Annotated in this window: 105 protein-coding genes (1 of these 105 running past the window's edge); 46 read left to right on the top strand and 59 right to left on the bottom strand. The window is 56.7% G+C overall.

The window, feature by feature from the left end:
• Both L881_RS0110445 and L881_RS0110440 read right to left on the bottom strand, forming a co-directional pair.
• A protein-coding gene (locus L881_RS0110445; RefSeq protein ID WP_025733642.1) for a D-mannose isomerase crosses the window boundary here: on the bottom strand, nucleotides 1-810 show its 5' portion. The gene continues 453 nt to the left of window position 1, outside the view; only the first 810 of its 1,263 coding nucleotides appear in the window; it begins with the start codon at nucleotides 808-810; its stop codon lies off the left edge, out of view.
• A 69-nt stretch (nucleotides 811-879) separates the two neighbouring features.
• Nucleotides 880-1,743 (bottom strand): SDR family oxidoreductase, encoded by an 864-nt coding sequence (locus L881_RS0110440; RefSeq protein WP_025733641.1) that lies wholly within the window; start codon nucleotides 1,741-1,743, stop codon nucleotides 880-882.
• Between the two features lie 601 nt (nucleotides 1,744-2,344).
• On the opposite strand from L881_RS0110440, the gene fucP reads away from it, so the two are divergent.
• Nucleotides 2,345-3,607: an L-fucose:H+ symporter permease gene (gene fucP, locus L881_RS0110435; protein ID WP_025733640.1), complete on the top strand. Its 1,263-nt coding sequence runs from the start codon at nucleotides 2,345-2,347 to the stop codon at nucleotides 3,605-3,607.
• A 44-nt stretch (nucleotides 3,608-3,651) separates the two neighbouring features.
• Here the strand turns inward: fucP and L881_RS0110430 are convergent, their stop codons facing one another.
• Entirely contained in the window at nucleotides 3,652-4,557 is a 906-nt protein-coding gene (locus tag L881_RS0110430) for a LysR family transcriptional regulator (protein WP_025733639.1), read from the bottom strand.
• 154 nt (nucleotides 4,558-4,711) lie between these two features.
• Between L881_RS0110430 and L881_RS0110425 the strand changes: the two genes are divergently transcribed.
• The 10 genes from L881_RS0110425 (at nucleotide 4,712) to L881_RS0110375 (ending at nucleotide 15,300) form a co-directional block, all read left to right on the top strand.
• A complete protein-coding gene (locus L881_RS0110425; protein WP_025733638.1) occupies nucleotides 4,712-5,671 on the top strand; it encodes a PDR/VanB family oxidoreductase in 960 nt (319 codons plus the stop codon).
• The gene (locus L881_RS0110420) at nucleotides 5,668-6,930 is read left to right on the top strand and encodes an amidohydrolase family protein (protein WP_025733637.1); all 1,263 of its coding nucleotides are present in this window, start codon (nucleotides 5,668-5,670) and stop codon (nucleotides 6,928-6,930) included. Before L881_RS0110425 ends, L881_RS0110420 begins: the two co-directional genes overlap by 4 nt.
• On the top strand, nucleotides 6,927-7,379 hold the full coding sequence (locus L881_RS0110415) for a RidA family protein (RefSeq protein WP_025733636.1): 453 nt from the start codon (nucleotides 6,927-6,929) through the stop codon (nucleotides 7,377-7,379). Before L881_RS0110420 ends, L881_RS0110415 begins: the two co-directional genes overlap by 4 nt.
• A 14-nt stretch (nucleotides 7,380-7,393) precedes the next feature.
• Nucleotides 7,394-8,236: a creatininase family protein gene (locus L881_RS0110410; protein ID WP_025733635.1), complete on the top strand. Its 843-nt coding sequence runs from the start codon at nucleotides 7,394-7,396 to the stop codon at nucleotides 8,234-8,236.
• Nucleotides 8,237-8,324: 88 nt separating this feature from the next.
• Nucleotides 8,325-9,311 (top strand): ABC transporter substrate-binding protein, encoded by a 987-nt coding sequence (locus L881_RS0110405; RefSeq protein WP_025733634.1) that lies wholly within the window; start codon nucleotides 8,325-8,327, stop codon nucleotides 9,309-9,311.
• A gap of 8 nt (nucleotides 9,312-9,319) precedes the next feature.
• Complete coding sequence (locus tag L881_RS0110400; protein ID WP_025733633.1) at nucleotides 9,320-10,126, top strand: ABC transporter ATP-binding protein; 807 nt, start codon at nucleotides 9,320-9,322, stop codon at nucleotides 10,124-10,126.
• Nucleotides 10,123-10,911 (top strand): ABC transporter permease, encoded by a 789-nt coding sequence (locus L881_RS0110395; protein ID WP_025733632.1) that lies wholly within the window; start codon nucleotides 10,123-10,125, stop codon nucleotides 10,909-10,911. The genes L881_RS0110400 and L881_RS0110395 overlap by 4 nt, the downstream gene beginning before the upstream one ends.
• A gap of 99 nt (nucleotides 10,912-11,010) precedes the next feature.
• Nucleotides 11,011-12,366 carry an FAD-binding oxidoreductase gene (locus L881_RS13225; protein WP_034579302.1) on the top strand — a complete coding sequence of 452 codons (1,356 nt, stop codon included), beginning with the start codon at nucleotides 11,011-11,013 and terminating at the stop codon, nucleotides 12,364-12,366.
• Between the two features lie 52 nt (nucleotides 12,367-12,418).
• Entirely contained in the window at nucleotides 12,419-13,489 is a 1,071-nt protein-coding gene (locus L881_RS0110385) for an aromatic ring-hydroxylating oxygenase subunit alpha (protein ID WP_025733631.1), read from the top strand.
• 488 nt (nucleotides 13,490-13,977) lie between these two features.
• Nucleotides 13,978-15,300 carry a TonB-dependent receptor gene (locus L881_RS0110375; protein WP_156926549.1) on the top strand — a complete coding sequence of 441 codons (1,323 nt, stop codon included), beginning with the start codon at nucleotides 13,978-13,980 and terminating at the stop codon, nucleotides 15,298-15,300.
• A gap of 166 nt (nucleotides 15,301-15,466) precedes the next feature.
• Here the strand turns inward: L881_RS0110375 and phnV are convergent, their stop codons facing one another.
• The 5 genes from phnV to phnR form a co-directional block, all read right to left on the bottom strand.
• The gene (phnV, locus tag L881_RS0110370; protein ID WP_025733629.1) at nucleotides 15,467-16,264 is read right to left on the bottom strand and encodes a 2-aminoethylphosphonate ABC transport system, membrane component PhnV; all 798 of its coding nucleotides are present in this window, start codon (nucleotides 16,262-16,264) and stop codon (nucleotides 15,467-15,469) included.
• Between the two features lie 2 nt (nucleotides 16,265-16,266).
• Nucleotides 16,267-17,127, bottom strand: coding sequence for a 2-aminoethylphosphonate ABC transporter permease subunit (gene phnU, locus L881_RS0110365; RefSeq protein WP_025733628.1), 861 nt, complete (start codon nucleotides 17,125-17,127; stop codon nucleotides 16,267-16,269).
• A gap of 2 nt (nucleotides 17,128-17,129) precedes the next feature.
• Complete coding sequence (gene phnT / locus L881_RS0110360; RefSeq protein ID WP_211238914.1) at nucleotides 17,130-18,242, bottom strand: 2-aminoethylphosphonate ABC transport system ATP-binding subunit PhnT; 1,113 nt, start codon at nucleotides 18,240-18,242, stop codon at nucleotides 17,130-17,132.
• Between the two features lie 2 nt (nucleotides 18,243-18,244).
• Entirely contained in the window at nucleotides 18,245-19,258 is a 1,014-nt protein-coding gene (phnS, locus tag L881_RS0110355) for a 2-aminoethylphosphonate ABC transporter substrate-binding protein (RefSeq protein WP_025733626.1), read from the bottom strand.
• A 95-nt stretch (nucleotides 19,259-19,353) separates the two neighbouring features.
• Entirely contained in the window at nucleotides 19,354-20,073 is a 720-nt protein-coding gene (phnR, locus tag L881_RS0110350) for a phosphonate utilization transcriptional regulator PhnR (RefSeq protein WP_025733625.1), read from the bottom strand.
• A 216-nt stretch (nucleotides 20,074-20,289) separates the two neighbouring features.
• Between phnR and phnW the strand changes: the two genes are divergently transcribed.
• The 4 genes from phnW to L881_RS0110330 all read left to right on the top strand — a co-directional run bounded on the left by phnW (nucleotide 20,290) and on the right by L881_RS0110330 (nucleotide 24,921).
• Complete coding sequence (phnW, locus tag L881_RS0110345) at nucleotides 20,290-21,393, top strand: 2-aminoethylphosphonate--pyruvate transaminase (protein ID WP_025733624.1); 1,104 nt, start codon at nucleotides 20,290-20,292, stop codon at nucleotides 21,391-21,393.
• 9 nt (nucleotides 21,394-21,402) lie between these two features.
• Complete coding sequence (gene phnX, locus L881_RS0110340; RefSeq protein WP_025733623.1) at nucleotides 21,403-22,212, top strand: phosphonoacetaldehyde hydrolase; 810 nt, start codon at nucleotides 21,403-21,405, stop codon at nucleotides 22,210-22,212.
• 327 nt (nucleotides 22,213-22,539) lie between these two features.
• Nucleotides 22,540-23,733 (top strand): porin, encoded by a 1,194-nt coding sequence (locus tag L881_RS0110335; protein WP_025733622.1) that lies wholly within the window; start codon nucleotides 22,540-22,542, stop codon nucleotides 23,731-23,733.
• Nucleotides 23,734-23,985: 252 nt separating this feature from the next.
• Nucleotides 23,986-24,921, top strand: a complete 936-nt coding sequence (locus L881_RS0110330; protein ID WP_025733621.1) for a LysR substrate-binding domain-containing protein — start codon at nucleotides 23,986-23,988, stop codon at nucleotides 24,919-24,921.
• A 9-nt stretch (nucleotides 24,922-24,930) separates the two neighbouring features.
• Here L881_RS0110330 and L881_RS0110325 read toward each other — a convergent pair whose 3' ends face one another.
• Nucleotides 24,931-25,155 (bottom strand): hypothetical protein, encoded by a 225-nt coding sequence (locus tag L881_RS0110325; RefSeq protein ID WP_025733620.1) that lies wholly within the window; start codon nucleotides 25,153-25,155, stop codon nucleotides 24,931-24,933.
• A gap of 318 nt (nucleotides 25,156-25,473) precedes the next feature.
• Between L881_RS0110325 and bglX the strand changes: the two genes are divergently transcribed.
• A complete protein-coding gene (gene bglX, locus L881_RS0110320) occupies nucleotides 25,474-27,696 on the top strand; it encodes a beta-glucosidase BglX (RefSeq protein ID WP_025733619.1) in 2,223 nt (740 codons plus the stop codon).
• Nucleotides 27,697-27,769: 73 nt separating this feature from the next.
• On the opposite strand, the gene L881_RS13220 is transcribed toward bglX, so the two are convergent.
• The 6 genes from L881_RS13220 to hemC form a co-directional block, all read right to left on the bottom strand.
• Nucleotides 27,770-29,215 carry an MFS transporter gene (locus L881_RS13220; RefSeq protein WP_025733618.1) on the bottom strand — a complete coding sequence of 482 codons (1,446 nt, stop codon included), beginning with the start codon at nucleotides 29,213-29,215 and terminating at the stop codon, nucleotides 27,770-27,772.
• Nucleotides 29,216-29,754: 539 nt separating this feature from the next.
• A complete protein-coding gene (locus tag L881_RS0110310; protein WP_025733617.1) occupies nucleotides 29,755-30,954 on the bottom strand; it encodes a pyridoxal phosphate-dependent aminotransferase in 1,200 nt (399 codons plus the stop codon).
• Between the two features lie 374 nt (nucleotides 30,955-31,328).
• Nucleotides 31,329-32,588, bottom strand: a complete 1,260-nt coding sequence (locus L881_RS0110305) for a heme biosynthesis HemY N-terminal domain-containing protein (protein ID WP_025733616.1) — start codon at nucleotides 32,586-32,588, stop codon at nucleotides 31,329-31,331.
• Nucleotides 32,589-32,591: 3 nt separating this feature from the next.
• Nucleotides 32,592-34,010 carry a uroporphyrinogen-III C-methyltransferase gene (locus L881_RS13465; RefSeq protein WP_025733615.1) on the bottom strand — a complete coding sequence of 473 codons (1,419 nt, stop codon included), beginning with the start codon at nucleotides 34,008-34,010 and terminating at the stop codon, nucleotides 32,592-32,594.
• A gap of 31 nt (nucleotides 34,011-34,041) precedes the next feature.
• The gene (locus L881_RS13460; RefSeq protein WP_025733614.1) at nucleotides 34,042-34,836 is read right to left on the bottom strand and encodes a uroporphyrinogen-III synthase; all 795 of its coding nucleotides are present in this window, start codon (nucleotides 34,834-34,836) and stop codon (nucleotides 34,042-34,044) included.
• Between the two features lie 12 nt (nucleotides 34,837-34,848).
• On the bottom strand, nucleotides 34,849-35,775 hold the full coding sequence (hemC, locus tag L881_RS0110290; RefSeq protein ID WP_034579296.1) for a hydroxymethylbilane synthase: 927 nt from the start codon (nucleotides 35,773-35,775) through the stop codon (nucleotides 34,849-34,851).
• 362 nt (nucleotides 35,776-36,137) lie between these two features.
• Between hemC and argH the strand changes: the two genes are divergently transcribed.
• The 8 genes from argH to L881_RS0110250 all read left to right on the top strand — a co-directional run bounded on the left by argH (nucleotide 36,138) and on the right by L881_RS0110250 (nucleotide 44,527).
• Nucleotides 36,138-37,589 carry an argininosuccinate lyase gene (argH, locus tag L881_RS0110285; RefSeq protein ID WP_025733612.1) on the top strand — a complete coding sequence of 484 codons (1,452 nt, stop codon included), beginning with the start codon at nucleotides 36,138-36,140 and terminating at the stop codon, nucleotides 37,587-37,589.
• A complete protein-coding gene (lptM, locus tag L881_RS0110280; RefSeq protein WP_025733611.1) occupies nucleotides 37,586-38,371 on the top strand; it encodes an LPS translocon maturation chaperone LptM in 786 nt (261 codons plus the stop codon). The genes argH and lptM overlap by 4 nt, the downstream gene beginning before the upstream one ends.
• A complete protein-coding gene (lysA, locus tag L881_RS0110275) occupies nucleotides 38,371-39,657 on the top strand; it encodes a diaminopimelate decarboxylase (protein WP_025733610.1) in 1,287 nt (428 codons plus the stop codon). The genes lptM and lysA overlap by 1 nt, the downstream gene beginning before the upstream one ends.
• Before the next feature lie 3 nt (nucleotides 39,658-39,660).
• A complete protein-coding gene (gene dapF / locus L881_RS0110270) occupies nucleotides 39,661-40,512 on the top strand; it encodes a diaminopimelate epimerase (RefSeq protein ID WP_025733609.1) in 852 nt (283 codons plus the stop codon).
• Entirely contained in the window at nucleotides 40,509-41,258 is a 750-nt protein-coding gene (locus L881_RS0110265; protein WP_025733608.1) for a DUF484 family protein, read from the top strand. The genes dapF and L881_RS0110265 overlap by 4 nt, the downstream gene beginning before the upstream one ends.
• Before the next feature lie 74 nt (nucleotides 41,259-41,332).
• Nucleotides 41,333-42,256, top strand: coding sequence for a tyrosine recombinase XerC (locus L881_RS0110260; RefSeq protein ID WP_025733607.1), 924 nt, complete (start codon nucleotides 41,333-41,335; stop codon nucleotides 42,254-42,256).
• Nucleotides 42,257-42,262: 6 nt separating this feature from the next.
• Entirely contained in the window at nucleotides 42,263-43,690 is a 1,428-nt protein-coding gene (gene mdtD, locus L881_RS0110255; RefSeq protein WP_025733606.1) for a multidrug transporter subunit MdtD, read from the top strand.
• Between the two features lie 129 nt (nucleotides 43,691-43,819).
• Nucleotides 43,820-44,527, top strand: a complete 708-nt coding sequence (locus L881_RS0110250; protein WP_025733605.1) for an HAD family hydrolase — start codon at nucleotides 43,820-43,822, stop codon at nucleotides 44,525-44,527.
• A 271-nt stretch (nucleotides 44,528-44,798) separates the two neighbouring features.
• Here the strand turns inward: L881_RS0110250 and L881_RS0110245 are convergent, their stop codons facing one another.
• From L881_RS0110245 to L881_RS0110235, 3 genes are read right to left on the bottom strand one after another with little or no spacing between them, the layout of a single operon-like run.
• Nucleotides 44,799-46,181 carry a sugar porter family MFS transporter gene (locus L881_RS0110245; protein WP_025733604.1) on the bottom strand — a complete coding sequence of 461 codons (1,383 nt, stop codon included), beginning with the start codon at nucleotides 46,179-46,181 and terminating at the stop codon, nucleotides 44,799-44,801.
• A gap of 60 nt (nucleotides 46,182-46,241) precedes the next feature.
• Nucleotides 46,242-47,030: an SDR family NAD(P)-dependent oxidoreductase gene (locus L881_RS0110240; RefSeq protein ID WP_211238913.1), complete on the bottom strand. Its 789-nt coding sequence runs from the start codon at nucleotides 47,028-47,030 to the stop codon at nucleotides 46,242-46,244.
• A gap of 43 nt (nucleotides 47,031-47,073) precedes the next feature.
• Complete coding sequence (locus L881_RS0110235) at nucleotides 47,074-47,841, bottom strand: SDR family oxidoreductase (RefSeq protein ID WP_034579293.1); 768 nt, start codon at nucleotides 47,839-47,841, stop codon at nucleotides 47,074-47,076.
• A gap of 118 nt (nucleotides 47,842-47,959) precedes the next feature.
• Here L881_RS0110235 and L881_RS0110230 point away from each other — a divergent pair, with 118 nt between their 5' ends.
• Complete coding sequence (locus L881_RS0110230; RefSeq protein WP_025733601.1) at nucleotides 47,960-48,958, top strand: LacI family DNA-binding transcriptional regulator; 999 nt, start codon at nucleotides 47,960-47,962, stop codon at nucleotides 48,956-48,958.
• A 110-nt stretch (nucleotides 48,959-49,068) separates the two neighbouring features.
• Here L881_RS0110230 and yihA read toward each other — a convergent pair whose 3' ends face one another.
• Nucleotides 49,069-49,680, bottom strand: a complete 612-nt coding sequence (gene yihA, locus L881_RS0110225) for a ribosome biogenesis GTP-binding protein YihA/YsxC (RefSeq protein ID WP_025733600.1) — start codon at nucleotides 49,678-49,680, stop codon at nucleotides 49,069-49,071.
• A 446-nt stretch (nucleotides 49,681-50,126) separates the two neighbouring features.
• Between yihA and L881_RS13205 the strand changes: the two genes are divergently transcribed.
• From L881_RS13205 to L881_RS0110200, 4 genes are all read left to right on the top strand, one after another.
• The gene (locus L881_RS13205; RefSeq protein WP_034579290.1) at nucleotides 50,127-50,756 is read left to right on the top strand and encodes a thiol:disulfide interchange protein DsbA/DsbL; all 630 of its coding nucleotides are present in this window, start codon (nucleotides 50,127-50,129) and stop codon (nucleotides 50,754-50,756) included.
• Nucleotides 50,757-50,801: 45 nt separating this feature from the next.
• The gene (locus L881_RS0110210; RefSeq protein WP_084055477.1) at nucleotides 50,802-51,680 is read left to right on the top strand and encodes an endonuclease/exonuclease/phosphatase family protein; all 879 of its coding nucleotides are present in this window, start codon (nucleotides 50,802-50,804) and stop codon (nucleotides 51,678-51,680) included.
• Between the two features lie 156 nt (nucleotides 51,681-51,836).
• Nucleotides 51,837-53,189 carry a gluconate:H+ symporter gene (locus L881_RS0110205; protein WP_025733597.1) on the top strand — a complete coding sequence of 451 codons (1,353 nt, stop codon included), beginning with the start codon at nucleotides 51,837-51,839 and terminating at the stop codon, nucleotides 53,187-53,189.
• A 39-nt stretch (nucleotides 53,190-53,228) separates the two neighbouring features.
• On the top strand, nucleotides 53,229-54,416 hold the full coding sequence (locus L881_RS0110200) for an alpha-hydroxy acid oxidase (RefSeq protein ID WP_025733596.1): 1,188 nt from the start codon (nucleotides 53,229-53,231) through the stop codon (nucleotides 54,414-54,416).
• Nucleotides 54,417-54,590: 174 nt separating this feature from the next.
• Here L881_RS0110200 and L881_RS0110195 read toward each other — a convergent pair whose 3' ends face one another.
• The 15 genes from L881_RS0110195 to L881_RS13795 form a co-directional block, all read right to left on the bottom strand.
• A complete protein-coding gene (locus tag L881_RS0110195; protein WP_025733595.1) occupies nucleotides 54,591-55,856 on the bottom strand; it encodes an SLC5/6 family protein in 1,266 nt (421 codons plus the stop codon).
• Between the two features lie 203 nt (nucleotides 55,857-56,059).
• Nucleotides 56,060-57,559, bottom strand: coding sequence for an NADH-quinone oxidoreductase subunit NuoN (gene nuoN / locus L881_RS0110190; protein ID WP_025733594.1), 1,500 nt, complete (start codon nucleotides 57,557-57,559; stop codon nucleotides 56,060-56,062).
• An 11-nt stretch (nucleotides 57,560-57,570) separates the two neighbouring features.
• Complete coding sequence (nuoM, locus tag L881_RS13200; protein ID WP_034579288.1) at nucleotides 57,571-59,085, bottom strand: NADH-quinone oxidoreductase subunit M; 1,515 nt, start codon at nucleotides 59,083-59,085, stop codon at nucleotides 57,571-57,573.
• Between the two features lie 79 nt (nucleotides 59,086-59,164).
• A complete protein-coding gene (gene nuoL, locus L881_RS0110180; RefSeq protein WP_025733593.1) occupies nucleotides 59,165-61,033 on the bottom strand; it encodes an NADH-quinone oxidoreductase subunit L in 1,869 nt (622 codons plus the stop codon).
• Nucleotides 61,030-61,350, bottom strand: coding sequence for an NADH-quinone oxidoreductase subunit NuoK (nuoK, locus tag L881_RS0110175; protein WP_211238912.1), 321 nt, complete (start codon nucleotides 61,348-61,350; stop codon nucleotides 61,030-61,032). The genes nuoL and nuoK overlap by 4 nt, the downstream gene beginning before the upstream one ends.
• A complete protein-coding gene (gene nuoJ / locus L881_RS0110170) occupies nucleotides 61,347-61,880 on the bottom strand; it encodes an NADH-quinone oxidoreductase subunit J (RefSeq protein ID WP_025733591.1) in 534 nt (177 codons plus the stop codon). Before nuoJ ends, nuoK begins: the two co-directional genes overlap by 4 nt.
• Before the next feature lie 19 nt (nucleotides 61,881-61,899).
• Nucleotides 61,900-62,439: an NADH-quinone oxidoreductase subunit NuoI gene (gene nuoI, locus L881_RS0110165; RefSeq protein ID WP_025733590.1), complete on the bottom strand. Its 540-nt coding sequence runs from the start codon at nucleotides 62,437-62,439 to the stop codon at nucleotides 61,900-61,902.
• Between the two features lie 11 nt (nucleotides 62,440-62,450).
• Nucleotides 62,451-63,437, bottom strand: coding sequence for an NADH-quinone oxidoreductase subunit NuoH (gene nuoH / locus L881_RS0110160; protein WP_025733589.1), 987 nt, complete (start codon nucleotides 63,435-63,437; stop codon nucleotides 62,451-62,453).
• The gene (nuoG, locus tag L881_RS0110155; RefSeq protein ID WP_025733588.1) at nucleotides 63,434-66,181 is read right to left on the bottom strand and encodes an NADH-quinone oxidoreductase subunit NuoG; all 2,748 of its coding nucleotides are present in this window, start codon (nucleotides 66,179-66,181) and stop codon (nucleotides 63,434-63,436) included. Before nuoG ends, nuoH begins: the two co-directional genes overlap by 4 nt.
• A 108-nt stretch (nucleotides 66,182-66,289) precedes the next feature.
• Nucleotides 66,290-67,672, bottom strand: coding sequence for an NADH-quinone oxidoreductase subunit NuoF (gene nuoF / locus L881_RS0110150; protein ID WP_034579284.1), 1,383 nt, complete (start codon nucleotides 67,670-67,672; stop codon nucleotides 66,290-66,292).
• A complete protein-coding gene (nuoE, locus tag L881_RS0110145) occupies nucleotides 67,669-68,190 on the bottom strand; it encodes an NADH-quinone oxidoreductase subunit NuoE (RefSeq protein ID WP_025733586.1) in 522 nt (173 codons plus the stop codon). The genes nuoF and nuoE overlap by 4 nt, the downstream gene beginning before the upstream one ends.
• 18 nt (nucleotides 68,191-68,208) lie before the next feature.
• Nucleotides 68,209-70,002, bottom strand: coding sequence for an NADH-quinone oxidoreductase subunit C/D (nuoC, locus tag L881_RS0110140; protein WP_425393546.1), 1,794 nt, complete (start codon nucleotides 70,000-70,002; stop codon nucleotides 68,209-68,211).
• A gap of 23 nt (nucleotides 70,003-70,025) precedes the next feature.
• Nucleotides 70,026-70,703, bottom strand: coding sequence for a NuoB/complex I 20 kDa subunit family protein (locus tag L881_RS0110135; protein ID WP_025733584.1), 678 nt, complete (start codon nucleotides 70,701-70,703; stop codon nucleotides 70,026-70,028).
• A gap of 102 nt (nucleotides 70,704-70,805) precedes the next feature.
• The gene (ndhC, locus tag L881_RS13195) at nucleotides 70,806-71,210 is read right to left on the bottom strand and encodes an NADH-quinone oxidoreductase subunit A (RefSeq protein WP_051464869.1); all 405 of its coding nucleotides are present in this window, start codon (nucleotides 71,208-71,210) and stop codon (nucleotides 70,806-70,808) included.
• 397 nt (nucleotides 71,211-71,607) lie between these two features.
• Nucleotides 71,608-71,769, bottom strand: coding sequence for a hypothetical protein (locus L881_RS13795; RefSeq protein WP_156926548.1), 162 nt, complete (start codon nucleotides 71,767-71,769; stop codon nucleotides 71,608-71,610).
• Between L881_RS13795 and thiD the strand changes: the two genes are divergently transcribed.
• The 5 genes from thiD (at nucleotide 71,768) to L881_RS0110100 (ending at nucleotide 74,388) form a co-directional block, all read left to right on the top strand.
• A complete protein-coding gene (gene thiD / locus L881_RS0110120; RefSeq protein ID WP_025733583.1) occupies nucleotides 71,768-72,568 on the top strand; it encodes a bifunctional hydroxymethylpyrimidine kinase/phosphomethylpyrimidine kinase in 801 nt (266 codons plus the stop codon). The genes L881_RS13795 and thiD overlap by 2 nt on opposite strands.
• A 249-nt stretch (nucleotides 72,569-72,817) precedes the next feature.
• On the top strand, nucleotides 72,818-73,153 hold the full coding sequence (locus L881_RS0110115) for a QacE family quaternary ammonium compound efflux SMR transporter (protein WP_034579280.1): 336 nt from the start codon (nucleotides 72,818-72,820) through the stop codon (nucleotides 73,151-73,153).
• 82 nt (nucleotides 73,154-73,235) lie between these two features.
• Nucleotides 73,236-73,673 (top strand): D-aminoacyl-tRNA deacylase, encoded by a 438-nt coding sequence (dtd, locus tag L881_RS0110110; protein ID WP_025733581.1) that lies wholly within the window; start codon nucleotides 73,236-73,238, stop codon nucleotides 73,671-73,673.
• Nucleotides 73,674-73,841: 168 nt separating this feature from the next.
• Nucleotides 73,842-74,111, top strand: a complete 270-nt coding sequence (locus tag L881_RS0110105) for a BrnT family toxin (RefSeq protein WP_025733580.1) — start codon at nucleotides 73,842-73,844, stop codon at nucleotides 74,109-74,111.
• A complete protein-coding gene (locus L881_RS0110100; RefSeq protein WP_025733579.1) occupies nucleotides 74,101-74,388 on the top strand; it encodes a helix-turn-helix domain-containing protein in 288 nt (95 codons plus the stop codon). Before L881_RS0110105 ends, L881_RS0110100 begins: the two co-directional genes overlap by 11 nt.
• A gap of 11 nt (nucleotides 74,389-74,399) precedes the next feature.
• Here the strand turns inward: L881_RS0110100 and L881_RS13455 are convergent, their stop codons facing one another.
• Together L881_RS13455 and L881_RS0110090 are read right to left on the bottom strand one after the other, a co-directional pair.
• Nucleotides 74,400-74,945, bottom strand: a complete 546-nt coding sequence (locus L881_RS13455) for a DUF4232 domain-containing protein (protein ID WP_025733578.1) — start codon at nucleotides 74,943-74,945, stop codon at nucleotides 74,400-74,402.
• 51 nt (nucleotides 74,946-74,996) lie between these two features.
• Nucleotides 74,997-76,928, bottom strand: coding sequence for an ABC-F family ATP-binding cassette domain-containing protein (locus L881_RS0110090; protein WP_025733577.1), 1,932 nt, complete (start codon nucleotides 76,926-76,928; stop codon nucleotides 74,997-74,999).
• Between L881_RS0110090 and L881_RS13630 the strand changes: the two genes are divergently transcribed.
• Both L881_RS13630 and bamJ read left to right on the top strand, forming a co-directional pair.
• Nucleotides 76,858-77,544: a TIGR02444 family protein gene (locus L881_RS13630; protein WP_084055483.1), complete on the top strand. Its 687-nt coding sequence runs from the start codon at nucleotides 76,858-76,860 to the stop codon at nucleotides 77,542-77,544. The genes L881_RS0110090 and L881_RS13630 overlap by 71 nt on opposite strands.
• Nucleotides 77,545-77,623: 79 nt before the next feature.
• Nucleotides 77,624-78,370 (top strand): BamJ family beta-barrel-assembly machinery protein, encoded by a 747-nt coding sequence (gene bamJ, locus L881_RS0110080; RefSeq protein ID WP_025733575.1) that lies wholly within the window; start codon nucleotides 77,624-77,626, stop codon nucleotides 78,368-78,370.
• A gap of 376 nt (nucleotides 78,371-78,746) precedes the next feature.
• Here the strand turns inward: bamJ and L881_RS0110075 are convergent, their stop codons facing one another.
• From L881_RS0110075 to thiS, 4 genes are all read right to left on the bottom strand, one after another.
• Nucleotides 78,747-79,271 carry a hypothetical protein gene (locus L881_RS0110075; protein ID WP_025733574.1) on the bottom strand — a complete coding sequence of 175 codons (525 nt, stop codon included), beginning with the start codon at nucleotides 79,269-79,271 and terminating at the stop codon, nucleotides 78,747-78,749.
• Between the two features lie 81 nt (nucleotides 79,272-79,352).
• Entirely contained in the window at nucleotides 79,353-80,093 is a 741-nt protein-coding gene (gene trmB, locus L881_RS0110070) for a tRNA (guanosine(46)-N7)-methyltransferase TrmB (protein ID WP_025733573.1), read from the bottom strand.
• A complete protein-coding gene (locus tag L881_RS0110065) occupies nucleotides 80,090-80,902 on the bottom strand; it encodes a thiazole synthase (protein WP_025733572.1) in 813 nt (270 codons plus the stop codon). Before L881_RS0110065 ends, trmB begins: the two co-directional genes overlap by 4 nt.
• A gap of 56 nt (nucleotides 80,903-80,958) precedes the next feature.
• Nucleotides 80,959-81,156, bottom strand: a complete 198-nt coding sequence (gene thiS, locus L881_RS0110060; protein WP_025733571.1) for a sulfur carrier protein ThiS — start codon at nucleotides 81,154-81,156, stop codon at nucleotides 80,959-80,961.
• A gap of 1 nt (nucleotide 81,157) precedes the next feature.
• Between thiS and L881_RS13180 the strand changes: the two genes are divergently transcribed.
• The 3 genes from L881_RS13180 to L881_RS0110045 all read left to right on the top strand — a co-directional run bounded on the left by L881_RS13180 (nucleotide 81,158) and on the right by L881_RS0110045 (nucleotide 83,335).
• On the top strand, nucleotides 81,158-81,658 hold the full coding sequence (locus L881_RS13180) for a DUF423 domain-containing protein (RefSeq protein ID WP_245587966.1): 501 nt from the start codon (nucleotides 81,158-81,160) through the stop codon (nucleotides 81,656-81,658).
• The gene (locus L881_RS0110050) at nucleotides 81,642-82,166 is read left to right on the top strand and encodes a hypothetical protein (protein WP_025733569.1); all 525 of its coding nucleotides are present in this window, start codon (nucleotides 81,642-81,644) and stop codon (nucleotides 82,164-82,166) included. The genes L881_RS13180 and L881_RS0110050 overlap by 17 nt, the downstream gene beginning before the upstream one ends.
• A gap of 71 nt (nucleotides 82,167-82,237) precedes the next feature.
• Nucleotides 82,238-83,335 carry a pyridoxal phosphate-dependent aminotransferase gene (locus tag L881_RS0110045; protein ID WP_025733568.1) on the top strand — a complete coding sequence of 366 codons (1,098 nt, stop codon included), beginning with the start codon at nucleotides 82,238-82,240 and terminating at the stop codon, nucleotides 83,333-83,335.
• A gap of 113 nt (nucleotides 83,336-83,448) precedes the next feature.
• On the opposite strand, the gene L881_RS0110040 is transcribed toward L881_RS0110045, so the two are convergent.
• The 4 genes from L881_RS0110040 to L881_RS0110025 all read right to left on the bottom strand — a co-directional run bounded on the left by L881_RS0110040 (nucleotide 83,449) and on the right by L881_RS0110025 (nucleotide 88,525).
• Nucleotides 83,449-84,216, bottom strand: a complete 768-nt coding sequence (locus tag L881_RS0110040) for a murein L,D-transpeptidase catalytic domain family protein (protein ID WP_051464866.1) — start codon at nucleotides 84,214-84,216, stop codon at nucleotides 83,449-83,451.
• A gap of 75 nt (nucleotides 84,217-84,291) precedes the next feature.
• Complete coding sequence (locus L881_RS0110035) at nucleotides 84,292-85,803, bottom strand: YifB family Mg chelatase-like AAA ATPase (protein WP_025733566.1); 1,512 nt, start codon at nucleotides 85,801-85,803, stop codon at nucleotides 84,292-84,294.
• Nucleotides 85,804-85,886: 83 nt separating this feature from the next.
• Complete coding sequence (locus L881_RS0110030; protein ID WP_025733565.1) at nucleotides 85,887-87,932, bottom strand: OPT family oligopeptide transporter; 2,046 nt, start codon at nucleotides 87,930-87,932, stop codon at nucleotides 85,887-85,889.
• A 296-nt stretch (nucleotides 87,933-88,228) separates the two neighbouring features.
• Entirely contained in the window at nucleotides 88,229-88,525 is a 297-nt protein-coding gene (locus L881_RS0110025) for an accessory factor UbiK family protein (protein ID WP_025733564.1), read from the bottom strand.
• A gap of 694 nt (nucleotides 88,526-89,219) precedes the next feature.
• Here L881_RS0110025 and glnK point away from each other — a divergent pair.
• Nucleotides 89,220-89,558 (top strand): P-II family nitrogen regulator, encoded by a 339-nt coding sequence (gene glnK / locus L881_RS0110020; RefSeq protein WP_025733563.1) that lies wholly within the window; start codon nucleotides 89,220-89,222, stop codon nucleotides 89,556-89,558.
• Nucleotides 89,559-89,642: 84 nt separating this feature from the next.
• Here the strand turns inward: glnK and L881_RS0110015 are convergent, their stop codons facing one another.
• From L881_RS0110015 to hemE, 6 genes are all read right to left on the bottom strand, one after another.
• Nucleotides 89,643-90,419, bottom strand: a complete 777-nt coding sequence (locus tag L881_RS0110015; RefSeq protein WP_025733562.1) for a ferredoxin--NADP reductase — start codon at nucleotides 90,417-90,419, stop codon at nucleotides 89,643-89,645.
• A gap of 65 nt (nucleotides 90,420-90,484) precedes the next feature.
• A complete protein-coding gene (locus tag L881_RS0110010) occupies nucleotides 90,485-91,297 on the bottom strand; it encodes an ABC transporter ATP-binding protein (protein WP_025733561.1) in 813 nt (270 codons plus the stop codon).
• A gap of 93 nt (nucleotides 91,298-91,390) precedes the next feature.
• The gene (locus L881_RS0110005; protein WP_025733560.1) at nucleotides 91,391-92,455 is read right to left on the bottom strand and encodes a FecCD family ABC transporter permease; all 1,065 of its coding nucleotides are present in this window, start codon (nucleotides 92,453-92,455) and stop codon (nucleotides 91,391-91,393) included.
• Between the two features lie 23 nt (nucleotides 92,456-92,478).
• Nucleotides 92,479-93,492: a FecCD family ABC transporter permease gene (locus L881_RS0110000; protein ID WP_051464865.1), complete on the bottom strand. Its 1,014-nt coding sequence runs from the start codon at nucleotides 93,490-93,492 to the stop codon at nucleotides 92,479-92,481.
• A 16-nt stretch (nucleotides 93,493-93,508) separates the two neighbouring features.
• Nucleotides 93,509-94,474, bottom strand: coding sequence for an ABC transporter substrate-binding protein (locus tag L881_RS0109995; protein WP_025733558.1), 966 nt, complete (start codon nucleotides 94,472-94,474; stop codon nucleotides 93,509-93,511).
• 534 nt (nucleotides 94,475-95,008) lie between these two features.
• Entirely contained in the window at nucleotides 95,009-96,073 is a 1,065-nt protein-coding gene (hemE, locus tag L881_RS0109990; RefSeq protein WP_025733557.1) for a uroporphyrinogen decarboxylase, read from the bottom strand.
• 272 nt (nucleotides 96,074-96,345) lie between these two features.
• On the opposite strand from hemE, the gene ribA reads away from it, so the two are divergent.
• Nucleotides 96,346-96,960, top strand: a complete 615-nt coding sequence (gene ribA, locus L881_RS0109985; protein ID WP_025733556.1) for a GTP cyclohydrolase II — start codon at nucleotides 96,346-96,348, stop codon at nucleotides 96,958-96,960.
• Between the two features lie 207 nt (nucleotides 96,961-97,167).
• Complete coding sequence (gene trhA / locus L881_RS0109980; protein ID WP_084055476.1) at nucleotides 97,168-97,869, top strand: PAQR family membrane homeostasis protein TrhA; 702 nt, start codon at nucleotides 97,168-97,170, stop codon at nucleotides 97,867-97,869.
• A 161-nt stretch (nucleotides 97,870-98,030) separates the two neighbouring features.
• Here trhA and L881_RS0109975 read toward each other — a convergent pair whose 3' ends face one another.
• Complete coding sequence (locus L881_RS0109975; RefSeq protein WP_025733554.1) at nucleotides 98,031-99,152, bottom strand: calcium:cation antiporter; 1,122 nt, start codon at nucleotides 99,150-99,152, stop codon at nucleotides 98,031-98,033.
• A 221-nt stretch (nucleotides 99,153-99,373) separates the two neighbouring features.
• On the opposite strand from L881_RS0109975, the gene puuR reads away from it, so the two are divergent.
• Nucleotides 99,374-99,937, top strand: coding sequence for an HTH-type transcriptional regulator PuuR (gene puuR, locus L881_RS0109970; protein ID WP_025733553.1), 564 nt, complete (start codon nucleotides 99,374-99,376; stop codon nucleotides 99,935-99,937).
• Nucleotides 99,938-100,084: 147 nt separating this feature from the next.
• On the opposite strand, the gene L881_RS0109965 is transcribed toward puuR, so the two are convergent.
• The 3 genes from L881_RS0109965 to puuD all read right to left on the bottom strand — a co-directional run bounded on the left by L881_RS0109965 (nucleotide 100,085) and on the right by puuD (nucleotide 103,491).
• Nucleotides 100,085-101,230, bottom strand: coding sequence for a PQQ-dependent sugar dehydrogenase (locus L881_RS0109965; protein ID WP_025733552.1), 1,146 nt, complete (start codon nucleotides 101,228-101,230; stop codon nucleotides 100,085-100,087).
• 171 nt (nucleotides 101,231-101,401) lie between these two features.
• Nucleotides 101,402-102,697 carry an NAD(P)/FAD-dependent oxidoreductase gene (locus L881_RS0109960; RefSeq protein WP_025733551.1) on the bottom strand — a complete coding sequence of 432 codons (1,296 nt, stop codon included), beginning with the start codon at nucleotides 102,695-102,697 and terminating at the stop codon, nucleotides 101,402-101,404.
• A complete protein-coding gene (gene puuD, locus L881_RS0109955) occupies nucleotides 102,694-103,491 on the bottom strand; it encodes a gamma-glutamyl-gamma-aminobutyrate hydrolase (protein WP_025733550.1) in 798 nt (265 codons plus the stop codon). Before puuD ends, L881_RS0109960 begins: the two co-directional genes overlap by 4 nt.
• 254 nt (nucleotides 103,492-103,745) lie before the next feature.
• Here puuD and L881_RS0109950 point away from each other — a divergent pair, with 254 nt between their 5' ends.
• Nucleotides 103,746-105,287, top strand: a complete 1,542-nt coding sequence (locus L881_RS0109950) for an APC family permease (RefSeq protein ID WP_025733549.1) — start codon at nucleotides 103,746-103,748, stop codon at nucleotides 105,285-105,287.
• Between the two features lie 73 nt (nucleotides 105,288-105,360).
• On the opposite strand, the gene L881_RS0109945 is transcribed toward L881_RS0109950, so the two are convergent.
• The 4 genes from L881_RS0109945 to L881_RS13175 form a co-directional block, all read right to left on the bottom strand.
• The gene (locus L881_RS0109945; RefSeq protein WP_025733548.1) at nucleotides 105,361-106,008 is read right to left on the bottom strand and encodes a DedA family protein; all 648 of its coding nucleotides are present in this window, start codon (nucleotides 106,006-106,008) and stop codon (nucleotides 105,361-105,363) included.
• Nucleotides 106,009-106,099: 91 nt separating this feature from the next.
• Nucleotides 106,100-107,866, bottom strand: coding sequence for a 1-deoxy-D-xylulose-5-phosphate synthase (locus tag L881_RS0109940; protein ID WP_025733547.1), 1,767 nt, complete (start codon nucleotides 107,864-107,866; stop codon nucleotides 106,100-106,102).
• A 313-nt stretch (nucleotides 107,867-108,179) separates the two neighbouring features.
• On the bottom strand, nucleotides 108,180-109,055 hold the full coding sequence (ispA, locus tag L881_RS0109935; protein WP_025733546.1) for a (2E,6E)-farnesyl diphosphate synthase: 876 nt from the start codon (nucleotides 109,053-109,055) through the stop codon (nucleotides 108,180-108,182).
• Nucleotides 109,048-109,326: an exodeoxyribonuclease VII small subunit gene (locus L881_RS13175; protein WP_051464864.1), complete on the bottom strand. Its 279-nt coding sequence runs from the start codon at nucleotides 109,324-109,326 to the stop codon at nucleotides 109,048-109,050. The genes ispA and L881_RS13175 overlap by 8 nt, the downstream gene beginning before the upstream one ends.
• A gap of 320 nt (nucleotides 109,327-109,646) precedes the next feature.
• Between L881_RS13175 and serA the strand changes: the two genes are divergently transcribed.
• On the top strand, nucleotides 109,647-110,894 hold the full coding sequence (gene serA / locus L881_RS0109925) for a phosphoglycerate dehydrogenase (protein WP_025733544.1): 1,248 nt from the start codon (nucleotides 109,647-109,649) through the stop codon (nucleotides 110,892-110,894).
• A 300-nt stretch (nucleotides 110,895-111,194) separates the two neighbouring features.
• Here the strand turns inward: serA and L881_RS0109920 are convergent, their stop codons facing one another.
• Nucleotides 111,195-112,655, bottom strand: coding sequence for a sugar porter family MFS transporter (locus L881_RS0109920; protein ID WP_025733543.1), 1,461 nt, complete (start codon nucleotides 112,653-112,655; stop codon nucleotides 111,195-111,197).
• A 416-nt stretch (nucleotides 112,656-113,071) separates the two neighbouring features.
• Here L881_RS0109920 and L881_RS0109910 point away from each other — a divergent pair, with 416 nt between their 5' ends.
• A complete protein-coding gene (locus tag L881_RS0109910; protein ID WP_025733542.1) occupies nucleotides 113,072-113,950 on the top strand; it encodes an NAD(P)-dependent oxidoreductase in 879 nt (292 codons plus the stop codon).
• Nucleotides 113,951-115,343: the final 1,393 nt, after the last annotated feature.

Raw genomic sequence — 115,343 nt, 5'->3', positions numbered from 1 at the left:
ATGCAATAAGAGCCGCGCCCACTCGAAGGCGTGGCCTGGCGTGGCACCGTAAGGACGGAATTGGTCCTTGGACGTCTCCTGGTTGTAGTCGCGCCACTCGTTCCATTCGCTGTCGAAGTGCTCGATGACACGATAGTCATTGGCTTTAGCGTGATCGTGGATGATCTTTTCAACAATGGAGAGCGCCCGCGCGCGCCACTTGGGCTCATCAAGCACGTCCGCCAGTTGCAGGAACGCCTCGGTGGAGTGCATGTTGCTGTTGGCACCCCGATAGGCTTCGTCTTCACTCCAATCACGGGAGAAGCCTTCGCGCATGCGCCCCTCTTCTTCCGACCAGAAGCGGGCCTCAATGACCTCAATCACGTCGTCGAGCAGCGGTTTGGCGGTTTCCTCACCGGACTGCCAGGCGCTGGACGCCGCCAGCGCAACGAAGGCATGAATATAAGCCTGCTTGGTCTGAGTCTCGCCATCCCTCGGCAGTGCGCCATACCAACCACCATACTCGGCGTCACGCAGCCCTCCTCGCAATGCAGCAACACCATGGGCGACCAGCGGCGCAGCTCCCGGCTCACCGCGCATGGCGGCAAGCGCAAAGCAGTGCGTCATGCGCGCAGTAATCATGGTATCGGGATTGGCATCGCTGGGCAGATGACCTTCATCATCCAGCGCACCAAAACCGCATTCGGGGTGGCGCGACGCCCGATAGAAGGCCAGCAAGCGAGCACCTTCGTTCTCGAGCCAGTGGTGGTGCGCAGGTCGATCAAGCCAGACGGACTGGCGCGGCGGCAGATTTTGGGTAGTTCCTGGCATGGGTTCACGGGCCTCCTCTGCCCGAAACGTTGAACTCTGGATAAATCCTCGACACCGCCTGATGCGGGCTTAGCCGTTGACGACCGTACCGCCGTTGGGGTGCAGCGTCTGACCGCTGAAGAAGGACGAATCCAGGGATGCCAGAAACACATAGCTGGGGCCTAGCTCAGAGGGCTGCGCAGCACGTCCCATCGGCGTATCGGAGCCGAAATCTTCAAGCATCTGCGGGTCATAGGCTCCCAGCGTCGCCGGCTGTAGCGGCGTCCAGACCGGCCCGGGGGCAACCGCATTGACGCGAATGCCACGTCCCACGACCTGATTGGAGAGCGCGCGAGTGAAGCTTACGATCGCGCCCTTGGTAGCCGTGTAATCGACCAGCGTCTCAGGCCCTACATAGGCGTTGATGGAGGTGGTGTTGATAATCGCATCATCTTCACCCAGATGCGGCAATGCCGCTTTGGTCAGATAGAACATGCCGTGCATGTTGGTGGCGAAGGTGTCTTCCCACTGGCTGTCTTCAAGCTGGGTGAGATCCTTGCAGACATGCTGAGTGCCCGCGTTGTTGACCAGAATGTTGAGGCCACCGAATGTCTCGATGACCTTCTCCAGCGAGGCGCGACAGAAGGCTGCGTCGCGAATGTCGCCAGCAATCAGCAGGCAGCGCTGACCTTCCGCTTCGACCAGCCGCTGCGTTTCGCGGGCGTCATCGTCTTCACTCAAATACATTACCGCCACGTCGGCGCCTTCACGGGCGAAGTGAATCGCCGCGGAACGTCCAATACCACTGTCGGCGCCGGTAATCAGCGCAATCTTGCCCTCGAGTTTGCCACTGCCACGATAATCCGGACGAATGAACTCCGCCGGTGGCTGCATCAGCCCTTCCTTGCCTGGAAGCGATTGGCTCTGCGCGTGAATCTCGGTCTTCCTAACCATGTCGACAACTCCTTGAGGGTGATTTGGCACAATGAATCACTGTCGTCCATCCAAGAGCGACATCTACCAAGGTAGTACAGGGGATTTTACCTGTCGAGGCGGCTTCGCTGGCGGGATGAGGATGCAGCGGTCGTCTCTTGACTTCGCATAGACGTGATGATGAAACGTAGATTAATATCGCGCGCAACAGCGAATAACGACGTAGACAAGGCCGCACCTCATTCACGAGCAACACTGCTGTTCAGCACGCCTTCCCCCCCGCACCGTTGCCGCACCTGTCTGCATATGAAAACGCTGAAGGAAGAGTGCTCACTAAACCGTCTTCCCGTCAATTGCACCAAGAGACAACCGCGCATTGGCGCCGATTCACTTATTGTTCCAACCATTAACGCATTCTTATAACCGTGCCCGCCGATGCACCATCAGCGCCGATGCGGTCAATGAGAAAAGACGCGCTTGATGCGCGCCCTGCATCGGTGATCGTTACCCACGATGCCGAGCACGTTTTTCCTACCAATGAATGACCCGAGCCTTCGATCGAAATGCTCTGGATCGGCATTGTGTACCGACAGGGCAATCAGAGAAAACACAGGAAACGATCATGTCCACAAGGCCACAGACACATTACCGCAGCGCGCTGATCGTCGTAACGACGATCTTTTTCATGTGGGGATTCATTACCTGCCTCAATGACATCCTGATCCCCCACCTCAAGGCGGTGTTCTCGCTGAACTACGCCCAGACGATGCTGATCCAGTTCACCTTCTTCGGTGCCTACTTCATCATGTCGCTGCCGATGGGCAAGCTGTTGGCGAAGGTGGGCTACAAGAACGCCATCAGCCTCGGCCTATTGATCGCCGCTATCGGTGCAGTGATGTTCTACCCCGCCGCCAAGGCACCTTCCTACCCCCTGTTTCTGACCGCACTGTTCGTACTCGCGAGCGGTGTCACCATGCTACAGGTCGCCGCCAACCCCTATGTCAGTATGCTTGGCCCGGAAGATTCCGCTTCCAGCCGTCTCAATCTGGCGCAGGCGTTCAACTCCCTTGGCACCACGATCGCTCCTTACTTCGGTGGCATGCTGATTCTTGGGGCCGCCGTACTCGGCGCCAGTGAACTGGCCGAGATGTCCCAGGCAGATCGCATGGCCTACCGCGTGCAGCAGGCGCATAGCGTACAGACGCCCTATCTGCTACTGGCGGTCGTACTCGCTGCGCTGGCCGTGGTGATCTATCTGTGGAAGCTGCCCAACTTCAAGGATCAGGTACGAGACGATAGCCCCCGCGATAACGTTACTGCCGCTGAAGCGCTGCGCCACCCGCATGTGCTGTTTGGCGTGATCGGCATCTTTTGCTATGTCGGCGCTGAGGTCTCGATCGGTAGCTTCATGATCAACTATCTGTCGCTGCCGGAGATCGGCAACATGAGCGAAAGCTCCGCGGCCAGCTATGTGGGCTACTACTGGGGCGGCGCGATGATTGGCCGCTTCATCGGCTCGGCGCTGATGCAGAAGATTCGCCCCAGTCTGCTGCTCGGGCTCTTCGCGATTGTTGCCGCGCTGCTGGTCATCACCACCATGCTGACCTCCGGTCATCTGGCGATGTGGAGCATCGTTGCCATCGGCCTGTTCAACTCGATCATGTTCCCCACCATCTTCACCCTGGGTATCGCCAAACTAGGCCCGTTAACCAGCAAGGCATCGAGTCTGCTGATCATGGCAATTGTGGGCGGCGCGATCCTACCAGTCGCACAGGGCGCACTTGCCGATACGGTCGGTATCCATCACGCCTTTATACTGCCGCTGATTTGCTATCTGTTCATCGCCTTCTACGGCTTCCGCGGCTCTCGCGTCGTGGCTTCGTAGGTTTTCTTTCCAAGGGTGCTCTGATGCCGAGGGTACCCTTCTCTTCACGACGCACTCCACGGCACCTGCTGCTGGAATATTTGCAGGAAGCGGGCGGCGGCATAGGAGAGCTGTGCCTGCTTTGAATGCCCGATAACCAGGGTTGCTGGCCCCAGCGCGGCGTCGTGCAGCGGTACAAAGGCCATGCGCCCTGCCTTGACGTATTCGCTGACTTCCAGCTCGCTCATGATGGCAACGCCGACGCCTTGCATCACCAGCTCCCGGATCATGTCCAAATCACTGGAGGACATCACGCCGTCAATTCGCGTGTCGTGTCGAGCTTCAAGAACTTCCAGTAATCCACCGATCTCAAGGCGTTCATCCGGCCGAATAAGCTCAAGCCCTACCAGATCGCTGAACCTTGCCTGCGATTTTTCCGCCAGAGGGTGCCGAGGTGGTAGGGCGAGGCCAAAACCGAGCTCATGAAAGGCCCGGATGGTCAGATCCTTGTGGGATTGAGGGTTAAGAAAGATGCCAAGGTCATATTCTCCACGGGTAATCGCTGCCCCTATGGCATGGTTGGGCAGAATGTCGATATCCAGAAAGATTCCCGGGTATTGCCGGCGCATCGCTACCACAACATCGGACAAGATATTCTGTGCCACGGACTCTATCGCGGCAATATGCACATAGCCACGCTGTAGCCCCACCAGATCATCCACATGCTGGCGCACCTTTTCGAATTCGCGCTGCCACCCTTTACCCGCCTTAACGAACGCCTCGCCTGCCGAGGTCAGCTTCATTCCTCTTGGTAGACGATCAAAAAGCGCCACGCCCAGCATCTCCTCGGCATTGAGAATCTGCCGATCAATGGAGGATGCCGAGACATTCAACTGCTCCGATGCCTTGCGCACCGAGCCTTGCCGCGCGACTTCCATAAAGTACAGAAACATGCGTGAAAACGGCTGCACTTCCTCTCTCCCTTAAAGAACCAATGACTTATTAACTGCGTTCTCTTTTTTGCAACGCATAGTGCTGAATATGATGTTTGATGTATACACAAAAGGTGCTCAGGATCAGTACAAAGAATAATTCAAGCTCCCTGACTGTTTGTGAGAGGCCCTTATGGAACTCATCGTTTCTGCGCTCGGCATCAATGGCGATGACAATATTGATATTGAGCTGACGTCCCCTAAAGGTGAGGAGTTACCCCCATTTACTCCCGGCGCGCACATTGATGTACGCGCCCCCAATGGCGCGCTGCGCCAATACTCACTGTGCGGTGCGCAGGAAGACAGACAGCACTATCGCATCTGTGTACGCGAAGATGCTCTCTCGCGGGGCGGCTCACGGGCGTTGCATGCGGATTTGCGGATTCGCAGCAGAGTTGAAGTGTCTGAGCCGCGCAACCTGTTTCCCCTGCCGGAAGCCAAGCGCGTGCTGCTGTTTTCAGCAGGCATCGGCATCACGCCAGTCATTACCATGGCGCGTGCTCTTCTTGCCAACGGCACCGAGTTCGAACTGCACCACTATGAACAGCAGCGTTCGCGCGTCGCCTTTCTCGATGAAATGACTTGCGGCTCGCTCAAGGAACACTGCTGCGTGCATATCAGCGCCGACGGTGAAAGCTTTCGCCAGCAAGCCCCCGAGTCAATTTTGACGCCAGATGCCGACACGATGGTGATGGCCTGCGGCCCGCGCGCTTTTCTGCAAACCCTTGAGCAGCGCCTGCTGAATGCAGGCTGGCTGATCCAGCAACTGCATAGTGAGCAGTTCAAGGCCGAGCCATTACCGACGATGGCGGCTGAGAGTGAAGAAGAGAGCTTTGAAATCGAAGTCGCCTCGTCCGGTGCGATCTATACCGTCAGTACCGATGAGACCATCGCCGAAGTACTGATGAAGCACCAGGTGCCGGTCTCGCTCTCCTGCGAGCAAGGCATGTGCGGCGCCTGCCTGACAGGGGTACTCAAAGGCACGCCGGACCATCGCGACATTATTCTTAGTCCGGATGAAAAGGCCGACGGCGACATCATGGCCGTCTGCTGTTCACGCGCCAAATCCTCCCGCCTGGTGCTGGATCTGTGAGTAGCATTAGCGGCGTCCGCCTACCGCGCTGGCTACTCCCGGCCGAGTGGCCTTCGTCCTCTCAGGGGCCTGCGCTGGCACGCCTTGATATCAGTGAAGGCAGAATTACCCAGGTGTCAGCGGACGATCACCAGCCGACTGATATGAATCTTGGTGGACGCCTAGCCCTGCCACCGCTCATGGATGCGCATTGCCATCTCGACAAGGTGTTTACCCGATCCCGGATAGGTGAACTTCAACCTGGCCTGCTGGCCGCCATCCAGGCCATTACCGAAGATCGTGATGCCCACTGGACCCGCAGTGACCTGTTGGCACGGGCGGAACGCGCCATGGAGCAAGCCTGGTCTGCGGGAGTGCGCCACCTGCGCACGCATGTTGACTGGTGGCAACCCTCTGCCCCCACTGCCTGGGAAACATTTGCTGAACTGAAAGAGCGCTGGCGCCATCGTATTCACCTTGAGCGCGTCGCGCTGGTACCGCTGCCGCTATTCAGCGACCCCAAGGATGCCCAGCGCATCGCCGCGCAGGTGGCCCAGAGTGAAGACGCGCTGCTGGGCGACTTCATTCACACCTCGAATTTCTCCCATCTGGCAGTCGCAGAGCTGCTTAGAGCCGCCAATGAACAGGGGCTCAACCTGGACCTGCATGTGGATGAAGAGCTGCATCCCAGCGCCTGTGGCATCGAGACAGTGGCAGATCTTGCGCGGCAGATGGACTTCGCAGGGCATATTAGCGCAGGCCATGTGTGTGCGCTCTCCGCCAAGCCGCGTGCGGAAGCATTGCCCCTTCTCGACAAGCTTGCCCGAGCCAAGATCACCCTGATAGCGCTGCCCACCTGCAATCTGCTGTTGCAGGATGCCGTACCGGAGCACACGCCCCTCGCACGCGGCATCACCCTGATCAAGGAAGCGCGCTCCCGAGATATCCCCCTGCTGATAGGCAGCGATAACGTCCAGGACCCATTCTTTCCCTATGGACGCCAGGATCCCATGAACGCCTTCCAGCTGGGAGTGGTCGCTGCCCAACTGGAACAGCCATTCGATAACGCCAGTCAATTCATCTGCCGCACGGATTGGCTCACCGACAGCCACAAAACCCGCGAGCCGACGCTAATCGGCGCACCAGCGGAACTGTTGGTCTTCGACACCACCGATGCCCTGAGCTGGCCGAGCGACCCCGGGCGTCACTGGCTATCCATTAACAATAACCAGCCTGTATTGACTCCCCTTTCTCCCTATACCACGAGGACAAATGCATGAGCGATGTCGCAGCGCCTCTTGCCCGCTATGCCGCCTACCGACGGGTAGGCGACTTTATCTTTTTATCCGGCGTTATTGCCGTCGATCCTGCTCAGAAAAAAATTGTGCGTGGTTTTGATGATATTCCCGATGAGATCGCCGATCAGATAGGCCGCACAGGCGAATTTTCCAGTGACATGAAACAGGGTCCTATTCTGGCGCAAAGCTGGTATGTGCTGAATGCCATCAAGCATACGGTGGAGTCTGCCGGGGGCCAGATGAGCGATGTATTCAAGCTTGTGCAGTATTTCAAAAACCTTGATCACTTCCCCTATTTCAGCCGCGTGCGCCACACCTTCTTTCCGGAACAGTCTCCGGCCTCAACGGTCGTGGAAGTCAGCGGCATGATGCCAAGCGACGACATACTGATCGAGGTAGAGGCAACCGCCTATCTACCCCAGCACTCTTGAGTGGAGTTTCAATCATGTTGAATGGCTATACGCCAGCAGAGCGCTTCTTGCCCTATCTAAGCTGGAAACAGGTGGCTGAACTTCCTGACAAGGAGAACACGGTTATTGTGCTGCCCGCCGGTGCCATTGAGCAGCATGGCCCCCACCTGCCCTGCGTGGTGGACAGCATGATTGCCGCTGCGGTAGTCGGTAAGGCCCTGGCACTTTTGCCATCAGAGGTGGCTGCCTACAGCATTCCCCCCCTGACCTATGGAAAATCCGATGAGCACCTGCACTTTCCCGGCACCCTAACCCTCAACGGCACGATTTTTCATGACACCGTTCTGGAAATCGGGGAATCCCTGTACCGCAGCGGATTTCGCAAGCTGCTGATCGTCAACGCTCATGGCGGGCAACCACAACCAATAGAAATGGCAGCCCGTGAGCTACGTCTGCGTCATGGCGATTATGTGATCATCTCCCGCCACGCCTGGAGCGTAGAGCACGATGATAGCTTCATGGACGAATGGGAACGGCGCACAGCCATGCACGCCTCCCATAATGAAACGGCAGTGATGCGTGCGCTTACACCTGAGCTGGTCAATATGGAGCTGGCCCCCAACAGCCCCGTCCCCAACATTGCTTGCCCCACTTTGGGGAATGGCAAGCCTCCCATGGCATGGTGCGCGCGCGATTTTGGCCCAACGGGGGTGATCGGTGATGCGCGTGGTGCAACGGAAGAGCAAGGCGAGGCACTACTGGGTGACCTTACCCGCAACTGGGCCAAGGCAATCGAAGAGTTTTATCGTCTTCAGTGGCCTGCTCGCAGCGATGCCACCTGGGCTCGCGGGCAATTCACCGGCGATGTACTGAACTAATAAAAATATCCTTTAAGAACAAATTATTGGCACAGTTTTGGCATTAACTACACGTGATGGATCAACAAGAATGAAAAGGAATCCCCTCATGACCTCCAGACTGATGAAACGCTGCCTCGCGCTGGCCCCTTTATTCGCGCTACCTGCCATGGCCCATGCAGATACGCAACCTTTTACCTTTTTGACCAACTGGTATGCACAGACTGAGCACGGCGGCTTCTACCAGGCCAAGGCCGAAGGTCTTTATGAAAAGTCCGGTCTCGATGTCAATCTCTCGATGGGGGGCCCTCAGGTCAATGTCGCCCAGCTGGTGGCCGCAGGGCGCGCCCAGTGTGGTATTACCGATGATGAACTGGGCACCATGACCGCCATCCAGGAAGGTTTACCCATTACTCTGGTAGCCACTACCTTCCAGAAATCATTGATGGTGCTGATTGCCCACAATGACGTAAAGGATTTCGCTCAGCTCAAGGATAAAACCATCCTGATCTCTTCCCAAACACGTCTTTCGGCATGGCCGTGGCTGAAGAGCACGCAAGGGTATACCGATGAGCAGACGCGCCCCTACACCTTTAACCTGCAGCCATTTATCAATGGCAAGAATATGGCACAACAGGGCTATCTGACCTCTGAGCCATATGCACTGAAGCAGCAGGGCATAGACGCCACCGTGCTACCTCTGAGTGATGCAGGATTCCCGCCCTACGGCAATGTTATTGCCTGCCAGAACAGCGTCATTGAACAGCATCCCGAGCAGGTGCAGGCCTTTATTCACGCCTCCATGCAAGGCTGGAAGGATTACCTTGCCAATCCCCAGCCTGGAAATGAGCTGATCAAAAAGGCCAACCCGAACATGAGTCAGGGGCTGCTGGATTATGCCGTAAACACGTTCAAGTCGAGCGGAATTCTTACCGGCGGCGATGCGGCCACACAGGGGATCGGTACGTTTACTCCCGAGCGGATTGAAGCCACCTGGCAGATGGCACACAAGCTGGGGCTGGTGAAGCTCAGTCATGACGCCATGAACAAGGCCTACACCACTCAATTCGTCAAGCAAAGCCCGGTAATGCCATGACTCAAACAATGACTCCCCCTCTTACCAGGGCAAATGTACCTGCTGTCGAGGTGCTGTCCGCCGAGAAGGTGTACCCCAACGGCACTCAAGCATTGAGGCCTGTGGACCTGACTATCCAGCAGGGCGACTTTGTCTCCCTGCTAGGGCCTTCGGGATGCGGTAAAAGTACCTTGTTAAAAATGATTGCCGGTCTGACCGCACCGTCGGATGGCAAGCTGCTGCGCTGGCGGCAACCCATCGCCCGGGCACACAAGAGCCTCCATAAACTGGCCTTCGTGTTTCAGGAGGCGACGCTGATGCCCTGGCATAGCGTCCGCCGCAATGTGCGTTTACCCCTTGAGCTTGAAGGCATCTCAACCACGGAAGCCAATAAGCGGGTCGATGAGGTGCTGGAGCTGGTGGGGCTGGAAGGCTTCGCCAATGCCTTACCGCGAGAGCTCTCTGGCGGTATGCAGATGCGCGTCTCGATCGCCCGTGGCCTGGTGGTACAACCGGACCTTCTGCTGATGGATGAACCTTTTGGCGCTCTGGATGAGATAACGCGCAACCGTCTTGATAGTGATCTGCTGCGCCTGTGGAAGGAGCGAGGCTTGAGCGTGGTATTCGTTACCCACTCGATCGCTGAATCCGTCTTTCTTTCCGAACGTGTGGTGGTCATGGCTGCCCGCCCGGGGCGGGTTGTTGAAGAGGTTTGCATAGAGGAGCCTTACCCACGCACCGATGAGTTCCGACTCTCTTCACGCTTTGCCGAATACTCAATGAAATTGCAGCAATCACTGCTGTCAGCAAGCCAGGATAGCGAGGTCCGCGCATGAATCGTCGAACGCTCGTTCACATGCTATTCCCGGTCACCATCGGTGTGGTACTGGTAGCGATCTGGCAATACCTGGTTGTGGCCTTCAAGGTACCGGCCTACATAGTACCCAGCCCCTGGGCAACTCTAAAAACCCTGGTGTCCAACTGGTCAGTGCTGGGCCACGCTACGCTATTCACGCTTGAAATAACGTTGCTTTCGCTATTGGTAGCGACCGTTCTGGGGGTCATCATCGCCTTCATCTTTGTCCAGAACAGAATGATCGAAACCGCCTTCTTTCCCTATGTCGTGCTGCTGCAGGTAACGCCTATTGTTGCCATCGCACCGCTGATTATCATCTGGATCAACAATACCGTAGTGGCCTTGACCATCTGCTCAACGCTAGTGGCCATCTTCCCGATCATCTCCAATATGACACTGGGCCTACGCAGCGTCAGCCCCGGGCTTTCGGCCTACTTCAAGCTACAGAATGCTTCACGCTTGCAGTTGCTGCTACGTCTGCGGGTACCTTCGGCACTCCCCAACTTTTTCGCTGCACTGCGCATCGCCTCAGGTCTTTCCCTGATTGGTGCCGTTGTCGCTGAGTTCGTGGCCGGCACAGGAGGCTCCAACACCGGCCTGGCCTATCAGATTCTACAGGCGGGCTATCAGCTCAATATTCCTCTGATGTTTGCTGCCCTGGTGCTGATTTCAGCCATCGGCATTGGCCTGTTCGCCCTCATGACGCTGTTATCCAAACTGGTGATTGGACGCTGGCATGAAACGGAACAAGAGCACAGGCAGTGAACCTGCTGCATCCTCGGCCCATGCTCAATGCAACATGCAATCCTTGTCGCACGATACATCACGCATCGTGAGTAACAATAATTCAAAGGAAGTCACGAAATGACGACTCAAGATGCCAACGCTACTGCTCTGGAGGCGCTACAGGCGGATTGTGCCAACCTCACCTGGATCACACGCCCCGCCTTGCTGAAGCGTCTATCAAAGGACTTTAGCTGGTTCAGCCCTGTGCTGAAGGAGCAGCTATCCGACTGCGTCGCCGAGATTGGCGCGCGCCCTGCAAGTGAAGGGGAGCTGGCCCAGCTCGTCAGCGCCTGCGTCAAACAGCAAATTCCCATGACGATCAGGGGCGGAGGCAGCGGCAACTATGGGCAAGCCGTACCGTTACAGGGCGGTGTTGTCATCGACATGACGTCACTCAACGCCATCAAGTCACACGGTAACGGTAGTGTCCGCGCCCAGGCGGGCATTCGTTTGATCGACCTGGAGAGTGCGGTGCGCCCTACCGGATGGGAGCTGCGCTGTATGCCGTCGACCTTCCGCATGGCAACGCTGGGCGGGTTTTACGGCGGCGGTTTCGGTGGCATTGGCTCCATCACCTATGGCCCCCTCGCAACTCCCGGAACCGTGATCGGCGCTTGCATCATGACGATTGAAGAGAAGCCGCGCATCATTGAGCTGGATGCAGAAGGCGCAAGCCACATTGCCCACGCCTACGGCACCAATGCCATCATTCTTGAGCTTACTCTGACCCTGGCCCCACGCGTGAACTGGTGCGAACAGCTGCTGGCCTTTCCGGATCAAGATGCCGCCATGCAGTTTGCTCTCAAAGTAGCCAAGCTGCCTGGCCTCATCAAACGGGAAATCGGCTATTTCGAACCCTCGGTGGTGTGCTTTTTCGATAGCTGGGCGGAACAGTTCACCGAGACGGAGCACGCGCTGATCCTTACCACGGCCGTTCAATCGGAGAGCACTATCAAGGGGCTGCTGAACGAATTTCAGGGCCGGGCAATCACCACACAAGCAGGTGTTGAGGAGAAGCAGTACGAGCACTCCCTGCACGAATACTGCTGGAATCACACCACATTACATGCACTCTCCCATGACAGCTCGCTGACCTACCTGCAAGCGATGTTTCCCATCGGTCACGAGCTGGAAGCGTTGAAGACCCTGCGCGAGCGGTTGGGTGACGAGCTTCTGCAACATATCGAACTTTTGCGCAATGACAAGGGTGAGGTCTTTTGTGCGGGGCTTACCTTGCTGCGCTATCGCGACCAGGCCCGTTTGAATGAAGTTATCGCGCTGCATCGTGAGCTGGGGATACAGATCAATGATCCACATACCTACATTCTGGAACTGGGTAAACATGCGGCGGGATTCGATCACGACATTCTGACAACCAAACGTAACTATGATCCTCAGGGGCTGCTTAACCCGGGGAAAATGAAAAGTTTTTGATCGCCAAACTCGTTATGACGTTCGAGCAAGAATAACTATCAGGAGTAACGCCATGGAAGCCATTGCTAAGTTTCCACACCGTGCACCAGAAAACTCTCTGCCCCGCGGCTGCACTTTTGAGGAGGAAGATTGGCACATCCTGGCCAAACACTGGTATCCGGTTGCCTTGATCCGGGATATAGAGTCCTCGGGGTTACTGTCTGCCACCCTGCTGGATGAGAAGCTGGTCATTTATAAGGCGGGAAGCGATATCGTCGTCGCCAACGATATCTGTACCCACCGCGGTGTGCCGCTCTCCATGGGCTCCAACCATGATTGCCTAGGGGTACGCTGCCCCTACCACGGCCTGCAATTTGGTCAGGACGGAAAATGTATCAAGGTGCCGGCCCACCCTGACAACGCCATTCCCGGCAAGCTGCATTTAACCGCCTACCCCGTCATTCTGCGCTATGGGCTGGTGTGGACGTGCCTGCGCCCCTCAGCGGATGGTCAGGATGAGAAGATGCCCTTTATGCCCCACTGGGATGAAGCAGGCTTCCAGCAGATCAACTGCCCTGCCTTTGATATTGCAGGCTTTGCCGGACGCCAGGTCGAAGGCTTCCTTGATGTCGCCCACTTTGCCTTTATTCATACCGATACCTTTGCCGATGCAGAGAATCCGCTGGTGCCCAATTATCGTCCTCAGCCCACCGAGTATGGATTTGAAGCGAAGTACTACAGCGATGTGCCCAACTATCCCAATGGGGTTGAAAACACGGCACCGGAAGGGTTCGTGTGGTTGCGCCATTTCCGTTGTTTTCCGCCCTTCACCGCGCAACTCACCGTGCATTTCCCCGATGAAGGGCGACTGTCCATTTTAAATGCCGCTTCACCTGTTTCGGCCCGCAAAACCCGTCTGTTCTGCCCTATTGCACGCAATTTTGATACCGATCTTCCCGTGCAGGATGTCTACGACTTCAATGCTCGCGTGTTTGCTGAAGATGCCGCCATGGTGGAGCAGCAGAGGCCAGAACAGCTGCCACTGGACCCAAAAATGGAGGCCCATATTCCTGCGGATGTCAGCTCCATCGCCTACCGCCGTGCGTTAAGCAAGCTGGGATTAAGCCGTTTCTTTATCGCGTGAATACATTTTGCATACAAGAACAACAGGCGGCTCATCGAGGCTATTGCTCAGGGAGATCATGGCAATGCAACTGGCCCCTACCCGCCGCCTCGAATAGTGGTCAGGTCGTGGTCGCGATATCATGCGCCGCAGCAGTATGCGCATCGTCAAACGGCAAGGTATCAGAACAAGATTTACCGAAGCTGTCATCTCCGGCGTCGATAGCACGGGAAGGCAGCGTCGGGGCCAGCCCTGCCCCGCCTTTTATCGCCAGGCAAAGCATATTCAGAACTGATTCAGAGGAGAAAACACAAACATCGAAGGGCCTGCAAAGATGCTGTTCAACTCACGCTTTGCGCCGTCTTCATTCGCTTTCTATCAATACACAACACCTTGATACGCACCACTAACGCAAGATTCATCAACACCTGTTTCGAGCACTCTACACAATAACAACCTGCCTCTATCCCTGTGGCAGGCAAGGAGAACTCCTTCCAATGAAGTCGCCCATGTCTCACTATCGCCCGCTGCTGCTTGGTGCGGTACTCGCCACTGTACCGGCATTTGCCGTGGCTCAGTCTGCGGATACTCCCGCCGATGACAGCGCCGACAGCCTGACCGAGATGTTCACCAAAGGGGCCACCCATGGCACCTTCGGGGTACTCAGTTATTCCACGCATAATGCCTACTTCGCCAAGGGCTATCATCAGGACACCACCAGCTACGGTGGCTACGCCAATTTCTACAGTGCGCCCTATTTAGGCTTTAGCTTTGGCGTTGGCGGCTACGTGCAGCGCGGTATCCATCGGGATCACGACCATCTGGTCGGTGAACTGGGCAATAACCAGACCAATATCGGTGAAGCCTGGCTGCGCTGGCAGGGAGCTGGTTTCGCGATTACCGCAGGTAATCAGCGCCTGAATCTGCCCTTTGCCAGCACGGAAGACTGGCGTATCACCCCCAACCTGTTCCAGGCCATTGATATCAAATATGGCGATGCGGATAACTATCTGGAAGCTACCAAGGTCTTCCGCTACAAGACGTGGGGCGCAGGAAGATTCAGCAAGACAACGATGTATAACGTCGATGGTACTGTCGATCCCGATGAAACCACCTCCGGCATGTGGAGCGTGAGCGGGCATGGTACCTACCACACCAAAGGGATGGTCTGGACGGGCGATATCTGGCATCAAGCCTACAAGGATTATGCCAACCTGGATTATATTCAGGGCAAGGGGCAACTTGATCGGGACGGCGTGCGCCCCTTCCTGGCGGTGCAAATGCTGCGCGGCCACAGCAATGGCAAAACGCTGACAGCACGGTATTCCAATGATCCTGAAGAGCGCGATGCCCAGAGCCATATTTATGGCCTACAAACCGGCTTCGATTATCACTCATTCAATCTGTCGCTCGGCTACGACCACATTACCTCCCATCGTCAGGGGCATATGAGAGGCGCGCTCGTGACGCCCTATGCTCACAACATGATGTCAGGACCACTGTTCGCCCAGCCGTACTTTACCAGCACTCAGGATCTGGGAGCAGGAAACGTCTATCAGATCAGCACCTCCAACGCCTTTGATGACGGCAAGCTGATTGTAGGTGCCCAGTACTCCTTTATGGATCTAGTCGGATACAACAGTGGCGACGCCCAGTACACCGGCAAAAGCCTGAATCAGTCTGAATACATGGGCTACTTCATCTACAACTTCAGCGGAGCCCTGACAGGATTCTCCATTGGCGACTGGTTTGGTCTTCAGGTGGCTCAACGGCCTGATGTTAATCACACCAACTTCTGGCAGAACCGTCTGGCGGTCCAATATTCGTTTTAACGGAGAGGATGAAAGGAATGGAGCAGCAGCAATGCTGCTCTGTTTGATTGGAGAGCGTTATATTTTAAATTCTAACATTTAAAATATATAACCAGCGGCAGCAGTAAGAGCGACGCCATGTAGGGGATATATAGGCAGCTAAAACGGCTTCCCCCTTCAGCGGTATCTATCTTTGCACCAAACGTTTAGCGACCCTTTCCAGACTTAGCATCAGGAATAGGGTAACCGCTACCTGAACGATGGCCAGTGCCGCACCATCGGCAATACTGCCGCGGTCAGTCAAGCTGAAAATAGCTACTGGCAGGGTAATCCAGCCCGGAGGATAGATAATCATGGTGGCCCCCAGCTCTCCCATTGAGAGCGACAGGCTCAGCGCCAGCGCCGATACCATCCAGGGGAGTAACAGCGGTAAGGTGATGTGATACAGACGATAGCGTGGGGATGCGCCAAGGCTTGAAGCTACATTCTCTATATCCCCACTGACTCGCATAAGTCCCGTCGAGATATTGCTGAAGGTAAATGCGGAGATAAGAACGAAATGGGTAATCATGACAATCCATAGCGTTCCGTTCATTTGCAGAGGCCCTTGGCTAAAGGCCACAAGTGCCCCCAGTCCTATGGATACAGAAGGAATAGCGCTGGGTAGATAAAACGCCATACTCAACCATTTCTGTATTCTGAAATGATACTGACGTAGCGCCAGCGCTGCCCAAACCCCATATAACAGCGCAAAAAGGCTGGAGCCAAAGGCAACGGTTAAACTGGCGATCAAGGAATCCTTCGAACCGCCGTGAAACGCATTGGTAAAGTGCGATAGCGTAAACCCGGTGGGTAAAACGTCATTCCACTGCCGGCTAAGGCTGGACATCAGAATTGCCACCAGCGGCAGAAGGAAAAACAGGGCAAATAGCAGAATGGCCACCAGCCCTAATGCAGCGCGCCCTTTGCGCGACCAAATCAACATGATTAATTCCTTGTACCGATACGTGATGTTGCCAGGCGATATAGGGTGAACAGTCCCAATGACAAGGCGATATTAATTAACGCAATCATGCAGGCCACGCTGTAGTCAGATTCGAGCAGCGCCTTGCTGTAAACCATCATGGGAAGCGTATTCACGCCCTTGGCACCGATGAAAAACACAATGCCGAATTCATTGGTGGTCAGCAGCAGGCAAAGGCTTCCTCCCGCCATCAGCGCCGGCAGTGCAGCCGGTAACAGCACCTGCAAAATCACCTTGAGGGGAGTGGCGCCAAGAATGCTGGCCGCTTCCAATTGGGATTTATCAATTTGTCTGAGCGCCGCCATCAATGGGCGCATGACCAGCGGAGTAAATACCGTGATTTCGGCCAGGATGACGCCCTTCATGGAATAAAGAAAATCCACTGGCGGAAGATCGAAGTCGAACAGGCTCATTAATGTCCCGTTCAATAACCCCGCAGAACCGTAGATAAACGTAAAGGCCAAAGTAATCAGAAACGTTGGCATTGCAATAAAGGTATCTATTACCCGCCCAATGATCCTGCTGCCCGGAAACGGGGTAAATTCCAGAATAAGCGAGAGCAGACTCCCCAGCAGCAGACAGCCGATGGTGGCAAAACAGGCTATTTGCAAGGTATTGATCAGCGCCCCAAGAAAACGCCTGGATTCTATTACCTGCCAGAATGTACCCAGTCCAATATGTCCACTGTCATCACTCAATGCATGCTGGACAATCAGCGACAGGGGCCAGAAAAACAGCACGGCCAGCACCAATAACGGCATCAATAACCACAGAAAGGGGCGCAGGTGGCGAGTGGATTGCTCCACCGGTAGAAAGAGAGGCATCGTTATACCTCAATCAGAACAGCATCATGGGGTTCAAACCACAGGGTCAGCTTATCCCCCGACTGCGGCAACGGATTGATATGTGTCATCACCATACGAACGGTTTCCCCTTCTACATCACACAGCAGATGGGTGAGATCACCCTGCCAGTGCACTGAACGCAACGTGGCGTTAAAACAGTTGCTATGCTCGGAGCGCGGCGTCAGGCTTAAGTGCTGAGGGCGTATGCACAGCAGTTTGTTACGGCTTTTATGGCCGCCCTGATTGAACGCGCGAACAATGGCGCTGCCGCAATAGACATCCATCAGCCCGGGCGCCTCCTCCAGTTTCAAAGCGGTAGCGGGAAGGATATTGGCGCGCCCCAAGAATTCTGCGGTAAAGCGGTTTTGCGGATATTGGTACAGCGCGTGGGTTTCACCATGGGCGATCATTGAACCGCCTTTCATGATGCCGATTTTATCTGCCAGGGTAAGCGCTTCCGTTTGATCGTGGGTGACATACAAAATGGTCAGTTCCGGCAGCTCCCGGTGCAGGCGATCTATCTCCTCCACCATGCTGTGGCGAATCTGGGCATCCAGGGCCGAAAGTGGCTCATCAAGCAGCAGCACTCGCGGACGCACTGCAATCGCACGGGCTATCGCCACGCGCTGCTGCTGCCCGCCCGAAAGCTGATGGGGATAACGGGTGGCATAATCGCTCATACCCACCGTTTTTAACGCATGAGTGACGCGCTCTTTAATCAGTGCCTTTGGCTGTTTCTGCGCTCTTAAGCCAAAGGCCACGTTATCTTCCACCTTCAAGTGAGGGAAAAGCGCATAGTTTTGAACAACCATCGCTAACCCCCGCTTGTAAGGCGGCAGTCTGGTGACATCCGTGTCACCAATTAAAATGCGCCCACCCACCGGCTGGACAAAGCCCGCAATCGTTCTCAATACGGTGGTTTTTCCCGATCCGGAAGGGCCAATCAGTGCCAGCACTTCACCCGGTTCAATCGTCAGCGAAAGTGGTTTAAGTACGACATGACCATGATAGGCGACGCATAACGAATCGAGGGTGATGCCGGAAGTTCCCTGCATCGTGGATGACTGCGGATCGACTGATTTCATTAACATCATGCTTACTCGCCATCAGCCATTTCATTCCAGCGGGAGATATCCTCTGATAGAGATGCCGCTACTTCATTCCAGTCCGGCTGCCAGCTCTCTACGCCTTCCATGGCGGAAACAGCGGCCTTGTAGTGGTCATCTGTAGGAGTAACATCGCTGCGCACGGGCATACCGAAAGAGAGCGCGCTCACGCTGGCCTGCGCTTCCTTGCTCTGCAGGAAGTTGATCAGCTTCTTGCCATTCTCACTATCCGGCGCGCCTTTGACCAAACCGATCGTGTACGGAATTTCAAGGGCACTGCGTTTGCCATCCTTGTCGGCGGGCCAGAAAATCTGCACATTCGGGTTGTCTTCCATCTGCGCAAGATTCATTTGCAAGTCGCCATTCGCGACATAAATCTCGCCTTTATTTACCAGCCCTGTCAGTTTTCCGGTAGAAGAAGATGGCCCCACGTTATTGGCCTGAAGTTTGCTCAGGTAATCAAGACCAGCCTCTTTGCTGCCGAAGCTGTGGAAAACCTGCAACATCACGCCCGTGCCGTCAGCGGCCTGCCCCGGCGTAGAATATTGGAGTTTGCTTTGAAACTTGCTGTCCAATAAATCCGTCCAGTTAACGGGGGGAGTTTTGAGCAGCTTGCTGTTATAGATAAAGCTCAGGTAATTCTTTACCAGCGGGGAATATAGATCGTTGGAGTCAGGGATTTCCGCTGCCGCGTCAGTTTTAAAACTTTCCAGCAGTTTTTCGGATGCCGCTCGTTGAATGAAGGGCGGAGCAGAAACCAGTACATCTGCCTGGGGGTTGGAGCGCTCTTTGGCGAGACGCTCGACAACCACACCACCACCGGCCTCCACATAGCGCACACTAATACCGGTAGCTTTGGTAAATTCCTCAAACTGAGTTTGGTACCAGCTGTTATTTCCGTTATGCAATCCATCAATGGAATAAACTGTCACCACCTGCTCTGCCCAGGAAGGGGCGCTGGTGAGAGTTAAAGCAGACCAAAGAGCAAGGTGGAAAAGTTTCATCGTGATAGCCTCATAGCGTACGTTTTGGTGATCTGGGCTAGACCAGATTCATTCCACGCTAACCGGCTTTCATTACATGAAGATGACGAAATGACTTAGTGGGTATCAACCTCTATGCGCAGACTGTCATGCCGCCAGTATTCGATATCCAGATCAAGCACGCGGCCATATTGGTCGTAGTTGAGCCGACGCAGCAGCAGCGCTGGGCGGCCTTCCATCACACCCAGTGGCTGGGCGGCCTGAGCCGGCATGGCCGTTGGATAGAACGACAGATGCATACTGGTATAGATCAGTTTGTAGTGAGTTTCATAGACCTCGGTGAGACTGCCGTTAAGATCGTGACTCAGCAGTTCCGGCACTCGGGCTGGAAGACAGTGGTTTTCACAGTAACAAACGGCACGACCATCCACGGAACGCAAGCGGGTCAACAGATAGATTTGGTCAAACGGATGCAGCTGTAGCGCCTCTACTGCCTCGACCGGCACGGTCGTCAGCGTGCCACTCAGCAAAGTGGTCTGAGGCTCCCGCCCCTGTTCACGGCTCAACTGATGGAAGTTGGTGTTTTGGGTCGGGTCCAGCCACAGCCGTTCAGGAGCAACAAACCAGCCCCGGCGATCAGACCGCCAGATAAGCCCATTGGCCTCCATCTGCGACAAACTCTCGCGAATGGTGGTGCGAGTAGTGTTGAAGATGGTGCATAGCTCCCGTTCAGACGGCAGTTTGTCGCCCTTTTTCAGCGCGCCACTCTGAATGCGTTGCAGCAGCTGTGCCTTGATCCACATATATTGCGGGGTATGGCTCGGAATAGATGTCATGCCTGCTCGTTCCCTCTGTGCGAGCCGCGATTATACTCGCCATGTTTCAAATTGTATGGGGGCAGCCCTTCCTTCCTCATCACCCGCCTGTCATTCACCGCATGTGAATGACATAGCCGTTGATGAATTTTTTGTTGCACCGCCACTTTCCCTTTGACTCATTGAGGAGCCTTTGGTCATGATAAATATAAATCTGGTATATACCAAAGGAAAACCATGACCTCACTCAACTACCTGTTGCTCACTCCAGGCCCCCTGACCACCTCACACAGCGTGAAAGAGGCGATGCTGTTCGATAGCTGCACCTGGGATGATGACTACAATCTCGGCGTCGTGGAAAAAATTCGCCAGCAGCTTACCCAACTGGCAACGGCATCCGAGGATTACACCTCCGTACTCTTGCAGGGAAGTGGCAGCTACGCTGTAGAAGCGGTGCTCGGCAGTGCGCTTGGCCCGCAGGACAAGGTGCTGATTGTCAGCAATGGTGCCTATGGCGCACGCATGGCCGAGATGGCCAACCTGATGGGCATTGCTCACCACGTTTATGATTGTGGTGAAACCGCCCTGCCAGACATTCATAAAATTGAATCACTGCTCGACACTGATGCCGCTATTACCCATATCGCCATGGTGCACAGTGAAACCACCACAGGCATCCTCAACCCTATTGAGGAAGTGGGCCAATTAGCAAAGCGTTACGGCAGAACCTATATCGTTGATGCCATGAGCAGTTTCGGCGGTATTCCCATGGATATTGCCGAGCTTAATATTGATTACCTTATTAGCTCTGCCAACAAGTGTATTCAAGGCGTCCCCGGGTTTGCCTTCGTTATTGCCCGTACAGTAAAGCTGGCTGAATGCGCAGGGCGTTCTCGCTCTCTGTCACTGGATCTCTATGCCCAGTGGAAGTGCATGGAGGAACATCACGGTAAATGGCGTTTCACCTCGCCCACTCACACCGTATTGGCGTTCGCTCAGGCACTGAAGGAGCTAGCAGAAGAAGGCGGTGTAGCGGCACGTCATCAACGCTACCAGAACAATCAGCGCAAACTGGTCGCTGGTATGCGGGAGCTAGGATTTAAAACCCTGCTCGATGATGAACTGCACTCCCCCATTATTACCGCCTTTTTAGCTCCAGAAGGCCCGCAGTATCGTTTTAAAGAATTTTATGAGCGCCTAAAACAGCAGGCGTTTGTTATCTATCCGGGCAAAGTATCGCAGAGCAACTGCTTCCGTATTGGCAATATTGGTGAAGTTTACGAGGCGGATATCACTGCACTGCTTGCTGCCGTTCAAAATGCCATGTACTGGAACAAATAAGGGGCCACCATGAGCCGTATTAACGCAGTTATTCTTGACTGGGCAGGTACTACCGTCGATTTTGGTTCTTTTGCACCTACGCAAATTTTCGTCGAAGCGTTCCAGCAGGCTGTTGATATCAAGATAAATCTTGAAGAAGCCCGCATCCCGATGGGATTGGGCAAATGGCAACACATAGAAGCACTCGGCAAAGTGCCCTCGGTAGATGCACGTTGGCAGGCGAAATTTGGCCGCCCCATGACCTCAGAAGATGTCGATGCTATATACGCCGCCTTTATGCCCTTGCAGATCGAAAAGGTGGTCGACTTTGCGGCCCCCATCGACGGAGTGGTCGATACGATTGCCCAGCTACGCGCCGAAGGCATCAATATTGGCTCCTGTTCCGGCTACCCTCGCGCGGTCATGGAGCGACTGGTACCGGCTGCTGCCGAGCACGGCTATGCCCCCGATCACTGGGTAGCTACCGATGATCTCGCAGCGGGAGGCCGCCCTGGCCCATGGATGGCGCTGCAAAACGTGATCGAGCTGGGCGTCGATTCCGTTGCTCATTGCGTAAAAGTGGATGACGCCGTACCCGGCATTGAAGAGGGAAGAAACGCCGGCATGTGGAGCGTCGGACTTGCCGTATCCGGCAATGAGTTTGGTGCGACGTGGGAAGAGTACCAAGCGATGTCAGCGGGCGAAATTACCGCTCGTAAAGAGCGCGCCACCCACAAATTGTACGCCGCCGGAGCGCATTATGTGGTGGGTTCATTAAAGGATCTTCCAGGCATTATCAAGGACATCAACGCCCGCCTCGCTAACGGTGAACGGCCTTGATAAAAAGAGGGAATGGATAGGCTATCGCCTATTTCAATCGAGATCAGGCGTATCCATGAGCAACGGGCGGGGTTACCTGCCTGGCGTCCCTCCAGCCTGAACCGCTTTCCTATCAATCCTTCTCCCTTCTTAAGAAGCTAGTTCAATACGACAAAAGTCTTATTGGATAAACCTTTTGCCTGCATCAATCATAGAGCCGCTTTGGGAGCTTAACGAAAGATGAGCCTCGTATCGCCTTGATACCTGCGTGTAAAGACGTGACCCCAAGAATAAATCTGGCTATTCAGATACGCATTTAACCACCCTGATAAACACCAAGGATGTATATTGAACTCCCCTCTTCAACAGCGCTTCAATCACAAGCGTTCCGGCAAAATAATACCGTGGTGTTTATTAACACTTGGTTTGACCTCCCTGGAAGCGCCTTCTGCCAACGCACATGTCTATCTGTTAGGCGATGAAGACGGCAATAGCGGCTCTCCCGTTGATCTGTACGTGGGCGGTACATTAAAGCTCGGGTATGAAGATGCCACCGGCCACGCCAGCGACGATAGCGTGGCACGACGTGGATATGCCGATGGCTCGGACTTTCATGCAGGTATCAATTATCACTTTGCCCCTGGCTGGCAGGCGATTGGCTATTACGAGATGGAAGGCAGCTATTTCCGGGCGTTAAGGGTCAAGGGCCACTACCACCACAACCGGGATGGCTACGACGATACCTTCACTCACCAGCTTTATGCGGGCATCGCCAGCGACCGGTACGGTATCCTCACCTTCGGGCAGCAGCTCAACCCCTTTTATACGGCAGTGGGGGCGAAGACAGATATCTGGATCATGGATATGACTGGACAGGGGCCGGGCCAGGGGATTGACCCACATGGCACCTATGACGCCTCCTATCGTGCCAACAGTCTGCTCAGCTACCAGAAGCAGTGGGGAGCAACCAATATCTATGTGAGCCTGTTGCTGCCCGGCGAGCATTTCGAAACGCCTGATTTCAATAGACTTCGCTATTCACGCAAGACAGGTATTGCCGCCGCCGTTGATACCCAGCTTACCCCCGACCTTTCATGGGCGACGGGGTTTAGTGTCAATCGCGCCGGTATTACCAATGCCGATGAAGAAGGCCAGAAAAAATTCACGCAGCACATGATCGGCAGCTCCTTCCTATGGACGCCCGAGCAGTGGACCATCGCCGGTATGCTCGGCCACTATCGCAACTTTATACCGCATGAAGAGGGAGATGCCTCGAAACCTGTCTTCCATAACTCCACGCTTGGCGCAGAAGCGTATGTTGGGCGTAACTTCCCTATCGAAGGGGCTATGGTCAAGAATGTTGAGCCCTATATCGCTGCCGCTTCCATGCGCAGCAGTTCCTATAAGCGCAACGATCAGTTTGTGGGGTTGAAGTTCGAGCTACCGCATAAAGTGCAGCTGAATGTCGAGCACCGGTTTGCTCACAACACAGGCACTAACGAATCTGATGTCACTCATGCGCAGCTGGTGTACGAGATTTAACGAGTCGGCGTAGGAAAGCGTTCGCGCTGCTTGCTTAAAGTCGCTATTCACCTTCACCGCGAAGCCTCAGTGCGCAGGCTTTGCGGCTGCCTGGAACACAAGCAATCAGGGGATACTACACGTTCTGCGGGAAGGCAGTGGCTCCCGACGATATTGTGACAGCTCCCTGACGCCCCAGCCGCTTTCTCCCTCCACTCTGCAAGCTGCTATGCTCCCCGCTAACCTCAAATCTCCTGAATAACGAGTCCGGACATGAAGATTGCGCCACGTCAGCTCAGCATTTTTGTCGCTATCGCCAGCGAAGGTGGCATCACTGCGGCGGCTGAACGGTTACACCTGACCACGCCCGCGGTCAGCATGGCGCTGTCGGAGCTTGAACGGCAGCTGGGTCATGCGCTGTTCGATCGCTACAAGAATCGCCTTTATATCAATGCCTTCGGCAGGCGCTTGCTGCCGATGGCGGATGAGCTGCTGGCGCGTCACGACGAGATTGAAGGGTTATTCACCAGCGAGGGCGATAGCCTGCGCGGGGAGCTAAAGATTGGCGCTAGCCACACGATCGGCAATCAATTGTTGCCGTGGATGCTGCGTGATTTTCGCAGGGCAACGGGCCATAGCGAGCAGAGCGTGCTGCTGGCAAACAGCCGAGATGTGTGCGAAGCGCTGAAACGCTTTGAGCTGGATATCGGGCTGATCGAAAGCGCAGCTGAGTCGGCGGAGCTGGAGAGTGTCGAGTGGTGCAGCGATCGCTTGATCGTGGTCGCCGGATGCGATCACCCGCTGGCGGCGCTACTGGCAGCCACGGAGCCGCAGCGCAGGTTGCCACTAGCCGCACTGGAAGAACAGCAGTGGGTATTACGCGAAGAAGGCTCAGGAACGCGAGAGCAGTTTATTCGCGCGCTTACCCCTCGATTGCGCCATTGGTCGGCGGCGCTGGAACTGAACTCGGCGGAAGCCATCATCAACGCGACCGCGGCAGGACTCGGGCTAACCTGCGTTTCCGAGCGTGAAGCGCGGCACGCATTGGCCGATGGTCGAGTGGTCGCGCTTCCCATCGTGCAGGAAGATGGAGAACCATTCGTTATTGAGCGGAATTTTCGTATTGTCGTTCACAAGGCCAAGTATCGAAGCACGCTTATCGAGCGCTTTATCGACTTCTGCCGTTCGCGCCAGGCAGAGCAGGGGTAACGGTACGCTTTAAGAGCCGCTGTCTGTCCACATCTCCACCATCGCGGAGATCAGGCCACCGCCGAGGGATGGCACCAGTACCAACAGTACGCAATGCAGCGGCCAGTGCAGCATATTGAGAGTGCCCACGCATAGCGAGACCAGGCTAAAAGAGGTCATCAATAGAACGATCAGGCTGGTGAGCGGCAAAAAGGCACGGCGCAGCCCTTGCGGCCAATGAATGAAGTGAAACATGGCGCGAACTACTCTGATAGAGAAAGTGTAAACAGAGTCCGACAAAACGCGGCTCGAAGAAATATCCATCCAATGGAAATAAGTGTCAACCATGCGACTCAGGCGGTTCCCTTGGATAGCAAACAATATAGCAAGCGCATTTGGCTCAGCCTCAAATGTTCACGCCTTGTTAACAGGGCCGTTATTACTTTACGCCCTTGTATTAAGCGACGAACACTATAATTTTCAAAGGCTTACATAAGATCGCTTCTGCGCTCTGTCTGGCCGACTCAGCTATCGCCCACTGCGGGCATCATTCTTACTGCATAGGCGCTACTCATGGTTTCACCTTCTGCAACTTCCCCGCGTTTTTTCAATCTCGATGAACACGCTTACGCTGCCGCCGAAACGCGCTGCCGTACCCTGCTAGCGCGCATGACGCTGGCGGAAAAGATCGGGCAAATGTCGCAATTTACCAGCGACCGCGATACAACCGGTCCCTCCATTCGCGAAGGATATCAGGAAGATATTCGCGCGGGGCGCGTCGGCTCGATCTTCAACGCCTTCGATGCCGGTTTTACGCGCGAGCTTCAAACGCTGGCGGTCAACGAAAGCCGGCTCGGTATCCCGCTGCTGTTTGGCTACGACGTGGTGCACGGTTTTCGCACCATCTTCCCGATCCCGTTGGCGATGGCGTCAAGCTGGCATCTGGACAACGTGGAAGCCGCTGCGCATATCGCGGCCCGTGAAGCGGCGGCCGCCGGCATTCATTGGGCCTTTGCCCCGATGGTCGATGTCTCCCGCGATGCGCGCTGGGGACGTGTCATGGAGGGGGCTGGTGAAGATCCGCTGCTAAGCAGCCGTATGGCAAGCGCGCAGGTGCGAGGCTATCAGGGAAGTGACCCCAGGGCGCTGGACAGCGTGGCCGCCTGCGTCAAGCACTACGTCGGCTACGGCGCGGTAGAAGCCGGGCGCGACTACAACAGCGTCGATCTCTCCGAACGTGTTATGCGCAGCGTTCACCTTCCTTCTCATCAGGCGGCCATCAATGCCGGGGTAGCCTCGGTAATGACGTCGTTCAATACCGTCGATGGCGTGCCGGCCAGTTGTAATCCGCTGCTGCTGCGCCAGATCCTGCGCGATGAATGGCATTTTCAGGGGCCGGTGGTCACCGATTACACCGCCATCATGGAGCTGATCGAGCATGGCGTTGCCGCCGACCCGCGCGATGCCGCTCGTCAAGCCGTTAATGCGGGTGTCGATATGGACATGCAGGATGGCTACTTCCTCGATCATCTTGCCGAGTTGGTAGAAGCGGATGAAGTGAGCGCGGCGCGGATCGACGAGGCCACTCTGCGTATTCTGATACTGAAGGATGTGCTGGGGCTCTTCGAAGCCCCTTACCGCTATTGCGACGAAGCGCGTGAAGCCGCTACGTTGCTGGCTCCTGAGCATCGCCGCAAGGCGCGCGAGATCGCGCAGCAGTCAATGGTACTGCTGGAGAATAACGGTCTGCTGCCGCTGTCGCCGGCGCCGAAACGCCTTGCCGTGATTGGTGAGCTGGCCGACAGTCAGGCCGATCTGCTCGGCCCCTGGCATGGTAATGGTCAGGTGCAGGATGCCTGTACCATTCTTCAGGCGTTACAGAATCGTCTGAGCGATGCCGAAGTGAGCTATCACGCGGGGGTGCCGATACATATTCACGACACCGAGCCACACACCAATGAGATAGCAGAAGCCGCCACACTGGCGCAACAAGCTGACGTGGCGGTGGTGGTGGTCGGCGAGAAGGAACCCATGAGTGGTGAAGCCGGTAGCCGCACCGATCTCGGCCTGCCAGGGCAGCAGCTCGCGCTGGCATTGGCCGTGATCGCCAGTGGTACGCCCACGGTGGTAGTCACTCTGAGCGGTCGCCCGCTGGTACTCACTGAACTGGCGCAACAGCCAGCGGCACTTCTGCATGGTTGGTGGCCAGGCAGTGAGGGGGCCGAAGCACTGGTTGATCTGCTGCTCGGCGAAGCGTCCCCCTGTGCACGACTGCCCATGAGCTTCCCGCGCAACGTAGGCCAACTGCCGCTTTATTACGGCCAGCTCCCCACAGGTCGCCCGGTATTCCGGGAGAATCCCGACCCGCGCTACTCTTCAAAATACATTGATAGCCCCAACACGCCGCTCTACCCCTTCGGTTATGGGTTGAGCTATACCCACATTGATTACGCTCAGCCACAGCTTGATAAAACCACGCTCGCGGGCGCCGATGATCAGATTACCCTTGCCATTGAGCTGACCAATACCGGCGAGCGCGACGGTGTGGAAGTCGTTCAGCTCTATCTGCGCGATCCCGTTGCCAGCATCAGCCGCCCCGTGCGCGAATTGATTGATTTTCAGCGCGTCGAAATCGCCGCCGGCGCGTGTCAGCGGATCACCTTTGTCATCACGGCGGAGCAGCTTGGCTTTATCGGTAGTGATCTTTGCTGGCGCTGTGAACCGGGCCAGTTTGAACTGCACATTGGCGCCCATGTAGAAGATACCCAGGCACTCACGTTCCATTACGAGCCTTAAGCTCCACAACGCAAAAACGGGAAGCCGCTATGGCTTCCCGTCTTCATTGATAACGGCGCGGAGGGTAAGTCAGCTAGCGCTCGTCGTCGTTCTTGCCATCCTGCTCTTCTTCACGCTTTCCGATATCAGTGCTGTTATCGTCAGGCGATGCAGAAGGGGCGTCATCGTCAATGCTGTCGGCATTGGCGGCCATTTGCGGGCCGCGCAGCATTGCGATCAACGCTTTCGGATCGAAGGTCATGTCAGCAGGCGCTGATTGTGGCGCGTCACTCTCTGGCTCTTCCTTGTGCGCATGACGAACCACGCCGTTATCGACGGCAATCGGTATATCAGCCGGCGGCGGAGCAGGCACTTCTTCCGCCGGTGCAATATCGGTCACATTGGCGAACAGGCGACGCGACGCCAGCGCTACAACAAACAGAATCGCCATGATCGCAAGGCTCACCAGCGGCAGGAAATCTTCCCGCACACCAATGCTAATCACCATGCCTCCCAGCCAGGCACCCACCGCATTCCCCAGGTTGAACGCGCTCTGATTGAGGGTAGAGGCCAGGTTGGGCGCCTCTGCTGCACGATCCACGACCAGTAGCTGGAACAGCGGATTGGGTGAGAAGGTAATCGCTCCCCACAGCACCACCGCAGGCACCATGGTCCATATCGAGTGCAGGCAGAACGTCAGGACCAGCAGCACAATGAAGTTGGCGATCATCAGCTTGATCAGCGTGGGTACCAGCGGGTGCGACCCCAGCCTGCCGCCCAGCCAGCTACCGATGGTCATCCCCACGCCATACAGCAGGAACATCAGCGTGATACCCACCCCATGCACGCCGGTAAACTTCTCAAGAATAGGCGCGAAGTAGGCCAGGGTAGTGAACATCGCCGTGGAAGCCAGCACGCTCATGCCCAGCCCGATACTCACCTGCGGCTGCTTGAGCACCACGAATTCCGCCAGCATCGAGCCTTTCGAGAGCGGCAGCCGCGATGGCATCCAGCGCCATAGCCCCACCAGCGCGACAACGCCCAGCAGTGCCACGCCCCAGAACGCCATACGCCAGCCCAGCGCTTGACCAATGGCCGTGCCCATTGGCACACCCAGCACATTGGCAATGGTCAATCCGGCAAACACCATCGCAATGGCCTGCCCGCGTTTTTCGGGCGGCACCATACCCGCGGCAGTCACCGAGGCAATACCGAAGAAGGCACCGTGGGAGAGCGCGGTAATTACGCGCGCAATCATTAGCTGGGCGTAGGTTTCCGAGATTGCACAGGCGATGTTACCGATCAGGAAAATCGACATCAGCAGAATCAGCGTGCGTTTGCGCTGCCAGCGGGAGGTAATCAGCGCCAGAATCGGGCCACCCACCACCACGCCCATGGCATAGCCTGAAATCAGCATGCCTGCTGCGGGAACAGTGACCGACAGGTTATCCGCCACGTCGGTCAAAAGCCCCATGATGACCAGTTCGGTCGTGCCAATCCCAAAGGCGGCCATTGCCAGTGCCAAAAGCGGCAAGGACATCGCAAGCTCCTCAAAATTATTATGCGCGGACTGTCTTGAGTGCGCGCACCGACAAAACAGCAGCGTTGGTTGTGACCTGCTGAAACCTGCCAATCGCAGCTTCCAGCAATAAAACAGCGTTCACGGGATGCACTGCACACGCAGACAATCGCCGGTTGGGTGCCCGCCCGGCCTGTTCGTCACCCTGTGAACCTTGGCGCCATAACGCTTCTTGCCAACGCTACAGCGCTCAATACTGCCTGACGATTAGCGCGAGTATAATCGCCGCGCCACGCACGCTAAAACATGTGCGCTCTATTTTCCATGTTCTATGTGACCGAAACATGCCACTGCCTGCCCTTCTGTCTTCCTGTGAAGTGGCCATCACAGCCGCTGTTTGCACCAGGCTGGGCACCGCCGCTTCACAAGAACAGACCGCTCATTTCATAGGGTGCAAGAAACAGTTAAGGGCAGGCCACAACGCCGGTGTAACCGACACTGTGACCTTGGCTTTATATCAACGCGTGTGGCAATTCACAGGCAGCCACACGCCGGAGCGATTACGACAGCGATGCGCAAAAACGTTGAATACGCTCGCAGGCGTTGCGCAGATCCTCTTCAGCCGCCGCATAGGAGACGCGGAAATTGGGCGACAGGCCAAAGGCACCGCCATGCACCAGCGCCACGCCTTCCGACTCCAGCAACGCTTTAGTGAAGTCTTCATCCGATTCGATGCGCTGGCCCTCTGGCGTTGTACGTCCGATCAAGGCCGCACAGCAGGGGTAGGCATAGAAGGCCCCCTCCGGCACCTGGCACTCGATCCCCTCAGCGTCATTCAGCATGCTGACGACCAGCTCGCGGCGCTGCTGGAACACCTGCTGCCACTCCGCGATAAATTGCTGCGGGCCATTCAGCGCCTCTACTGCCGCCCACTGCGCAATGCTATTCACGCCTGACGTGACTTGCCCCTGAATCTTGTCCATCGCCTTGATCAGCGCTTCAGGCCCAGCGGCAAACCCTACGCGCCAGCCGGTCATGGCGTAGGCTTTCGATAGCCCGTTGACCACCAGTACGCGATCTCGCAAGCGCGGCTCCACTTCGACAGGAGTGGCAAATCGGGTATCGCCATACACCAGATGCTCATAGATATCATCACTGATAATGCCTACCTGCGGGTGCTCCAGCAGCACATCGGTCAACGCCTTGATTTCAGCAGGCGAATAAACGGCACCGGAAGGGTTACACGGCGAATTGAACATCAGCCATTTGGTGCGTGGCGTAATCGCCGCCTCAAGCTGCTCACCGGTCAGCTTGAAGCCATTTTCAGCGCTGCTTTTGACGATTACCGGCGTACCGCCGCACAGGTTGACCATCTCGGGGTACGACACCCAGTAAGGGGCCGGAATGATGACTTCATCGCCTTCATCAACCGTGGCAAGCAGCGCATTCACAATCACCTGCTTGCCGCCGTTCGACACCATCACTTCTCGAGTGCTGTACTCAAGATGATTGTCGCGCTTGAACTTCGCGACGATGGCTTCACGCAATTCGGCAATGCCCGATACCGGCGGGTACTTTGTCTTGCCTGCCGCCATGGCACGTTCGGCGGCCTGCTTAATGTGCTCAGGGGTATCGAAATCAGGCTCTCCCGCCGACAGCGCAATAATATCGCGCCCTTCCGCTCGAAGCTCACGGGCGCGCTGGCTAGCGGCAATACTGGCAGACGGTTTGATGCGCGATAACGCTTTGGAGAAACGCATGAGAAGAGCCTCTTGCTGGCGAGAATAAAAAAGATGCGGCCACTGATACCGCAGCCTCTATCTGAAAAATGAACGATCCGAACAGCACTTGCGCCGTGCAGCGCCTCGGTTAGCCATGAATATCAAGCATGCTGTGCAGCAGAGCGCGGCGATACCTGTCGGAAGAATTCCTGCCATTATCCAGAGAACGGCACAGACACGCGAGCCAAATGGTGATGCTGAAATAGAGTGAATGGCCTTCTGAGAAGCTATTCTGGCCCTTTCGCATGAATCTTCGCGAATGATTCACTCTATATGCCTGCTCACAAGAAAGCCGCTTCCGGTGAAGCGGCTTGTCCAGTCATGCGCCCTGTTCTGCAAGAGCAATACGCCTGTTAACGCACCCGGGAAGGCTGCGGCAGTTCAGGCAGCGCACGATCAAGCAGCTCAGCACTGCGTTTATAGAACAGCTGGCTTTTGTTGGTTTCGCCCATACTGGCGTACAACCGCGCCAGCTCGGCACTGGCCGTACCGCTGGGCCGCTGGGTATTGCTGTTCTCGAAATATTGCTGCGCCTTGCCCCAGTAGTTGTTGCGCAGCGACAGACGTCCAAGCGTCAGCTGCAAGTCGGCATCGTTCGGGTGCTGGGCAAGCCACTGCTCAGCGTATTTCAACTGCTTCTGCGGAGCGACATTCAGCAACCCGTAGCGCAGCACCAGGCCAGCATGCCAGTGACGATCAAGGGTTTTACGCAGCATCTGTTCAGCCTGCTCAGCGCGGCCATTATGCTGTAGCGCCGATGTGTAGAGCAGCAGCATGTCAGGATCGTTGCGCAGGTAATCAGGCATGTCACGCCATAGCTCCTCGACACGCTCCAGCTCCGACACGGTGCGATTACTGATGCTACTGATCTCGGTGCTGGCACCAAAGGCAGGCGCTTGCCTGAACAGCTCGCGGTAGGTGGTTTTCTCCAGCTCCAGCGTTTCCTGCTCGTCAATCAGCGCAAACCGCTTGAGACGCGGCAGAATGGTACGCACACCTTCCCAGTCGCGCACATCCACATAACCGCGCTTGAGCAGTCTCAGCACCTGCGGATGATCCGGCGTATCTTTCTCAAGACGCTTCAGCACAACCAGCGCCTGCTCGCGCTTGCCCCGATCCAGCAATAGCTGCGCTTCAATCAGACCAATGGCGTTATCGGCACCTTCTGTGCTGATACGCGCATCACGCAACAGCTCGTCAGCCTGCTCAAAACGCCCCTGATAGTGAGCTGCAATGGCGGCAGAAAGGTAGTTCACCAACGGCACCGAAGAGTCATCGGCAGCGCGTGTGAGTACCTTTTCAGCGTGACGCCAGCGGCCTTTTGCCAGTTCAAGCAATCCGGTCACGGTTCTTTTCAGCGCCTGACGATGACGAGTGCGGCGATTCCACGACTTGATGCGTTTGAACGGCCGACGCATGCCCCACAGCAGGCGCAGTACGAAATAGAACACTAGCGTGGCGACAATAATGATGACCAGACCAAACCAGAATGAGGTCTGAATCGACGTATCGCCGACGCGCACCAGCCAGTAGCCGGGCACCGAGATCATCAGCTGCCCGAACAGCGCACCGATAGCCAGTGCGATGACAACAAAGAGGATCAGTTTGCGCATGGATCACTCCCCCTGTTCAGCGTCGGCCGCAGAGCTTCGACGAGAGAGGATGTCCCGCAGTCGCTCAAGCGAACCACTGATATCAGGAATGTCAGGACGCACCTGTAGCTCAGACAGCTCTTGCAGATGTTGCAGCGCGTTCTGCACGCCGCTGTCATCGCTGCGGTAATACTTGTCTACCAGCGTGGCCGCCTGATCGAGCGCGCTCTTGAAGATTTGCGGGTCCTGACGCAGCAGGGCAAGCTGTGCCTGCTCAAGCTGGAGGCGTACATTCTCGCGCAGATAGCCTTCCTGCTGCGGTGTAATCAGCGCTTCAAGGGGCTGGTCGTGGTGACGTACCGTCACCAGATCCTTCAACTGATCGCCAAGACGACCAAGCTGTTGACGCCAGCCACCGGAGAATTCATCACTGCTTTCGGCCTCGGCCTTGAGCGCTTCGGTATCCTGGGCCAGCGGCAGCTTGTCGAACTGCTGCTGCGCAGAAGCCAGCTGCAAATAGATGCCTTCACGATCGACATTGGGCACGCTTTCCAGCTCGCCCAGTTCATTGCTGATGGCGCGGCGCACGGGAATGAACGCAGGATTGCCGGTTTCAACAAGACGTTCATCAGCGGTATGCAACAGCTGCTGGGCACCGTTGATGTCGCGCTCAAGCGCCAGCCGCTGGTTGGCAATACGCAGCAGGTACTCGACCTCGGCGTAGCTCCATTCGCGCGCGTCGGTCTGCTGATGACGATTCATCTCATCCAGTACGTGCTGAACAGCCTCTTCGTTTTCATCCAAACGCTGGCCCAGTGACTCATTGGCCCGTCGGCTGTCGCTCAATGCCTGCTGAAAGCGCTGCAGGCCTTCGCCATGCAGTGAGTTCACCTGCTGGGTAAGCTCGTCGATGCGATCATGCTGAGTATTGATACGCTGCAAGTCCCAGCCCAGCGCCACCAATATCAACAGCAGCAGCACGGTCAGCAGTACCAGCAACCATTGGGGGGTGCCTCTCTTTTTTAGCGGCTTTTGCGGGCCGCCGCCATGCTTGTCAGCGCCGCCACTCGACGTCTTGGCGGCACTGCTGCCAGCAGACGCAGAAAATGCTGTTCCCTTGAAGGAAGCAGCACTGTTCGTATTCGATGACGATGCCGGTTTATCCGCTGAGCTGTTCTCTTTAATTGAATCAGCGTCTTTCTTAAGTGAATCAGCATCTTTCGATGCCGCTGCTTCCGATGCAGCTACCGATGACGCGGACGAGATGGCAGGCTCGCTCTTCTCACCAGCAGTAGCATCACTGGCGGAAGATGGCTCCACATGATGGTGCTGATGTGCGTCCTGTGCATCAGGGGAGCTGTTATCCGCCTTCACCGATGTATCGTTTGGTGAAGAGGGAAGCTCAACCCCGGTACCCTTGTTATGCTCTTCTTTTTTACTCATAAGTCGCTTGCCTTCTCCCGAAACCAAGGTATCAGGGCGTCCAGTGCCCGCCGTGCCTATTACTGTTATTCATTACGCTGGCGCAGCACTGCGCCAGGGATATCGGGGTGGCGTCCTGAGCACGCAAAACCCGCTGAAATCCTGCTGCAATGGCCTTCCTGACCAATCTGTCGCTGGAGACCACCACAGCTTGCCCGAACGACTCGGTACTGCACCATTGCACTATATGATCAAGTTGCTCGTTGCTGGTAATCACCAGCGCCAGATAATCGCCACTGCCCAGTACCTGCTGTAGCGCTGGGGAAGGGGCATCCAGCAGCCGTCGGTAGAGCGGCAGCTCTACCAAATGCGCGCCACGCTCACGCAGCGTTGTGCTAATCAAGCGCCGCCCCCCTTCGCCCCGTGCCAGCACGATATTCCTGCCGCGCACGTCGCGGAGCGCCTCCAGCGACAGAACCCCTTCACTGGCCGCCCTTGCGGCTGGCTCAGGTGCCAGTACGCGCTCCTTAGGCTGTGTGAATGCCTGCGCCAGCGTTTCCTGGGTGCTAGCCCCGGTAGCAATCAAGGTGGCCGTTGTTCCCCACGCGGGCAGCGGCGTTAGCCAGCGACGCAAGCACTCAACGGTAAACGGACTCACGCAGAGTAACGCATCTACCGGCATCGTATATAGTGCCTGGCGCTGCGGGCGATCCATCGGCAATGGCTCCAGCCGCATGATATTCAGATCGCAGGGCAGCAGCCCATGGTGCTCCAGCGCCTGTTTCAGGAGTTGCTGGCGAGCGCCGGGGCGCGCAATCAGCACACGATGCTGCACACCAGTGAGCATTACCGCGCTCCTTTACTGACCTTCACTATAGACGCTGGCGAGAATTTCGCCCGCTCCTTGAGCCAATAATCCTTCCGCTACCTGAATACCCAGTGCCTGCGGGTTATCCGCCGGGCCTCGCGCTTCCTGACGCAGTACCTTAGAACCATCGGGGGAACCCACCAGCGCGCGCAGCCATAGCGTACGGTCGTTATCTTCCAGTACGGCATAGCCGCCAATCGGCACCTGACAACCACCTTCCAGCCGCGTATTCATGGCACGTTCCGCGCGTACACAGGCATCCGTGCGCGCATCAATCAGCGGCTTGAGCAGTGCCAGCACATGCTCATCATCCTGACGGCACTCGATACCCAGTGCCCCCTGGCCGCAGGCGGGCAGCATCAGCTCAGGCGCCACCCGCTCGGTAATGCGGTTTTCCATTTCCAAACGGGCAAGCCCGGAGGTAGCCAGTACGATGGCATCGAAGTCGCCGCTATCCAGCTTGCCGAGGCGGGTCTGAACGCTGCCACGCAGGCTGCTGATAATCAGGTCGGGGCGAAGCTCAAGCAGCTGCAATTGGCGACGCAGGCTCGATGTTCCTACATACGCGCCGTGGGGCAGCTCGGCCAGGGAGTTGAAGTGATTGGAGACAAAGGCATCGGTGGGTGAAGCTCGATCAAGAATGGCCTCAAGCCCCAGACCTTCGGGGAAGTGCATGGGCACGTCTTTCATCGAGTGCACGGCCAGATCGGCACGCCCGTCCAGCAGCGCCTCTTCCAGCTCCTTGACGAATAGCCCTTTACCGCCCACTTTTGCCAGCGGCGCATCGAGAATGCGATCGCCTCGCGTGGTCATCGACACGAGTTCTACATTGACCCCGTGCAACGCTTCCAAACGCGCCTTGACATGTTCAGCCTGCCACATCGCCAATGGGCTGCGCCGCGTTGCAATACGTAACACGTCTCGGTTTCCAGACACGGTATCTCCACCCTTGTTGGCACTCGGCCTAGCCGTGCCGAGTCCTTGTATTGAGCATAATGGCCGAGATTATAGCATTGTTGACAGCAGCTTCCGACGCATAGACTCATTGCGAAGGGTTATCGCACCAATCGGCGCAGTAACCCGACATGAATACAGCCCGACATGGCAGGGATTCACACATGGATTCACGCCCGCTTCGCGCATCCCGCCAGCGACGCGGCAATGGCACTGCGAGTCTGGTACACTCGCGACAAACCGGTGTTGCAACATATGCGTTAACACCGATCACCCGCCATCATGCCGGCACTTTCGACGCGTTTATTCAGGGGCCCAATTAACAGATGTCATCACCCGATACCTCTAATAACAGCTCTGCTACTACCACCAACCAGTCGTGGGGTGGACGCTTTAGTGAGCCTACCGATGCTTTTGTGGCGGCCTTCACCGCTTCGATTGATTTTGACAAGCGTCTCTATCAACAGGACATTCGCGGTTCTATTGCACACGCCACCATGCTCAACCGGGTAGGCGTGCTCACCGACGAAGAGAAAAGCGCCATCATCGAAGGTCTTGAGGCCATTCGTGACGATATCGGGCGCGGCAACATCGAATGGTCGGTCGCCCTTGAAGATATCCACATGAATGTTGAAGCGCGTCTGATCGAGCGCATCGGTAATGTGGGCAAGAAGCTGCATACCGGACGCTCGCGCAACGATCAGATTGCCACCGATATTCGCCTTTACGTGCGCGACGAAATCGACGTGATCAACGCTGAACTCTCGCGGCTGCGCCAGGGATTGATTGACCTCGCCTACCAGGAAGCCGACACCATCATGCCCGGCTTCACCCACCTTCAGGCGGCACAGCCGGTCACCTTCGGCCATCACCTGCTGGCGTGGCAGGAGATGGTCGCGCGCGATCAGGAGCGTCTGGCCGACTGCCGCAAGCGTGTCAATGTGCTTCCTCTTGGCGCAGCAGCACTGGCGGGCACCACTTACCCGATTGACCGCCATCTGGTGGCTGAATTGCTGGAGTTTGAGCGCCCCACGGAGAACTCGCTGGATTCGGTCAGCGATCGCGATTTCGCGATTGAATTTACCGCCTTTGCCAGCCTGCTGGGCATGCACCTTTCGCGCATGAGCGAGGAGCTGGTGCTGTGGGCAAGCTCACAGTTCAATTTTGTCGAGCTGCCCGATCGTTTCTGTACCGGCTCGTCAATTATGCCGCAGAAGAAAAACCCCGATGTCCCCGAGCTGGTGCGTGGTAAAACCGGCCGCGTCTATGGTCATCTGATGAGCCTGCTGACGCTGATGAAGTCGCAGCCGCTGGCCTATAACAAGGATAATCAGGAAGACAAGGAGCCGCTGTTCGACACCATTGATACCGTCAAGGGCTGCCTGCGTGCCTTTGCGGACATGGTGCCGGCCATTGAAGCCAAGCGCGACAACATGTACGACGCCGCGCGTCGTGGCTACTCCACCGCAACCGATCTGGCCGATTATCTGGTGTGCAAGGGCGTGGCCTTCCGCGATGCGCATGAAATCGTCGGCAAATCGGTCGCCTATGGCATCGAACAGCACCGTGATCTGTCAGAACTGCGCCTGGATGAACTTCAGCAGTTCTCCGATGTAATCGGCCAGGATGTCTTTGAGGTGTTAAGCCTTGAGGGATCAGTCGCGGCACGTAACCATATTGGCGGCACCGCACCCGATCAGGTGCGTGCAGCGGTCCAGCGCGCCCGCGACGCCTTGAAAACCATTCAGTCTGCCAATCGTCCGGAGACTTCTGCATGAGCGCCCGCAATACTCGACTCGCCGCCGCCGCATTACTCACCCTGCTGGCAGGCTGTGGCCAAACCGGCCCGCTGTATATGCCTAACGATCAAGCCGCACGCGAGCGCTACGATCCGGGTAACGCCTATGGTCTGGACGACCAGGAGACGCAGCAGGCAGCCGATGAGTCCCAGGCCCAGCAGCCTGATGAAGACGCCCCGCGCTCCGATAGCGACACGGCACCGGTGGCCTCACCTGCTAACGACAATAGCGGCACTTCAACCACTGCCCTGCCTGACGATGAGGCGCCCTCTGCCGCTGCACCGCCCATGCCGACAGAGCCTGAAGACGAACGCTCAAGCGAGGAAGATCAAGCCCCGCCGCGCTCGCTTGGTGAAGATAAGTCGCTGAGAAATCTGCCGCCAGAGCAGCGTCAGGCCCTTGACCAGTCTGCCAATGAGCAGCAGCGTGCCGCTGATGCCGAAGCCGCTGCCAATTCAAGTGCTGACACTTCCGCGACACCTGAGGCCGCTAGCGGCGCAGCAGCGGGTGGTGCGGCAGCGGGAGCCTCAAGCGCCGCAGAACCGCAGGCGCTCCCCTCGCAACCGGCTGAGGCACCTTCCACGGCACAGCCGCAGCCCGCCGATGACACTACGGCAGCACCGGAAGCGCAGCCGGCACCTGCCCAGCCAGCCGCCAACCGCGGTGCAGCACGCTGGAATAACGTGCAGTTCACGCCGTATCGTGCCAGCACCAGCGGCACTGCACCGGTGTCCTCCAGCAACGCAGCAGGAAGCAACTGATGCAGCCGTTCTTTACTCGCCGCGACGGTGTTCTACATGCCGAAGATGTGCCGCTGAATGAAGCAGCGGCGCGCTTCGGCACGCCCTGCTACGTCTATTCCAAAGCGGCCTTCAGCAACCACTTTCTGGCCTACCACGATGCGCTGGCCGACCATCCGCATCTGGTGTGCTTCGCGCTGAAAAGCAACTCCAATCTCGCGGTAATCAATCTACTGGCCCAGCTGGGCGCAGGATTCGATATCGTCTCGGGGGGAGAGCTTGAACGTGTCCTGGCAGCGGGCGGCGACCCCGCTAAAGTGGTGTTTTCTGGCGTAGCCAAAAGCGAAGCCGAGCTGATTCGTGCGTTACAGGTGGGCATCAAGTGCTTCAACGTCGAATCGCTGGCCGAACTGGCAGCGCTTGACCGCATTGCCGGCTCTCTGGGCGTGCAGGCACCGATTTCGATTCGCGTTAATCCTGATGTGGATGCAGGCACCCACCCTTATATCTCTACCGGACTGAAGGAGAACAAGTTCGGTATCGCGATTGATGAAGCGCTGGAAGCCTATTTGTGGGCCAATAACGCCGAACACCTGAACATCGTGGGCGTTGATTGTCATATCGGCTCTCAGTTGACCGATATCGCCCCCTTCCTCGATGCTCTGGATCGCGTCGTGGCCTTGATCGAGAGCCTTGATGAACATGGCATCGCCCTGCACCACCTCGATCTGGGCGGAGGCTTGGGCGTCGATTATCAGGGTGAAACACCGCCCTCGCCGCAGCACTATATTGCCGCGATTCGTCAGCATTTAGCGCAATATCCCAAAGTGGCTGCGCTCGAACTGATTCTCGAACCGGGCCGTTCGATTGCGGCGAATGCAGGGGTGCTGCTGACGCGCGTCGAATTTCTCAAGCCGACCGAAGAACGGCACTTCGCGCTGGTCGATGCCGCCATGAATGACCTGATTCGCCCCTCGCTCTACGGTGCCTGGATGCGGATCGAACGAGTCGATGAGCGCGACGATGGCGAGCCTCGTCAGCACGCTCGCTACGATATTGTCGGCCCGGTGTGTGAATCCGGCGATTTTCTCGGCAAGGATCGCGAGCTTGCGCTGGCGGCGCACGATTTGCTGGCGGTGGGTTCAGCGGGAGCCTACTCCTTCACCATGGCCTCCAACTACAACACCCGTCCGCGCCCGCCGGAAGTCATGGCCGATGGCGCTACCCTGCATCTGATTCGCGAGCGCGAACCGCTGGCTCAACTGTGGGCCGGTGAGCACGTACTCCCTTCCAGCGAGGGTTCATAATTCATGCAGCTTCGCTTCAGCAAAATGCACGGCCTCGGTAACGACTTCATGGTGATCGACCTGGTGACTCAGCGCGCGCGCCTGAGCAATGACCAGATTCGTCGGCTCGCGGATCGGCACCTGGGCGTTGGCTTCGATCAGCTGTTGCTGGTCGAGCCACCTACCCGGCCCGATATGGATTTTCGTTACCGCATTTTTAACGCTGACGGCGGCGAAGTGGAAAACTGCGGTAATGGCGCACGCTGTTTTGCGCGATTTGTGTACGACCAGCAGCTAACCCCCAAACAGGATATTCACGTCGAAACAGGTGCAGACCCCTTGACGCTGCATATTGCCAGTGATGGCAATATTACCGTCGATATGGGTGAGCCGATTCTCGACGCCTCGCGGGTGCCGTTCACCAGTACCAGCGGTGAGCGCCAGCCCGTGCACCGGCTTCATCTTGAATCGCTGCCCGAGGCGCTGGCCAACGTTGAGTTTGGCGTTGTCTCCATGGGCAACCCTCATGCCGTGCTACGGGTAGAGAACGTCGCTAGCGCACCGGTAGAGCAGTTGGGGCCTGTGCTGGAGCGGCATCCCAGCTTCCCTCAGCGGGTCAATGTCGGGTTCATGCAGATCAAAAACCGTACCCATATTTGTCTGCGCGTTTTTGAGCGCGGCGTCGGCGAAACCCAGGCGTGCGGCACCGGTGCCTGTGCTGCCGTGGTTTCAGGCATTCAGCGCGGGCTGCTGGAAGAGCGTGTTCACGTCGAGTTGCCCGGTGGCTCGCTGCGTATCGAATGGGCTGGCGAGGGGCATCATCTTTACATGACAGGCCCCGCTGTCACTGTCTTTGAGGGCAAGCTTGCACTATGAGCCGACCGGATTCCTCATCTGCACTGAACGAAGAAAATATCGCCGCATGGCTAGTGGCGAACCCCGAGTTTTTTGTCGGGCGCGATGATCTTCTGGAAAGGCTCAAGGTGCCACATCCTGACGCCAGTCGCGGAGCGGTATCGCTGTTGGAGCGGCAGCTCGCCGTGGCACGTCAGCGCTGCACCAGCGTTGAAGAGAGACTGCATGGGCTATTGGGCGCGGCGCGTGATACCGAAGCTCAATACCGCCAGCTTCGTCAGCTCATATTAGCGTTGCTGGAGGGCGAAAGCAGCGAGGATGCCTTGCTGCAAACGCTCGCGGACCAATTGGCAGAACGTTTTGATATCGCGGGCCTGGCGCTATGGCGCAGCTTCGATGCCGACGATCGGCCGCAGCCGCCGCAATACCGGCTTGATGAACCGCGCACTAATCTGCTATCACGCTTGCTGGAAGGGCGCCACTGCCGCTGCAAGCCGCTTGGTCAGGCGCACTGGGCCAGCCTCTTGCCGACGCTTGAAGCGCCGTCACAGCATCAAGGCTCTGCGGCCATCACGCGGCTTGCCATCGGCCAGCACAGCGGCTATCTGATCCTGGCCTCCGCGCAGCCCGAGCGTTTTAGCGCTACGCAAGATACGCTCTTTGTCGACTATCTGGGCGAAGTGGTGGGGCGTTTGCTCCATGCAATCAAGCGCACGAATGGCCGCACTTCCCCGCCGATAACAGCCTTCGACGCCACTTTTGAGTAATAGCCGTTTTGCACGCCAACCAGCACCATGTTGGTTAGCGCTGCCAGCAGCGCCAGTACCTTTTGGAGAATGAGATGCCCCAATCCTTAGCACTCCATCAACAACGTGCCGATATCGACCGCTTCATCACACGTCTGGCCCAGCGCCACAGTGCGGCGACAGTAGACGCTTATCGCCGTGATCTGGCGACCTTCATCGAGTTTATCGAACAGCAGAATCACCTCGATATGCACGGCTGGGAGTGGTTCTCCATTGCTATCGTGCGCCGCTATCTCGGCAGTGAACGCGCACGCGGCCTGGCCGACCGCACGATCGCTCGACGCCAGGCGGCGCTGCGACGCTTTGGCGACTGGCTGCTCGAACAGGGGCACATTCCTCGTAACCCCGCCAAGCTGCTCGACACTCCGACACCTAACCGCCATCTGCCACGCCCGATTGATGTCGATATGGTGGCGCGCTTTCTCGATCAGGGCCACGACGGCTCGCCTCTCGGCATTCGCGATCAAGCGATGCTCGAACTCCTGTATTCGTCGGGTCTGCGCTTGAGTGAGCTGACCGGCCTTGACCTGCGTGATTACGACGGACAGCGGGTGCGGGTGATCGGTAAAGGCAACAAGCCGCGCCAGCTTCCGGTCGGCAGACGTGCTCAGGCGGCACTCACCGAATGGCTCAAGACACGTCCTGAGCTGGCCGCCCCTACCGATAGCGCCATGTTTGTCGGTTTGCGCGGCGGCCGACTGGGGCCGCGGGCGGTCGAGCTGCGCCTTGCCAGGAGTGCCACCGAGCGCGGGCTTCCCGAGCATCTGCATCCCCACCGAATGCGCCACTCCTTCGCCAGTCATTTGCTTGAATCGAGCCATGATCTGCGCGCCGTGCAGGAGCTACTTGGCCATGCGCATCTGAGCACCACCCAAATCTATACGCGCCTCGACTGGCAGCATTTGGCTGAAACCTATGACAACGCCCACCCTCGCGCCCATCGGCGCAACCGCGAGTAGCCGCGCATGGCACCGGCCAACAGCTCCGCTCAGCCAATCACGCTAAGCCCTCGCCTGGCGAAGCTGCTGCCGTGGCTGATCGCTTCCGCCTTCTTTATGCAGGGGCTGGATGCGACCATTGTCAATGTGGCGCTGCCGCAAATGGCGCTTGATCTGAATCAGCATCCACTGCGCATGCAGGCTGTGGTGATTGCTTATCTGCTCACGGTGGCGGCGCTGATTCCTGTTTCCGGATGGCTATCGGACCGCTTTGGTGCACGGCGCATCTTCACGCTGGCAATTGGGCTGTTCACGCTGGGGTCGCTGCTCTGCGCGATGTCCCCCACCCTCACCCTGCTGGTTATCTCACGCATTATGCAAGGCGTAGGCGGGGCGTTGATGGTGCCGGTGGGCCGCTTGATCATACTGCGCGCCTATCCGCGCACTCAGTTGGTCAAAGTGATGAGCTTTGTCACCATGCCTGCTCTGGTGGGGCCGTTGATTGGCCCAACTGTGGGCGGGTGGCTGGTCGAGGTGCTCTCCTGGCACTGGATATTTTTGATCAACCTGCCGGTAGGTATCGTGGGGGCCATAGCCGCATGGCGCCTGGTGCCGAGCTTCCAGCGCGAACATCCAAAGCGTTTTGATACGCTCGGCTTTCTGCTGTTTTCGTTCTCCATGCTGGCTATTGCGCTCAGTCTGGAGGGGCTGTCCGATCTGCGTCTGGGCATCACCACGGTATTACTGATACTGGTAGTGGGCGTCGCCAGCCTGACCACCTACTGGGTTCGTGCGATGAAGGTGGATGCGCCGCTGTTTTCACCGTCACTCTTTGCCATCCGCACCTTCACCGTGGGGATTCTCGGCAATATTTTCGCCAGACTGGGCAATGGCGCGCTGCCTTTTCTGGTGCCGCTGGTGCTTCAGGTGGGGCTATCGCTCTCCCCTGCGACGGCGGGCATGCTGATGATCGGCATTACGCTGGGCGCCATTGCCGCCAAACCGCTGGCCCAGTCCATTCTGGTGCGACTGGGTTACAAGCGCACGCTGGTCATCAATACGCTTCTGCTGGGTCTACTGATTATGAGCCTGGCACTGCTCAGCACCACGACACCGCACTGGCTGATTATGGTGCACCTGTTTGTGCTCGGCGTGGTCAATTCGCTGCAATTTACCGCGATGAATACCTTGACCCTGATTGATCTGCAAGGCGATAACGCGGCCAGCGGCAATAGCCTACTGGCCGTAGTGATGCAGATGTCGATCGGTATGGGTGTAAGCAGCTCTGCCGCGCTGCTGAATGTGTTCACCCATCACGATGCGCAGCAAACATTGAGCGCCTTTGCCGCCACCTTTGTCTGTGTGGGCGGTATCGCCATGCTGGCAGCGCTGATTTTCCTGCAACTACGCCCCGGCGATGGACGCGTAAAAGAGCGCAAAAAGCGCCACGCCTAATCGCATGCCCTGGCGCCTGCCTTGAATAGCCGTGAAGCAGCCTGTGCTGAACGCCCGCTGCTTCACTAGCGACTTAATACCGCCACCTTCGTCACGGCGAAGCCTTTACCTTCCCTCTATGGAGCGCTCATGCGACTCGACGCCATTACCTTCGATATCGACGACACCCTGTGGGATAACGTACCGGTTATGCAGCATCTTGAGAGCGAGATGGTGCGATGGCTGGAACGTGAAATCGGTCAGCCACTCCAGATAGAGAAAGCGGAAATGCAACAGCGGCGGATGCAGCTAGGAGCAGAGCTGATGAGCACCCCGCGTCGTGGTGACGTCACTTATGTGCGTGAACAGGTTACCTGGCAGGTACTGAAAGAGCATGGCCTGAGCGAATCGGCAGCTGACCAGCTTGCCAGGCGCGCCACAGAGAAGATGCTGGAGCTGCGCCATCTGGTCACCCCTTATCCTGAAGTGGACGCGCTGCTGGCGGAGCTGGCCCCGCACTATCGGCTCGCGGTCATCACCAACGGTAATGTTGATGTCAATCAGCTACCCCTCGCCAGACATTTCGATGTGATATTCAAGGCCGGCGAACTGGGTATGCCCAAGCCCGATCACGGCATTTTTCTGCATACCTTGCAGGCGCTTGGCGATATCGCTCCCGAGCACGCCATGCACGTAGGCGATTCATGGACCAGCGATGTGGAACCTGCCGCTGCACTCGGCATGCAAGCGGTCTGGATTGATCTCTTCAACGAGCCGCGCCCTCTGACCGAGCGCATTCACCGTATCGAACATGTGCGAGATCTTCCTCAGGTATTGCACTCGCTGGGCTGTGCATAAAACGGGTGAAAGCGGCATTGTGGGCAACTTTCCTGCCCTGAACGCCTATCCCGCCGAGCGGTTACGTCAACGTCTCGGCGATAACGACATAAAGGCGTGGAAAGAAGTATTAGGGGCAGGTCAGGGAGTGGGCAGAATTCATCTGTGCCAGCCGCCTGTAACGTAGCACTCGTCAGTTTCCTCAGAGACCAGCTACCAGCCACTGCCTCCCTCAACAGCAAGGCAGGCACCGTATAGCGCCTGCCCTCTTCACCCCGCCCGCACCAATGGGTTAGCCGTTACGCTGCGTCGGTCGGAAAGTACCGTTGCGTAGCGAGGCTTCGATCTCCTCAAGGGTTCTCCCTTTGGTTTCCGGCACACACAGCAGCACGAACACAAAGGCAAACAGCGAGATAACCGCATAGCCCCAGAAGGTAGCGGCTGCGCCAAAGGCGCTGATCAAACTCAGCGTTGAGAGCGTGACCAGCAGATCAGCACTCCACAGCGATACCGATGCCAGCCCCGTGCCCTTGCCGCGAATAAAGAGCGGGATCACCTCGGAATTGATCAACCAGATAATCACCGACAAACTGCCGCCATTAAAGGCGATATACGCGAGCATCGCGGCTACTGCTATCCACTTCTCGGCACCCACCGGGTTGCCGCCCACAAAACAAGCCCCCAGCACGACCAGTGCCACAATCGAGACCGGAATAAACAGCACCATCAGCTTGCGCCGCCCGATCTTGTCAACCAGCCAGGAGCCCAGCAGCGTTACAGCCGTGAGCACTACGCCGACCCCGATGGTGGCGAGCAGCGACGCATTGGTCGTGAAGCCCGCATCGCGCAGGATGGTGGGTGCGTAGTAGATCACCGCATTGATGCCAGTGAGCTGACACAGGATGGCGATACCAATCGCGGCTATCAGCGCGGGCCTCACCCAAGGAGTGCATAGATCGCTCCAGCTGCCCTGCTCGTTGTGATTCACCTGACTGATGGTGTCCAACTCACGCCGCGCAACGTCTTCACTGCCGCGCACGCGCTGCAAAATCTTGAAGGCGGCCTGCTTGTTTCCCCCTGATACCAGCCAGCGCGGGCTTTCCGGCAAGCGCAACATTCCGATAAAGAGCGCCAGACCAGGAATGATGGCCAGCAGGAACATGATGCGCCAATGCCCCGCAATCAGGTAGCCGATCACATAGGAGAGCAGCTGCCCTACCGCAATCATCACCTGAAACAGCACCACTGAACTGCCACGAATGGCCGCAGGTGACAGCTCAGCAATATAGACCGGCATGATTTGGGTAATTGCCCCTACCGCCAGCCCCAGAAAGAAGCGCGCCAGAATCATCGACAGCGTAGTGGTCACGATACTGGTGAGGATACCACCAGCGCAGAACAGCAACGCCACCAGCAAAATGGTGCGCTTGCGCCCGATACGGTCGGAGATCGGGCCGCTGATAAAAGCTCCCGCAATGCCGCCGACCAGAATGGCGCTGGTCACCGCCTCCTTGCCGAAGTCGGTCAGTTGGAAATCGTCGCTGATCGACAGCAGCGCGGAAGAGATAATCCCCGTATCGTAGCCATATAGCATACCGCCCAGCGCGGCAATCACGATAATGGCGAGGATAATGCGTTTAGCGGATTGCTCGCCTTCCGCGTGCTCTCTATTCATTACGATGTACCCAAATGCAAGAAGATCACCACACAACCAATAACAACCACGGCACTGCTACTAGCCGCCCGCAATCGGAATATTGATGCCAGTGATATAACTGGCGTCGTCGCTCATCAGATAGGCCACCGAACCGGCAATCTCTTCCAGCGCACCGTAGCGGCGCATCGGCGTACTATTAATCATCTGCTCGGCCACTTCAGCGGGGTCGGTCGAGTAGTACTGCGAATGCGCCTTGGCCTGAAGCTCCACCTGCCGCTCCCACATAAAGCCAGGCCCCATGAATCCTGGGCTGATCGCATTCACGCGGATGTTATAGGGCGCCAGATCCTTCGCCGCCGTTTCACTCAGCCCCACCATCGCAAACTTCGATGCGGAGTAAGCGGCCATGTTAGGAGTACCCTGTACGCCTGCCATGCTGGCGGTATTCACAATGCGTCCAAACTGCCTCTCCACCATATGCTGGCTGACCACGCGCAATACATTAAAGGCGCCCACCACGTTGATATTGATCACCTGAGCGAAGTCATCGGCGGGGTACTTATGCAGCGGCTGAAAGGCGCCCTGATAGCCCGCATTATTAAACAGCAGCTCAATGCTGCCGAAACGCTCGATAATCGTATCGACCGCCTGCTCCAGCGCCTTCACATCAGTGATGTCCGCACAGAAACCGGCAACGTTGGCCCCTTGCTCGCTCAGCCAGGCAACGGCGCTGTCGAGCTTGTGCTGATCAATATCCAGCAGCGCAATCGTGGCGCCTTCCTGCGCCAGGCGAGCCGCAATCACCCGTCCAATATCACCGCCGCCACCGGTAACCAGCACCGTACTATCGCGAAATCGTTGTGACATGCTCATGTCCTGTTTCCCTTTCAATGAAAATGAATAACCAGCGCTAGAACAGGGTGTAGCCACCGTCGGCAGTCACAATCTCACCTGTCATGAAGGAAGAAGCCTCACTCGCCAGCAGCACCGCCAGCGGCCCCAGCTCAGAGGGCAGCCCCGCTCGCCGTTGGGGGGCATCATCGACCCAGTAGCGCTTGAAGCGCGGATCATCCACCGGCGCCATATCGGTATTGATGTAACCGGGCGCAATGGCATTCACGCGGATATGGTGCGGTGCCCACTCTGCCGCCAGTGAGCGCGTCAGGTGATGCACGGCGGCTTTCGAGGCGTTGTAGGCAGGCTGCATTTGCGGACGATTGACGATATCCCCCGACATCGAACCAATATTGATAATGGTGCCGCCGCCCTGGGCGATCATGCGCTTGCCTACCGCTTGCGAGCAGAACCACACCCCGTTGAGATTGACGTTGATCACCTCGGTGAACCGTTCGGGCGCAATGTCGACAGCGGCTTCGTGGTAGCAAATGCCTGCGTTGTTCACCAACACGTCGATATCGCCCTCGATACGCGCGATGGCCTGCTGCACACTCTCGTTATCAGCGACATCCACCTTGAGTGCGCTGGCGCTGTGCCCTGCTTCCTTGAACGCTTCAGCGGCCTGCTCAGCCTTGTCCAGATTGCGCGCGGCAATAATCAGCGACGCTCCTGCTTCTGCCAGCGCCCAGGCAATGGCGTTACCAATGCCGCGATAACCGCCGGTTACCAGCGCAGTTTTACCCGCAAGGTTGAAAGTATCGAGCACCCCACGATTGGCCATCAGTGGCTCCTATTCGACGATTCAATAAATTGCATAGCTATGCACACACATTCAAAATAGGAGTTTTCTTCGGCCTGCATCAATAGGCTGATAGTCGAACGAAGCACAGAGCAACCCCGTGAAAAATATCCATCGTTTGCCCACATCGACCGACGTTGCACGCCTCGCTGGAGTTTCCCAGTCGGCGGTTTCACGCACTTTTTCACGCCGCGGCAGTGTTTCCGAACAGACCCGCGCCAAGGTAGTGGCCGCCGCGGATCAGCTTGGCTACCGCCCCAATGCCTTGCCCGCCATCATGCAGGGGCAGCGCTCGCAGATGATTGCGCTGGTTACCGGCAGAATGCAGAACCCGTTTTATGCACGCGTGCTGCAAGCGTTGACCAATGCGTTACAGCAGCAAGGCCAGCAAGTGCTGGTGTCATGCGTCGATAGCGATCATGCCCTTGATGACGCCATCAACCAATCGATGCGTTACCGCGTCGATGCCATCGTGAGTGCGCTGGCGGTCATCACGCCAGCCACAGCAGCGAGTTTGTCGCGTACCGGAATTCCCGTAGTGGCGTTCAACAATGTGCAGAATGCCCCTGGGGTCAGTTCGGTCAATTCGGATAATGAAACAGCAGGAAGGCAAGCGGCGGCCCACTTGATGACGCGAGGGTGCCAACATTTTGGCTTTATTCACGGCCCGCAAGATAGCCCCGCAGCACGGCAACGCTGGCAAGGATTTTCAGTCTATCTTGCGGAACACGGAGTAAACGATATCGCCAGCGCATGCGGTGATTTCAGCTATCAGAGCGGGGCCGCCGCGGCGCTTCAACTATGGCGAGAAGGTAGTGGCCCTCAGGGGCTTTTTTGCGCCAACGACCTGATGGCCCTGGGGGCCATGGATACGCTGCGCCAGACGCTAGGAGTCAAAATACCCGATGATGTAGCCGTGATTGGCTATGACAACACCGATGCCAGCGCCTGGGACGCTTATCAGCTAAGCTCGTTCGATCAGGATATCGAGACGATGGCGAAGGAGACTTTAGCCATCCTTGAGCACTATCGCTCAAGCAAGCAAAGCATTGTACGCACAGTACCGGCGCTGCTGCTGGCAAGAGCGAGCAGCGCTTAGCGCCTGTTCAACGTCTGCTGCGCGTCGGTTCTACTGAGTTACAAACAGGCTCTTAGGCATATAGGCTCTGGCGGCTACCCTTCCCGCCAGAATCACATCTGATTGCGCCTTTACTGCCCCAACAGCAGCTCATTGAGGCGCTGTTCAAGCTCGGTTACTCCCTGGCGCTGCAACGATGAGAAAAGCTGTACCTGAACATCACCGGAGAAGCCCGCCAGCTCACGCTTGACCTTTTGCAGCGTATTCATGGCGGCGCCGCGCTTCAATTTATCGGCCTTGGTCAGCAATAGCTGCAATGGCAGCTCTGACTCATCGGCCCACCCGATCATGGTGCGGTCAAATTCGGTAAGCGGATGGCGAACGTCCATCAGCAGCACCAAACCGCGCAGGGCGCTGCGGTTTTGCAAATAGTCCGACAGGTGGCGCTGCCACTCCAGCTTGACCTTTTCAGGCACCTTGGCAAAGCCATAGCCGGGCAGATCGACCAGACGATAGGTGTCATCCAGCGAGAAGAAGTTGATCAGTTGAGTGCGCCCTGGCGTTTTGGAAGTACGTGCCAGCGACTTCTGATTGGTCAGGGTATTGATGGCGCTCGACTTGCCCGCGTTGGAGCGTCCTGCAAACGCCACCTCGGCACCGCTGTCTTCAGGACAGGCAGCCAGGGTAGGCGCACTGGTCAAAAACTGCGCCTTGCGATAGTTGAGCGTTTGCGGTGACGTCATGATCGGGAACTCTTGCGGAAATATCGGAGGAAATGGTCGCTTGCCGCCTGCTTCCAGACAGCAACTGCATTGAAGGCCAGGCCGTTGCAGACAAATGTTTGCTGTATGCCTACACTTGAGCAATCAGGCCACTAGTGTAAAGAATAGCGACGAAGCAGTACACGTTAAGCGCTGACGCCAGCCCTCTAGCCAGCCCAGAGCCGAAGGTGTTCCGCTCGGGATAATCCGCTGACGATCTCATGCGGGCTGCTTCTCAAGTGACTCATGACACACAGGCAAGGCGCTCATGGCGGGCTGACGCCGAAAAAAATAAATGTCAGACTAACGAATATCCGCTGTGGCGCGAGCGATGCCTGCACATGGTTCGGAACATTAATCGTCTTTTAAGTTCCAATACCTCAACTGTGGCCGTCCGCCATCCCTATTGATTCAGGAGAATAATCACGATGTTGAAACGATTGGCCCTGCTCGCGATTGCCAGCGTTGCTGCGATTGCGTGCCTTTCAAGCGCTCAGGCAGATGACAGCTATCAAACCTTGAGTGAACCGGTAAGCCACGATACCGGCGGCAAGATTCTGGTGCAGGAAGTCTTCTGGTACGGCTGCCCCCACTGCTACGACCTCGAATCGAGCTTCAAGACATGGCGTGACAAGGCACCCAATGATGTCGATGTCGAGCTGCTGCCCGCCACCATGGGCAAGACCTGGACCGACCATGCGCGCGCCTTCTATGCCGCACAGGATCTCGGCATCCTCGACAAGACACATGAAGACTTCTTCAATGCGATTCACCAGCAGCATCGTCGCCTGACCGATCCTGACGATATCGCTGACTTCTATTCAAACTATGGCGTCAGCAAGGAAAAAGTGCTCGACACACTCAACTCCTTCGGTCTGAAAAGTCAGGTCAATCGCGCTCATTCCGAACTGCTGGCTTACAAGATCATGGGAACACCAGCGATCGTCGTAGACGGTAAATATGTGGTAACACCGCAAACCGCCGGCGGCCTCGACAATATGCTGAACGTGACCGATCAGCTGATCGAGAAAGCACGCGCCGAAAAATCAGCGCAGTAATCGCCCTCCGCGTCCAGCGCTACCCAGGCGTTGGACGCTCTCTTGATGAGTGTTCAATGGAGCATGCCGCAATTGGACAGCGATACCTCCCCAGAAACCAGCGCACCCAAACACGAGACGGTGCCGCAGGACATCAGGCTGATGACCTTCAACCTCCAGGTTGGCATCAGTACGCAGGCGTTTTATCAGTACCTGACCCATAGCTGGCAGCATCTTCTTCCCAACGCCAAGCGCAACCGGCGTCTTACCCTGATTGCCGAGCTGTTAAAGGGCTACGACATCATTGGGTTGCAAGAAGTCGATGGCGGCAGCTTTCGCTCGGGCAATATCAATCAGATTGATTATCTTGCCGATAAAGCGAACATCCCTTACTGCTTCCAGCAGCTAAACCGTAATCTTGGGCGCTTTGCCCAGCACAGCAATGGGCTGTTAAGCCGTTTCCCTGCCGCTGAAATCATTAATCACAAGCTGCCTGGCCCTCCCGGACGTGGCGCCATGCATGCGCGTTTTGGCAATGGCGACGATGCACTGCATATTTTTGTCGCTCACCTTGCCCTCGGCGCGAAAACGCAATACAAGCAGCTCGACTACCTGAGCAAGCTCATTGCACCGCTCAACAATGTAGTGTTTATGGGCGATCTGAATGCCACCAGTCACCAGCTGGGAAGTCACCCCCACTTTTTCGACGCGGTGGATCTAACACCCATCGAAGCGTTGGACAGCTACCCCGCCTGGCAGCCCAAACGCGCCCTCGACCATATTCTGATCTCCAAGAGCCTGCATGTGCAGGAGTACCATGTACTCGATCAGCTCTTCTCCGACCACCTGCCCGTTGCTGCACGTATTCGACTGCCGCTTGAGTGCATCAAAAGTATCGAGCAGACCGAAAGCGGCAAACGACCACAGAAGAAGGTGTTAGTGTAGGCAGACACTACCCAGCACCTACCTCTCAGGAAAAGCGCTACCGGCTGCCTCCCATGCTTAGCCGCCCTTCTTAGACATAAGTCTATACCCTCCTTCCTGCGCTCAGTCATTCTGATATAAGGGGCCGCTTAATCCACTAAAAAGCGAATTGCACATATGCCTCTTATCATCACTGCGCTGGGAATCCTGGTGCTTCTGGTGCTTATCATGAAACTGCGGGTACAGACACTGATCGCGCTGGCGATTGTGTCATGTCTGCTGGCCTTTGCGCTGGGGATGCCGCTGGACGCCATAGTACCTGCCATTGAGAAGGGGTTTGGTGCCACTCTTGGCGGTGTGGGCCTGATCTTTGTATTCGGTGCCATTCTTGGCAAATTGCTGGCCGATGCCGGCGGTGCCCAGCAGATCTCGGCCACGCTTATCGAGCGTTTCGGTGAAAGCAGGGTTCAGCTATCGGTGATGATAACGGCCTTCGTGCTCGGCATTGCCCTGTTTTTTGAAGTGGGACTAGTGCTGCTGATTCCTATCGTTTATCAGATTCACCGCCAGACGCAAAAGCCGCTGCTCTATCTTGCCCTGCCGATGATTACCGCGCTGTCGGTAACACACGCCTTTCTTCCGCCCCATCCTGGCCCCACTGTCATCGCTTCTGAATATCAGGCCAGCATCGGCATGGTGCTGATTTACGGCGTGATTGTTGCCATTCCTACCCTGCTGCTGGCCGGCCCTTTGTTTGTATGGCTGATAAAGCGCACCGCACCACAGCTGCTGGTGATCAAATCGGTGGGCGATGTTACTTCGCTGGGAGAAGTGAAGGAGCTGGATCGCGCTCAACTGCCTGGCTTTGGAATCAGTGCCATTACCGCCGCGCTGCCGGTGCTATTGATGCTGATGGCAACGATCATCAAGTTCATGCAGGAAGCATGGAACATTGAGAACAACCTGTTGTTCAACGCAATCGAGATGATCGGCAAGCCCACCATGGTGATGCTGATATCGGTGCTGTTTGCCATATTCAGCATGGGGGTGATGCGTCAGCGTTCGATGAAAGAGCTGACCGCTTCGATGGAAACAGCGGTGCGCTCCATTGCCATGCTGGTCATGATTCTCGGCATTAGCGGCTCCTTCAAGGAAGTGCTGCTGCAAGGCGGCGTGGGCGACTACGTGAAGGCCCTGTTTGAGCACAGCGCGATTTCTCCTCTGCTGCTGGCCTGGCTTATCTCTGCCATGATTCGTACTGCTCAAGGCTCGGCAACGGTCGCAGCGCTCAGTACCTCCGCGATGGTGCTGCCGTTGATGGAATCAAGCCAGGTTGATCCCGCCCTGATGGTGCTGGCAACTGGTGCGGGCAGCGTCTTCCTTTCCCATGTCAATGACACCGGTTTCTGGCTGATTAAAGAGTCATTTGGCCTTTCGATCAAACAGACCTTTGCGACCTGGTCAGTGCTGGAAACGCTGATCTCCGTGTTTGGCCTGGTATTCGTCCTGCTACTAAGCCTCGTGGTGTAGCGAACGTCCTTTTTATTCCGAATAAACAAGAGCATTGCCATGAGTACTCCGCTAACTCCACGTCGCAGCGATCAAAAGCGTTATCTGAATCTGGACGACTACAGCGCGGCTGCACAGCGCCTGTTGCCACGGGCGCTGTTCGCCTACGTTTCAGGCTCGGCAGGCGACGGTGAAACACTGGCTGCGAACCGCGATGCCTTCAAGCAGTGGGCGCTAATACCGCAGCAGCTGCGCGGCGTCGCTTCACGAAGTGCCGCCATCGAGCTACTCGGCCAGCGTTTTGCCATGCCGATTGGCGTGTCGGCATTCGGCGCGGCGGCGGTTTTGGGCTATAACGCTGATATCGCGATGGCGGCAGCGGCATATAACGCAAATGTGCCTTATCAGCTGAGTGCCAACTCCATTACGCCCATGGAAGAGGTAATCAAGGTGAATCCCGAGGCGTGGTTCGCCGCCTATCTGCCAGACGATGCAGCGCTGATCAGAGGCGTTGTCGAGCGCGTTAGCAACGCAGGCTTCAAGACTCTGGTAATTACGGTCGATGTGCCGGTGGCTGCCCGACGCGAGCCGGAAACGCGGGCTGGCTACGCCATGCCGTTCAAGGCATCGGCGCGCTTGGGGTTTGATATGCTCCGCCATCCGCGCTGGGTGCTGAGCCGCTTCACTCGTACCCTGCTGCGGCGCGGGATTCCGCACATTGAAAACGTTACCCCCCAGCGTGGCCCCAGTATCTTTGCTTCCAACACAGGGTCGATCGGTGGAGCGGCCAACTTCAACTGGGACAATATTCGTGCTATTCGCGCACAGTGGCCCGGCAAGCTGCTGCTGAAGGGTATTCTTTCCGAACGCGATGCGCTAACAGCACAGGAGATTGGCGTCGATGGCGTGATTGTCTCGAATCATGGCGCCCGTTTAAGCGATTCATCCATCACACCGCTGGAAGCCCTGCCAAACATCCGCGCAGCCTGCCCTGAGCTGACGGTTCTGCTCGATGGCGGCGTGCGGCGTGCCGGGGATGCGTTAAAGGCGATCGCGCTGGGGGCAGATGGCGTGATGATTGGCCGTCCACTGTTTTACGCCACCATCCTTGGTGGCCGGCGCGGCCTCGTTCATGCGCTGCATTTGCTGAGCGCAGAACTGGATCGGGAGATGGGCTTTCATGGCTTGCTAAACGTTAACGAAGTACGTGAGGAAGATCGGCTCTATCGGCGCGGGACGCTTGCCTAACGTGCTGCACCGGGAAGTATGGAAGCAGATATCGAGATAACCTCAAGGCATCTGCTTTCATCGTCTCTTGGCTGCTTCGAGCCTTGTCACAGAGGCAAATCCGGCACTTTCTCCAGCATCCTAATCATCCCCAACCAAACGCGCCGCTGGTCACTGCCAGCGGCGCTCTTCATGCTAGCTCAGAAACTTGTACAGCATGCCGGAGACGGCAATAAGGCCCACGGCGATTACCAGCAGGTTGGAGGGGGCACGCTTGTATTTGGCCAGGGCGGGCACCGAGTAGATCGCCGCCATCGGCACCAGAAACAGCAGTACGGCAATCACAGGGCCGCCGAGGTTTTCGATCAGATCGAGGATGCTGGGATCAAGCGTAGCGGTCATCCAGCACGCGATGAAGATCATGATGGAGACCAGCAGATCAACGCCACGCCCACGATTGCCAATCAATCCACGGGCGCCCTCTTCCGCACCGATGTAGTGCCCCAGAAAGGACTTGCTGATCGCTACCAGTGCGATGATGGGCGCAGCATAGGCGATCACAGGTCTGCCCAGGTAATTGGCCAGATAGGAAAGAATGGTGACATTCTGATCGCGTGCTTCGGCAAGGTTGGCAGGTGATAACGTCATCACGCAGCTGAATACGAAGAACATCACCGTCACGACCATCAGCAGGTGGGCTACCGCGAGCATACGCGATCCTTTTTGCTCGGCGCGTTCACCATAGCGCCGATACTGAGCCACGGAAAAGGCAGAAATCATCGGGGAGTGGTTGAAGGAAAAGACCATGACCGGAATCGCCAGCCACAGGGTATAGGTCATGTGATGCCAGTTAATCGGCTCAGCGGCCGTTGTCAGGAACTCCCCTTTCCATTGGGGAATCAGAAAAAGCCCCAGTGCAACAAGCGCAATAATGAAAGGATAGACCAGCAGGCTCATGGTTTTCAGAATGCGCTGTTGGCCGCCCCGCGCAATCAAGACCAACGCCCCCATCAACAGTAACGATAGCCAGCCGCGGGGAATCGGTGACCAGCCGAACTGGTGAATCAGCAGGCTCTGCACGGTATTGGTTAGCGCGACGCTATACACCAGCAGCAATGGAAATACCGCGAAGAAATAAAATATCGTAAGCAGCGAGCCAGTTGTCTGTCCAAAATGGCGCTTGAAGGTCATCGTCATATCACGGTCGCCCTGCTCCGCGCCGCTCAAGACAAAGCGCATCAAACCGCGATGCGAGAAGTAAGTGGCCGGAAATGCCAGCAGCGCAATCATCACCAGCGGCCATACGCCGCCAATACCTGCATTGATCGGCAAAAACAGCGTTCCCGCTCCAATGGCAGTGCCATATAACCCCAATATCCAACGCAGATCGGAACGATCCACCTTTTTTGCGTTCACTTGCGAAACGTCACCTGAACGGGAAGCAATGGAAGAAGTGGTCATGGCAAAGTCTTGGTTGATTTTAACGTTATTAAGTGGCGCGCTTCCTTTCTCAAAAAGCGCATAAGAGGCGCATTAACCTACCATATATTGGAAGGATTAGGTGGATTACGCTCACCCAATTGCGTTTTACGGATAGAAAAAAGCCGAGGCGGAGTTATCTCCGCCTCGGCTTTCATACGCCCCTCGATAAGCGAGGGTGCCGGTTACAACCCTACCGGCAACGCACTGTTGACCATAGTGATAATGGGCTCTGGGAAAATACCAATCCACAGAGTCAGTGCTGCCGCGATCACGACCACCAGCGCACCCAGCGCCTGTCCACGGCCATTCGCCGCAGTGACGGTAGCATCGTCGGTTGGCAGGAACAGCTCTACTATCGTGCGCAGGTAGTAATAGAGACCAATGGCACTGCCCACGATCACACTCGCGGCCAACCACCACAGCTCACCATTGACCGTCAGCGCCAGCACATAGAACTTGCCAATAAAGCCGGCCGTCAGAGGAATACCCGCCAGTGACAGCAGCATGAAGGCCATGCACACGGCCAGCACCGGACGACGCTGGGCAAGCCCGCGCAGTTCGGAGGTATCACGATTGGCGCTGTCAGCATGAGTCGCCAGCGCCACCACACCAAAGGTGCCCAGCGATGTCAGTACATAACCGACCAGGTAGACGCCTGTAGCTTCGAGCACCAGCTGTCCACTTTCGCTCAGCTCACCCGCACCATCGGAAACACCGCTGCGCAATACGACAACCGCCGTCAGCAGATACCCAAGATGGGCAATCGACGAGTAACCCAGCAGGCGCTTGATATTGTGGCTACGCAGCGCCAGCAGGTTACCTGTCAGCATCGACAGCACTGCCAGCACAGCAATTACCGTGTGCAGTTTCACCGAGAAGGTTGGCGCAAGAATGAAGAAACGAACCAGCACGGCAAATACCGCCACCTTGCTGACGGTCGCCAGGAAAGCAGATACCGGAGCCGGAGCCCCTTCATACACATCAGAAGTCCACATATGGAACGGCGCGACGGATAGCTTGAAGGCCAGCCCGATCACCATCATGCCAACACCGATGATGGTCCAGGTATCGAGATAATCAACCGACACCAGCTTGAGGCCAAGTTCTGCAAAGCCAAGCTCACCGTATGCCGCAAACAGCAGTGCCATGCCGAACAGCAGGAAGGAAGAGGCAACAGCTGACAGCACCAGGTACTTGATGCCCGCTTCCAGCGACTGCTGGCGCTTGAAGATATAGGCCGCCATTCCGTAAAGCGGTACCGACATCAGCTCAAGGCCGATGAACAGTGAGGCCATATGTACCGCAGAGACCAGCACCATGGCCCCCAGAGTGGAGCACAGCAGCAGCAGATAAAACTCTTCGCGGTGCACCTTCAGGCGATCGAAATAGGCATACGCGAATACGATACATGCCAGCGCCGCCACCAGAATCAGCCCGATATAAAAGAGCGAGTAGCTATCTACCGCTACCATCGGGCTTACCAGCGTCGGAAGTTGGCTCCCGTGATCGCTGCACTGCACCCAGAAAACGGAGAGCAATGCGAGGATCAGGCCACAGCCACTCAAGGTCGCATTAAGGAAGTGATTCCTTCTGCAGGCCACCGAGAGCATGACCACGACGACCGTGATGCCGACGATAATCAGCGGCAGGAGCGCGAATAAATGTGTCAATGTCAAATTCATGGCGGCTCAGTCTATTGAAGCAAGGAAGGATTCAGAAACCACTGTGTAACTTCGGTCATTGATTGCAGCGAAAGATTCAATACCAGTTGCGGGAAGAAGCCTGTAATCAGCAGAGCCACGACCAGCAGAGCAAGCATCGACGTTTCACGAACACCAAGACCCGGCAGTGCAGTTTTTGATTTCGGAGCGCCGTAATAGACCCGCAGCATCAATACCAGTGAATAGACGGCAGCAAGCACCAGCCCTCCACTCGCAATCACTACCACCCAGGGAGACTCCTCAAAGGCACCGAACAGCACCAAAAATTCGCCAATGAAGTTGCCGGTACCCGGAATGCCCAGCGAGGCCATCACGAACACCAAGGCAAAGCCAGGCAACGCTCCCGTTCGTCCGAACAACCCTCCCATCTGGCGCATATCACGGGTGTGCAAGCGCTCATAGAGCTGACCGGAGATAATGAACAGGCCGGCCGCCGAGAATGCGTGAGCAACCATCAGCACCACCGCACCCTGCAAGGCAAGCGTGCTGCCTGAGTAGATGGCGATCAGGACAAAGCCCATGTGCGAGATACTGGAACAGGCCACCAGACGCTTGATATCCGTTTGCGGGAAGGCCAATACCGCCCCGTAATAGATACCGATCAGACCCAACGCCATCGCGACCGGCGCAAAGAGGGCCGACTGTTCCGGGAAGAGAGGCAGCGCAAAGCGCAACATGCCATATGCCGCTGTCTTGAGCAGAATCCCCGCCAGGTCAACCGAACCAGCAGTAGGTGCCTGAGCGTGTGTTCCCGGTAGCCAGCCGTGCAGGGGCACCACCGGTAGCTTGACCGCAAAGGCGATAAAGAAACCGAGCATCAGCACCATACCCAGCGTGCCACCAATCGGGCTATCAAGCAGCGCCTGATAATCGAAGGTAAAGACGCCAGTCTGGTAATAGTGCGCGAACGCCAGACCGAGAATGGACAGCAGCATAAGAAGCCCTGATGCCTGGGTATAGATGAAGAACTTGATGGCTGCCTTGGCCGGGGAGCCGCCCTCGTCGCTGTGATGCCCCCACAAGGCCACCAGCAGGAACATCGGCACCAGCATCACTTCCCAGAAGAAGAAAAACAGGAAGAGATCAATGGCCAGGAATACCCCCATCACACCGCCGATAATCCACATCAGGTTCAGGTGGAAGAGGCCGATACGATCAGTTACCTCACTCCACGAGCAGCCTACCGCGAGAATGCCGAGAAGACCGGAGAGGATAATCATCACCAGCGACAAGCCATCTATCGCCAAATGGAAAGTGATACCGAAGCGTTCTATCCAGCCGACCTGGAATTCATGGGTCCAGGCAGGAACGGCGCCAACCGCACCAAGCTGGAAGTCACCTGTGGCCCATAACCAGAACGACAGCACGGTGACCAGCCCCATGGTCACAAGTGCGACATAGCGGGGCAAAGCGTGGCCCATGTAACCGGCCAGCCAACACAACAGGCCGCCGATGAATGGGATCAATATGAGCCATGGAAGAATCATGAGCGTCTCGATTCCTTTTCCTTAAAGAGTAGCGCCGCGCCAGCCAGACCACTGTTCAGCCAGCGCGCGCCAAACGTCATCAACTAACTAAAAGCGCCGCAACGATTACCAAGGCACCTAGCACGAAGGTAGCCGCATAGCTGCGCAGCTGACCGTTCTGAGAGGCCGACATGGCGCTGTTGCCCAGTTTCACAAGCCCCGGGAAGATCCCTGCCAGCTTGTCGATCCAGTCATAGCGATGCAGCCGTGCAATAGCCAGGTAAGGCTTGACGAACAGGCGGTCGTAAATCGCATCGAAAGCGAATGCCGAGTTGAAGAATTGCCACAACTTGGCACCTTCATCACTTTCTACCAGCCCTTTGACGAAGCGACGGCGGCCAAGGAACAGCGCAGCGGCAATTCCCAAACCTACGATGGCAACCACTGACGACAGCACTTCAAGCGAAATCTGTAGCGCATGGCTCGCGGTGACTTCAGTCTCGGGAAGCACGTTCGAGAGCGGCGGTGTGATAAACGCCCCCACAAAGGTAGAGAGCACAATCAGCACCAGCAGCGGCAGGTGGTGCGCGATACCCTGCGGCGCATGGGCATGTTCACTGGCATGGCTGGCCGGTTTGCCATGGAACACAATAAAGATCATGCGGAAGGTATAGATCGAGGTCAGGAAGGCACCTGCCAGACCGCCGAGCCACAGCACGGTGTGCCCATTGGCGAAGGAGAGCCACAGAATCTCATCCTTCGAGTAGAAGCCGGAGGTCACGATGGGCAATGCCGACAGCGCCGCACCACCGACCACAAAGCAAGCGTAGGCCAGCGGAATTTTCTTGCGCAGTCCGCCCATCTTGAAGATGTTCTGCTCGTGGTGGCAGGAGATAATCACCGAGCCAGATGCCAGGAACAGCAGCGCCTTGAAGAACGCGTGGATCATCAGATGGAAGATGGCAGCGCCATAAGCGTGAACGCCAAGCGCCAGGAACATGTAGCCAATCTGACTCATGGTCGAGTAGGCCAGTACACGCTTGATATCGGTCTGGGCCAGCGCCGAGAAGCCTGCAATCAGCAGCGTCAGCAGCCCCAGCACGCCCACCAGTTCATCAGTGAACGGCGCCAGTTCGAACACCACATGGGTACGCGCAATCAGATAGACACCCGCCGTTACCATGGTCGCCGCGTGAATCAGCGCCGACACCGGTGTTGGGCCTGCCATGGCATCGGCCAGCCAGGTTTGCAGCGGAAGCTGTGCAGATTTACCTACGGCACCACCCAAGAGCATCAGCGCGGTCACCTCGGTCAGCAGCGTACCTTCCGCCATGACCTCGGGCGCTTGCGCGATCACGGTCTGAATATCCAGTGTTCCGAACTGAATCCAGATCAGGAACATGCCGATTGCCAGGAAGACATCGCCCACGCGTGTGATGATAAACGCCTTGAATGCCGCCCAAGCGTTGGCTTCACCGCGGTAGTAGTAACCGATCAGCAGGTAGGAGCAGAGACCCACGCCTTCCCAGCCAAGGAACATCAGCAGCAGGTTATTCCCCAGCACCAGCACCAGCATGCTGAACACGAACAGGTTCATGTAGCAGAAGAAGCGGGTGTAGAGATAATCCACCTGATCCTTGAGATCTTCACGCATGTACCAGGAGGCGAACAGGTGAATCAAAAAGCCTACGCCGGTAATCACGCCCAGCAGAGTGAGCGACAGACCATCGAGGCGATAATCGAACCCGACCTCAAATGCCTCTACCGAGATCCAGGTCCACAGGTGTTGAACAAAGGCGGTCTGATCGTTGCCAAAGAACTGGAGCGCCAGCGCCAGTGTGGTCAATGCCGAAAGACCAATCGAACCTACGCCGATAGTGGCCGCCAGATTCACCGGCATGCGGCGGAAAATGGCGAGCAGTACAGCACCAATCAGCGGAAAGAGTGTGACCAGAAATAAGTAGTTCATCCTTTCATCCCACTGACGGCGTCAATATCAACGGTTTTGAATCGACGGTGAAGCTGAATCAGGAAGGCGAGACCGATACTGGCTTCAGCCGCCGCCAGGGTGATGATAAAGATAAACATCACCTGACCATCGGCCTTGCCCCATGCCGCCCCGGCTACTACGAATGCCAGCGCCGCTGCGTTCATCATGATTTCAAGACACATCAGAACAAACAGTGCATTACGACGCACCAGAAGCCCCGCGGCACCGATCACAAACAGAATCAGCGCAAGAATCAGGCCGTGCTCCAATGGCACGGAAGAGATTGCGTTATTCATTTCAGCCCCTCCGGACGGTCACCCGCTTGATCCTGATGGCCTTCATCACGTCCTACGTGAGTCGCCGCCACCAGCGCGCCCAACAACAGGAAGGCTGCCAGCTCGACCAGCACAATATAGGGGCCGAACAGGGCCATACCGATCTGCTTGGGCGTTTGCGTCACACCGCCCACGCCATAGCCTCGGCTATCCATGAACAGCGTAAAGACCAACACCGCCAGCAGCAGCGCTGCCATGATCGACGGCCACAGCCAGATACCGGGTCTGAGCCATGCCTTCTCTTGCTCTACCGCCGCCTGGCCCAGGTTGAGCATCATCACAACGAAGACGAACAGCACCATAATGGCACCGGCATAGACGATAATTTCCAGGATTGCCGCCGAAGGCGCACCGATGGAGAAATACACCATCGCGATGGCAATCAGCGAGACCACCAGATTCAGCAGCGCATGCACGGCGTTAACGCCAGTCACCACGCAAAAGGTGGCGGCAACGGCGACTGCTGCAGATAAATAAAACGCGAATTCCACGATCAGGACCTCTTGTGGCTTACGGCAGCAACGACTTGACGTTAATCGGCTCGGCCTCATTTTGCGCCTCCCCCTTATCCTTGCCTGCAATCGACAGCCCCGACACACGATAGAAGTTGTAATCGTGATCCTTACCGGGGCCAGAAATCAGCAGGTCTTTCTTCTCGAACACCAAATCCTGACGCTTGAACTCACCCAGCTCGAAATCCGGCGTTAGCTGAATTGCCGAGGTTGGGCACGCTTCTTCACAAAGACCGCAGAAGATGCAGCGCGAGAAGTTGATTCGGAAGAATTCGGGATACCAGCGTCCGTCGTCCTTTTCACCTTTCTGCAGTGAGATACAGCCTACCGGACAGGCAACGGCACACAGGTTGCACGCCACGCAGCGCTCTTCGCCGTCGGGATCGCGGGTCAGCACAATACGCCCGCGATAGCGTGGCGGCAGCGGCACCTTCTGCTCTGGATAAAGCAGCGTTTCGCGCTTTCTGAACGTGTGGCTGGCGACCATCAGGACGGTACGAATCATCGTCCAGGTGCCATGCAGCAATTTTATGATCATGTTCCCCTACCTCACTGAGCCGGTGCGTTGAGCAGCACCACGACACCCGTGGCCAGCAAATTCAAAAGCGTCAGCGGCAAACACACCTTCCAGCCGAAACTCATCACTCGGTCATAGCGCGGACGCGGCAGCGATGCCCTGATCAGAATGAAGAACATCATGAAAAAGGCGGTTTTAAGCGCGAACCAGATAAACGGCGGCAGCAGCGGGCCGTTCCAGCCCCCGAAGAAGAGCACCACCAACAGCGCGGATACCAGCGTGATACCTACGTATTCACCCACAAAGAACATGCCCCACTTCATGCCGGAGTATTCGATGTGGAAGCCGTCGGCAATTTCCTGCTCGGCTTCTGGCTGGTCGAAGGGGTGACGGTGCACAACTGCGATGGCTGCAATAAGGAAAGTCACGAAGCCGAAGAACTGCGGCACCACGTTCCACAAATGGCTCTGGTACTCAACAATATCCCTGAGGCTAAAGCTGCCTACCTGCGCCACGATGCCCATCAGCGACAGACCGAGGAACACTTCGTAGGAGATGGTTTGTGCCGAAGCACGCATGGCACCAATCAGCGCATACTTGTTCACGCTGGCGTAGCCTGCAAACAGCACCGCGTAGACGTTGAGTCCCGCCATTGCCATAAAGAAGAGCAGGCCCACGCTCATGTTGTCGAAGACGCCCCATGAGGGAGAGATGGGGATCACCATGAATGCGAGAATAATGGTGCCCATCGACACCATCGGCGCAAGAATAAACAGGCGCTTGTCTGCAAACGGCGGAATCCAGTCTTCCTTGAAGAACATCTTCAGCATGTCGGCCGCTAGCTGTAGCGAACCAAACGGGCCGACACGGTTAGGACCATAACGATCCTGCCAGATACTCAGCGCACGACGTTCGATAAAGCTCATCAAGGCGCCGATGACTACCGCCACCAGCATGATTACTACCGCCTGGATGACCGCTACGATAACGTCGATCACTTCTCCAGTAAGCCAACTCATGCCCGTACCTCCTGCTCAAGGCGAGCCCACTCACCAAAGATATCCACCGGGATATTCTCGAACCCGCGCGGAATACCAATGACACCACGCCGAAGCTGGCTGGAAATACGCAGCGGCAGCAGCAGTTCGTGCTTGCCGACACGTACCCGCACCTTGCTGGCGCGATCAAGACCCAGCGTTTCAACATCAGCGGCGCCCAGCGCGATATAAGCATCAGGAGTACGCTCCTGCACCGGCTTGGCACGCGCACTGGTCTCTTCACTGCCGTGCAGATGATAGAGAGGCACCACCTGCCAGCGATCGTGATAAAGCTGGAAAGCGCTCGGAATATCGCTGAAATAACCCAGCCCGCGAGTATCACTGTCGGCATCCGGCTCAATCAGGCGAATGCCAGGATCACCGGCGCGCAGGCTGCCGCCCACTTCATCCTGGAACTTGTTCCATGCCTGCGGCGAGTTCCAGCCCGGTGACCAGGCAAACGGAATCTGCTGACGCGGTTCGTGGGTGCCGTTATAGCCTTCCATGGAGAACGCCAGCATCGAATCCTTGTCCTGCGGCTGACGCGGCTCCACCACACTGAGGTTGGCGCGCATCGCGGTACGGCCACTGGAGCGGTGCGGAGAGCGCGCAATCTTCTGCCCCTTGATACGGAACGAAGCGTTCGGCGCAGCGTCCACAATACCGGCGAGTGCTGGCACCGCGTTTGCCACTTCCAGTGTTACCTGGTCGAGCTGGGTCCAATCGACCTTGCGATCTTCGATGGTTGTATGCAGGGCATGCAGCCAACGCCACGCTTCGTGGGTCTGGTCGTTGGGACGATAGTAGGAAGGATCGTAAACCTGGAAGAAGCGCTGTGCGCGGCCTTCCTGACTCACCAGCGTACCATCGCCCTCGGCAAAGGTAGCCGCAGGCAGCACAATATCGGCACGCAGGCAGGTAGGTGTCGGGGTGTGATCGACCACCAGCAGAGTGTCAACGTTATCCAAAGCTTCATCGACACGTTTGGCAGGCAGACGGCGGTACAGGTCATTCTCCAGTACCACTGCGGCATCCGCCTCCTCGCGCGCGAACTCCTTGATGGCCCAGTCAAGCGACTCGCCCCCCAGCATGGCAAGTCCCATGCTGTTGGCTTCACTTGGCACCAGCGTCAGCGAACCGTTAAGGCCAGCCCCCTTGACCGCTTTAGCGATATTGAATGCCGCTTTCAGCACTGCATTTGAGCGCAGCGACTCACCGGCGATAATCAGCGGGCGCTTGGCGTTTTTCAGTACCTGCACGATATCCGCGACCTGACGCTGTACATCATCATCAAGATCACCGACCGAGGGAGCACTGGCATCAAGTGCAGCCGCAATGCCGAAACCAAAGCGGGCAATTTCGTCGGGGGAGCCGTGGTAGGTGCCGCGAGCGATATCGTCGAGCTTGGTCTCGGTCACGGTCGCCATGAACACGGGGTGCTTGTAGCCCTGTGCGTAGTTATCAATGGCGGCGGCGTTCCAGTCGGGAATCTTGTATTGACCGGCCAGTTCAACAGCACCACCGCGTGCAGCCTGACGCAGAGACAGAGCGATGCGCGCAGCGGTTTGAGTAAGATCTTCACCCAGTACGATAACCGCGTCGTGATGTTCGATCTCACGCTGGGAAGGCGTCGGCAGGCCACTTTCACGCAGCATGCGCTGCATCAGATGCAAACGCTCCAGCTCACCCGCTTCGATACCGGTAGAGAAGTTTTCTGCCCCTACCAGCTCGCGCAGGGCGAAGTTGCTTTCGAGGCTGGCACGCGGAGAGCCGATGCCGATAACGCGGCGGGCGCGCTTCAAGCGCTCAGCGGTACGATCCAGTGCGGCATCAACGCTCAGCGTGATATCAGCCTCTTCCGCACTGGGATCGCGCAGCAGCGCCAGGCGCGGGCGGTCAGCATTGTTGACGTAACCGTAGCCGAAACGTCCACGGTCACACAGGAAGTACTGGTTCACCTGCCCGTTATAGCGGTTTTCGATACGACGCACTTCGCCATAACGCTCTCCGGGGCTGGTGTTACAACCGCTGGAACAGCCATGGCAGATGCTCGGCGCAAACTGAAGGTCCCATTTACGGGTGTAGTGATCACCATGGGTTTTATCGGTAAACACACCGGTAGGGCACACTTCTGTCAGGTTGCCGGAGAATTCGCTCTCCAGCACACCATCCTTGGCGCGCCCGAAGTAGACGTTATCGTGTGCACCATAAACGCCCAGATCGGTGCCGCCAGCGTAATCCTTGTAGAAGCGCACGCAGCGGTAGCACGCGATACAGCGGTTCATCTCATGCTTGACGAACGGCCCCAGGTACTGGTTTTGGTGAGTACGCTTTTCCTGACGATAGCGGCGCTTGCTGTGGCCGGTCATTACCGTCATATCCTGCAAGTGGCAATGGCCGCCTTCAGCACACACGGGGCAATCATGAGGGTGGTTGCGCATCAGGTATTCAACGATGCTGGCGCGGAATTTTACCGCCTCATCATCTTCGATCGAGATGTAGCTATCGTCCTGAATACCGGTCATGCAGGACATCACCAGACGACCGCGAGTGTCGTCCTTGTCCCTGTATTGCTTGACCGCGCACTGGCGACATGAACCGACGCTGCCGAGCGACGGGTGCCAGCAGAAATAGGGAACATCAAGACCCAGCGACAAACATGCCTGAAGCAGGTTGTCAGCGCCGTCAACTTCATATTCCTTGCCGTCTATATGGATAGTGGCCATGGGCTAGTCTTTCCGGTCCTGATTCAGCCTTTACAGTCGCGCCGAATCTCTTATAAACCTGTGGTCGTGGGCTTCACCCTGCGACCCCTGAAATGGGTGCTGCTATGTTCAGGCGGTACCCAGCGAAGGGTGAGCCGCTGCCGGCGATGCCTGAACCGACGAAGAGCGAATGCCTGCTTCGAATTCGTCACGGAAGTATCGGATGGCGCTGCCTAACGGGCTGATAGCGCCAGGTGCCAAGGCACAGAAGGTGTTACCGGGACCTGCGTTGTGCACAATTTCTTCAAGCAGCTCGATATCTCCCGGTCTGCCTTCACCGGCTTCAATGGCGCGCAGCAGCTTCACCGACCACGGCAAACCATCTCGACACGGCGTGCACCAGCCGCATGACTCATGCGCCATGAACTCTTCGATATTGCGAATAACCGACACAATGCTGCAGGTCTCGTCCATCGCCAGCGCCAGTGCAGTACCCATACGTGACCTGATGGCACCGAAGCCGTTGGAACACATCTGGATATCAATATTGCTGGCGGGCAGGAAGTCGGTACCCGCACCGCCCGGCTGGAATGCTTTCAGCTTCAAGCCATCGCGCATGCCACCCGCGTAATCTTCCAGCACTTCACGTGCGGTAATACCGAAGGGCAGCTCCCAGAGGCCAGGATTTCTGACCTTGCCGGTGAAGCCCATCAGCTTGGTGCCATGATCTTCCGAGCCTTCACGGCACAGGCCGTGGAACCACTCGATGCCGTTCGCCATCACGGCAGGAACGTTGCACAGCGTTTCGACGTTGTTGACGACGGTCGGCTTGCCCCATGCGCCGGACTGCCCCGGGAATGGCGGCTTGGCACGCGGGTTGGCGCGCTTGCCTTCCAGGGAGTTGATCAGCGCGGTCTCTTCGCCGCAGATATAGCGGCCAGCACCGGTATGCACGAAAAGATCGAAATCGAACCCTGTACCGAAGATATCCTTGCCCAGCAGCCCAGCAGCGCGTGCCTCTTCAACCGCGTAGCGCAGGTTGGCCGCCGCGTGTACGTATTCGCCGCGCAGGAAGATATAACCGCGATAGGAGTTATTGGCGTAGGCCGCAATGATCATGCCTTCGATCAACAGGTGCGGCTGCTGCTCCATCAGCATGCGGTCCTTGTAGGTGTTGGGCTCCATTTCGTCGGCGTTGCACAGCAAATAGCCGCGTGGAATACCCTCGCCCTTCATGGTCAGGCTCCACTTCACACCCGCCGGAAAGCCCGCACCGCCACGCCCTTTGATACCGGCCTCTTTCACTTCGGCGGCTACCTGGTCAGGCGTCAGCTCGGTAAGCGCACGCCTGGCGCCCTCATAACCGTTTTTGGAGCGATATTCATCAAGGAAGATCGGGCTAGCGTCATCGTTCAGGCGCCAGGTCAACGGATGAGTTTCGGGAGCCCGCGGCATGCTATTGCAGGTACCAAGCGAAGTCAGGCCGCTGGTTACAGGAGTAATCAAACTCATTTATACGCCTCCAGCACGCTCATCAGGTTGTCAGGACTGAGGTTGCTGTAGGTATCATCGTCTACCATCATTGCCGGCGACTTATCGCAATTACCCAGACACACCACAGGAATGAGGGTGAAGCGGTCGTCGGAAGTGGTTTGACCTACATCAATGCCCAGCTCACTTTTAATCTTGCCGCGCAGCGTTTCATAACCGTTGATAAAGCACACCATGCTGTCGCACAGGCGAATGATGTGGCGACCTACCGGCTGGCGGAAAATCTGGCTGTAAAACGTCGCCACGCCTTCCACATCGCTGGCGGGAATGCCCAGCACTTCGGCTACCGCCGGAATCGCTTCGTCTGGCACCCAGCCCTGGCGTTTCTGAACGATTTTCAGCGCTTCGATGGAGGCGGCACGCGGATTTTCGTAATGGCCGATTTCTGCAATGATTTCGGCGCGCTCTTCTTCTGTCAGCTCATACTTGAGCGCTTCAGCGCGATCGCTGGTAATCAGGTCAGAGTAAAGACTGCTCATGATGCGTAGCTCCTTCCCTTAACGGTCCACATCGGCCATCACGAAGTCGATACTGGCTACGTGGGCAATCAAATCAGGAACGAAGCCGCCACGCATCAACGTAGGAATATGCTGCAAATGCGGGTAGCTCGGCGTGCGAATACGGGTACGGTAGCTCATGGTGCTGCCGTCCGAGGTCAGGTAATAGCTGTTCAGGCCCTTGGTTGCCTCGATCATCTGCAACGATTCGTTAGGCTTGAGCACAGGCCCCCACGACACTTGCAGGAAGTGGGTAATCAGCGTTTCGATGTGCTCTTTCATGCGCTCACGCGGCGGTGGCGTTGTCAGCGGATGGTCCGCCTTGAAGTCACCGGCAGGCATGTTATTCAGGCACTGTTCGATAATGCGCAGGCTCTGACGCATCTCTTCGATACGCATGGTGCCGCGGTCGAAGATATCGCCGTTGGCACACAGCGGCACTTCGAAATCGAAATTTTCGTAGCCTGAATAGGGGCGCTGCTTGCGCGCGTCGAAGTTGAAGCCCGTAGCCCTAAGGTTCGGGCCGGAAATTCCCCACTCCAGCGCTTCCTTGGTGTCGTAGGCTGCCACGCCTTTGGTACGGTCACGGAATACCGCGTTCTCGTGCATGCACTTCTCGTACTCGCGCAGGCGCTTGGGCATCCAGTCGAGGAATTTCCTGACCAGGCCATCCCACCCTTTGGGCAGATCGTGTGCCGTACCGCCGATGCGGTACCAGGCCGGGTGCATACGGAAGCCGGTAATCGCTTCGATGACTTCGTAAGCTTTCTGACGGTCAGTAAAGGTAAAGAATACCGGCGTCATGGCACCGATATCCTGATAGTAGGTGCCGAGGAACAGCAGGTGAGAAGTGATGCGGAAAAATTCCGCCATCATCACGCGAATGGTCTCGGCACGCGCTGGCACCTTGATACCGGCGAGCTTTTCAACCGCCAGCACATAAGGCAGGTTATTCATTACCCCGCCGCAGTAATCAATGCGGTCGGTGTAGGGAATATAGCTGTGCCACGACTGGCGCTCGCCCATCTTCTCGGCACCGCGATGGTGATAGCCGATATCAGGAACGCAATCGACCACTTCTTCACCGTCGAGCTGCAACACGATACGGAAGGCACCGTGAGCCGCCGGGTGGTTAGGCCCGAAGTTCAGGAACATGTAGTCACGGTCATCCTTGCCGCGCGTCATGCCCCACTCTTCAGGAACAAACTCCAGCGCCTCCTGCTCACGATCCTGATCTTCCATGGTCATGGTGTAGGGGTCGTATTCGGTAGCGCGAGCGTTGTAGTCCTTGCGCAGCGGGTGACCACGCCAGGTAGGCGGCATCAGAATGCGCTTGAGGTTGGGGTGACCGACAAATTCAATGCCGAACATGTCCCAGGTTTCACGCTCATACCAATCAGCCACAGGCCAAATGGAAGTGACTGTCGGCAGGCGCAAATCACTCTCGAACAGCGGCACCTTGAGCATCAGATCCTTGCCACCGGAGAGGTCGGCAAGAATATAGAACACGGTGAACTCAGCGTTCGGCAGTCCTTCACGGTGAGCACGCAGGCGCTCATCCACGCCGTGCAGGTCGTAGAGCATTTCGAAAGCATTGTCGCCCTGACGCAGGAATTTCATTACGTCGAGCAGGTCTTCCCGAGCCACCCACAACACCGGCATGCCGGTCAGCGTGTTCTGGAAATGAAAGCGGTCTGCGCCAAAGGCTTTGTACAGCGCCTGGACAACAGGCGCCTGATCGAGGCCGATTGGCATGTCAGGCCCGCGGGAAGTAGAGAAAGGATGTTCGCTCATTGAATGTCGTCTTCCGCCGGGACTTAAACTTCGTCAGGTGTGCGCAGTTCGGTTACCGCAATGCGCTGGTCGCGAAGCTTCTCTTTCTGCGACGGCATTTCCTTGCGATAAACCCCTTGATCGCCCACCACCCAGGAGAGGGGACGACGCTCCTCACGCACCGACTCCTGCAACAGCTGTAGCCCTTGCAAGAACGCTTCGGGGCGGGGCGGACAGCCGGGAATATAGACATCCACCGGCAGGAACTTGTCAACGCCCTGCACAACCGAGTAGATATCGTACATACCACCCGAATTGGCGCAGGAGCCCATGGAGATCACCCATTTCGGCTCAAGCATCTGGTCGTAGAGCTGCTGAATAACGGGCGCCATCTTGATGAAGCAAGTGCCCGCGATGACCATGAAATCGGCCTGACGCGGTGATGCACGCAGCACCTCGGAGCCAAAGCGCGCCACATCGTGGGGCGCAGTAAAGGCCGTGGTCATCTCCACATAACAGCAGGAGAGGCCGAAGTTATATGGCCACAAAGAGTTGCTACGGCCCCAGTTCACCGCCGAATTCAGTACATCTTCAAGCTTGCCCATGAATATATTCTTGTGGGCCTGCTGCTCCATCGGATCGCCGACTGTGCCCTGATCGCCAATGGGATACTTAGCATTGGCAGGGGTTTTCGGGTCGATGCGCGTCAACTTGTACGACATGGAGATCGCCTCGTAGAGCTTTGATCTGCACAGTAGCGCCAACTACCGCAGACATTGAATAAACGCAAAACGCAGCACCCACCGAAGATGGGCGCTGCGAATTTAAAAGGATTCGTGCCGTGCCTGATCCGCGATGTGCTCGCTTTTTTTCGGCACCCAATCAAGGGCACCCATGCGCGCATCAAACACAAGACCAGCAAGAAGAATGAAGATAAAGATGGCGGCGCCAATAAGGCCGGTCCAGCCCACTTCGCGTACCGATACTGCCCAGGCGAACATGTAAAGGGCTTCGATATCGAAGATAACGAACAGCATGGCAACCAGATAGAATTTGGCCGAAAACCGAACGTGAGCGGAGCCAGCCCCCAGGATGCCGGATTCGAAAGGAATGTTTTTCTCGTGTCCCCAGGAGCGTCCACCCAGGACGCTGGCGGCGCCGACCATAAAGGCCAGCAGCGCGAGGGTTGCGAGTACAAAGACAGTCACTGCCCAGTATTGCGCTATCATCGTTTTTCACTCATCAAGTCGAGGTACTTGCCGTATACCTGTGATCGTATATTCGACCTTATGCGAGCGCTCAGCGCCTTGCCTGAGGCTCACCATTTGCATAATTATGGGTACTGCCAAACGGAGCTGACCCCGCCATCGGCCACGTCGCATGGAAAACAGATCAAGGCGCGGCGAAATGTCACACCCCGAAGTGTACCGCAAACCTGATTAACTGGAAAAAACTTTCCTAAGTTTCCTACATTTTTGAACGATGCGCTTGTTGCTCACCGACCGCGTTCAAATGCATTCAAATGCAGAAAAGGCTTGCAGCTACTGGCCGTGAAGGGCATTTCTGGCATGAAGCCCGACACAACAAAGGTACCGCCACGTTATAAAGACCACACTCCTTATACGCCTACTCGTGGGCAATCACCAATACAAACGACTTATCAAAAATTCGCAGCCTAATGATTTGATAAATCAAAGCCGTAATCGCCCCCTTCACTTTACCTTTAACGGCTGATCGTGCCCTACTGTGCGGGCTAACCATCACCCGCATTTCAGCGAGAAACGTCATGACACCTCCACACCTGCTCAGCATCGCCGGCACCGATCCAAGCGGCGGAGCCGGGCAAATGGCCGATATCAAAACCTTTTCTGCACTAGGCGGCTTTGGCACCAGCGTTATCACCGCGGTGCTGGCACAGAATACGCAAGGCGTTCAGCAGGTGCTGCCGATGCCTATCGCGCTGATCGAACAACAGCTGCACAGTGTCTTCAGCGATATCAGTATTGATGCCGTCAAAATAGGCATGGTGGCTGATCGGAAGACCGCTACAGTGCTGCGCCACGCCATCGAACGCTACCGCCCGCGCCACGTCGTGCTTGATCCTGTGATGGTCGCGAAAAGCGGCGATACGCTGGTCGATGAAGCCGGCATTGCTGCCGTCCGTGAGATGCTGGTGCCCATCGCTGACGTAATTACGCCCAATCTGCCTGAAGCCGCTGCCCTGCTGGGGTGCCCACAGCCCACCTCGCTCGACGCGATGGAGCAGCTCCTTCCTGCCCTGAACGCACTCGGCCCTACAGCCATTTTATTGAAAGGCGGTCATCTTCAGGCCCCGCATAGCGCCGACCTGCTCTATCACAACGGCGTTATCGAACAGCTTGATGCCCCGCGCATCGACACGCGCAACCTGCACGGCAGCGGCTGCACCCTCGCTTCTGCGATCACCGCACTGCTCCCGCAACGGGAATCACTTTCCGAAGCGGTACACGAAGCGAAGCACTATATGACTCGCGCTCTGGAGGAATCCGCGCGGCTTAATGTAGGCAAGGGAAATGGCCCTGCGCACCATTTCTGGCAGTGGTGGTAAATTCAGGAGCAGCCTGCAAGACAGAATAATGAGGCTACTCTTCCGGCAGGGCTGCATCTTTTTCAACGTCAACACATATATGCGGGAGCAAGAAGGCCACTGGCAGCTACCCTGAAGCCAAAACGGCTGCTGAAAAAATCCGTCAATTCAGAATAAAAGCGGCAATGACTGCCGATTTTCCTTAAAAGCCCAATCAATTACACTGGCCCACTTGTCCATGTAATCTATTGCTTCATGAAGGAATCTCGAATGCTGATCTCCTGGGTGGTGCTGAGCATTGCCATCATTGCCGAAGTCGCCGGTTCAACCCTGCTAATGAAGACCGAACAGTTCACCCGCCTGATTCCAACGGTAGGCACGCTGCTGCTCTATGGCATTGCGTTTTACTGTCTGTCGCTGTCGCTGCGCCATATTCCGCTCGGGATTGCCTATAGCGTATGGGCCGGTGTCGGCATTGTGCTCACGGTCATCAGTGGCGTTGTGATCTTTCAGCAACGTCTCGACATCGCCGCGGTGGTTGGCGTGAGCCTGATTATTATCGGCGTCATGGTCATCAACCTGCTCTCCTCCACCTCTACGCACTAGCGCTGCCCATCGCGCCATTAGCCAGCCATTGCCTTGTTCGCCCTACTTCCCCTTCTATCTTGAGCTATCACAGGAGAGCCGTATGAAAGCCCTTATCCAGCGCGTCAGCGAAGCATCCGTTACCGTCGATCATCAGGTTATTGGTCAGATTGGCCCGGGGTTACTCGCGTTGATCGGGGTCGAGAAGGACGATGGCGATGCCCAGATAGAGAAGATGCTGCACAAACTGCTTCATTACCGCATTTTTTCCGATGACAACGGCAAGATGAATCTGGGGCTGGAAGCGAGCGGTGGCGGGCTGCTATTGGTGTCGCAATTCACGCTGGTGGCCGATACCGCCAAGGGGTTACGCCCCGGCTTTTCTCGGGGCGCCTCCCCCGAGCATGGTCGCGCTGTTTTTGATCGTTTGCTGAGTGCCGCCAGAGAGCGGCTGCCTGAGACACAAAGCGGTCAATTTGGTGCCGACATGCAGGTAGCGCTCATCAATGATGGCCCCGTCACCTTCATGATCGAAGTGTAGCCGTCAGCTCGCCTTGACCCGCGCCGCTCAGCCTCTTGCGCATAACAAGGCGCTGATAGCTCTGCCATAAATTCTGATCACCATCCGCCGATAGCCTTTCACGTTGCGTCGCACTCCTGCGCATTCCTGAAAGGCGCTATTCAGCCTCTATATCTGCTGGTGGTTACCATGTCCTATCATTTCGAGATTGATCCGCTCAAAAACGCCATCAACATGGATCGTTTTCATCTACCGCTATGGCTGACGCTGGAGATCATCGAGCATGAAACCTGCTCCTTTCAGCTATCGCATCCACAGCACGGTGAAGAGCAACTAATCACCTTCGGCTATGTGGGGCCACAGTTGCATGTCACGGTGTGGAATGTGCAAAGGAATACCCTTCGCGCCCTAGTGGTACGCCGGGCCAATCGCAATGAGGAAGCGCGTTATGGAGACTAGCGTAACGGCGCTGCCAGAGCTGAGCGATGTCGATGACCGGACAGCCATCACGCTACTCGCCCCGATAGATGCCGCCACTCAACTCAAGATTGCTCGCATCAAGCTATGTCTGGGAAGGGAAGATATGGCGACGCTCATGCGCGTAACGCCTGAAGATATTCGCGACTGGGAGCACCGCTACCGTCGCCCGAGCGGTGCAGCGATAGCGCTCATTGCACTTGTTTACACGTATCCCGTTGAGATGGAGAAGTGCCTGCGCACCCTACACCGTCGTTAATGCCGATGGGGCTATCCATCAGTGGTCGAAAAAGGCTGTACTTCCAGCTTATCAATGCCGGTCAGACAACCATATCCCTGATGAGCGACATTGAACGGCGCAGCGTTGTCATCAAGGGTTATCGCCAATCCTTGCAGCTCCACGGGCTTGCACTCCTCGGTAACATAAGGCGAACCATCGCGCCCCATATTGGTAAGGCCAATGGTCAGGTAGGCGTGCTCCCCAGGATTGAGCATTATGCTGTGCTCGGTTGAACGGGGCGCTACCGCTGGCGGAATTTCGCCATGCCCCTCACTGATACGCTTCACCCCAGGCGTGCCAGTGAGCGTACAGGTGGAATCCTCCGTGTTGGTGAAGGTATAGCTAAAATAGACTGACCCCGCCCCGGCATCTCCGTCGCCCTCCGTCACCTTGAGCTGATCGGGCGTGCAAGCACTCATCTGCGGGGTCGAGGCGTGAGTATCTGCGTAACTGCCCTCGTGCTCAGCTTTCGAACAGCCCGCCAGAGTTGCCCCACAGGCGAATGCCAGCACCAGAGACCCCATCACCTTCTTCATACAGCCTCCTACAGAAAAGGCGGCAACGCCGCGACATCCCTCACCGGCGCGTTACTGCTGCGCGGCTTCAAGCGCTTCTTCGGCTTCCAGCCACTGCTGTTCAGCCTCTTCCAGAGCTGTGCCAAGTTCACCACGCTGCTGCGTTAACTGTAGCAACTGCTCCTTGTTCTCAGCATTGTAAAGCGTCTGGTCGCCCAGTTGCTCCTCGATAGCCGCCATCTCCTTTTGCAGCGCCGACATCTTTTTCTCTGCCGCATCGCGCGCCTTCTTCAGTGGCTTGAGCTGCTCGCGCTGTGCAGCCGACTGCTTGCGCTGATGACGCTTGTCCGCTTGAGAGGCGGCATTAGCGTCAGAAGAAGCCTCAACCACGGCAGGTGCAACTTCAGGCGCAGCCTTTGCCTTGCCCGAGGAAGCGCTGCGCTCTTTCAGCCAGCGCTGGTAATCATCAAGATCCCCCTCAAAAGGAGCCACCTGACCATCGGCGACACACCAGAAGCGATCGACACTGGCGCGCATCAGGTGACGATCGTGTGAAACGATCACCACTGCGCCCTCAAAGCGTGCCAAGGCATCGGTGAGCGCTTCACGCATTTCGAGATCCAGGTGGTTGGTCGGCTCATCAAGCAGCAGCAGGTTAGGTTTCTGCCACGCAATCAGTGCCAGAGCCACACGCGCCTTCTCGCCCCCCGAGAATTGCCCTACCGCAGCAAAGGCATCATCCCCACGAAAATCGAAGCCACCGAGGAAGTTGCGAATTTCCTGCTCGGAGCTTTGTGGCGACATGCGCTGAATATGCAGATAGGCGGAAGCATCCAGATCAAGGGCATCGACCTGATGCTGAGCGAAGTACCCCAGCTTCAAGTGCTCGCCTTCGATCCGCTCGCCACTCAGCAGCGGCAAATCCCCCGTCAATGACTTGATCAGCGTCGATTTACCGGCACCGTTGGGGCCAAGCAAACCGATGCGATCACCGGGCGCCAGCGACAGGCGCACATGATTCAGCACCGGCGGCTCGGCATAGCCGATATTGGCCTGATCGAGAGAGAGCAGCGGGAAGGAAATTTTATCCCACGCATCAATCGAGAAGGTGAAGGGCGACTCGGCACGCAGCGGCGCGATCTCCCCCATTCGCTCAAGCATTTTCAGACGGCTTTGCGCCTGACGCGCCTTGGTCGCCTTGGCCCGGAAACGTCGCACGAAATCTTCAAGCTCAGCACGCCGCGCTTCCTGCTTGACGCGCTCAGCTTCACGGCTAGCCAATCGCTCCGCACGCATGCGCTCAAATAAAGAGTAGTTGGCGGTATAAAGCACCAACTGGCGTTGGTCGAAGTGCAGGATGCGATTGCAAACGCCGTCGAGAAAGTCACGGTCGTGAGAGATCAGCAGAAGCGTGCCTGGATAGCGCACCAGCCACTGCTCCAGCCAGAACAGCGCATCCAGATCAAGGTGGTTGGTCGGCTCATCGAGCAGCAAGACATCAGAGGGCGTAAACAGCGTGCGGGCAAGGTTGGCGCGCATACGCCAGCCACCCGAAAAGGCGCTCAGCGGCTGATCCAGTTCATGCTGAGCAAAGCCCAGCCCTACCAGCAGCTGCTCGGCACGGGGGCGTGCGGTGTAACCATCATGGTGCTCAAGTTCTCCCAGTAGCTCGGCATAGCGCATATCATCGCCGGCCTCTTGCGCCACCTCGATCTGCTGCTCAACCGCACGCAGCGCGTGATCACCATCCAGCACGTAATCAGTGATGGTACGGTCGCGGGCATCAATCTCCTGCGCCATATGCGCAATACGAGTGCCGTTGGTGATGGCAAGCTCACCACGGTCAGCGCCCAGCTCACCCAGCATCAAGGCAAAAAGGCTGGATTTACCCGCACCGTTGGTACCAACAATCCCCACCTTCTCGCCATCATTAATGATCAGGTCAGAAGGTTCGATCAAGGGTTCACCACCGCGCACCAGCGCGAGTTGGCGGAATGCAATCATGGGCTACCTCTTAACCAGCGATCGTCGCGCCGCCAGCATGGTGAAAGAAGGCTGCTGCGCCTTCTTGAGAAACAAGACAGAATGCGCGCATTCTATCACTTGCTGGCCTAACTCTTCATTGCACAGCGGAGCTTTTACCTTGACCGATACACAGCCACACGCCGTGCGCTCGTTATGGACGTTCGCAGTCGCTTTACATGCCCTTCCCGGTCAGGAGAGCGGCATGCTCAACCTTCAGGATGAAGCGGGGATGGATATTCCAGAGCTGCTGTTTTACTGCTGGCTGGAGCGCCGCCATGAGCACCTGACAGCGCCTTCCCAGCTTGAGGAGATACGCCGCTGGCAGGCGCGTTTTACTGCGCCGTTACGCTCCATGCGCAGAGAGCTGAAGCCGCTGCTCGAACATGACCCGCAGCTAGCTGATATGCGTAACGCCATCAAGAAAGCGGAGCTTGAATCGGAGCGTGAAGTGCTGCGCCGCCTGGCCCTCCTTGAACGTGGCGACGGTGCCCCCAGCGAGGATGCGTGGCAGACCTGGCACGGTAAAATAAGCCCCCCTCATGCAGCCATTGTCTTGAAGGTTCGCCAGGCGGCCCAACGTATTGCTCTCGAATAACCCCCTGCGTATCTGATACATTGCGCTTCGGATATTGCGCGGCGGCCTCATGAGGCCGTTCTTCCCCCAAGGAGTTTTCATGAACAAGCTAGTGAGCGCCGCTACAGTAGGCGCTGTGGTACTTGCCCTGACAGGCTGCTCGAATTCATCGGATGATAACGGCAGCAACGACCAGGCGCCTCAAACCGATGAGCAGAAAGTAGCCTACAGCATCGGCATGAATGTTGCTCAGAGCCTCAAGCAGATTGATCCTGAACTGGAAATCAGCTCTTTCAAGCAGGCGCTCGACGATGTGTATTCTGACCGTGATCCCAAGCTGTCTCAGGAAGATGCTCAGAAAGTGCTGATGAACTTCCAGCAGCAGATGCTCGAAAAGCAGAAAAACGAGCAAGAGCAGCAGCAAAATGAGCAGAAGCAGGAAGGTCAGGACAACGCCAGGGCGGGTGAGGCATTCCTTAAGGACAACGCCACCAAGGATGGCGTTAAAACCACCGCTTCTGGCCTGCAGTACAAAGTGCTGAAAAGCGGCGAAGGCGGTCAGCACCCTGAAGCCAACGATACCGTTCGCGTGAACTACGAAGGCAAACAGCTCGACGGCAAGGTATTCGACAGCTCTTACGAAAAGGGCAAGCCCGTCACCTTCAAGGTAAAGGAAGTAATTCCCGGCTGGCAGGAAGCGCTTAAACTCATGCAGCCCGGCGATGAGTGGGAAGTCTATATCCCCGCCAAACTCGCTTACGGCCCGGGTGGTGTTGGCCCCATCGGCCCCAACGCCACTCTGATCTTCAAGGTGAATCTGATGGATATCAATCCGTCTGACGACTAACGCCCTGGCGCGTCATGTCAAAAATGAAGCCGGCGCATGGAGCGTCGGCTTTTTTGTTGGCACAAGATCATCAGCGAGAAAAGTTATTCACATGGTAATTGACAGAATAACCACAACTCCCTGTGGATAAATTAGTGGACATTTTTATGGCCCGCCATATTTCACGAATAGCCATGAGCCGAAAAATCAACTGGTGATTTATACAGCTTATGGAAAAATAAAATAATTTTAACGCTAACTTATTGAAATTACTTTGTTTTATTTTATGCCGACACTGGATTGGACAGGGATGACGAAGCCGCCAATCTTATTCACACCCTAAAAAAATCATCCATGTCAACTGTGGACATTCATGCTTATCGCTACCGTTCGGGGGTTAATCTGACTGAACGAGACGCCCTTCTACACATGGAAGCGCCATGTCGCTCCAGGTACCCATTGTACGCACCGGTGTCGTGACAATGAGTTCGATGCGCCAATCGCTGCGGGAGCGGGAGCAGGACTCGGTACGCATATCAAGACGCAGCGGAGATTCCCCTTGAGTAGAGACCACTTCCCGACGCCGCGCCCCTCGGTCATCGAGATTGGTGGCGCGAAGAACCATACGGGAAGGATTCATGCCGGAAGTGCTCGGGTACGCCACGAGCGTGCCGTTGTTCATCCTTTCAAGACGCATGCCGATGGAGGCACTAACGCCTGTACGTGCTGAACAGGTGCCAGCGAGCGGCGAGCAGAACAGCGATAGCGAATACCAGACAGGCTTGCTGCTGGGGTTTTCACCCAGGTAGTAGTTACCCAGATAAATGCAGGACGCCACAATCGTCACCAGCGTTACCCCAATCAGCCAGTTCAGCAGGGGGGGCCGCGCATCTACTTCAGCATCACCAGGTAGCTCCGGCATTTTCATCTCCTTGATAACGCCCGCTTGAGCGCGACAATGCCCAACGGGCCATCAATCCGGCGAGAGGATTGCCCCGCTCGCCTACCGACGCCGGTACATCAAATCCCACACGCCATGCCCCAGCCGCTCACCACGTGCTTCAAACTTGGTCAGCGGTCTACTCTCGGGGCGCGCTACATAGCTGCCTGAAGATGCGGTGTTTTCAAACAGCGCCTGCTGCTGCTCCATCACCTCCACCATATACTCGGCGTAGGCTTCCCAATCGGTCGCCATATGCAGCTTGCCACCCTGCTCGATCACCCGTGCCACGCGCTGGACAAATTCAGCCTGCACAATGCGGCGCTTGTGATGCTTCTTTTTCGGCCAGGGGTCGGGGAAGAACAGTTGCAGGAGCGACACTGAATTTTCCGGAAGAGAGTCATCAAGCACCTTGATCGCATCCTCACGGAAAACACGCACGTTGGTCAGCCCAGCCTTATCGAGCTCATCCAGCAATTTGCCAACACCGGGCGGATGCACTTCGATGCCGATGAAATCGACTTCCGGCTGGCTGCGCGCCTGCTCCAGAAGCGAGCCGCCCATGCCGAAGCCAATTTCGACCACTCGCCGCGCCTTGCGCCCGAACACGTCATCAAGATCGAGGCGGCCTTGATCGAGCGTAAGCCCCAGACGCGGGAAGACTTCTTCCAGACCACGGGACTGCGCCTGCGTCATGCGACCAGCGCGCAGCACATAGCTGCGCACCGCGCGATGATGGGAAGTATCACTATTGTTTGCCGTGCTGGCGCTCACTGGGGAGGTATCGTCGCTGCTACTGGTCACGCTTGAATTCGTCCTTCGTTGGGGGAGGAGGCTTCGCCTTGCAGTTTGCGCGGCATACGGCCAGCCAAAAATGCTTCACGCCCGGCTTCGATAGCCTTACGCATGGCCTGCGCCATCAATACCGGCTGACGGGCGTGGGCAATGGCTGAGTTCATCAGCACGCCAGCACAGCCCATCTCCATGGCAAGCGCGGCATCAGAAGCGGTACCGATACCGGCATCTACCAGCACCGGCACCCTGGCATTTTCGACAATCAGGCCAAGGTTATAAGGGTTAAGAATGCCGTGCCCTGAGCCAATCAGAGAGCCCAGCGGCATCACTGCGCAAGCGCCCATCGACTCAAGCTCGGCCGCAACGATGGGGTCATCGCTGGTGTACACCATGACATCGAAGCCGTCGTCGATCAGTTCGCGGGCAGACTTGAGTGTTTCGACCACATTGGGATAGAGGGTGCTTTCATCCCCCAGTACTTCCAGCTTGACCAGCGAGTGCCCGTCGAGCAGTTCACGCGCCAGCTGACACGTGCGTACGGCATCGCGGGCGTTGTAGCAACCCGCCGTATTCGGCAGCAGCGTATAGCGATCGGGGCTGACAACATCCAGCAGGTTGGGCGCATCCGCGTCCTGGCCGATATTGGCACGCCGTACTGCAAAGGTAACAATCTCGGCACCGCTAGCCTGAATGGCCGCACCGGTTTCGGCAAAATCCTTGTACTTGCCGGTACCGACCAGCAGCCGCGACTGAAAGGTACGACCGGCGATCTGCAACGATTGATCCACTGAGGCCGCGGGGGCTTGAACTGAAGTCATGAACATCTCCTGAAGAGGAAAAATACGCGCACTGCATTAACACTGGCGAGATACGCCTAGCCACCGCCTATCGCATGCACAATCTCGATACGATCAAACTCTTCAAGTGCTGTTTCAGCATGGCGAGAGCGCGGCACGATCTGTTCGTTACGCTCGACGGCAATACGCTTTCCGGTAAGCTGTAGCGAGGCGACCAGCTCCGCAACTGTCGTCACGTTGAACTCTTGCGCTTCGCCATTCAAATAGAGCTGCATGATGAGTGTCCTGCCAATGCACGGAGCATTCGGCTCCATCGTCGAAAACCGCTATGATACCGCTATATTGACCATGATTCGATCCTCGCCAAGGCGAGAGCAGCTAACCGAGGTTGACGTGTCCGCTACCTTTCATCAACGCTTATGGGTGGTTTGCGCCATCAGCGGCGCACTCACTATCGCGCTGGGCGCTTTCGGTGCCCACTCGCTTAGCCAGTACCTGTCGCCTGCAATGCTCAATGCGTTTCATACCGGCGTTACCTACCAAATGTGGCATACCATCGCGCTCATGGCGCTTTTGGGCGGCTGGCGAGCGGCACTGCCCCGCGTCACGCTCTGCTGCTGGATAGGCGGTACTGTACTTTTTTCAGGCTCGCTTTATGCGCTGGCGCTCTCGGGAGTGCGCCCTATCGCCTTCCTTACTCCAGTGGGCGGCACATTACTCATCATCGGCTGGGTAGCGCTGGCCGTTAGCGGGTGGCGTCATGCGTCACGCCGTTAGCTATCTAGTAGCCATGACTGTGGCAGCGGGCCTGCTATCGGGATGTGGAAGCAGCCAGATCAGCCCCCAGCAGAAGCAGAAAAACGCGGTGACACGCCTTGGTAAGGATGCTGCCGAGTTCCTGGTGAAAGAGGCCCGCTGGGATGACCAAACCTCACAGCAGGTGATTCTGATCAGCCAGCCCGCTGTCTACAGCGAAGAGGACAACCAGGATGCGCTACACGTTACCCCTCGCGAGCTGCGCGACGCGCTCACCAGGGGGCTGCTAAGTCTCAAGCATCCGCCACGGGTTGTCACCTGGGCACCTTCTTCGACCAGCGAGCTACCTGCTTCTCTCTGGGTACTGGATGCGCGCTTGCTCAATAGTACACCGCTGCCCTTGAGTGATCGAACGCTCTACCCTTACCGTCTTGAACTGCGTATCGGCCACAACGACAAGCGCCCTCTCTCGATGGTGACTCAGGGAGCGTTTGACGGCACCTCAGTGCCAAGAGTCGAGCGCCCTTGAACGTTTGCCCAGCGATGCTGCACCGAACGACTCGCCAACCACTGACTTTTTGACGCATTTTGGAGGCTCGAATGCGCACTATTGCTGCTCATCTTTACCGCAAGGGGCCACATAACCCTTTTCCTGGCCTCGCCGCAGCGAAAAGAAAAACAGGCCAAAAGCTGCACCACCAGTTGGGTTCAAACGAAGGGCTGGATATGGCCCATCATGCACTAAAGGCTCAGTTTGGCGATCAGGTAGCAGCACTCTCTCGTCGCTACGCCGATGCAGAGTGCCATGAATTGCGTCGCCTGCTGGCAGCCCATCTCGATATCGACCAGGGTGAAATTGTCGTTGATGCCGGCGCTGACAGCCTGCTTGCACTCTCACTGCGCACCCTCTGCGAGCCAGGCACCACGGTGGTGTGCAGCGCAGGAACCTACCCCACCTTCAGCTACTTTGCACAAGGCAACGGCTGCCGTCTGGTCGAGCCGCGCTATCTCGATACCGATGAGATGCTGGCACCCGACCTTGCAGCGCTGAGCGAGGCGGCGCACCTTCATCACGCGCGTCTGGTCTATCTCGCCAACCCCGACAATCCCAGCGGGTATAGCTATTCCCACGCGGACATCATCAAGTTGCGCGATAGCCTTCCTGAGCAGTGTTCGTTACTGCTTGATGAAGCCTATTATGAGTTCAGCGATGAAGAAGAGAGCCGCCCACTGGAGGGCGTTATACGGCTGCGCACCTTCTCGAAAGCCTATGGAATGGCGGGCTTGCGGGTAGGATACGCCATTGCAGAAAAAAGCCTGATCGACGTGATGCTAAAAGTGCGCATTCACTACGCAGTGGCTTCTGTTTCGCTGGCAGCCGCCGAATTCATGCTGACACAACAGCAGGAAGTGCAAGCCCATATAGATCAGGTTGTAGAGCAGCGTGAAAGGCTCGCCCAGCTATTAACGTCAAAAGGATTGACCGTTTTCCCCAGTGCCACCAATTTCGTGGCGGTCAGGCTGGAAAACACCGCACAGGCGGCTGAAGCGCAGCGAAGGCTGCTGGAGCAGGACGTTATCGTGCACCGCCCGCCCCATCCTTCGCTTGGGCACATTCTGCGCATTACTGCTGTCGCCGATGCTCTAGCGCCAGGCAGGCTGGATGCGCTCTTCGACGTTATCGACACTCACCGCTAATTCAAGCGCACTACCCTGCTTCATATTCAAACACCCCAAGGACAGAACGACAGAACAGTCGTCATCCTCGGGGTGTTTGCCAATAAAGCGCTACTCTCGCTACCGATCCAGCGTTAACGCAAACTGGCCAGACTTTTCGCGGGATTGACATTACCCAAATGGGCCACTGCACACTGCGCCAATGACGACTGAGTAAGCCAGCGCTTATCAGGGTAATAGGCAAACAGGAACTGACCATCCTTCATCACATTGATGATGGGCCGGCTTTTATCCTTGGGCAGTGCGGGGCACCCCCAACTACGGCCAAGACGCCCCAACTGCTTGCCAATATCCTTGTTTACGTAGGTAGCGCCGTGCATCACGATGGCGCGATCCATGGCTGCGTCGTTGAAGCCTTTATCAAGCCCCGCCATGCGCAGGGAATAACCGTTGGCTCCCTGATAGGTGTGCTGCGTGAGATAGAGGCCAATACTGGAGGCGTGAGTGTCATTCACGTTCGAAAAGTGCGTAGGAACATCACCGCCCGACCCTGAACCGTGGGCAACCAGCTCATGAAACAGCAGCCGCCGACGAGGAAGATCGAACACCCACAAACGCGGCGTCCGGGAAGACATACTGTAATCAATGATACCAAGACGGGTAGCGTCCTCCCCCTGACCGCTGGCCTGAGCGCAACGCATTGCGGCCAGCCCCATCGCAATCACTTCTGGATCAGCGCCGGGCGCCATGCGGGCAAGCTCACTGGCCGTAACGCGCGGGGAGGCGCTGGCACCAGGACTTTCCTGAAAACTTTGAAAAGGTGGATAAACGGTGGCACTAACACTCGGCAGCGACGCCAACAGGGCAACCAGAGAAACAGCTATAACAAGTGGTGTTTTCATAAACCGGCGATAAATAAAAGAAAAATGGGTAACCGTAAATAAAGAAATGAGGCATTACTGCCCTTCATGCCAGCGCTAACGCGCTTCTCCGCGCAGCATTCGATCAAGCTGACGATATCCGACTGCTTCCATTAAATGGTGCCGCGTTAAGGTAGAGCTTTGTTCCAAATCCGCAATTGATAGCGCAACCCGCAAGACACGGTGATAGCTGCGTGCCGAATAGCCTAACCGATCAAGCGCATGAGCAAACCAGCTACGCTCAGCTTCAGGCAAGTTACACACCGCCTCCAGTTGCGGCACCGGAAGCCTTGCATTCAACGCACCCCGCTGCGTCTGAGATTCCCGCGCTCTTGCCACTCTTTCTCTTACCTGCTGAGAAGACTCACCGCAGCTCTGGTGCGCCAGCTCTTCAGTGGAGACCGCATTGACCTCTACCTGTAAATCAATGCGATCCAGCAATGGGCCGGAAATGCGCGACCGATAGCGCTGAATTTGGGCAACACTACAGCGACATTGGCGACGCGCATCGCCCAGATAACCACACGGGCAGGGGTTCATCGCTGCCACTAGCTGGAAGGCCGCCGGAAACACTGCCTGACGCCCAACGCGAGAAATCGACACACTGCCTGTTTCAAGCGGCTCACGCAGCCCCTCCAGCGCACGGCGATCAAATTCTGGCAGCTCATCAAGGAACAGTACGCCGTGATGAGCCAGTGTTATCTCGCCAGGCACCGGTGGGTTGCCACCACCAATCAAGGCACCGGGGCTGGCACCATGGTGCGGCAGGCGAAAAGGCCGGCGCCCCCAATCCCCGAGGGGAGAATGACCACTGCGCGAACGAATGACCGCCACCGCAAGCCGCTGCTCCCACCCAAGCGGAGGCAAAAGCCCAGGCAAACGCTCAGCCAGCATGCTTTTGCCTGTGCCGGGCGGCCCTACCAGCAACAGGTTATGACCACCAGCAGCTGCGATTTCCAGCGCGCGACGTGCCTGGTACTGTCCTCTGACATCAGCGAGGTCAGGTAATTCATTGTTATGTTCTACAGGCTGAATATGACCAACGCATTCAAGGCGTCGTTCATTTCTTAAATGCGCCACCACATCCCGCAAATGAGTGGCGGCGTACACTTTCAGCCCATCGACCAGCGCCGCTTCACCTGCATCTCCTGCCGCCACGATGAGCGCAGCCCCTACATCACGCACAGCCAGCGCCACCGGCAATATGGCCCCGACCGAGCGCAGGGAACCATCAAGCGCCAGCTCACCGACACATTCGATACCTTCCAGCGAAGAAGCGTCAATTTGGCCGGAAGCCACCATGATCGCCAACGCAATGGGCAGGTCGAAGCGCCCGCCCTCCTTGGGCAAATCTGCCGGTGCCAGATTGAGCGTGGTGCGGCGGGTAGGGTAATCAGCGCCCGCATTGAGTAATGCGCTGCGCACACGCTCGCGACTCTCGCGTACGCCGGTTTCCGGCATTCCTACAATGGCGAGGCCCGGTAAGCCACTGGAAATATGAACTTCTACCTGCACCGGCAAGGCATCCAGCCCCACCAGTGCGCGGCTGCGTACTACCGAAAACGACATGACTGCCCTCCAGCATAATGGCCAAGTGGCAGTCATATCGGCAATACGAGCGCGCCATTTACGCGCTTTTTGTCATTTTCGCATTAGCTGGGGCGACGCTGCTTCACCAGATAGCGGTAGAACCACACACAGAAAGCGATGAATGCGGCAAGCGAGAGCCATTGGGCAACATCCGCAAAGCCATTGCCGGCCAGTGCCAGCGGGGTATCGCTGCCGGTGGCGCCTATCAGCGCCGCGATGAAGATACCAATCAGGCTCTCCCCGACAATCAGTCCCGAGGCCAGCAGTACACCCCGACGCTTGGGACGATCCAGCTCTGCTTCCAGCGTATTGCCGCTCTGCTGGGCACGACGGGCGAAATAGCGGTTAACGAACCAGCATACGACAGCCCCGAAAATCAGCGCCGAGTTAACACTGGAAGGCAGGTAGATCCCCATGCCCACGGCGATAACCGGCATACTAAGCGTGCGAGTGGTGCGACGCAGCAGGGTATCAATCACGATAAGCACAATGCCAACTCCCACACCGGAGAGCATCATCGTCCAATCCAGTTCGTGCTTGAAGACTCCCTGAGCAATCGCGGTCATCAGCGTGGCCTGAGGTGCACCCAGCGCCTGCCCCTCATCCATGCCCGGTCGCGGCAGCGCGCCTGCAAAACCGTAAGCGTGGTACAAAAGCTCCAGCACCGGCGGAATGATGAGCGCCCCTACGACACAGCCAATAATCAATGCCACCTGCTGTTTGTAGGGAGTTGCGCCTACCATTAGCCCTGCTTTCAAATCCTGAAGGTTGTCATTGGAGATAGCAGCCATCGCAATCACCACCGAGGTGGTAAAGAGCGTCAGCGCAATTGCCAACTGACCACCATTGCTTGTCAGCCCACCTACGATGCTTTCAAGACCGAGAATCAGCAGCGCTACCAGCACAACCGCAATAATGCCGATGCCAGAAATAGGGCTACTGGAAGAGCCGATCAAACCTGCCATATAGCCGCACGCTGCCGCTACCAAAAAGCCAAAGATAAAGGAGAACAGCGAGCAGCCGATAATCGCTGCCCACAGCGCAGTGGCGGAGAGCATCGGGGCCGCGGCATGAAGGAACTGATAGAACACCACCAGAAGAGCCACCAGCATCAGGACGCTGAGCAACATCTGGATACTGATCGGAATATCGCGGTCGCGGCGATCCTTTTCAGCCGCAAAACGACCCGCTTCACGCAGGGAAGTAACTACCCCCTGCACCATCGGCTTCAATAGCGTAATCAGTGTCCATACCGCAGCGATGCCGATCACCCCAGCACCCAAAAAGCGCACCTGAGATGACCATACGTTCATCCCGATATCGCTCAAGGCAACGCCGGTGGGATGGTCAGCCCACAGCATGCCCAGCGGCACAAACACGCCCCAGCACAGCGCAATACCAATGAAGAGCGCCACACCTGCACTGACGCCCATGAGATAACCCGCACCCACCATCGCCAACGAAAAGCCAGGCTGAATCAGGAAGGCACTTCTGCCCGCATTCAACCAGATCGACGCAGAATCAGCGAGCACCCTGAAACCAGTGGTACACAGCGCAAACAAGCCAGACACCAGACTGCCGATCAGCAGCTCGCGCCCCCCAGGGGCCGCCCGCCCATCCTCAACCACTTTGGGCCGCTCAATGGGCGTTTCTGCATAATCCTCACCCGGGCTACCAACACGCAGGATTTCTGCTGCAGCCACACCTTCGGGATAGGGCAAAGTACTGTGCACCACCATGACCCGACGCAACGGAATGGTAAACAGCACCCCGAGAATGCCGCCAATCGCGCAGATAGAGGAAGTCTGCCAAAACGGAAAACCGCTCCAGTAGCCCATCATCAGCAAGCCGGGCAGAATAAAAATAACCGCGGAAAGGGTACCGGCAGCGGATGCCTGGGTTTGCACCATATTGTTTTCAAGAATGCTTGAACTCTTGAAACAACGTAGAACGGCCATCGAGATAACAGCCGCAGGAATTGAGGATGCAAAGGTCAACCCGACCTTGAGCCCCAGATAAATATTGGCCGCCGTGAACAGCAGCGTAATGATAGCGCCAAGGATAACTCCCCTAAGCGTCAATTCTACAGGTGAGGATGAGGAAGACATTCAAGCTCCACAGCTACACGCCCCTTCAAAGCGAGGCTTTTTATAGGATTACATTAACCAACTAGAGCGTTTGTCGCATTGAGACAGGTGCCACCGAGGCGCAAGACTCACTCCCCAGGCGACACGCCAAGCAAGCGGAAGGTGTAGTGGTGCTCCGCACGAGCGGCAACACCGATAGCTGCTGCCCATTCCAGCGGCATACTGACCCGCTACCGGCAGAGGATGCCATCGCAGAATGCGGGAAGCCACGCAGACAACAGCCTTTTAGAGCGTACATCAGTACGCACTACTTTCCATTAGTCGTTCGGCTGGTCACTTGAACCGGCTTCAGTGCTCACAGAAGACTTGTCGGCAGCCAGCTGGGATTCCAGCTCGGCAAGACGCGCTTCAAGCGCTTCTACACGAGAACGGGTGCGCGTTAGCACATCCATCATGATGTCAAAGTCTTCGCGCGACACCAGATCGAGCCGATCAAAGGCACTTCTCATGGCACCCTGCACGGTACGCTGAAGCTCTTCCGGGCCTTGGGAAACGCTGGAAAGCTTGTCGCCAACATTTTGAGCGATGCGACCGAAAATATCGTTGTTGGACATAGTGTCCTACTCCTTGCCTGAAACGCGAAAGAGCGCTGAATAACGCTCCTGCTGGTGCGAAGCACCAATAGACACACATCTTCCACACTATTGAGCGGAAATTCCAGTGCCAATCACGCAATATAAACAGCCAGCATGCGCCACAAGCGTCAGCAAAATGCCGGCCGCCGAAGATGATGACCAAAAATGGTGCAATGAAACGCGAGAAACTGCCTGAACGCACCATTTTGATTCATCAAAATACAAGGCCCATTTAACAGAGTGCCTGCACTTGCCTGCCGGCCTCAGGGAAAATTGGCAACTGCATGATTTTTATAGCCAATAGGCCAAAATGGCACAATGTCTGCCGTTAATTTTTTAAAACGCAGAATTAACGTCAGACACGTAGTGTCACGGTAGCGTATCTTTCGACATTTGAGGGCGCTGCACGTGCTTTCAGAAGGCGACTGGTCAGAGGGAGGTCGCCCCCCCTTCCTCTCTATCAGTCGATGGAGGCGCGCTGAGACAAGGCAACATGAGAGGTTCCGCCGGGGATCTCCCTACATATCAATGCATTGCCCATTTCGTCACCAGCGACCAGGGTGAAAAGGCACCGAATTGATTTATGCTAAAGGTACCTCGACGATGGCCGCATATTATGGCGTCATACCCCTGACAACGCGACCGACAACTGCATAACCAAGGAAAACTGACAATGAAACTGGTATCCGCCATCATCAAACCGTTCAAGCTGGACGATGTGCGCGAGGCGCTCTCCGAAATTGGCATTCAGGGCATCACCGTGACTGAAGTCAAAGGATTCGGACGCCAGAAGGGACACACCGAGCTGTACCGAGGTGCCGAATACGTTGTCGACTTTCTGCCTAAAGTGAAGCTTGAAGCAGCGGTTGACGATGCTATGGTCGATCAGGTGATCGAAGCCATTACCTCAGTCGCCAACACCGGCAAGATTGGCGATGGCAAGATTTTTGTGGCTCCGCTCGAACAGGTTATTCGTATCCGTACCGGCGAAACCGGCCCAGACGCGGTGTAAAAGACAGCTTCCGTCCCCATTGCGAGACTCTACCAGAGCTGCAATGGGGAGCCAGGAGCGACAGAGTAGTACAGAGCAGCCGACCTACTTTTCAACGAAGGCGCGTTCAATCACGTAATCGCCCGCTTCTCCCATGCGCGGCGAGACCTTGAACCCCAGTTCGTCGAGTACCTGCGACGTTTCCTCAAGCATCGCCGGGCCACCGCAAATCATGGCACGATCGTGAGCGGGGTCCATCTGGGGCAAGCCGATATCCTGAGCCAGTTTTCCGCTTCTGATATGGTCAGTCAGGCGCCCCTGCGTATCGAACTCATCCCGCGTGACCGTGGGGTAGTAAATCAGCTTCTCGCGCACGTCATCAGCCAGGTATTCGTGCTGCGGCAATTCACTGGCAATAAACTCACGGTAGGCCAGCTCGCTCGTCCAGCGCACGCCGTGTACCAGCACAATACGATCGAACCGCTCATAGACTTCAGGGTCCTGAATCAGACTGATGAAGGGGGCCAGCCCGGTTCCGGTCGATAGCAGATAGAGATGACGCCCTTCGCGCAGATCGTCGAGCACCAGCGTACCCGTGGGCTTACGACTCACCAGCACCGTGTCGCCAACCTGAAGATGCTGCAAACGCGATGTCAGCGGACCATCCGGCACCTTGATCGAGAAAAATTCCAGCTCGTCGGCGTAGTTGGGGCTGGCGATGGAATACGCTCTCACCAGCGGGCGGCCTTCCACTTCCAGCCCGATCATCACGAATTGACCATTCTTGAAGCGCAATCCACGCTCTCTTGTACACGTAAAGCTGAATAACGTGTCATTCCAGTGCTTGACGGTCAGCACTTCTTCGCTTGAAAACTTACTCACTTGAGAACCTCTTGAGCCATTCGATGAATAACAGAGTCCGATGGCACATGATGATAGTGCCAGCCTCAGGCGCGCTGGATTTGTGTCAGTACCGGACTATTGGAAAGCGGGTCGGTAATCAGTTCGCACTCAATGTTGTATAACGTTCGCACCAGCTCTCGCGTCACCACGTCGGAAGGCGCACCCTCCGCCACAATAACGCCATCCTTCATGGCGATCAGATGATCTGCATAGCGGCACGCGCTGACAAGATCATGCACCACCATGGCGATGGTTTTGCCCCCTTCTACCGAGAGCCAGCGGATCAGTTCGAACACTTCGATCTGATGGCCCAAATCCAGCGCGGAAGTAGGCTCATCGAGCAGTAGCAACGGTGTCGCCTGGGCAATGGTCATAGCCAGCCAGGCGCGCTGACGCTGACCGCCCGACATCGACTCCAGCGGCCGGTCAGCCAACGCCTCAAGATCAGCAGCCCGCAGCGCCGCTTCAAGAATGTGCTGATCTTCACGCGACCATTGCTGAAACCAGCTTTGGTGTGGCTGGCGGCCAAACTGTACCAGTTCGGACACCGTCAGCCCTTCCGGCGCGGTCGCCTGCTGCGGCAGCAGCGCAAGCAGTGTTGCGACTTCGCGCGGGGCCATTGAGAACACGGAGCGCTGATTCAGGCGCACTTCACCGGAGCGCGGCGGAAGCAGTCGCGCCAGCGCTGATAGCAGTGTTGATTTACCGCAACCGTTCGGCCCCACAATAGCGGTGACCTTGCCTTCCGGCAGCGTTACGCTGAGTCCATTGATAACCGTGCGATTGCCATACCCCAGCACCACATCATGCGCGCTCAACTGCGCCGAGCGATGCGCTGTATGTAAAAGTTCTTCCATACCTTAACCTGACGCAGCGTGTGCGTACTGAACTCGAATGAGTGCACCGACCACATAATGGCGTCGATGCTCGCTGATAGAAGCTATAACGGCTTAAAGCGTGGTGGAAATACGTCCGCGCAGCAGCAGCCAAATCAAAAACGGGCTTCCCAGCAGCGATGTCACAATGCCGACCGGAATCTCCACCGGAGAAAACAGCGTGCGTCCCAGCAGATCGGCAAGCATCATTAATACCGCCCCGGCAATGGCCGAATTCACTACTGGCATGGTGCGTTTGCTGGAGAGCCAGCGTGCGCACTCAGGCCCCGCCAGCGCAATCATGCCAACCGGCCCCGCCAATGCGACCGCCAGCGCTGCGCATACGACCGCCAGCACCAGGGCCAGCACGCGCAACCGAGCGGGGCGCAGCCCCCAGCCCTGGGCCACCGCCTCAGCGAAGCGCAGCCCCGAAAGCTGGCGTGCATAGCACAGGGCAGCGGGAAGACATACCAGCAACCCTATCCACATCATCCATTGGGCACCACTGCCAGTGCTATTAAGCGAACCCACCGTCCAGGCAAAGGCAGCATTGGCCTCGTCGATGCTGCTTCGCGCCAGCATCAGATTGGTGAGCGCACCAAACAGCGCGCCCACGCCCACTCCGACAATGATAAAGCGGTAGCCGCGCGTTCCTACTCCGCCTGCCAGCGCAAACGTAAGCGCCGTGGCTGTCACTGCACCGACCAGCGCCCATAGCGGCGGAGCCAGTCCCATGGGCAGGGCCACGATAGAGGCAACAGCAAAGCCTGTAGCACCATTATTGATACCAATGATATCGGGCATCGCCAAGCGGTTGCGGGTAAGGGTTTGCAGCAAACAGCCAGCCAACCCAAACCCTGCACCACTGGCCAACGCAGCGCCAATACGTTCAAGACGCAGCTGATGGATCAGATAGACATTGATCGGATCGCCCTTCCCCAGCAGCGCTGCGATCACCTGAGCCGGTGAAAGCATGATGGTGCCGATACCCAGCGATAGAATCACTGCCAGGATCAGCACGCAGCTCAATAGTGCACACCCTTTTAGCGAGCGTTTGGGGAAGGTGACACTGAGCGTTCGCCAGCGCCACACAAGGGTATCGCGGGGAGCACTTGGCGCGGGCGTCTCATTCGCTGTCATGGGGCGGTTCATTTGCTCTTCCTTTAGCCTTTACCGAGTGAAGTACGCCGTAGCCGCACTACCGCCACCAGGATGGGAGCACCCAGAAATGCCGTGACGACGCCAAGTGGCAGCTCTGAAGGGGGTACTACCACGCGGGCGATCACATCGGACAGCAAAATAACAGCAGGGCCAAGCAGCGCGCACAGCGGCAGAGAACGCCGGATATCAGGCCCTGCCATACCGCGGGCCAGCGTCGGCACGATAAGCCCCAGGAAGGCAATCGGGCCGGCCAGGGCAACAGCAACGCCTGACAGCAGCGCCACCGCGATCAGCGTCAGCCAGCGCGTTAACTGCGGGCGCTGGCCTAGCGAACTGGCGACGCTCTCCCCCAGCGCCAGCGTTGCCAGCGGCTTGCAGATAGCGATGGTCAGCGCCAGCCCCAGCAACAACGGTATCAGGACACTTTCAAGCTGATCAAAACCACGCCCAGCAAGAGCGCCTATCGTCCAGAAGCGGATTTCATCCGCAGTGCGCTGATCAATCAGCAAGATCAGCGACACCAGCGATACCAGCAACCCTTTAAGCGCTGCCCCTGCCAGCACCAGACGCACCGGATCATCGCCGACACCCTTCATTCGTGCGGCTGCCAAGACCAGTGCACAGCCTCCCAGCGCTCCCACTACCGCCACCCATACCTGGATAGCCACCAAATCGGCACCCATCAAAAGCGCGAGCGCCACAGCAGCGGTAGCAGAAGCACTGATGCCCAACAGATCCGGTTCAGCCAATGGATTACGCGTCACGGTTTGCAGCAGATTACCGGCAATTCCCAACAGCGCCCCCACCACAATACCGACGCAGGTACGCGGAAACCTTAGCTCCGATACCACGAACCAGGCCTGCGGATCGTCACTGCCAAACAGCGCCCTGGCAGCTCGCACAGCGGAAACATCACCGGCACCCAATACAAGGCTGGCGCTCAGAGCAATTCCAAGCGCCAGTATCGACAACACGAAACCGCGCACAAATCGTGCGCGGGGAGTCACTGCATTCATGAATACAACAGCCTATCTACTGGTGAGCGGCCTTCATTTTCTGCTCTAGTTGATCCAGCACCTTGTTCGCCGCAATAGGGCCTGCGGCACTGGTCCACAGCGAACCATCTACCGTAATTACGCGCTTGTTCTGCGCCACCTTCAAGCGCTGGAATGCTGGCTGTTTTTCTGCAGCGGCCAAAGCCTCTTCGCCCTCGCCATTCAGCGTTGCCAATAATAGCCAGTCGCCATCAATCTGATCGAGGTTTTCAAGGCTCAGCACGTCCGAATGGGGCCGTTTGGTCAGCTTCCGGGAAATATCCGGCGCAATAAAGCCGAGGCGACGCAACAGATCATCCGCAAACACACGTTCAGACATCACGATAGGGCCTTGCGGATTCCAGCGTGCCAGCGCCAAATGCTGATCCCGATCGGGGTTGATCTCCTTGCCGATCTGATCAATACGCTCATCGAGCCTGGCGTATACATCATTGATCTCCTGCTCTTTGCCCAGCGCCTGAGCGAACAGCCGGCTCTCATTCTGCCAATAATTCTCGGGGAACGGATTCTCTCGGTCATGCTTGGGCACGATGGTCGGCGCAATTTGACTGAGGCGCTGATATACCGCATCGGGAGTGAAGGGACTCGCCAGAATCAGGTCAGGGCGCTCGCTCAACACCTTCTCGAAATTGATATCACGGGGACCACCGACAATATCAATGCCCTGCGCCTGATCCTTGATGTAGTCAGCCACGCTTGAGCCACCGCGCGTATACACGGCCCCCAACGGCTTAACGCCTACTGCAATAGAGGTATCGAGAGCCGCTTCGTACAACGTTACAACACGCTTCGGATGCTCGGGTACAGTGATATCGCCATGAGCGGTTGCCACACTGCGCTGCGATTGCGCCTGGCTCACATTCACTACGCTGACCATCAGTGCGACACTTGCCGCCAACATCAGAAGAGCACGAGCAGCACACGCGCGGATAGAAACCGGCATCTTGACTTCCCCCTAAGCAGAGACGCGCTAAAGACACGCCACAGGTGAGCGCCACGCGCTCCACCCAAGCATTTTTACATTCTGCAACTAGACCACAAATGAGATGGAATATCAATTGCAACACCGTTGCTGCACATTTCTTTTTCAGAATTCAGGAAATAATTAATTTCAAACTTAAGCGAAAAAAGTGAGTGAATTATTCTGAACATCTCGCCCATTAAATGTAGACAAGTCAATATCTATTTAATTACCTGATAATAATGGGAAACATATAACTGGAGAATAAGCGAGACAGCCAAACTCAACAAACAGGACAGCCGCCCCAACAATACGCTAATGCCCCACCAGCTCCATGGCGGTGCTACAGCCATAGGAATGAGTCTTCCAGACCATCATAGGCATAAAAACAAGGCTGGGAGGAATGTATTTGTATACACTCAAACCCCAGCCCACTTAACCACTCGGTTTGGTTTTCAATCGACTATTGAGCACATTAGCTCAGACAGTACCAAACTTCTCAATACCTCCCCCGCCTCATCCCAAATGATATCGAGGGCTTAATTCATGAAGCGCGTTAAGCATGACGTTTACGTTATCTACCGGCGTGTATTGGGAGATGCCGTGGCCCAGATTGAAAATATGCCCCTCGCCCTCACCAAAAGATTCGAGGGTGCGTGCGACTTCCTGACGGATAGTCTCTGCCGAGCCAAACAGCACGTTCGGGTCCAGGTTGCCCTGTAGTGCGACGCGATCACCAATGCGGGCGCGGGCATTGCCAAGCTCTATGCCCCAATCGAGTCCTACGGCATCACAGCCGCTGTCGGCAATGCTTTCGAGCCACTGACCGCCCTGTTTGGTAAACAGAATAACGGGCACCTGGCGTCCTTCGTGCTCTCGAATCAGGCCGCTCACGATGCGCTGCATATAAGCGAGCGAAAACGCGGAATACGCAGGAGTTGTCAGCACTCCGCCCCAGGTATCGAAGATTTGCACTGCCTGCGCGCCCGCCAGAATCTGCGCGTTCAGATATTCAGTGACCGCATCAGCCAGCAGCGCCAGCAGGGCATGCAGCGCTTCGGGGTCGGAGTACATCAGCGCCTTGATATGGCGGAAGTCCTTGCTTGGGCCGCCTTCAACCATATAAGTCGCCAGCGTCCATGGGCTGCCGGAAAACCCGATCAGGGGGACGCTACCGTTAAGTTCACGGCGAATCACGCTAACGGCATTCGTGACATAGCCCAGGTCGTGCTTCACGTCAGGCTTTTTAAGCGCCGCAATCGCATCGCTATCCCGCACGGGATGCGAGAAGTGCGGCCCCTCGCCCGGCACGAAGTGCAGACCAAGGCCCATAGCATCGGGGATGGTAAGAATATCGGAAAAAAGGATCGCCGCATCCAGTTCGTAGCGACGCAGCGGTTGCAGCGTCACCTCGCAGGCGAGCTGTGCGTTGCGACATAGCGACATGAAATCCCCGGCCTGCGCGCGCGTTTCCCGATATTCAGGCAAGTATCGCCCAGCCTGGCGCATCATCCAGACGGGAGTGCGATCAACGGTTTGCCGAGTGAGTGCGCGTAGAAAACGGTCGTTTTTCAAGGTCATCGGAAATTCTCATGCGGATGGCAATGTGCGCTTCACCGGGAAGCGCAAGCGATAGGCAATGAGGAGTATTCTAGCGGATATATCAATAGATGCCGATGGATCTGCCCATAGCTGTACTGAGATCGTGCACTGGCGCTTGCCAATAGGGTATATAACCAGCGTTTATAAGACGCTAACAGCGGCCAGTGCTAAAGTGCGTGCCAATTAAATTTATCAAAGAAGGGGGGCGCCATGCCGTATACCAAGGCCAAAGCCCCCGATGCGAGGAACCTGTGACACTGCGTTACGTATCCCACTGCCTGCTGCCCAATGCAATTGCTGAATTCACCATGCATGGCTTCGAAGATGATGAAACCGGGCAGCAGCATATCGCGCTCACGCTGGGCGATATCAATAACGGCGAGCCAGTGCTTGGCCGCGTGCATTCCGAGTGTCTGACCGGTGATGCCCTGTTTTCGCGGCGCTGTGACTGCGGCTTCCAGCTTGAAGAAGCGCTGAAGCGAATTGCCGAGGAAGGGCGCGGGGTGCTTTTGTACCTGCGTCAGGAAGGACGCGGTATTGGACTGATCAATAAGATCAAAGCGTACCAGCTACAGGATCAGGGGCTGGACACGGTAGAGGCCAACCATCAGCTGGGGTTTGCCGCCGATCTGCGCACCTATGAAATGTGCGCTCCGATGCTGGAACATTTGGGCATCAAAGCGCTCAAGCTGATGACCAATAATCCTCGCAAGGTGGATGCCTTGACGCAGGTCGGTGTTGAAGTAGTCGAGCGTCAGCCGCTCACCACCGGCCTGAACAGCTATAACGAGCGCTACCTGTCCACCAAGGCCAGCAAACTCGGCCACATGCTGCGTCTCAGCGACTACACGCCGCTGGACGATTAGTAATCTTAAAGCGTCCCCTTGCGCGCAAGCGGGAACCATTTCCCAGTGCACCACTCCTACACTAAAGGGGTGGTATGCGCGAGGTGCCGACCTTTCAAGGCACTGCAAGCTGTAAAAGAGTCGGGCTTTCACACGTTTGCCACTCTCTTGGGCAATGCTGGCTCACTCTCGTTCAGACATCCGATGCCACAGCCAAGGAGGCCGAACATGTCAGCTATCGCATCCGCCATTGAACTGCGCCATGACACGCTGCTTTTTCGCGGTCGTGCTGCCGTGGAAGAGTGGTTTAACAGCGCAAGCCATGGTTTGGGTGCCGTACTCAGCGTAATGGGCATGATACTGCTTATCGTGTTAGCCAGCCTTGCGGTAGACCCATGGAAGATTGCCAGTGTCAGTGTATATGGAGCTTGTCTGACCACCCTCTATCTTGTCTCATGTCTCTATCATGCTTCGCGTAAGTGCTCACGCCGCAGGCTGCTTCAGCAACTTGATCACTGCGCCATCTTTCTCCTGATAGCGGGCACTTACACACCCTTTGTACTCGTCAATATGCGGGGAGAAGTAGGCTGGATACTATTTGGGCTGACCTGGTCACTCGCCATTCTCGGCATTGGCAGCAAGCTACTGTGGCCTGAACGCTTCCATGCGTTGCGCGTCTGTATCTATATAGTGATGGGCTGGCTGATGGTGCTGTTCCCTGGAGAAATGGTAGCCAAGCTCTCTCCCATCGCACGCGATCTGCTGCTGGCGGGCGGTATCACCTACACTGTCGGCGTGCTCTTTTACGCCATAGAGAAACTGCCCTTCAACCACGCCATTTGGCACCTGTTTGTGATTGGCGGCAGTGTGTGTCACTTCCTCGCGATCTACTACTCGATACTACCGTTTGGCACCGACATGCTGATGTAAAGGTTCGCTGCCTTTGACTACCAGGCACTCTCTTTTGGTTCGTCAGCCCCATGACACAACGGCCCTGTTCCCGACGAGAGAACAGGGCCGTTTGCATCAGTGAAGCTCAGCAAAATGGCTATCGAAGTGAGTGGTTACTTTCGCCCCGCACCTTCAAAACGCTAAACACCCATTACCGCAAGCATTACAAAGGTGGCAAAGAGGACGAAGTGCGTCATGCCTTCGATGGCGTTGGTTTCACCATCGTTCAGATTAATGGCGGCCACGAGAAGCGTTAACCCCACCATCATCATCTGAATAGGCTCCAGAGCCATCACGATGCGCTCGCCCTGGATCAGCGAAATCAGCTCGATGACAGGCACCGTCAGCACCACGGTAGAAAGTGAAGCCCCCAGCGCAATATTGATGACTGACTGCATATGGTTCGCCAGCGCAGCACGTATCGCGGTCAATATCTCAGGGCTGGCCGAAATCAGTGCCACCACAACAGCGACAAACAGCGGAGGCAGCGGCAGCCCTTGGGTAGATATCGACAGCCCCGTTGACATCTCTTCAGCCAATAGCCCTGTCAGTAACACCCCCACCACCAGCACGCCAATTGACCACCAAAGATTGGCGGGCGCGTCAGGCTGGGGCTGTGCTGCCATGGTGCCACCCTGCTGGTCGGGCTTTTTCTGTTTAGGCTTGCGCTTGTCCGGGTAGTTATAGGCAAAAAAGTAGCTGTGTGGGCCGGTTTGCATGCGCAGGAATACGCCGTAGAGCACCACCATCGCCCCAATATTAAACAGCGAAAATTCGACCCAGTTGGCTTCGGGCAGCATTCTGGGCAGCACCATGGTGACGCCCATGGCGGTCAGGATCATCACCACATAGCTTTTACTGGAGTCATCGTTATATACCTGCTCACCATGCTTGAAACCGCCCAGCAGCGCCGCTAGCCCAATGATTCCGTTCATGTCGAGCATCACGGCCGAGTAGATGGTGTCGCGCCCCAGGGTGGGAGAGTGCTCGTTATTCATCATGATGATCAGGATCATCACCTCCACCAGCACCGCTGACAGCGTTAATATCATCGTGCCGTAGGGGTCACCGACCTTCTCTGCCAATACTTCTGCATGATGGGCAACACGCATCGCAGCCCCGATAATGATCAGCACCAACCCGACGGTCACCACTCCCGCCAGCAGCTGCCCATTGCCCAGCCACAGGGATTCCAGAAAGTACCCTGCCACGACGGCAAGAATGCCTGTCATGAGCGGCCACTCTTGTGTCAGCTTCTGCATTGAATTCCTCATATATGCACGTTGGTGTTTTGCTTGTTTTGCTTATAGGTATAGCGCTGTCCTTGTGCGCCACGTACCAGTACGTGATCGACGAGAGACCGCCGCAGCTTTTTTTACTTTTATCATGATAGACGCCGCACCCGTTAAGCTCCATCATAGCGGCCTTTTTAGCACCGCAGTTACCCCACGGTAATCACACGGCTTCGAGGAATATACAGTCGATGAGCAGAGCGGATTGGAATGCAATCGGAGAGCGCCTTGCTGAACTGCGCAAGCAGCGCCAGTATTCCCAGCGTAAAGTGGCTGAGCTTGCCGGCCTGACTCACAGCGCCGTCAGCACGGTTGAGCAGAACAAGGTATCGCCCTCCATCAGTACGCTGCATAAGCTGCTGGGCGTCTATGGCATGTCATTGGCTGACTTCTTTGCTGAACAGGAAGCAGCGCCAGCCCCCCCTTCTATCGTCATTGAACCATCGGAGCGCGTACAGGTTGGCTCGCAGGGAGTTTCGCTGGAATTGCTGCACGGCAAGCAGGAAGGGGCAACGTTGGGCATGCTGATTGAAACCTATGCGCCGGGAAGTTCAACCGGCGATCGGCTTAGCCATAAAGGGGAGGAAGTAGGCACCGTACTGGAAGGCAGCATCGAAATTACCTACGGTGGTGAAACCTATACGGTGAGCGCGGGGCAGAGTTATGTCATTGATAACGCGATCCCACACACCTTCACCAACAGGGGCGAGGTGCCCGCACGCTTGATTAGCGCGCATACACCGCTGACTCTGTAAGACCTCTCTCTGCAAGACCTCTCTGGAACACTTGTCTCTGGAAGAGAGGCCCATCAGACGTGCGCCGTCGCCCTTCCTGTAGCCCTATCCCAACAGCCCGTCCGCTTCCTTTGTGGACGGGCTGCGTTCATCTCAGCAAGGTCTTTTTCACTGCGCTTTTAGCGTTAATCGCATTAGCTGACCAGGGTTGGAATCTTCGAGCAGCCAGATGGCGCCATCGGGAGCGACGGCCACATCGCGAATCCGTTTGTTCAGCTTCCAGCGCTCAATCTCGCCGATCTGGTTATCATTATTGATACCCACACGCACCAGACCCTGGCCGCTCAGCGAGCTGATCAGCAGGCTTTCCTTCCAGCCCGGAAATTCGCTGCGGTTATATAGCGCAATGCCGCCAGGCGAAATAACCGGCGTCCAATAGACGGCAGGGGCATCGTACTCGGGGCGGGTTGAGTGATCGGGAATCGGCGAGCCGTCGTAGTTGTCACCGTTGGAGACATCTCCCCAACCGTAATTACCTTCAGGTTTGATCAGGTTCAGCTCATCGCCGCCCTTGGGCCCCATCTCGGTTTCCCACAAGGTGCCATTGGACGAGAAGGCCAGACCGTAAGGGGTGCGATGGCCGGTAGACCAGGTTTGCGCGCGTACACCGCCGTCATCGGCATGAGGATTGGTGTCGGGAGTACCGCCCTCAAGCGTAAGCCTGAAGATTTTGCCTGACGGATGAGCCGGATTCTGCGCGGAATCCGGCGCCATGCGATCACCGACGGTGAAAAACAGATAACGCTCATCCGGTGAAAATGCGATTCTGCCGCCCGGCTGACCGCCCGAAGCCGCCTCCGACTGCTGCCAGACCACCTTCTTGTTGGTGAGCGCCAGCGAATCGCTCTGAGTGGCAAGCGTCGCTTTCATCAGCGTTACCTTGCTGCCACCGTTAGCGGGCGCGTTATAGCTGAAGTACACCTGCTTCGACTTGTTGAAGTCAGGTGCCAGTGCGACATCCAGCAACCCATTCTGGCCGCCGGTAGCCACCTCGGGCACTCCGCTGATAGCCTGCTTGTTTCCTTGCTGATCGACTAGAAACATATGCCCCGGTTTCTCGGTTACCAGCGCTTTTCCATCCGGCAAAAAGGCCAGCGCCCAGGGCGTATCGAAGTTGGCGAGCGGTTTGATATCAAAGGGCAGGGAATCACTCGCTTTGATATCCCCCGCATTGATGCTTTCTGCCGCAGCAAAAGCGCTATTGAAAAGAGCAATGGTAAGCAGGGAAGTCGCTAGAGTCCGTAGGGTTGCCATGGCACCCTCCTTTGAGTGAAAGCGGTCAGAAGGCTTCAACTACCGCATTCAACCTACAATACTTGCCGGAGGATGCAACACTTCGCCATTCGTCGTAGTGCGCCAGAAGAGCGCCACCCTCTCCCTTGAATAACCGCCCTGCCTGCTACGTAAAGGGCTGGCGGATTCGCCTTATATCCCCAACCGGTCGCGCAGCGAATAGTAGGAAGCGCCGATCGCCGACAGCGGCGCGGCGAACCTGCGGCCGCCCGGCATTGGCATGTGAGGCAGCGTCGCAAAGGCATCGAAGCGCTCGGACTGCCCCTTGATCACTTCGGCAAACAGTTTGCCCGCCAGATGAGTAGTGGTCACACCATGCCCACTATAGCCCTGCATGTAGTAGACGTTGCTCTCCAGCCGCCCGAACTGCGGAAGCCGCGAGAGTGTCATCAAAAAGTTGCCGGTCCAGCTGAAATCAATAGTAATGCCCTTCAACTGCGGGAAGGTTTTCAGTAGCTTCGGCAAAATCAGCGACTTCACATCCGCCGGATCGCGCGCGCCATACACCACACCGCCGCCATAGAGCAGGCGGTTATCTCGCGTCAGACGGAAGTAGTCGAGCAGATAGTTGCAGTCTTCGACGCACATGTTGTTTTTCAACAGGGTCGCGCGCTGCTCATCGCTTAGCGGCTCAGTGGCGATAATCTGGGTGCCGCACGGCATGCTGCGCTTCTTCAGCTCAGGCTCTACGTCATTGAGGTACGCATTGCCCGCCACCAGCACAAAACGCGCGGTTACCTGCCCCTTCGGGGTTTTCACCACGGCAGGGTCACTGTGACGAATCGAGATGGCGGGCGACTGCTCGAAGACACGCCCCCCATTGCGACGAATGGCGTCGGCTTCACCCAGCGCCATATTGAGCGGGTGGATATGGCCGCCGCTACGGTCGAGCAGGCCGCCTACGTAACGTTGGCTACCCACTTCGTCAGCAATACGTTGGCTATCCAGTATTTCAAGCTGGTGATTTCCCAAGCGTTCCCACAGCTGTTGCTGTTCTTCCAACGCCTTCTGCTGGCGTCCATTCAGCGCAGCGAAGATGCCGCCGTCGCGCAGATCACACTGAATGTCATACTGCTTGATACGGTCGCGAATAATCTGGCCGCCTTCGAAAATCATGCTACCCAGCATTTTCGCCGTATCCGCGCCGTACTGCTTTTCAATCACGTCAACATCGCGGCTATAGGAATTCACCAGCTGACCACCATTGCGGCCACTGGCACCATAACCGATGCGAGCACCTTCCAGCAGCACGACGTCGTAACCCGCTTCACTCAAAAACAGCGCACTGGAAAGCCCGGTAAAGCCCCCTCCCACCACGCACACGTCACAGCTGATCGACTCCTCCAGCTCGGTAAATGGAGCGTGCTGATTGGCGCTGGCCGCGTAATAGCTGGAGACATACTGCGAGGGGAAAGAGGATGTGGTCATACGGCTTCTCCATGGGAGTGAGTCTGTGCGTGAAAGCGCTGGGCCTTAGCAATGAAGGCATCGAACAAGCGGCGAGAAAGTTCATCTGCGCGGCTATTCCACTCGGGATGCCACTGCACTCCTACGGCGAAGGGGTGGCCGGTAACAGAGACGGCCTCGATCAAGCCATCCTCGGCACGCCCTTCGACACAGAGGCGATCGCCCAGCGTCGCGATACCCTGACCATGCAGTGAATTAACCCGCCAGTGTGTTATGTCGCCGAGCAATTCATGAAGGTGGTGGCCTGCTTCAATGGAAATAGCATGGGCTGGGGCGTATTGCGCCTCCAGATCGGCCTTTGGGTCTTCGCGATGCTCACGCAACCCGGGCTGCTCCCACAAGCGCCGAAACAGCTTTCCGCCAGTTCTAACCACCAGCTCTTGGGTACCACGGCAAACGGCCAGCAGCGGCATCGAATGCTCAAGAGCATGGTCAATCAAGGCAAAGGCGAGCTGATCGCGGCCCGCATCGGGGTGCGGCTCGGGCGATAGATCTTCACCGCGATCTGCACTGAGGTAATGGTGAGGTTCGATGTTGCTGGCGCTGCCGGTCAGAAAAATGCCATCCAGGACGCTTAAGGCACGTTTCAATAGTGCAGGCGACGCCATCACGTCATGGGGCAGCACAAGGGGCGTAGCACCCGCCAGCGCCAGTGCATGAAGGTATTTGTCCTTCACATTCTGACTATTCTGCCCACCGTGAAGACCGCTGTCCGCAATAACACCGACAACAGGAACGGATGAAATTTCTTCCATTATTATTATTCGCCTCTGCCTGCCCATGACTGATAAAGATCAGATAGAAGCACACAATCACCTATAAAAACAAGCCACTTCCCTACAACCAAAGAGGGGTTAACAAACCTCTGGATACACGTTACTTGTAATATATATATTCCACCTTACTGAACCATGAGCTACCGCACGGTTCACCTGCGCCCGCAATCGCCCTCCGGGCGGCTGATGGACATCTTCCATGTCGATTACAACCCACAAGATGACATACACCTATGAACCATTCCGATTGCACTGCTCTTCGCGCACATCAGACTGAACACACTTCAGACAAAGGGCTGGCCAAAGGGCGCATGACCCTCCTTGGCTGCATTGTGCTGGGCATCTCATGTATTGCACCGGTCTATACGCTGACGGGAGCACTGGGGCCGACTGTACGCGAAGTAGGTGTTCACTTACCGGCCATTTTCATCGTCGGTTTTATCCCCATGCTGCTGGTGGCCTTCGGCTATCGTGAACTCAACTCACATGTGCCGGACAGCGGTACTTCCTTTACCTGGTCAACGCGCGCCTTCGGCCCCAAAATCGGCTGGATTGGCGGGTGGGGGCTGGTGACGGCAACTACCGTGGTGCTCTCCAATCTAGCGGGAGTGGCCGTGGATTTTTTCTATCTCTTTTTAGCGCAAGTCAGCGGCCATCCTGAGATAGAGGCGTTAAACAGCAATTTGACCGTGAATATCATCACCTGCCTAGGATTTATCGCGATTGCGGTATGGATGTGCTGTCGCGGCATTACCACCACCAAGAGCGTGCAGTACGTGCTGGTAACGCTCCAGCTGGTCGTGCTGATAGCCTTTGCGGTAACAGCCTTCCATAAAGCGTCGCTGGCTCCCTCGGCACACTTCAGCCTCGAATGGTTCAACCCGTTTGGCATCAGCAGCTTCTCGGCATTCACCGCCGGGCTATCACTCTCTATCTTTATCTTTTGGGGCTGGGATGTATGCCTGACGGTCAATGAGGAGTCAGTGGGCAGCGATCGCACGCCTGGCGTGGCGGCCACGTTGACGGTGCTGATCATTCTGGCGCTCTATCTGTTTACCGCGGTTGCTACGCTCTGTTTCGCAGGTATCGGCGAGAGCGGCTATGGCCTCGGCAGCAGCGCGGTGCAATCCAATGTCTTTGCGCAACTGGCGGGGCCGGTAATGGGGCCATTGGCAATCACCATGTCGATTGCCGTGCTCGCCAGTACCGCTGCCTCGCTGCAATCCACCTTCGTATCACCTGCACGCACGCTGCTGGCGATGGGCTATTACTGCGCTGTCCCCAAACGCTTCGCGAGCATTCATCCGCATCATCGCACGCCGCGTTTTGCCACGATCAGCGCCGGTGTCGCCGCGGGGATTTTCTACACGGTGATGCGCGTGCTCAGCGACAATGTGCTCAATGACACCATTACTGCGCTCGGAATGATGATCTGCTTTTATTATTCGCTCACGGCGTTTGCCTGCGTGTGGTACTTCCGCGCCTCGCTCTTCACCCATATCAGGCATTTTATTCTGCGCGGTCTCTGCCCCTTTGTTGGTGGCGTAGTGCTGACCGTTATCTTCATTCAGACCGCCATAGATAGCTGGGACCCCGCCTTCGGCAGCGGTTCAGAAGTGGCAGGAATCGGATTGGTCTTCGTGATTGCGTTCTTCATATCACTACTGGGGCTGGCACTGATGCTGCTGTCCCAGTTCAGCGCCCCCGCCTTTTTCCTGGGTACAACCCTGCGCCACGATAGCCCCATCAATGAAGAACCCGAGATCAACGGCTAAGAAGAGCACAAAAAAACGGTGGCACCAACGCCATGAGAAGACGTTGGTGCCACCGCTGCATGACGTGTAAGCGCTACTTACTATGGCGCCGATGGCGCACCAGCTCAACAATGGGCGGCAAAATGGAGATCACGATAATCGCCACAATCAGCAGCTTCAGGTTCTCTCTGATAATCGGCAGATCACCAAAGATAAAGCCTGCGTAGGTAAATAGCGCGACCCACAGTACCGCCCCCAGCACGTTATAAAGCCCAAACTGGCGGTAGGGCATTTTGGCCGCCCCCGCGACAAAGGGAGCGAAGGTACGAATGATCGGGATGAACCGCGCCAGCACAATGGCCTTGCCGCCATGCCGATCAAAAAACCGATGGGTTTTATCGAGATAGCTGCGCCGCAGGAAGCGTGCGTGTGGATTGGCAAAAAGCGCTTCTCCGAAGAACCGGCCGATCAGGTAATTCACCGCATCGCCCAATATCGCTGCCACCATCAGCAGCAGTGCGAATACATGCACGTTCAGGCTATTGCTGGGCAGCGCGGCCAGCGCGCCTCCGACGAACAGCATGGAGTCACCGGGCAAAAACGGCGTGACCACCAGGCCGGTTTCACAAAACACGATGGCAAACAGAATGGCATAGACCCAGTAGCCGTATTCGGCGACCAGCTGTGCCAAATGCACGTCGATATGCAGAATGAAGTCGATGAAGAAATGAATAATGGCCACGCTTATAATCCCTGACACGGCGGCAAGCAGCTTTCTGAAAGCACTTACCGTCGAATGCTTATAAATACATAATTATCGAGTGCTGAATGACTCAGCACTTGGCTACAAATGCTTCGACCCGACGCACGATCCCAGCGGCGTCGAGGCCGCACTGCGCCAGCAGCTCCTCACGCTTTCCGTGCTCAATAAAGCAGTCTGGCACCCCTAATCGCAACAGGGAAGCCTCCCTCTGCTGCTGCGCCAGCAGTTCAGCAATGGCGCTCCCCGCGCCACCTTCTGCCGCATGATCTTCCACCGATACCAGCCAGCGATGACTGCCTGCTACCTCCAGCACCAGCGCGCGATCCAGCGGCTTCACGAAGCGTAAATCAATCACCGAAACGTCCAACTGCTCAGCCGCCTCCAGCACCGCATCAAGCAGCGCCCCAGTATTCAGCAACGCGATATTGCGCTGGCCGCGACGCAGCCAACGCCCGCGCCCCCACTCGAAAGCAGACGCTCCCATTGGCTCGGCTGGCAGCGCCCCTCGCGGGTAGCGTACCGCTGCCAGCCCAGGATGACGATGCGCCACATCGAGCATTTGCTTAAGTTCCAATTCAGTCGATGGCGCCATCAGCACCACATCAGGAATAGCGCGCAGCAGTGCGATATCGAAAATACCGTGATGCGTGACACCATCCTCGCCCACCAGCCCCGCTCTATCCACGGCCAGTGTTACCGGTAAATGCTGTACGGCGACATCATGAATAATCTGATCAACCGCGCGCTGCAAAAAGGTCGAATAGAGAGCAACTACGGGGCGAGTACCTTCGCAGGCCATGCCTGCCGCAAGCGTGACAGCATGCTGCTCGGCAATGCCGACATCGAAAAACCGGTCAGGCCAGCGCTCGGCGAAGCGGGTTAGCCCCGAGCCTTCACGCATGGCGGGCGTCACCACCAGCAGCTTGTTATCTTGAGCCGCGGTGTCACTGGCCCATTCGCCGAACAGGTGATGGCACGCCCGCCGCTCATTTTTTGCTGAAGCGGGTGAATGTGCGTGACCGCGGCTTAACGCATCAGCCTCTGCCGGAGCAAAGCCTGCGCCCTTACGCGTCACCACATGCAGCAGTCGAGGGCCTGATTGTGCGGTAAGCTGCCCCAACGTTGCCAATAGGTTCGGCAGATCATGCCCATCGACCGGCCCGGTATAGCTAAAACCGAACGTTTCGAAGAAAGCGGCAATATCCGCAGGCAGCGGCTGCTCTGCGCTGGGAAAGCGCTCGGCCAACGCCCCCACATGGGAAGAGATCGACATGCCGTTGTCGTTCAACACCACCAGTAGATTTGCCCCCGTGCCACCTGCGTGCGCCAGCGCTTCCAGGCTCATGCCGCTGCTGAGCGCACCATCTCCCACTACCGCGCACACCTGCCTGCCCTCGCCCAGACGCTGGGCCGCCAGCGCCATACCGGTCGCCGCCGAGATCGCCGTTCCCGCATGCCCCACACCAAAGCAGTCCCATTCGGACTCATTGCGCGAAGGAAACGGTGCCAGCCCACTGGATTGACGGATAGTGGAGAGCGCAGCCCGCCGACCGGTCAGCATTTTATGCGGATAGGCTTGATGCCCTACATCCCATACCAAACGATCGTGGGGCGTATCGAGCACGAAGTGCAGGGCCAGCGTCAGTTCGACAACCCCTAGCCCAGCGCCCAGATGCCCCCCGTTACGGCCAATATCGAACAGCAGTTGCGCCCGTACCTGGTCCGCCAACGGCACCAGTTGAGCTGGCGTCAACGCACGCAATGCGCGAGGCGAATCAATGCCATCGAGTATCGGCGTAGCAGGCGCCTGCTCGGGAAATTGAGAAAAGTGTTGCATACCACCACTCGGCTCGCGGAAGGAGGAGAGCGTCGCGCAACGTCACATGCCAAACGTTATCGCGACATCTCATAAAAGGGCACGCAGCGCCTTCAAAAGAAGGCGCATTACCGTGACACCACCCAGATGCCATGCTACCGGCAAAGGCACCAGAGTAGTGTGAATTTCAGCACGATTCTGCCGCAGGCTTCGACGCCGGTTTCCCTATACAAGAAGCACTCGCCGCTACGCTCGCTTCATGCCCCCCAGCCTAAGGACCGCATAAAAAGCGATATTGGCAATCAGACGGCGCTCTCGATCACGGCACAACCCATTAATGATCGCGGCTTACCATGTAACGCGCCAGGGTTTGCAGCGGCTCGGCAGCATCGCCGAAAACCGACAGCGCTTCGCAGGCTTCATCCACCAATGACGCAGCGCGCTGGGCGGCCTGTTCCAGCCCCAGCAGCACAGGATAGGTCGGCTTGTTATGTTCGGCATCCGCCCCCTGATGCTTGCCAATCACGTCGGTATCACCGACGACATCGAGCACATCATCATGAATCTGGAACGCAAGTCCAATGGCCGCCCCGTAGCGACGCAGCGCATCCAGCCGTTCATCGCCTTCCTGAAGCTCAAGCAGCGCCGCCATTTCGATTGCCGCGATAATCAAGGCACCGGTTTTATGGCGATGAATACGAATCAGCTGCTCAAGGGAGATGGATTGCCCAACGGCGGCCAGATCAAGAGCCTGCCCCCCGGCCATGCCATTTCGACCGGAAGCCCGCGCCAATGCCGCCACCAGCGCGGCTGCACGCGGCTCTGACGACGTTGCCAACAGCTCAAACGCCAGCGTTTGCAACGCATCCCCCGCCAGCACGGCAGTCGCTTCATCGAAGGCGCGATGCACGGTAGGACGCCCGCGCCGCAGGTCATCATCATCCATTGCGGGAAGGTCGTCATGCACCAATGAATAAGCGTGAATCAGCTCGACGGCAGCGGCTCCGGCATCAATACGCTGAGCCTCGATACCCAGCACCTTTCCCGTCGCATAAGCGAGTGTTGGACGCAGGCGCTTGCCGCCCCCCATCACCGCATAGCGCATCGCTTCATCGAGTTTCGCCTCAGCCCCCGGAGTGGCCGAAAATGCGCCCTCCAGTACCGTATTGACCCGCTGCCGCGCTTCATTTACCAGCGTTTGCTCACTCATTACTGGCTCCCTCATCACGCGATGAAGGCGCATTATCGTCGCGTTCCAGCAAGGTTTTGATCTTCAACTCAGCGGCATCCAGACGACTGCGCGCTTCACGCGTCAAACGCACCCCCTGCTCGAAGGAAGCCAGCGACTCTTCAAGCTCAAGATCGCCGCCTTCCAGACGTTCGACTATTGCTTCAAGCTGCTTGAGTTTAGTGCCAAAGTTTTGCGAAGTGTCTTCCTGCAAAGCACCCTGATTCGGCGCCTCGGAGTAGTGATCGGCCATACGTTGAAATCCCTAAGTAAACGCGGCAAGGCAAGCTCTATGCCGTTATTATGGCATAGCAAGCAACATCGGCCCCAGCCAGCATCGTGATTGAACAGGATTCACTATCAGCCTGAATATGCTAGCCGCGCCGATGGCCTTCACCCTATGGTAGGATGAGTTGCGACAATTCTTCCGGCGTCGAGGAAGCCTATCACTCCGCTGCAAGTGGCCGGTTCAGGCGCGCTATTGGTGCGAAAAGCACCTTGCCAGCACCCTTGACTGCATTGCCTCGGCAACTCCCCCGACGCGCCCACTCATCTCGTGAGGTTATGGCAACGATGGCAAAAACGTCCCTGGACAAGAGCAAGATCAAGATTTTGCTGCTTGAGGGCATTCACCAAACCGCTGTTGATCATTTGTTAGCGTCCGGCTACACCAACATCGAACACCTCAAGACCTCGCTCTCCGAAGACGACCTGGTCGAAAAAATCAAGGATGTGCACTTCATTGGCATTCGTTCACGCACTCAGCTAACCGAGCGTGTGTTCGCGGCCGCTGAAAAGCTGACGGCTGTTGGATGTTTCTGCATCGGAACCAACCAGGTAGATCTCAACGCTGCGCTGGTGCGCGGTATTCCGGTCTTCAACGCCCCCTACTCCAACACTCGTTCGGTAGCGGAGCTGGTGATCGGCGAGATCATCATGCTGATGCGTCGGATTCCTGAAAAAAGCCGCAATGCGCATCAGGGCGGCTGGTCGAAAACGGCCACAGGTGCCAACGAAGTGCGCGGTAAAACGCTCGGTATCGTGGGTTACGGCAATATCGGCAAGCAGCTCTCGGTGCTCGCTGAAAGTCTCGGCATGCGCGTTATCTACTACGATGTAGTCACCAGGCTCGATATGGGTAACGCCCATCAGGCCACCTCGCTGGATGAACTGCTGACCACCGCTGACATCGTGAGCCTGCACGTACCGCAGCTTCCTTCGACCGAATGGATGATTGGCGGCGAGCAGATCGCGCTCATGAAAGAAGATGCCGTTCTGATCAACGCTTCGCGCGGCAACGTGGTTCGTATCGACGAGCTTGCTGAAGCGATGGAAGATGGTCATCTGCGCGGCGCTGCCATCGACGTTTTCCCGAAAGAGCCGAAAGGTAACGGCGAAGAGTTCGTCTCACCGTTGCGCGGCCTTGATAACGTGATCCTGACCCCGCACGTTGGCGGCTCCACTGAAGAAGCCCAGCAGAATATCGGCATCGAAGTCGCTGACAAGCTGATTACCTATTCCGACAACGGCACCACCATCACTTCGGTCAACTTCCCCGAAGTACAGCTGCCGTCGCACCCCAACAAGCACCGTCTGCTGCACATTCACAAAAACGTGCCGGGCGTCATGTCAGAGATCAACCGCGTGCTGGGCGAACACAATATCAATATCTCTGGTCAGTACCTGCAAACCAACGCAGGTGTCGGCTATGTCGTTATTGATGTGGATAAAGCCTACGGCCCCGAAGCGCTGGCTGCTCTGCGCGAAGTCGATGCAACACTGCGTACTCGCGTTCTCTACTCTGATGATGACACGGAGTAACGCGCTCTAAATAGCGCGCTTCAACGCTAACCGGCAATTCGCCGCGTTAACGCACACTGCCCCCGAAGACCGAGCTCTATCCGGCCTTCGGGGGCAGTTTTATATGTGGTGGGTTTTCCTTTATGAGCGCACTGATGCCCTTCTCTGACGAAGCAAATGCCTTGCAGCAGGCTGTTTTCTCACCGCGTGTAGGCCGAGCATTGCCAAGGCGAGTTGAGTCTTGCCTGAATACTCACCAACCAGTGCCCCACCAAAAAAGGCGCACCTCTCGGCGCGCCTTTTCCCAATCATGCACAGCGCTTAGCTGTCGCTCGCCTTATGCTGCTTTTTCTGAAGCGGCGTAAAGTTGCCTTCCTGAAGATCGGATTCGATCTGTTCAAGGCTTTTGCCTTTGGTTTCAGGCACCAGAAACAGAATGAACAGGAAGCCCAGCACATTCAGCAGTGCGTAGAACCACATGGCCCCGCCAATCGTCAGCAAATTCACCATGGTGAGCGCCGTGCCGGTCAGGATCAGATTGGAGCCCCACAGGGTAGCGGCGTGCAGGCTGGTCGCCTTCTCTCGAATGGCAACGGGGTAAAGCTCGGAGCCCATCAGCCAGCCGATCACTTGAATACCGCCCGCGTTGAATACCATGAAGGCAAACAGGAAGCCGACTATCAGCCACGATGTGCTGGGGCCATCCATGCCCAGCAGCCATACTGCGCCTAGCCCAAACAGGGAGAGCGCGGCGGGCGGCATCATCACAAGCGCAAGGGTGCGACGCCCCACATGATCGACAATCAGCTTGCCGAGAACCGTCATGACCAGATAGATCACTGCAACACCCAATGCCGAATAGAGCGCGGCCGTGTGGCTAAAGCCAGCATCCGACAGGAAGGTGGGCGTGTAGTAAATCATCATCTCGATACCGGAGAGCTGGGTAAACGCCGCGACGCCAAGCCCAGCAACCAGCGCTGGACGTACCCAGGGCTTGCGCACCTCGCTCCAGCCGGCACGTTCTGCCTTGGAAGAAGCCTTGCGGGTTTTCTCTATCGAGCGCAGCTCGCGCATCACTTCACGGTTGGTCTCTCGTACCAGCCCCAGCGCATGACGGGCTTCTTTAAGACGCTTTTGCCCCACTAGCCAACGCGGACTCTCCGGCAGACTAATCATACCGAGCGCCAGGATAGCCGCAGGAATGGCTGCCACCATAATCATGGTGCGCCAGCTCCATACATCCTGAAGGAAAGCACCGACCAGACCGGCTGCCAGGATGCCGACCCCAATCGAAATATTGAAGTAGGTGACCAGCCGCCCGCGCTTGTCAGGGGGTGCCAGCTCAGCGATGTAGACGGGCACTATCTGCGAAGCTCCGCCGACGGCGGCACCAAGCAACAGCCGTGACATTCCCAGCCAGAATGCCGATACCGAAAAACCGCAGCACATGACGCCCACGACGAAAATGACCGCTACCGCCATGATGGTATAGCGACGCCCGATGATACTGGCTACCTTGCCGCTACCCAGCGCGCCAATAACAGCCCCCACCAGGATTGCACTGGTGACCATCTCCTGAACGTTGTGAGAGAGACTGAATTCGTTGGAAATTTGCAGCAACGCGCCCGAAATGATTCCGGTGTCGTAGCCATAGAGAAAACCAGCGATTGCCGCGATGCCCGCGGTACTGAGCAGGTAGACTTCCGCACCGAATGAAGACGTATCCTTCGAAGGCTCAGAGTCCAATGATGTGCTATTTGGGTCGTTGAGGTTATCGCTCACGAGCCTCTCCATATAATGTCGGAATTTACACGCTACGTTGTGGTAGCAGGGAGTGTCAGAAAACCCCGCTTTCGTTCCAGCACGATCTCAACGCAATAAATATCTATATACACGCGAATTGGCTGCTGTCGTTACGTTCTATCTGCCCTCCCTGTCGTTGCATGACCACTCATCAGGAAGCAGTGAGCACAAGGCGTTAGCCCGTCCTTGATGGTTCATGCCGTGGATTTCCTTTCACCGGGCTTGAAAGCCTCGGTATTCGACGCAAAGGTAGCTAACGCAGAGCTGACATATGCGAACAGCAATGGAGCATGCCCCACTGCCACACCAGCGCAAGCTCTGCATCAGGCCATGCCTCATGCCTTATTTCAGCAGCGCTGTTAGCGAACACTTACTCACTTGGAGAGGTCCATCTCATGTCTACCCAACAAACAGTCGCAGTGCTCGGTCTAGGAACGATGGGCCATCCCTTCGCCGCGAATTTGATCGCCAAAGGGTTTGATGTTCACGTATGGAATCGCTCGTCTGGCAAGGATGATGACCTGGTGGCCCAGGGCGCGACACGAGCAGGTTCAGCGACGGAAGCGGTGGCTTCTGCTAAGGTGGTAATTAGCATGCTCTCCACACCAGAAGCGACCGAAGAAGTGTTGTTTGGCGATCAGGGAGCGCTGGCCGCCATGCAAGAACACGCCATTTTAGCGCAAATGGGAACGATCGGCGAGGAGGCAACCCTACGTCTGGCCGAGAAGGCAAAACAGCACTATCCTACCATCGTATGGCTTGATGCGCCGGTTTCCGGCAGCAAGGTTCCCGCTGAAAAAGCGCAGGTGCTGGTACTGGCCAGCGGCGATGAAGAGCGCGGCAAAGCGGCCCAGCCGGTATTCGATGCCATAGGCAAAGGAACCAAATGGCTTGGCCCTGTAGGTGCGGGCAGTCGTATGAAGCTGGTGGTCAATGCGTGGCTGGTGATGCTGATGCAGGCGATCAATGAGTCATCCATTTTGGCTGACCACTTCGGCTTCTCAAGCGATGACCTTTGGTCGGTGCTCGACGGCGGCCCTCTGGCGGTGCCTTACATGAAACCGAAGCTCGCTAAAATTGACAGCAGCGACTATTCCACCGAGATGGCGCTGGAATGGGGTCTCAAGGATGCTCTGTTAGCGCTTGATGAAGCCAATGCCGATCAACTTCCCAGTCTGAGCCGCGTGGCGGAAATATGGCAAAAAGCCACCGATGACGGTCTTGGGGAAAAGGATATCAGCGTCGTCACTGATTATTTACGCAACCAGAAGTAAGTAATCACTACTGACACAACGCTTGGCTAACGCCATTTGCGTGCCCGGTGCCTTCCCCATTAGCGCGGCATAAGACATCGGGCGTTGTGAGGCGTTACCTGCCGTGCCATCACGTCTTTGCCCCTCTGCCACTGGCTTTACCGCTTCCTGAGAGAAGGCGAAAACCAGAACACCACTTCCTCTGTTAGCAGTGCTGGCTTCTCACTACATGCTGTTCACACCTCGCCGTTCATTCACGAACAACGCCTTATCGGCTCCTTCCCGAACGTGACGCCTGCCCTTCCAAGCACCAGCGTTCACATCCTCCTTTCCCTCAGTTGAACCTTCTCCTTCCGAACAAAGTTGAGAGCACCGTGGCGCTGGACCGTCACGCTTCCCTTATTCCACACGGCGCACCACTGTGCACGCCATTGCCAATGCCTAAAACGTAAAACCATGCACTGATTAACGAATATACGCAGGAAACGTGTGGCCAGGATGTCTTCCTACGGATGCAGTTCGAGGAAGTGAGTCACCGGCTATAGGTGAGGACAAAACAGCAAGCGCCTTGCTGGTGGCGCTCGATGCGGCACCTAGCCCCCCTTTTGCAGGCAACATTACATATAAATTACGTAATATTATGTATAAAAATCTGGTTGGATAAATTTTGAGCACTAAATCCTAGGTAAAATTGAAGAAAACAGCCCCAAGACTGATGATGTCATGGTCATAAAATGACCAAAAAATTCACCTAAAACCAGAGCGACTACCGTCCATACAAACTATAGGCACATTCAAAACATATCAAAAACACGGATTTTATCTGCGAAATAGCTATTTTTTGCCCCAGAAGACGGAAAGCATATTTTTTCACTCACACATGACAATGATGAAGACCATTTTGACGGAATAGATCTGGATAAAAAATGATCACTAATACAATCAGCTCACCATATTTTCACTGTTTCGTCCATTGTGTAATTAATCATAATACTAATAAAACGTTACGTAACATAGACTTTAATGGGCAGTTATCCATGCGATGCACAGTTACTGCGTTGATAGGCGGTAAAAACAGGCTGTCGAAAACACGGATGAAAACAGGAGGAAACAAGGCGTTAGAGGGGAAATTTTCAAAAAGGGAAGGAAGGGCGAGTAGCCCTTAGAGCCTGCTCAACGTCTCGCGAGCTAGCGCTATGCACGGCAAAAACAGGCAAGGACGCGGAGCTTACTCGTTGTGCATGGGCAAGCCGAGCCTGTTGTTAATGTAGTAGAGCCAACGCGCAGCAGATTTTTGAACAGTTAGCCTGTGGCACTCACACCTGACATCAGAGACCAATCATCTCTGCCTCATGCACAGTGGGCGTGGGCGTGGGCGTGGGCGTGGGCGTGGGCGTGGGCGTGGGCGTGGGCG

Origin of the sequence: Carnimonas nigrificans ATCC BAA-78, from assembly GCF_000526695.1 — a bacterium.
Taxonomy (GTDB): Bacteria; Pseudomonadota; Gammaproteobacteria; order Pseudomonadales; family Halomonadaceae; genus Carnimonas; species Carnimonas nigrificans.
This window is presented reverse-complemented; position numbering and strand designations above follow the sequence as displayed.

Excerpts from the sequence above, each read along its gene's own strand:
- L881_RS0110440 (WP_025733641.1), bottom strand. The coding sequence starts at position 1,743 with ATGGTTAGGAAGACCGAGATTCACGCGCAGAGCCAATCGCTTCCAGGC.
- phnX (WP_025733623.1), top strand. The coding sequence starts at position 21,403 with ATGAGCCGTATTAACGCAGTTATTCTTGACTGGGCAGGTACTACCGTC.
- nuoI (WP_025733590.1), bottom strand. The coding sequence starts at position 62,439 with ATGATCATAAAATTGCTGCATGGCACCTGGACGATGATTCGTACCGTC.
- phnW (WP_025733624.1), top strand. The coding sequence starts at position 20,290 with ATGACCTCACTCAACTACCTGTTGCTCACTCCAGGCCCCCTGACCACC.
- L881_RS0109940 (WP_025733547.1), bottom strand. The coding sequence starts at position 107,866 with ATGCAACACTTTTCTCAATTTCCCGAGCAGGCGCCTGCTACGCCGATA.
- L881_RS0110040 (WP_051464866.1), bottom strand. The coding sequence starts at position 84,216 with ATGAAAACACCACTTGTTATAGCTGTTTCTCTGGTTGCCCTGTTGGCG.
- L881_RS0109995 (WP_025733558.1), bottom strand. The coding sequence starts at position 94,474 with ATGCCGGTTTCTATCCGCGCGTGTGCTGCTCGTGCTCTTCTGATGTTG.
- fucP (WP_025733640.1), top strand. The coding sequence starts at position 2,345 with ATGTCCACAAGGCCACAGACACATTACCGCAGCGCGCTGATCGTCGTA.
- L881_RS0110200 (WP_025733596.1), top strand. The coding sequence starts at position 53,229 with ATGAGTACTCCGCTAACTCCACGTCGCAGCGATCAAAAGCGTTATCTG.
- lysA (WP_025733610.1), top strand. The coding sequence starts at position 38,371 with ATGCAGCCGTTCTTTACTCGCCGCGACGGTGTTCTACATGCCGAAGAT.
- L881_RS0110325 (WP_025733620.1), bottom strand. The coding sequence starts at position 25,155 with ATGTTTCACTTCATTCATTGGCCGCAAGGGCTGCGCCGTGCCTTTTTG.
- L881_RS0110030 (WP_025733565.1), bottom strand. The coding sequence starts at position 87,932 with ATGTCTTCCTCATCCTCACCTGTAGAATTGACGCTTAGGGGAGTTATC.
- L881_RS0110245 (WP_025733604.1), bottom strand. The coding sequence starts at position 46,181 with ATGAATAGAGAGCACGCGGAAGGCGAGCAATCCGCTAAACGCATTATC.
- L881_RS0109950 (WP_025733549.1), top strand. The coding sequence starts at position 103,746 with ATGAACCATTCCGATTGCACTGCTCTTCGCGCACATCAGACTGAACAC.
- L881_RS0110425 (WP_025733638.1), top strand. The coding sequence starts at position 4,712 with ATGGAACTCATCGTTTCTGCGCTCGGCATCAATGGCGATGACAATATT.
- L881_RS0110005 (WP_025733560.1), bottom strand. The coding sequence starts at position 92,455 with ATGACAGCGAATGAGACGCCCGCGCCAAGTGCTCCCCGCGATACCCTT.
- L881_RS0110195 (WP_025733595.1), bottom strand. The coding sequence starts at position 55,856 with ATGACCACTTCTTCCATTGCTTCCCGTTCAGGTGACGTTTCGCAAGTG.
- L881_RS0110395 (WP_025733632.1), top strand. The coding sequence starts at position 10,123 with ATGAATCGTCGAACGCTCGTTCACATGCTATTCCCGGTCACCATCGGT.
- L881_RS0110000 (WP_051464865.1), bottom strand. The coding sequence starts at position 93,492 with ATGAATGCAGTGACTCCCCGCGCACGATTTGTGCGCGGTTTCGTGTTG.
- nuoF (WP_034579284.1), bottom strand. The coding sequence starts at position 67,672 with ATGAGTTTGATTACTCCTGTAACCAGCGGCCTGACTTCGCTTGGTACC.
- L881_RS13795 (WP_156926548.1), bottom strand. The coding sequence starts at position 71,769 with ATGACGTTTCTCGCTGAAATGCGGGTGATGGTTAGCCCGCACAGTAGG.
- puuR (WP_025733553.1), top strand. The coding sequence starts at position 99,374 with ATGAGCAGAGCGGATTGGAATGCAATCGGAGAGCGCCTTGCTGAACTG.
- mdtD (WP_025733606.1), top strand. The coding sequence starts at position 42,263 with ATGGCACCGGCCAACAGCTCCGCTCAGCCAATCACGCTAAGCCCTCGC.
- L881_RS0110235 (WP_034579293.1), bottom strand. The coding sequence starts at position 47,841 with ATGGCCAATCGTGGGGTGCTCGATACTTTCAACCTTGCGGGTAAAACT.
- nuoK (WP_211238912.1), bottom strand. The coding sequence starts at position 61,350 with ATGAATAACGCAATCTCTTCCGTGCCATTGGAGCACGGCCTGATTCTT.
- L881_RS13180 (WP_245587966.1), top strand. The coding sequence starts at position 81,158 with ATGAGTGTCCTGCCAATGCACGGAGCATTCGGCTCCATCGTCGAAAAC.
- dapF (WP_025733609.1), top strand. The coding sequence starts at position 39,661 with ATGCAGCTTCGCTTCAGCAAAATGCACGGCCTCGGTAACGACTTCATG.
- L881_RS0110305 (WP_025733616.1), bottom strand. The coding sequence starts at position 32,588 with ATGCGCAAACTGATCCTCTTTGTTGTCATCGCACTGGCTATCGGTGCG.
- phnR (WP_025733625.1), bottom strand. The coding sequence starts at position 20,073 with ATGACATCTATTCCGAGCCATACCCCGCAATATATGTGGATCAAGGCA.
- L881_RS0110105 (WP_025733580.1), top strand. The coding sequence starts at position 73,842 with ATGTCCTATCATTTCGAGATTGATCCGCTCAAAAACGCCATCAACATG.
- L881_RS0110375 (WP_156926549.1), top strand. The coding sequence starts at position 13,978 with ATGTCTCACTATCGCCCGCTGCTGCTTGGTGCGGTACTCGCCACTGTA.
- L881_RS0110115 (WP_034579280.1), top strand. The coding sequence starts at position 72,818 with ATGCTGATCTCCTGGGTGGTGCTGAGCATTGCCATCATTGCCGAAGTC.
- L881_RS0110045 (WP_025733568.1), top strand. The coding sequence starts at position 82,238 with ATGCGCACTATTGCTGCTCATCTTTACCGCAAGGGGCCACATAACCCT.
- phnT (WP_211238914.1), bottom strand. The coding sequence starts at position 18,242 with ATGATGTTAATGAAATCAGTCGATCCGCAGTCATCCACGATGCAGGGA.
- L881_RS0110050 (WP_025733569.1), top strand. The coding sequence starts at position 81,642 with ATGCGTCACGCCGTTAGCTATCTAGTAGCCATGACTGTGGCAGCGGGC.
- yihA (WP_025733600.1), bottom strand. The coding sequence starts at position 49,680 with ATGACGTCACCGCAAACGCTCAACTATCGCAAGGCGCAGTTTTTGACC.
- argH (WP_025733612.1), top strand. The coding sequence starts at position 36,138 with ATGTCATCACCCGATACCTCTAATAACAGCTCTGCTACTACCACCAAC.
- serA (WP_025733544.1), top strand. The coding sequence starts at position 109,647 with ATGGCAAAAACGTCCCTGGACAAGAGCAAGATCAAGATTTTGCTGCTT.
- nuoM (WP_034579288.1), bottom strand. The coding sequence starts at position 59,085 with ATGATTCTTCCATGGCTCATATTGATCCCATTCATCGGCGGCCTGTTG.
- L881_RS0110415 (WP_025733636.1), top strand. The coding sequence starts at position 6,927 with ATGAGCGATGTCGCAGCGCCTCTTGCCCGCTATGCCGCCTACCGACGG.
- glnK (WP_025733563.1), top strand. The coding sequence starts at position 89,220 with ATGAAACTGGTATCCGCCATCATCAAACCGTTCAAGCTGGACGATGTG.
- L881_RS0110210 (WP_084055477.1), top strand. The coding sequence starts at position 50,802 with ATGAGTGTTCAATGGAGCATGCCGCAATTGGACAGCGATACCTCCCCA.
- L881_RS0110250 (WP_025733605.1), top strand. The coding sequence starts at position 43,820 with ATGCGACTCGACGCCATTACCTTCGATATCGACGACACCCTGTGGGAT.
- trhA (WP_084055476.1), top strand. The coding sequence starts at position 97,168 with ATGTCAGCTATCGCATCCGCCATTGAACTGCGCCATGACACGCTGCTT.
- L881_RS0110075 (WP_025733574.1), bottom strand. The coding sequence starts at position 79,271 with ATGCCGGAGCTACCTGGTGATGCTGAAGTAGATGCGCGGCCCCCCCTG.
- nuoH (WP_025733589.1), bottom strand. The coding sequence starts at position 63,437 with ATGAGTTGGCTTACTGGAGAAGTGATCGACGTTATCGTAGCGGTCATC.
- L881_RS13175 (WP_051464864.1), bottom strand. The coding sequence starts at position 109,326 with ATGGCCGATCACTACTCCGAGGCGCCGAATCAGGGTGCTTTGCAGGAA.
- L881_RS0110310 (WP_025733617.1), bottom strand. The coding sequence starts at position 30,954 with ATGCGTTTCTCCAAAGCGTTATCGCGCATCAAACCGTCTGCCAGTATT.
- L881_RS13220 (WP_025733618.1), bottom strand. The coding sequence starts at position 29,215 with ATGTCCTTGCCGCTTTTGGCACTGGCAATGGCCGCCTTTGGGATTGGC.
- puuD (WP_025733550.1), bottom strand. The coding sequence starts at position 103,491 with ATGGAAGAAATTTCATCCGTTCCTGTTGTCGGTGTTATTGCGGACAGC.
- ndhC (WP_051464869.1), bottom strand. The coding sequence starts at position 71,210 with ATGATAGCGCAATACTGGGCAGTGACTGTCTTTGTACTCGCAACCCTC.
- L881_RS0110385 (WP_025733631.1), top strand. The coding sequence starts at position 12,419 with ATGGAAGCCATTGCTAAGTTTCCACACCGTGCACCAGAAAACTCTCTG.
- L881_RS0110035 (WP_025733566.1), bottom strand. The coding sequence starts at position 85,803 with ATGTCGTTTTCGGTAGTACGCAGCCGCGCACTGGTGGGGCTGGATGCC.
- L881_RS0110090 (WP_025733577.1), bottom strand. The coding sequence starts at position 76,928 with ATGATTGCATTCCGCCAACTCGCGCTGGTGCGCGGTGGTGAACCCTTG.
- nuoG (WP_025733588.1), bottom strand. The coding sequence starts at position 66,181 with ATGGCCACTATCCATATAGACGGCAAGGAATATGAAGTTGACGGCGCT.
- L881_RS0110065 (WP_025733572.1), bottom strand. The coding sequence starts at position 80,902 with ATGACTTCAGTTCAAGCCCCCGCGGCCTCAGTGGATCAATCGTTGCAG.
- L881_RS0109975 (WP_025733554.1), bottom strand. The coding sequence starts at position 99,152 with ATGCAGAAGCTGACACAAGAGTGGCCGCTCATGACAGGCATTCTTGCC.
- bamJ (WP_025733575.1), top strand. The coding sequence starts at position 77,624 with ATGAACAAGCTAGTGAGCGCCGCTACAGTAGGCGCTGTGGTACTTGCC.
- phnS (WP_025733626.1), bottom strand. The coding sequence starts at position 19,258 with ATGAAACTTTTCCACCTTGCTCTTTGGTCTGCTTTAACTCTCACCAGC.
- L881_RS0109965 (WP_025733552.1), bottom strand. The coding sequence starts at position 101,230 with ATGGCAACCCTACGGACTCTAGCGACTTCCCTGCTTACCATTGCTCTT.
- lptM (WP_025733611.1), top strand. The coding sequence starts at position 37,586 with ATGAGCGCCCGCAATACTCGACTCGCCGCCGCCGCATTACTCACCCTG.
- nuoE (WP_025733586.1), bottom strand. The coding sequence starts at position 68,190 with ATGAGCAGTCTTTACTCTGACCTGATTACCAGCGATCGCGCTGAAGCG.
- L881_RS0110400 (WP_025733633.1), top strand. The coding sequence starts at position 9,320 with ATGACTCCCCCTCTTACCAGGGCAAATGTACCTGCTGTCGAGGTGCTG.
- L881_RS13455 (WP_025733578.1), bottom strand. The coding sequence starts at position 74,945 with ATGAAGAAGGTGATGGGGTCTCTGGTGCTGGCATTCGCCTGTGGGGCA.
- L881_RS0110405 (WP_025733634.1), top strand. The coding sequence starts at position 8,325 with ATGACCTCCAGACTGATGAAACGCTGCCTCGCGCTGGCCCCTTTATTC.
- hemE (WP_025733557.1), bottom strand. The coding sequence starts at position 96,073 with ATGACCTTGAAAAACGACCGTTTTCTACGCGCACTCACTCGGCAAACC.
- L881_RS13630 (WP_084055483.1), top strand. The coding sequence starts at position 76,858 with ATGATCAGGTCAGAAGGTTCGATCAAGGGTTCACCACCGCGCACCAGC.
- L881_RS13465 (WP_025733615.1), bottom strand. The coding sequence starts at position 34,010 with ATGAGTAAAAAAGAAGAGCATAACAAGGGTACCGGGGTTGAGCTTCCC.
- L881_RS0110260 (WP_025733607.1), top strand. The coding sequence starts at position 41,333 with ATGCCCCAATCCTTAGCACTCCATCAACAACGTGCCGATATCGACCGC.
- L881_RS0110330 (WP_025733621.1), top strand. The coding sequence starts at position 23,986 with ATGAAGATTGCGCCACGTCAGCTCAGCATTTTTGTCGCTATCGCCAGC.
- nuoL (WP_025733593.1), bottom strand. The coding sequence starts at position 61,033 with ATGAACTACTTATTTCTGGTCACACTCTTTCCGCTGATTGGTGCTGTA.
- phnU (WP_025733628.1), bottom strand. The coding sequence starts at position 17,127 with ATGCCTCTCTTTCTACCGGTGGAGCAATCCACTCGCCACCTGCGCCCC.
- dtd (WP_025733581.1), top strand. The coding sequence starts at position 73,236 with ATGAAAGCCCTTATCCAGCGCGTCAGCGAAGCATCCGTTACCGTCGAT.
- thiD (WP_025733583.1), top strand. The coding sequence starts at position 71,768 with ATGACACCTCCACACCTGCTCAGCATCGCCGGCACCGATCCAAGCGGC.
- L881_RS0110135 (WP_025733584.1), bottom strand. The coding sequence starts at position 70,703 with ATGTCGTACAAGTTGACGCGCATCGACCCGAAAACCCCTGCCAATGCT.
- nuoN (WP_025733594.1), bottom strand. The coding sequence starts at position 57,559 with ATGAATTTGACATTGACACATTTATTCGCGCTCCTGCCGCTGATTATC.
- nuoC (WP_425393546.1), bottom strand. The coding sequence starts at position 70,002 with ATGAGCGAACATCCTTTCTCTACTTCCCGCGGGCCTGACATGCCAATC.
- L881_RS0110010 (WP_025733561.1), bottom strand. The coding sequence starts at position 91,297 with ATGGAAGAACTTTTACATACAGCGCATCGCTCGGCGCAGTTGAGCGCG.
- L881_RS13460 (WP_025733614.1), bottom strand. The coding sequence starts at position 34,836 with ATGCTCACTGGTGTGCAGCATCGTGTGCTGATTGCGCGCCCCGGCGCT.
- L881_RS0110410 (WP_025733635.1), top strand. The coding sequence starts at position 7,394 with ATGTTGAATGGCTATACGCCAGCAGAGCGCTTCTTGCCCTATCTAAGC.
- L881_RS0110265 (WP_025733608.1), top strand. The coding sequence starts at position 40,509 with ATGAGCCGACCGGATTCCTCATCTGCACTGAACGAAGAAAATATCGCC.
- thiS (WP_025733571.1), bottom strand. The coding sequence starts at position 81,156 with ATGCAGCTCTATTTGAATGGCGAAGCGCAAGAGTTCAACGTGACGACA.
- L881_RS0109910 (WP_025733542.1), top strand. The coding sequence starts at position 113,072 with ATGTCTACCCAACAAACAGTCGCAGTGCTCGGTCTAGGAACGATGGGC.
- L881_RS0110025 (WP_025733564.1), bottom strand. The coding sequence starts at position 88,525 with ATGTCCAACAACGATATTTTCGGTCGCATCGCTCAAAATGTTGGCGAC.
- L881_RS13225 (WP_034579302.1), top strand. The coding sequence starts at position 11,011 with ATGACGACTCAAGATGCCAACGCTACTGCTCTGGAGGCGCTACAGGCG.
- L881_RS0110240 (WP_211238913.1), bottom strand. The coding sequence starts at position 47,030 with ATGTCACAACGATTTCGCGATAGTACGGTGCTGGTTACCGGTGGCGGC.
- L881_RS13205 (WP_034579290.1), top strand. The coding sequence starts at position 50,127 with ATGTTGAAACGATTGGCCCTGCTCGCGATTGCCAGCGTTGCTGCGATT.
- L881_RS0110205 (WP_025733597.1), top strand. The coding sequence starts at position 51,837 with ATGCCTCTTATCATCACTGCGCTGGGAATCCTGGTGCTTCTGGTGCTT.
- phnV (WP_025733629.1), bottom strand. The coding sequence starts at position 16,264 with ATGTTGATTTGGTCGCGCAAAGGGCGCGCTGCATTAGGGCTGGTGGCC.
- L881_RS0110100 (WP_025733579.1), top strand. The coding sequence starts at position 74,101 with ATGGAGACTAGCGTAACGGCGCTGCCAGAGCTGAGCGATGTCGATGAC.
- L881_RS0109960 (WP_025733551.1), bottom strand. The coding sequence starts at position 102,697 with ATGACCACATCCTCTTTCCCCTCGCAGTATGTCTCCAGCTATTACGCG.
- ispA (WP_025733546.1), bottom strand. The coding sequence starts at position 109,055 with ATGAGTGAGCAAACGCTGGTAAATGAAGCGCGGCAGCGGGTCAATACG.
- bglX (WP_025733619.1), top strand. The coding sequence starts at position 25,474 with ATGGTTTCACCTTCTGCAACTTCCCCGCGTTTTTTCAATCTCGATGAA.